Annotated in this window: 93 protein-coding genes, 1 tRNA gene, 1 other RNA gene and 1 pseudogene (1 of these 96 running past the window's edge); 49 read left to right on the top strand and 47 right to left on the bottom strand. The window is 36.8% G+C overall.

Annotation, left to right across the window (positions count from 1 at the left end; genetic code table 11):
• A protein-coding gene (locus FJR04_RS12435; RefSeq protein WP_254445273.1) for an MFS transporter crosses the window boundary here: on the top strand, positions 1-688 show its final stretch. 695 nt of this gene lie to the left of the window's left edge; the window shows 688 of its 1,383 coding nt (coding positions 696-1,383); its start codon lies beyond the left edge, outside the window; it ends in the stop codon at positions 686-688.
• A gap of 135 nt (positions 689-823) precedes the next feature.
• Entirely contained in the window at positions 824-2,809 is a 1,986-nt protein-coding gene (locus FJR04_RS12430) for an alpha-amylase family glycosyl hydrolase (RefSeq protein WP_254445272.1), read from the top strand.
• A 128-nt stretch (positions 2,810-2,937) separates the two neighbouring features.
• On the opposite strand, the gene FJR04_RS12425 is transcribed toward FJR04_RS12430, so the two are convergent.
• Positions 2,938-3,321: a GxxExxY protein gene (locus FJR04_RS12425; protein WP_168495132.1), complete on the bottom strand. Its 384-nt coding sequence runs from the start codon at positions 3,319-3,321 to the stop codon at positions 2,938-2,940.
• A gap of 149 nt (positions 3,322-3,470) precedes the next feature.
• Positions 3,471-4,769, bottom strand: coding sequence for an MFS transporter (locus tag FJR04_RS12420; RefSeq protein ID WP_168495130.1), 1,299 nt, complete (start codon positions 4,767-4,769; stop codon positions 3,471-3,473).
• 202 nt (positions 4,770-4,971) lie between these two features.
• On the opposite strand from FJR04_RS12420, the gene FJR04_RS12415 reads away from it, so the two are divergent.
• Positions 4,972-6,648 (top strand): ABC transporter ATP-binding protein/permease, encoded by a 1,677-nt coding sequence (locus FJR04_RS12415; protein WP_168495128.1) that lies wholly within the window; start codon positions 4,972-4,974, stop codon positions 6,646-6,648.
• A gap of 150 nt (positions 6,649-6,798) precedes the next feature.
• On the opposite strand, the gene FJR04_RS12410 is transcribed toward FJR04_RS12415, so the two are convergent.
• Positions 6,799-7,857 carry an acyltransferase gene (locus FJR04_RS12410; RefSeq protein ID WP_168495126.1) on the bottom strand — a complete coding sequence of 353 codons (1,059 nt, stop codon included), beginning with the start codon at positions 7,855-7,857 and terminating at the stop codon, positions 6,799-6,801.
• 41 nt (positions 7,858-7,898) lie between these two features.
• Positions 7,899-9,485, bottom strand: a complete 1,587-nt coding sequence (locus FJR04_RS12405; protein WP_168495124.1) for a diguanylate cyclase domain-containing protein — start codon at positions 9,483-9,485, stop codon at positions 7,899-7,901.
• 454 nt (positions 9,486-9,939) lie between these two features.
• Between FJR04_RS12405 and FJR04_RS12400 the strand changes: the two genes are divergently transcribed.
• Positions 9,940-10,650, top strand: coding sequence for a hypothetical protein (locus tag FJR04_RS12400; protein WP_168495116.1), 711 nt, complete (start codon positions 9,940-9,942; stop codon positions 10,648-10,650).
• 42 nt (positions 10,651-10,692) lie between these two features.
• Here FJR04_RS12400 and FJR04_RS12395 read toward each other — a convergent pair whose 3' ends face one another.
• On the bottom strand, positions 10,693-11,934 hold the full coding sequence (locus FJR04_RS12395; RefSeq protein ID WP_168495114.1) for an RNA-guided endonuclease TnpB family protein: 1,242 nt from the start codon (positions 11,932-11,934) through the stop codon (positions 10,693-10,695).
• Positions 11,935-12,287: 353 nt separating this feature from the next.
• Between FJR04_RS12395 and rnpB the strand changes: the two genes are divergently transcribed.
• The 6 genes and pseudogenes from rnpB to FJR04_RS12370 all read left to right on the top strand — a co-directional run bounded on the left by rnpB (position 12,288) and on the right by FJR04_RS12370 (position 19,594).
• An RNA gene (gene rnpB / locus FJR04_RS12390) (RNase P RNA component class A) lies at positions 12,288-12,652 on the top strand.
• A 226-nt stretch (positions 12,653-12,878) separates the two neighbouring features.
• A complete protein-coding gene (locus FJR04_RS12385; protein WP_168495112.1) occupies positions 12,879-14,834 on the top strand; it encodes an ATP-binding protein in 1,956 nt (651 codons plus the stop codon).
• Positions 14,835-14,963: 129 nt separating this feature from the next.
• A pseudogene (locus tag FJR04_RS26640) lies at positions 14,964-15,356 on the top strand (type IIL restriction-modification enzyme MmeI); the annotation flags it as partial.
• Positions 15,339-17,597, top strand: coding sequence for a class I SAM-dependent DNA methyltransferase (locus tag FJR04_RS12380; RefSeq protein ID WP_371717837.1), 2,259 nt, complete (start codon positions 15,339-15,341; stop codon positions 17,595-17,597). The pseudogene FJR04_RS26640 and the gene FJR04_RS12380, both read left to right, overlap by 18 nt.
• A gap of 149 nt (positions 17,598-17,746) precedes the next feature.
• On the top strand, positions 17,747-18,469 hold the full coding sequence (gene rnc, locus FJR04_RS12375) for a ribonuclease III (RefSeq protein ID WP_168495110.1): 723 nt from the start codon (positions 17,747-17,749) through the stop codon (positions 18,467-18,469).
• 78 nt (positions 18,470-18,547) lie between these two features.
• Positions 18,548-19,594, top strand: coding sequence for a Gfo/Idh/MocA family protein (locus FJR04_RS12370; RefSeq protein WP_174763537.1), 1,047 nt, complete (start codon positions 18,548-18,550; stop codon positions 19,592-19,594).
• 73 nt (positions 19,595-19,667) lie between these two features.
• Here FJR04_RS12370 and FJR04_RS12365 read toward each other — a convergent pair whose 3' ends face one another.
• The 4 genes from FJR04_RS12365 to FJR04_RS12350 all read right to left on the bottom strand — a co-directional run bounded on the left by FJR04_RS12365 (position 19,668) and on the right by FJR04_RS12350 (position 25,787).
• Positions 19,668-20,561, bottom strand: coding sequence for a hypothetical protein (locus FJR04_RS12365; RefSeq protein ID WP_168495108.1), 894 nt, complete (start codon positions 20,559-20,561; stop codon positions 19,668-19,670).
• A 24-nt stretch (positions 20,562-20,585) separates the two neighbouring features.
• Entirely contained in the window at positions 20,586-21,047 is a 462-nt protein-coding gene (locus tag FJR04_RS12360; RefSeq protein ID WP_168495106.1) for a copper resistance protein CopC, read from the bottom strand.
• 67 nt (positions 21,048-21,114) lie between these two features.
• Positions 21,115-24,216 carry an efflux RND transporter permease subunit gene (locus FJR04_RS12355; protein WP_168495104.1) on the bottom strand — a complete coding sequence of 1,034 codons (3,102 nt, stop codon included), beginning with the start codon at positions 24,214-24,216 and terminating at the stop codon, positions 21,115-21,117.
• Between the two features lie 2 nt (positions 24,217-24,218).
• Positions 24,219-25,787 (bottom strand): efflux RND transporter periplasmic adaptor subunit, encoded by a 1,569-nt coding sequence (locus tag FJR04_RS12350; protein WP_168495102.1) that lies wholly within the window; start codon positions 25,785-25,787, stop codon positions 24,219-24,221.
• A 357-nt stretch (positions 25,788-26,144) separates the two neighbouring features.
• On the opposite strand from FJR04_RS12350, the gene FJR04_RS12345 reads away from it, so the two are divergent.
• Positions 26,145-26,516, top strand: coding sequence for a four-helix bundle copper-binding protein (locus FJR04_RS12345; RefSeq protein WP_168495100.1), 372 nt, complete (start codon positions 26,145-26,147; stop codon positions 26,514-26,516).
• A 269-nt stretch (positions 26,517-26,785) separates the two neighbouring features.
• On the opposite strand, the gene FJR04_RS12340 is transcribed toward FJR04_RS12345, so the two are convergent.
• Positions 26,786-28,702 carry an ATP-binding protein gene (locus FJR04_RS12340; protein WP_168495098.1) on the bottom strand — a complete coding sequence of 639 codons (1,917 nt, stop codon included), beginning with the start codon at positions 28,700-28,702 and terminating at the stop codon, positions 26,786-26,788.
• A 355-nt stretch (positions 28,703-29,057) separates the two neighbouring features.
• On the opposite strand from FJR04_RS12340, the gene FJR04_RS12335 reads away from it, so the two are divergent.
• The 3 genes from FJR04_RS12335 (at position 29,058) to FJR04_RS12325 (ending at position 31,591) form a co-directional block, all read left to right on the top strand.
• Complete coding sequence (locus FJR04_RS12335; RefSeq protein ID WP_168495096.1) at positions 29,058-29,750, top strand: RibD family protein; 693 nt, start codon at positions 29,058-29,060, stop codon at positions 29,748-29,750.
• A gap of 156 nt (positions 29,751-29,906) precedes the next feature.
• Positions 29,907-31,091 (top strand): GNAT family N-acetyltransferase, encoded by a 1,185-nt coding sequence (locus FJR04_RS12330; protein ID WP_168495094.1) that lies wholly within the window; start codon positions 29,907-29,909, stop codon positions 31,089-31,091.
• Between the two features lie 116 nt (positions 31,092-31,207).
• Positions 31,208-31,591: a DUF4346 domain-containing protein gene (locus tag FJR04_RS12325; RefSeq protein ID WP_168495092.1), complete on the top strand. Its 384-nt coding sequence runs from the start codon at positions 31,208-31,210 to the stop codon at positions 31,589-31,591.
• A 138-nt stretch (positions 31,592-31,729) separates the two neighbouring features.
• On the opposite strand, the gene FJR04_RS12320 is transcribed toward FJR04_RS12325, so the two are convergent.
• From FJR04_RS12320 to cobU, 13 genes are all read right to left on the bottom strand, one after another.
• Positions 31,730-32,902, bottom strand: coding sequence for an IscS subfamily cysteine desulfurase (locus tag FJR04_RS12320; RefSeq protein WP_168495090.1), 1,173 nt, complete (start codon positions 32,900-32,902; stop codon positions 31,730-31,732).
• Between the two features lie 480 nt (positions 32,903-33,382).
• Positions 33,383-33,859 (bottom strand): peroxiredoxin, encoded by a 477-nt coding sequence (locus FJR04_RS12315; RefSeq protein WP_168495088.1) that lies wholly within the window; start codon positions 33,857-33,859, stop codon positions 33,383-33,385.
• A 29-nt stretch (positions 33,860-33,888) separates the two neighbouring features.
• Positions 33,889-34,845: a ribonuclease Z gene (locus tag FJR04_RS12310; RefSeq protein ID WP_168495086.1), complete on the bottom strand. Its 957-nt coding sequence runs from the start codon at positions 34,843-34,845 to the stop codon at positions 33,889-33,891.
• Positions 34,846-35,136: 291 nt separating this feature from the next.
• A complete protein-coding gene (locus FJR04_RS12305; protein ID WP_168495084.1) occupies positions 35,137-36,030 on the bottom strand; it encodes a sensor histidine kinase in 894 nt (297 codons plus the stop codon).
• A 36-nt stretch (positions 36,031-36,066) separates the two neighbouring features.
• Complete coding sequence (locus FJR04_RS12300; protein WP_168495082.1) at positions 36,067-36,744, bottom strand: response regulator transcription factor; 678 nt, start codon at positions 36,742-36,744, stop codon at positions 36,067-36,069.
• 272 nt (positions 36,745-37,016) lie between these two features.
• Positions 37,017-37,664, bottom strand: a complete 648-nt coding sequence (locus FJR04_RS12295; protein ID WP_174763536.1) for a hypothetical protein — start codon at positions 37,662-37,664, stop codon at positions 37,017-37,019.
• Between the two features lie 52 nt (positions 37,665-37,716).
• On the bottom strand, positions 37,717-39,114 hold the full coding sequence (locus FJR04_RS12290; RefSeq protein ID WP_168495078.1) for an HlyD family secretion protein: 1,398 nt from the start codon (positions 39,112-39,114) through the stop codon (positions 37,717-37,719).
• Between the two features lie 6 nt (positions 39,115-39,120).
• Positions 39,121-41,271, bottom strand: a complete 2,151-nt coding sequence (locus tag FJR04_RS12285; protein ID WP_168495076.1) for a peptidase domain-containing ABC transporter — start codon at positions 41,269-41,271, stop codon at positions 39,121-39,123.
• An 801-nt stretch (positions 41,272-42,072) separates the two neighbouring features.
• Positions 42,073-42,300 carry a hypothetical protein gene (locus FJR04_RS12280; protein WP_168495074.1) on the bottom strand — a complete coding sequence of 76 codons (228 nt, stop codon included), beginning with the start codon at positions 42,298-42,300 and terminating at the stop codon, positions 42,073-42,075.
• Positions 42,301-42,639: 339 nt separating this feature from the next.
• Positions 42,640-42,861: a hypothetical protein gene (locus FJR04_RS12275; protein WP_168495073.1), complete on the bottom strand. Its 222-nt coding sequence runs from the start codon at positions 42,859-42,861 to the stop codon at positions 42,640-42,642.
• A gap of 576 nt (positions 42,862-43,437) precedes the next feature.
• Positions 43,438-43,626 (bottom strand): hypothetical protein, encoded by a 189-nt coding sequence (locus FJR04_RS12270; protein WP_168495071.1) that lies wholly within the window; start codon positions 43,624-43,626, stop codon positions 43,438-43,440.
• A gap of 599 nt (positions 43,627-44,225) precedes the next feature.
• Positions 44,226-44,654, bottom strand: a complete 429-nt coding sequence (locus FJR04_RS12265) for a hypothetical protein (RefSeq protein ID WP_168495069.1) — start codon at positions 44,652-44,654, stop codon at positions 44,226-44,228.
• A 57-nt stretch (positions 44,655-44,711) separates the two neighbouring features.
• The gene (gene cobU, locus FJR04_RS12260) at positions 44,712-45,260 is read right to left on the bottom strand and encodes a bifunctional adenosylcobinamide kinase/adenosylcobinamide-phosphate guanylyltransferase (protein WP_168495067.1); all 549 of its coding nucleotides are present in this window, start codon (positions 45,258-45,260) and stop codon (positions 44,712-44,714) included.
• 124 nt (positions 45,261-45,384) lie between these two features.
• Between cobU and FJR04_RS12255 the strand changes: the two genes are divergently transcribed.
• The 9 genes from FJR04_RS12255 (at position 45,385) to FJR04_RS12215 (ending at position 53,808) form a co-directional block, all read left to right on the top strand.
• Entirely contained in the window at positions 45,385-46,185 is an 801-nt protein-coding gene (locus FJR04_RS12255) for a hypothetical protein (RefSeq protein ID WP_168495065.1), read from the top strand.
• A 61-nt stretch (positions 46,186-46,246) separates the two neighbouring features.
• Positions 46,247-47,179, top strand: coding sequence for a glycosyltransferase family 2 protein (locus FJR04_RS12250; protein ID WP_168495063.1), 933 nt, complete (start codon positions 46,247-46,249; stop codon positions 47,177-47,179).
• 27 nt (positions 47,180-47,206) lie between these two features.
• Complete coding sequence (locus FJR04_RS12245; RefSeq protein ID WP_168495061.1) at positions 47,207-48,142, top strand: glycosyltransferase family 2 protein; 936 nt, start codon at positions 47,207-47,209, stop codon at positions 48,140-48,142.
• A gap of 35 nt (positions 48,143-48,177) precedes the next feature.
• Entirely contained in the window at positions 48,178-48,747 is a 570-nt protein-coding gene (hpsU, locus tag FJR04_RS12240) for a hormogonium polysaccharide biosynthesis acetyltransferase HpsU (protein WP_168495194.1), read from the top strand.
• A 71-nt stretch (positions 48,748-48,818) separates the two neighbouring features.
• Positions 48,819-49,064, top strand: a complete 246-nt coding sequence (locus tag FJR04_RS12235) for a hypothetical protein (protein WP_168495059.1) — start codon at positions 48,819-48,821, stop codon at positions 49,062-49,064.
• Between the two features lie 44 nt (positions 49,065-49,108).
• Positions 49,109-49,180: transfer RNA gene (locus FJR04_RS12230), tRNA-Gln, on the top strand.
• A gap of 130 nt (positions 49,181-49,310) precedes the next feature.
• Positions 49,311-49,976: a deoxyribonuclease V gene (gene nfi / locus FJR04_RS12225; RefSeq protein WP_168495057.1), complete on the top strand. Its 666-nt coding sequence runs from the start codon at positions 49,311-49,313 to the stop codon at positions 49,974-49,976.
• 403 nt (positions 49,977-50,379) lie between these two features.
• Positions 50,380-52,560, top strand: coding sequence for a GumC family protein (locus FJR04_RS12220; RefSeq protein ID WP_371717813.1), 2,181 nt, complete (start codon positions 50,380-50,382; stop codon positions 52,558-52,560).
• Positions 52,561-52,662: 102 nt separating this feature from the next.
• Positions 52,663-53,808: a SpoIID/LytB domain-containing protein gene (locus tag FJR04_RS12215; protein WP_168495056.1), complete on the top strand. Its 1,146-nt coding sequence runs from the start codon at positions 52,663-52,665 to the stop codon at positions 53,806-53,808.
• Between the two features lie 76 nt (positions 53,809-53,884).
• Here the strand turns inward: FJR04_RS12215 and FJR04_RS12210 are convergent, their stop codons facing one another.
• Positions 53,885-55,147: a hypothetical protein gene (locus tag FJR04_RS12210; RefSeq protein ID WP_168495054.1), complete on the bottom strand. Its 1,263-nt coding sequence runs from the start codon at positions 55,145-55,147 to the stop codon at positions 53,885-53,887.
• Positions 55,148-55,617: 470 nt separating this feature from the next.
• Here FJR04_RS12210 and FJR04_RS12205 point away from each other — a divergent pair, with 470 nt between their 5' ends.
• The 4 genes from FJR04_RS12205 (at position 55,618) to FJR04_RS12190 (ending at position 57,751) form a co-directional block, all read left to right on the top strand.
• A complete protein-coding gene (locus FJR04_RS12205) occupies positions 55,618-55,983 on the top strand; it encodes a Lin0512 family protein (RefSeq protein WP_168495052.1) in 366 nt (121 codons plus the stop codon).
• 111 nt (positions 55,984-56,094) lie between these two features.
• Entirely contained in the window at positions 56,095-56,433 is a 339-nt protein-coding gene (locus FJR04_RS12200) for a hypothetical protein (RefSeq protein ID WP_168495050.1), read from the top strand.
• 69 nt (positions 56,434-56,502) lie between these two features.
• On the top strand, positions 56,503-57,018 hold the full coding sequence (locus tag FJR04_RS12195; protein WP_168495048.1) for a hypothetical protein: 516 nt from the start codon (positions 56,503-56,505) through the stop codon (positions 57,016-57,018).
• A gap of 52 nt (positions 57,019-57,070) precedes the next feature.
• Positions 57,071-57,751: an SDR family oxidoreductase gene (locus FJR04_RS12190; RefSeq protein WP_168495046.1), complete on the top strand. Its 681-nt coding sequence runs from the start codon at positions 57,071-57,073 to the stop codon at positions 57,749-57,751.
• A 127-nt stretch (positions 57,752-57,878) separates the two neighbouring features.
• Here FJR04_RS12190 and FJR04_RS12185 read toward each other — a convergent pair whose 3' ends face one another.
• From FJR04_RS12185 to FJR04_RS12175, 3 genes are all read right to left on the bottom strand, one after another.
• A complete protein-coding gene (locus FJR04_RS12185) occupies positions 57,879-59,717 on the bottom strand; it encodes a bifunctional serine/threonine-protein kinase/formylglycine-generating enzyme family protein (RefSeq protein WP_168495044.1) in 1,839 nt (612 codons plus the stop codon).
• A gap of 666 nt (positions 59,718-60,383) precedes the next feature.
• The gene (locus FJR04_RS12180) at positions 60,384-60,578 is read right to left on the bottom strand and encodes an Rpn family recombination-promoting nuclease/putative transposase (protein ID WP_254445271.1); all 195 of its coding nucleotides are present in this window, start codon (positions 60,576-60,578) and stop codon (positions 60,384-60,386) included.
• A gap of 29 nt (positions 60,579-60,607) precedes the next feature.
• Positions 60,608-61,453, bottom strand: a complete 846-nt coding sequence (locus FJR04_RS12175; protein WP_168495034.1) for an Rpn family recombination-promoting nuclease/putative transposase — start codon at positions 61,451-61,453, stop codon at positions 60,608-60,610.
• Positions 61,454-62,152: 699 nt separating this feature from the next.
• Here FJR04_RS12175 and FJR04_RS12170 point away from each other — a divergent pair.
• On the top strand, positions 62,153-62,740 hold the full coding sequence (locus tag FJR04_RS12170) for an L-threonylcarbamoyladenylate synthase (protein ID WP_168495032.1): 588 nt from the start codon (positions 62,153-62,155) through the stop codon (positions 62,738-62,740).
• Between the two features lie 5 nt (positions 62,741-62,745).
• On the top strand, positions 62,746-63,654 hold the full coding sequence (locus FJR04_RS12165; RefSeq protein ID WP_168495030.1) for a sensor histidine kinase KdpD: 909 nt from the start codon (positions 62,746-62,748) through the stop codon (positions 63,652-63,654).
• On the opposite strand, the gene FJR04_RS12160 is transcribed toward FJR04_RS12165, so the two are convergent.
• The 5 genes from FJR04_RS12160 to FJR04_RS12140 form a co-directional block, all read right to left on the bottom strand.
• Entirely contained in the window at positions 63,614-64,081 is a 468-nt protein-coding gene (locus tag FJR04_RS12160) for a GNAT family N-acetyltransferase (protein WP_168495028.1), read from the bottom strand. The two genes, FJR04_RS12165 and FJR04_RS12160, sit on opposite strands and share 41 nt — an antisense overlap.
• 127 nt (positions 64,082-64,208) lie before the next feature.
• On the bottom strand, positions 64,209-64,637 hold the full coding sequence (locus FJR04_RS12155) for a hypothetical protein (protein WP_168495026.1): 429 nt from the start codon (positions 64,635-64,637) through the stop codon (positions 64,209-64,211).
• Positions 64,638-64,861: 224 nt separating this feature from the next.
• Positions 64,862-65,842 (bottom strand): protein translocase subunit SecF, encoded by a 981-nt coding sequence (gene secF / locus FJR04_RS12150; RefSeq protein WP_168495024.1) that lies wholly within the window; start codon positions 65,840-65,842, stop codon positions 64,862-64,864.
• Positions 65,839-67,251, bottom strand: coding sequence for a protein translocase subunit SecD (secD, locus tag FJR04_RS12145; protein ID WP_168495190.1), 1,413 nt, complete (start codon positions 67,249-67,251; stop codon positions 65,839-65,841). Before secD ends, secF begins: the two co-directional genes overlap by 4 nt.
• Positions 67,252-67,368: 117 nt before the next feature.
• Positions 67,369-68,352, bottom strand: coding sequence for an alpha-ketoacid dehydrogenase subunit beta (locus FJR04_RS12140; protein WP_168495022.1), 984 nt, complete (start codon positions 68,350-68,352; stop codon positions 67,369-67,371).
• 335 nt (positions 68,353-68,687) lie between these two features.
• On the opposite strand from FJR04_RS12140, the gene FJR04_RS12135 reads away from it, so the two are divergent.
• Both FJR04_RS12135 and FJR04_RS12130 read left to right on the top strand, forming a co-directional pair.
• Positions 68,688-69,104 carry a hypothetical protein gene (locus FJR04_RS12135; protein WP_168495020.1) on the top strand — a complete coding sequence of 139 codons (417 nt, stop codon included), beginning with the start codon at positions 68,688-68,690 and terminating at the stop codon, positions 69,102-69,104.
• Positions 69,098-69,394: a hypothetical protein gene (locus FJR04_RS12130; RefSeq protein WP_168495018.1), complete on the top strand. Its 297-nt coding sequence runs from the start codon at positions 69,098-69,100 to the stop codon at positions 69,392-69,394. Before FJR04_RS12135 ends, FJR04_RS12130 begins: the two co-directional genes overlap by 7 nt.
• A gap of 69 nt (positions 69,395-69,463) precedes the next feature.
• Here FJR04_RS12130 and FJR04_RS12125 read toward each other — a convergent pair whose 3' ends face one another.
• From FJR04_RS12125 to FJR04_RS12115, 3 genes are all read right to left on the bottom strand, one after another.
• Entirely contained in the window at positions 69,464-71,227 is a 1,764-nt protein-coding gene (locus FJR04_RS12125) for a hypothetical protein (protein ID WP_168495016.1), read from the bottom strand.
• Positions 71,228-71,381: 154 nt separating this feature from the next.
• Positions 71,382-72,359, bottom strand: a complete 978-nt coding sequence (hemB, locus tag FJR04_RS12120; protein WP_168495014.1) for a porphobilinogen synthase — start codon at positions 72,357-72,359, stop codon at positions 71,382-71,384.
• 284 nt (positions 72,360-72,643) lie between these two features.
• Positions 72,644-73,003: a DUF4870 domain-containing protein gene (locus FJR04_RS12115; RefSeq protein ID WP_168495188.1), complete on the bottom strand. Its 360-nt coding sequence runs from the start codon at positions 73,001-73,003 to the stop codon at positions 72,644-72,646.
• A gap of 475 nt (positions 73,004-73,478) precedes the next feature.
• On the opposite strand from FJR04_RS12115, the gene FJR04_RS12110 reads away from it, so the two are divergent.
• The 12 genes from FJR04_RS12110 to modD all read left to right on the top strand — a co-directional run bounded on the left by FJR04_RS12110 (position 73,479) and on the right by modD (position 90,323).
• Positions 73,479-75,107: a peptide chain release factor 3 gene (locus FJR04_RS12110; protein WP_168495012.1), complete on the top strand. Its 1,629-nt coding sequence runs from the start codon at positions 73,479-73,481 to the stop codon at positions 75,105-75,107.
• A gap of 140 nt (positions 75,108-75,247) precedes the next feature.
• Complete coding sequence (locus FJR04_RS12105; protein ID WP_168495009.1) at positions 75,248-77,374, top strand: zinc metalloprotease HtpX; 2,127 nt, start codon at positions 75,248-75,250, stop codon at positions 77,372-77,374.
• Positions 77,375-77,820: 446 nt separating this feature from the next.
• Positions 77,821-78,318 carry an RNA-binding protein gene (locus FJR04_RS12100; RefSeq protein WP_168495007.1) on the top strand — a complete coding sequence of 166 codons (498 nt, stop codon included), beginning with the start codon at positions 77,821-77,823 and terminating at the stop codon, positions 78,316-78,318.
• 756 nt (positions 78,319-79,074) lie between these two features.
• A complete protein-coding gene (locus tag FJR04_RS12095) occupies positions 79,075-80,343 on the top strand; it encodes a glycosyltransferase family 1 protein (RefSeq protein WP_168495005.1) in 1,269 nt (422 codons plus the stop codon).
• Between the two features lie 157 nt (positions 80,344-80,500).
• The gene (locus FJR04_RS12090) at positions 80,501-80,776 is read left to right on the top strand and encodes a hypothetical protein (RefSeq protein ID WP_168495186.1); all 276 of its coding nucleotides are present in this window, start codon (positions 80,501-80,503) and stop codon (positions 80,774-80,776) included.
• A 224-nt stretch (positions 80,777-81,000) separates the two neighbouring features.
• Entirely contained in the window at positions 81,001-81,933 is a 933-nt protein-coding gene (locus FJR04_RS12085; RefSeq protein ID WP_168495003.1) for a hypothetical protein, read from the top strand.
• Between the two features lie 336 nt (positions 81,934-82,269).
• Positions 82,270-82,644, top strand: coding sequence for a VOC family protein (locus tag FJR04_RS12080; protein ID WP_168495001.1), 375 nt, complete (start codon positions 82,270-82,272; stop codon positions 82,642-82,644).
• 20 nt (positions 82,645-82,664) lie between these two features.
• Positions 82,665-83,546 (top strand): ribosome biogenesis GTPase YlqF, encoded by an 882-nt coding sequence (gene ylqF / locus FJR04_RS12075; RefSeq protein WP_168495000.1) that lies wholly within the window; start codon positions 82,665-82,667, stop codon positions 83,544-83,546.
• A gap of 636 nt (positions 83,547-84,182) precedes the next feature.
• The gene (locus tag FJR04_RS12070; protein WP_168494998.1) at positions 84,183-85,808 is read left to right on the top strand and encodes an adenylate/guanylate cyclase domain-containing protein; all 1,626 of its coding nucleotides are present in this window, start codon (positions 84,183-84,185) and stop codon (positions 85,806-85,808) included.
• A 175-nt stretch (positions 85,809-85,983) separates the two neighbouring features.
• The gene (locus tag FJR04_RS12065) at positions 85,984-87,351 is read left to right on the top strand and encodes an NAD-dependent succinate-semialdehyde dehydrogenase (RefSeq protein WP_168494995.1); all 1,368 of its coding nucleotides are present in this window, start codon (positions 85,984-85,986) and stop codon (positions 87,349-87,351) included.
• Between the two features lie 104 nt (positions 87,352-87,455).
• Positions 87,456-89,099 (top strand): acetolactate synthase large subunit, encoded by a 1,644-nt coding sequence (locus tag FJR04_RS12060; protein WP_168494993.1) that lies wholly within the window; start codon positions 87,456-87,458, stop codon positions 89,097-89,099.
• 381 nt (positions 89,100-89,480) lie between these two features.
• Positions 89,481-90,323 (top strand): ModD protein, encoded by an 843-nt coding sequence (gene modD / locus FJR04_RS12055; RefSeq protein ID WP_168494991.1) that lies wholly within the window; start codon positions 89,481-89,483, stop codon positions 90,321-90,323.
• Between the two features lie 192 nt (positions 90,324-90,515).
• Here modD and FJR04_RS12050 read toward each other — a convergent pair whose 3' ends face one another.
• From FJR04_RS12050 to FJR04_RS12040, 3 genes are all read right to left on the bottom strand, one after another.
• Complete coding sequence (locus tag FJR04_RS12050; protein WP_168494989.1) at positions 90,516-90,851, bottom strand: XisI protein; 336 nt, start codon at positions 90,849-90,851, stop codon at positions 90,516-90,518.
• Positions 90,839-91,255 carry a XisH family protein gene (locus tag FJR04_RS12045; RefSeq protein WP_168494987.1) on the bottom strand — a complete coding sequence of 139 codons (417 nt, stop codon included), beginning with the start codon at positions 91,253-91,255 and terminating at the stop codon, positions 90,839-90,841. Before FJR04_RS12045 ends, FJR04_RS12050 begins: the two co-directional genes overlap by 13 nt.
• A 531-nt stretch (positions 91,256-91,786) precedes the next feature.
• Positions 91,787-93,271 carry a serine/threonine-protein kinase gene (locus FJR04_RS12040; RefSeq protein ID WP_254445270.1) on the bottom strand — a complete coding sequence of 495 codons (1,485 nt, stop codon included), beginning with the start codon at positions 93,269-93,271 and terminating at the stop codon, positions 91,787-91,789.
• 553 nt (positions 93,272-93,824) lie between these two features.
• On the opposite strand from FJR04_RS12040, the gene FJR04_RS12035 reads away from it, so the two are divergent.
• Complete coding sequence (locus tag FJR04_RS12035; protein WP_168494985.1) at positions 93,825-94,991, top strand: pyridoxal phosphate-dependent aminotransferase; 1,167 nt, start codon at positions 93,825-93,827, stop codon at positions 94,989-94,991.
• Between the two features lie 3 nt (positions 94,992-94,994).
• Here FJR04_RS12035 and FJR04_RS12030 read toward each other — a convergent pair whose 3' ends face one another.
• The 6 genes from FJR04_RS12030 to FJR04_RS12005 all read right to left on the bottom strand — a co-directional run bounded on the left by FJR04_RS12030 (position 94,995) and on the right by FJR04_RS12005 (position 103,154).
• Complete coding sequence (locus FJR04_RS12030; protein WP_168494983.1) at positions 94,995-96,269, bottom strand: tetratricopeptide repeat protein; 1,275 nt, start codon at positions 96,267-96,269, stop codon at positions 94,995-94,997.
• A gap of 260 nt (positions 96,270-96,529) precedes the next feature.
• Positions 96,530-97,882: a (Fe-S)-binding protein gene (locus FJR04_RS12025; RefSeq protein WP_168494981.1), complete on the bottom strand. Its 1,353-nt coding sequence runs from the start codon at positions 97,880-97,882 to the stop codon at positions 96,530-96,532.
• A 59-nt stretch (positions 97,883-97,941) separates the two neighbouring features.
• Complete coding sequence (locus FJR04_RS12020; protein WP_168494979.1) at positions 97,942-99,228, bottom strand: FAD-binding oxidoreductase; 1,287 nt, start codon at positions 99,226-99,228, stop codon at positions 97,942-97,944.
• A 167-nt stretch (positions 99,229-99,395) separates the two neighbouring features.
• Positions 99,396-100,205 (bottom strand): Uma2 family endonuclease, encoded by an 810-nt coding sequence (locus FJR04_RS12015; protein WP_168494977.1) that lies wholly within the window; start codon positions 100,203-100,205, stop codon positions 99,396-99,398.
• 144 nt (positions 100,206-100,349) lie between these two features.
• Positions 100,350-101,522, bottom strand: coding sequence for a pentapeptide repeat-containing protein (locus FJR04_RS12010; RefSeq protein ID WP_168494975.1), 1,173 nt, complete (start codon positions 101,520-101,522; stop codon positions 100,350-100,352).
• Positions 101,523-101,795: 273 nt separating this feature from the next.
• Positions 101,796-103,154 (bottom strand): NAD(P)/FAD-dependent oxidoreductase, encoded by a 1,359-nt coding sequence (locus FJR04_RS12005; protein WP_168494973.1) that lies wholly within the window; start codon positions 103,152-103,154, stop codon positions 101,796-101,798.
• Between the two features lie 259 nt (positions 103,155-103,413).
• Between FJR04_RS12005 and ilvC the strand changes: the two genes are divergently transcribed.
• The 3 genes from ilvC to FJR04_RS11990 all read left to right on the top strand — a co-directional run bounded on the left by ilvC (position 103,414) and on the right by FJR04_RS11990 (position 106,327).
• Entirely contained in the window at positions 103,414-104,409 is a 996-nt protein-coding gene (gene ilvC / locus FJR04_RS12000) for a ketol-acid reductoisomerase (RefSeq protein ID WP_168494971.1), read from the top strand.
• A gap of 152 nt (positions 104,410-104,561) precedes the next feature.
• On the top strand, positions 104,562-105,725 hold the full coding sequence (locus tag FJR04_RS11995) for an AAA family ATPase (RefSeq protein WP_168494969.1): 1,164 nt from the start codon (positions 104,562-104,564) through the stop codon (positions 105,723-105,725).
• A complete protein-coding gene (locus FJR04_RS11990) occupies positions 105,725-106,327 on the top strand; it encodes a DUF4276 family protein (RefSeq protein ID WP_168494967.1) in 603 nt (200 codons plus the stop codon). The genes FJR04_RS11995 and FJR04_RS11990 overlap by 1 nt, the downstream gene beginning before the upstream one ends.
• Positions 106,328-106,422: 95 nt before the next feature.
• Here FJR04_RS11990 and FJR04_RS25730 read toward each other — a convergent pair whose 3' ends face one another.
• Positions 106,423-107,193 (bottom strand): hypothetical protein, encoded by a 771-nt coding sequence (locus FJR04_RS25730; RefSeq protein WP_174763534.1) that lies wholly within the window; start codon positions 107,191-107,193, stop codon positions 106,423-106,425.
• A 144-nt stretch (positions 107,194-107,337) separates the two neighbouring features.
• Positions 107,338-107,508 (bottom strand): hypothetical protein, encoded by a 171-nt coding sequence (locus tag FJR04_RS11980; RefSeq protein ID WP_168494965.1) that lies wholly within the window; start codon positions 107,506-107,508, stop codon positions 107,338-107,340.
• 215 nt (positions 107,509-107,723) lie between these two features.
• Between FJR04_RS11980 and FJR04_RS11975 the strand changes: the two genes are divergently transcribed.
• Together FJR04_RS11975 and gcvP are read left to right on the top strand one after the other, a co-directional pair.
• On the top strand, positions 107,724-111,557 hold the full coding sequence (locus FJR04_RS11975) for a DUF2157 domain-containing protein (protein ID WP_168494963.1): 3,834 nt from the start codon (positions 107,724-107,726) through the stop codon (positions 111,555-111,557).
• Between the two features lie 192 nt (positions 111,558-111,749).
• The gene (gcvP, locus tag FJR04_RS11970) at positions 111,750-114,629 is read left to right on the top strand and encodes an aminomethyl-transferring glycine dehydrogenase (RefSeq protein WP_168494961.1); all 2,880 of its coding nucleotides are present in this window, start codon (positions 111,750-111,752) and stop codon (positions 114,627-114,629) included.
• 75 nt (positions 114,630-114,704) lie between these two features.
• Here the strand turns inward: gcvP and FJR04_RS11965 are convergent.
• A partial coding sequence (locus FJR04_RS11965; RefSeq protein ID WP_217359338.1) for a hypothetical protein occupies positions 114,705-115,343 on the bottom strand: 639 nt, incomplete at its 5' end.

Here is a 115,343-nt window from a genome sequence, read left to right as displayed (position 1 = left end):
TCTCCTCATATTTATGACCATTCATTTCTTTGTGAGTGGGATGACTACGGTTTTAATTGATCCATTAATATTATCATTTTCTTCTACCACCACCTTTGGTACAGTTATGTCAATTGCGGGCTGTGGTATGGTGGCTGGAAGTTTGGTAATGAGCTTTTGGGGAGGAGGAAAAACATCAATATATACACTATTTATATTTTCGGCATTAAATGGCATAGGATTAATAATTGCTGGAGCAAAACCCTTTATTCCTACGATCACATTAGGTCTTTGTATATCCTTTTTTACCATTCCTATCATTCTCAGTACAAACTATACAATTTGGCAAACTAATGTACATCCAAAAGTGCAAGGGCGCGTTCTTTCTTTGTTAGGTACAGTTACAGGACTAGGATTAGCTCTTGGCAATCTTACCGCCAGTCCCTTAGCTGACAGAATTTTAGAACCTATGTTATCTCCTGAAGGATTACTATCTACAACAGTAGGTCAACTAATTGAAATTGGAGAAGGGCGGGGGATAGGTTTCTTAATGATTATAGAAGGATTAATTGTTTTCATCACATCCATTAGTTTATACAATTACTTTTACTTTCAGAAACTTGATCAAAAATGGTTAATTCCTAAACTTGATGAACAATGGTTAATTCCTGAAATAACTGAAAAAGAGACTGTGACAAAAACGTACTAATTTTTTGTTCGTTAGCCTCACTTGCAGCTTTGATATTAAAAGTCAAAATTTCCATTTCTGATTGTTTGCCACTATTTATCGAGTCAATTTATGCGCTACTTTGATGAATACTGCGAAGTCCATCTTAACCCGATCATGGCACCATTTACCTGGGTGTTTAGAAGCGACGAGAAAATTTGTATTCAGTTTGGTGTTTCTCTATCGAAACATCCCGATAAGGGACAAATAGCCTATGAGTTAAATGATGAACAAGGATATTTTGATTCAGGGCGAATTACAGCCCATACGGAAGAAATTCTAGAAAATGGTTTTAAATTGTTTTCGGTGACTTTACCACCTATTGGTCATGGGGGAGGATACCGTTATAGATTGGGTTATCTTGATACTGATGGGAATGAACATACAAGTCAGCAGTCACGGTTTCTTCTAGTCTGCAATGATTCTCCTCGCGCCATGACGGAAATCCCATCAGCTTTTTTAGGGTTTGCGAATAATCAGCCTCTATACGGACCAATACCCAAGGTAGAAATTACATCTGGTCCAGAGGACTGGGAAGCCCGTTTATTCTACTCAATTATTATTGACCGATTTGCTCGCAGTTCTGACAAAAATTTAACTGGTCTAGGTACAGTTAAATATGATCCATCTTCTCCTTATGCGAGCCATGGTGGCACAGTTCAAGGTGTGACACAAAAGATAGATTATTTAAAATCACTGGGAATTCGAGCTATCATTTTAAGCCCAGTGTATGTTAATGCTGCTGATGGCTATCATGGCTATCATCCTATTCATCTGTTAATGGTTGATCCACGTCTAGGTACACTTAACTGTGTTCGTGAGCTTGTTAAAAAAGCCCATGAAGCTGATATTGCGGTAATTTTAGATGTCGTTAATAATCACATTGCCGATAGTATTAACTGGGAAGAGTATGGTGGTCCGGCTGGTGGAGAGTTCAAGTATGTGCAAGGTGAAGAAGCTGCTGTTATGCCTTTTCCCATAGAAGCACGCAATACTTGTCTTTTCCATGGACCAGAATACACCGATATGGTGAATCAAAGACTTTTTGGTTTTTTGGAAGATTGGCGAACAGAAGCAACTTATGTGCGATCGCTACTAATTCAACATCTTAAATACTGGATAGCGGAAACAGATATTGATGGTTTGCGATATGATTCGGCTCGTCACGTTGGACTTGATTTCTGGGAACCTTGTGTGGAGGAGATATTAAGGTATGCTACTCATTTAGGGAAAAAACGGTTCTTGCAAATAGCTGAACACGCTGGTAGTACCCATGAAGAAGTGCTGGAATATGATAGCGCCAAATTTACAAATTTAATAGACTATCCTACCTATTATAAAATCAAAAATTCCTTTGGTGATGGTAATTGGCTTGGGGGTTTAGCAGATTATTTTTGTGGTTTTCTAGAGCCTTCACAGTCTTATTGTGGTGGTTGGCGAAATAATCTCATGTTTCTTGATAATCAAGATACGACAAGGATCTTCCATCAGTTTTTAAGCCGATTAGAAAATACAGAAGAGGCTCGAATTCGCCTGCATTTTTCCTTAGCCTGTTTAATTCTTGGACCACAGATACCTTTTATATATCAAGGAACAGAACAAGAGTTTTCTGGGGCTTTAGGTTTCCACCAAAAAGAGGATACAGGAGAATGGATTGGTCATGATTGTTATGTGCGGGAGGATATGTTTGATAATCCTGCTTGTGTATGGCGGTTTGGTCCAATTAACCGTAAATCTTTTGAGCCTTATAACCAAGACAATTCAACTTTTAAATTGATTCAACAATTAGCAGAAATTAGGTTAGAAAACAAATTAATTAATCAGGGAATTCGGACTCTTTTATCTTCTAGAAATAGTGGTTTATCATGTGTATTGCTTCATGAACAAAATTCAGAAAAACCATTGTTTGTAGCCATGAATTTGGGGGGAACACCGATATTAGAAGAGGTTTGCACAATTCCTAATTGGTACGGTAAATTTTCTGGTATTGATTTGTTATTAGCTACTGCTGGTGGTGGATTGCAAATGATGGAACATGGAATGCGGATTATATTACCACCATTTACATTTGTTTTAGGACGATTGCTACCAGGTGATAGGTGAATAGCTAAAAACAAGGCGAGAATCGCGGATTTTACGGATTAAAGGATTTCACAGATTTTGGTTATCTTCGCAAATGAAAAAAATCTGTGTAATCAGCGTACTCCATATAATCTGCGATTCTGAATTTTTTATTTGTTAGTAAATACTAATCTCTTAAATGTCAAACTTTTACTTCCAAAGTTAATCAATAATCCAACTTCGAGCTTATATACTTTGAGATAGTTTAATGTTTGGGCTAGGTGTACGTCTTCGAGTTGGATTACTGCTTTGAGTTCAACTAATACTTTTTCTTCAACCACAAAATCGGCGCGGCGTTTACCAATTGGTTCGGGTAGGTTTTTGTAATAGATATGTTGTTCAATTTCTCTGGCAAAGGTTAATCCTGCTTGATGGAATTCGTAGGCAAGGGCGCGTTGATAAATTACTTCTTGAAAGCCGTTACCTAGAAATTTATGGACTTCAAAGGATGCACCGATAATTTTTTGGGTGATGTCTTGGTATTTTAAGTCCATAGGTATCGAGATTGTGGATTAAGGAATTATGCGGAAAATAGTCAGAATCACGGATTAGACGGATTAAGGGATTTCACGGATTTTGATTGGTCTATACAGAATACCTCCCAAAATCTAAAGAAACCTATTCAGATATCATGACTAATCCCCTATTTAATGGGTGAATATTCAAAATCAGGGGAGTTTTCTTCTAACTTGCGAATAGCGGGGTATTGATAACCAATCAGGGTGACTATTAAAGTTAATAAACCCATGCTGATAAAGAGTAGAGCAATTCCTCGTCCTGGACCTGAACCAATCATCTGACCAATAATGTTGTCTGACCAGGGACCATCAAAGGCCATTAGTGGCTCTAAAATATTATCGGCTAGAGGGGCAGCAATAATGGCCGCAGCGGGAACAGCAGCACCGGAAATAGCTCCAGTTAAAGCAAATACTCTTCCTTGGACTTGAGGAGCAACTTTTTTCTGAAAGATTACCTGGGTTAAACCGTTGATAATAGGACTACAAAGGAAGAAAAGCACGGTAGCAATAGTGATTTGGACAATGGAGGGACGCAAACCAGCTATAACTATCCACAGTCCACTCAGTAACATTGCACCAAGAACTAAGTTAATCAAGTTTTTCCAATTGTTTCCCCAGGTACTCATGACCAAAGCGCCTACTAGCATCCCTAAACCGCCAATGAAGATAATCATTCCTAAACGAGATGGTGTAGTTAAGGAAAGAACTAGGGGATAAGCCAGTATAAAAACGCAGCCTACTAAGAATTGATAAATAGTAAAGAGGATGAGAAAAGCTAAGAGTCCAGAACGCTCTTTCAGATAATTCCAACCATAGGCTGTTTCTTGTAAGATTGATAATTTTTCAGTCTCATGATTAGACTGATTAACCTCTACAAGCTTGAGTAAGAGTAGGGGGACGAGGGCAATTATGACTGTCCCTACGTCAATGAGAAGAATGCCTCTGAGATCAATTGTAGCTAGTAAAATTCCTGCTAGTAATGGTGACGCTATTTGCTGAATACTTAGGGCAAGTTGAACCATACCGCTGACCCGTGGTAATTCTTCTGGAGGCACTAAAGATGTAATAAAAGCTTTATAAGCAGGATTTTGGAAACCACCAAAGATGGAAATCAGGGTATTTGCTAAATATATATGCCAGATTTGTAGTTGACCTGTAGTGATGAGTATGGCTAGGCTCAGGGTACATAATCCTATACAAAAATCACTAAGAATTATGATCCAGCGGCGATTCCAGCGGTCTATTAATGTACCAGCTAGGGGAGAAATTAAGACTAGTGGTAATGTACTTGTCAGAGTAACTAAGGCAAATTGGGTAGCAGAGCCTGTTTTCTGAAAAACCCAGATATCCAATGAAAATGCCGTCATCCATGTGCCAATCAGAGATACCAGTTGCCCTAACCAGATCAGAGTGAAATTACGCATTTCTATATTTAAAGCTGTGATTTTTTTCAAGGATATGTAATATATTTAAGGTATCTAATCAGTTATGATATTAGCCTACTTTAAGTATGTGCAGGTAAATAATTACAAAATTATTGAAGAAAAAATTAGTTCCCTGTTTGGTTAGTAATATGACTATTGTTACTTCCGGGAGATTTCGGACGACTGATTATAAAATTAACAAATGAATAGATTTAATTTGGCGGTAGTGAGGCGGTTTTGGGCGATCGCTCAACTCTATTGGTTAGGTAATGAAAAACTAGGTGCTACGGGACTCCTGGTACTTTTAGGTGTATTCTTATTCGCCAATACTCAACTAAAAGTATATTTAAACACTATCCAAGGTAATTTAATTTCTGCCCTTTCGGCTCAAGATAGTCCTCGATTTTGGCAAAGTATACTGGTTGCATTAGGGGGAATCATCATCTTTGGATTATTGAATTCTGGTTATGGTTATCTGCGAGAAAAAATTGGTATTTATTGGCGACGATGGTTGACCCATTATTTACTGGATAAATATTTTAGCGATCGCGCTTTTTATGAACTTACTTACTCTCATAAAGAAATTGATAATCCAGATCAACGGATTGCTGATGATATAGCTAGTTTTTGTCAGCAATCTCTACAGTTTTTTGTGAATATTATTGAATCTATCTATGTAGTTACTGCTTTTAGTGTAATTCTTTGGTCTATTTCCCAAAATCTCGTTATTGCTTTAATTATTTATTCTACATTAGCCTACGGTATCACCATTGTTTTTTATGGGAGAAAATTAACTCATCTCAATTTTGAACAACTCAAAAAAGAAGCTAATTTCCGATTTGGATTAGTGCGGATTCGGGAAAATGCCGAATCTATCGCCTTCTATAATGGTATTTCCCAAGAAGAAAATAAAGTTAAACTCATATTCAATCAAGTATTTAATAATTTTCAGAGATTGATATTATGGTCAGAAGTATATTTAAATATCTTTAAATATCAATTTAGTTATCTTCCCGTAATTATTCCTGCACTCATTTTAGGAAATCAAATTTTATCAGGTGAAATTGAATTAGGAAAAGTCACAGAAGCTAGTGGTGCTTTTGGACAAGTGGCTTTTTCTGTGAATGTGATCATGTATCAGTTTGAAAAGTTTACTAAGTTTGGGGCTTCAATTAATCGTTTATATGTGTTTTATGAATACTTAAAACATCCAACTAAAGGTACAGATCATCCTCAGATTATTGACCTGATTAAAGATAATCGTTTAGCTGTAGAAAACCTAACTTTGCAGACTCCCAATTATCAAAAAACCTTATTTAAAAACCTCTCTGTCGAACTACAAACCGGAGAGGGATTATTAATTATGGGAGAAAGTGGTTGTGGAAAAAGCTCCCTATTACGAGCCTTAGCTGGTTTATGGAATTCTGGAACAGGTGTGATTTTTCGTCCAGAATTAGCAGAAATTCTATTTTTACCCCAGCGTCCTTACATGATTTTAGGAACTCTGCGAGATCAGTTATTTTATCCTAACGCCAAAATCAATTTGAGTGACAAACAACTGCATCAAATTTTGGATACAGTTAATTTATCAGACTTAGCAGATAGATTTGGAGGCTTTGAAGTAGAACAAGATTGGAGTGATGTCCTTTCTTTAGGAGAACAACAAAGATTAGCTTTTGCGAGATTTTTAGTTACCAAACCAAAATATGCAATTTTGGATGAAGCGACAAGTGCGTTAGATGAAAATAATGAAGCTAGTCTTTATAGTTTACTAGTAGAAACGGGAACTACATTTATTAGTGTGGGACATCGGCCTAGTTTGAGAAAATATCATCAGCAAGTTATTGTTCTTTCTAAAAATGGTATTGATATTAATTAAGGTTTTTGAAGCTCACTAAGTAGGTAGATGCTAATCAACCCAACTATGTAACGAACTGTAAATTACCCAAAACTCTTGGGATTGCTGCGTTCCACTCCGTTCCACTCGCAATGACATAGTTATAAGTTTTCCCACCTACCTACTTATTTCCTAAATGTAATCTTGAAATAATGGTATTTTTTTGAATATATTTGTCAGCAAAACTGATAATAAAATGACAATCAAGAATATTATAATTATTAGATAAGGTTGAGATGGCGACATTCCTATCACTTTTAGAAGCAATAAGTACAAAAAAGAATGTAAACAATATATACCTAGCGATAAATTAGATAATGATTTGAAGATATGATGAGGTGGATAGGAAATATTTAAGGAAATTAAAGTGATTAACCAAGCACTAAAAACTAAAGATAATCGAGAGTAGACTGGAAGAGAATTTCCTGTTATTCCTCCCCATAACAAAGGCTGACTTATATATTGCCATTCCATAAATACTAGGCTAGAGGAGATGATTATTAATATCAGTATTTGTTTATAGTTATTGTTTACTTCTGGTTTATTTTCTAAATTATTAGTAATCAGAAATGAAGAAAAAATATAGGGAATAAAATTTAGAGGATTGAAACTTTGTGAAAGATCATAAAATTCTTGACCAAGAAAAATTGTACTTAAAGGTAGTAGAAAAACAATTAAACAGGAAATTATTAAACCCGTATAAGCTATAATTTCTGATTTAACTTGATTTTGATCAATAATAATTGCAAATAGTTCAGCCAAACTAGTTATTAATAGTAGAGAAAAGAAAAAATAAAATGGGTTAGAATATCCATCTTGGATCATAAATCTGATCAGGATTTTTAAGTCTAGCAGTTGATTTAGGTAATTGATATATATTTGATTAATTGTCATTAAATTAAAGAGATGAGCAAATAATCCCCAGAATAAATAAAGTTTAATTAATTTCAAAACTCTTTTTTTGAGAAAATAATCTTGATATTTTCGCCTATTAATAAAAAACAAAACTAGGGCTGTTTGAAAAAATACAGGAACTGCTAAATCAAATAAGTTATATGTAATAATATTAGCTAGATTTTCATGGCTGGTAAATAAGCTAGATATATTTGTGTGTATGGCAACTACAACAAGACAACAAATAGCTCGTAAATAATCAAAACTGTGTATTTTGCCTAAATTAGAATTATTCATATAGCCATCCTTTAAGGCTGAGTTACTGACTTTTTAGTTAATTAAACAGGAGAATAAATACAGTAGGTGTTACGTCCTTGAGCTTTAGCTGTATAAAGTGCTTTATCGGCTGCGGCAATAATACTAACTGGAGAATTGTCATTATTAGGAATCATGCTAGTAACGCCCATACTCATTGTGATACAAGTATTTACTAAAGAACATTGATGAGGAATCGCCATATTAGATATCTGATTTTGAATCTGTTTAGCAACATAAACTGCTCCTTCTAAATCAGTATTTGGTAATAATATTACCAGTTCTTCACCCCCATAACGAGCTACTAAATCTGTAGAATGTTTACAAGTTTGTGAAATTGCTTGAGCTACTTGATATAAACATTCATCTCCGGCTTGATGACCATAGAAATCATTGTATAACTTAAAATAATCTATATCACACATAATTAATGCTAAATATGCTTGTTCGCGACGCATTCGTAGCCATTCATTACTAAGATTTTCATTGAAACAGCGACGATTAGCAACTTGAGTTAAAGCATCTATATTTGCTAACTTTGTTAATTCTTTATTAGCTTGTTTGAGAGCTTCTTCCGTTTGTTTATTTTGAATAAATCCACTAAGTTCTATTGCTACAGCATTGACTAACTCTAGTAGTTCTAGATTATAGGGGATAGGCGATCGCTTGAAAAAACACATGACAATTAGAGCTTGTTTTTCCAGGGTGATCGGTACAGTAAGTATAGACCTAAGTTGAGCATTTTGGGCTAGTTCCCAACGCAAAAACATATCTTTTTCTATTAGCTCAATATCTTCAATCCATTCTGATTTTTGTGCTTCCCAAGCCCTACCCTGCACTCCTATTCCATAACTAAAAGTATATTCTTTACTAGCTTGGGCAAAAGAAATTAAAAGTTGATCAGAACTATCATAAGAAGCTTTACTTAAATACAATTTTGTCTGTTCTTTATTAGTCATCCAAGCTTCACCATAGTCCCAATTATGCACTTGCCGGAGTTCAGATAATACAGCATCAAGAGCCTGATCAAAATTCACAGCTTGCTTGATTAAATTAATAGTTTTTAACAAAAATTTTAATTTAGATTCAATTTGCTTTCTTTCATTAATTTCTTGTTGTAAATTTTGATGTTGTTGGTTGAGTTTTTGTCGTTGTCGCAAAATAGTTAATTGATGTTCAACTCTAATTAACACCTCCTCAGTTTGAAAAGGTTTAGTAATATAGTCAGCACAACCAATTTTAAAGGCTTTTACTTTATCAGAAATAGTATCTAACGCACTTAAAAAAATAATCGGAATATGACGAGTATGATCACTTTTTTTCAGAATTGAGCAAACTGTATATCCATCTATACCAGGCATTTTAATATCTAAAAGAATTATATCCGGTAATTGAACCCCGATAGTATGCAAAGCAATTTCTCCACTAATTGCTTTTCTAACTTTATAGCCTTGTTTGCTAAGAATTGCCGAAAGTGTCCTGAGGTTATCAGGATGATCATCAACAACCAGTAAATTAGCTTTGAAATCGGATGCTGTTATTTGCACTACTGAAGTTACAGTAAAGTTTTTATGTTTACAACTATAATTTATTAAGGGAGAACAAGACATATTTCTCGAAAAATTGCAGTTTTCTTGATATTTTGTAACCATTTCTTTACTAATGAACGATGGAATAATCAATATCAAAAACAAATAGTTTCATAGATTCAGATGTAAACCGAGCCGTTCCTATCCAATCCGTGTCCACTGTCGCAGACTATTGTGGATGTGCAACCATGTCCCATCTTTACTACAGTTCGGAAATATGTGTACAAATATGTGTACACTGTCTGGCATCGAGGAAAGTCTCTAGGTAATGCTCTCTATCTTACTCCTTCTAGCAACATATAGAAAATCCTGTTTAGGACTGTCCACATCTAGACTTCACACTTGTTACCACTAAGTTTGGGTTCTGGAATCATGTCACGCAGAAATTCATATTGGGCGTAGGTTAGGTTACTGGGGTATGCTTTACTTATGTTAGTCTCTCCGTACTGTTTATTATCTATTCAGGGTTATTAAAATGCAAAGTGGCGACCAAAATCTGATTATTTTGATGATTTATATACTTACTGTCTATTACACATTTAATCGCATGATTGAATCTATAGACGATCTAGTAAAACTAGATTTCCAAAAAGGTGCTGTTGATGATCAGTTGAAAGAACAAAATCTCCAAGATACATTAGGAATTTCCTTTAAAACAAGTAATTATGGTTTAGATAAAATAGAAACTGATCTCAAAGAATTATCAATGAGTATTGAAAATAAATCAGAGAGTATTGCCATATATGTTGACTGGGATAATAGTTCTTTTGTGGTTGAACATACCCAACAATCCCGCCGGGTGATTCGTAAATCCCCAGATTTAACCCGCGATTTAGCTATACCGCAAGTTCCTACTATTATCGCTCCTAAAAAGACAATTACTGAAAATGTCACCGCCGAAGATGTTTTTCAAAGAGATAAAGAACTAGGTATTTACCAACCTGCTTCGCCTTTAATTAATGTTGCTGCCATAAAAAAGAACGATAAGCAAAAGAAGTTATATAAAGACTTTATAGATGGCAAAAAAGATTTGGAATTTTCATTACAAATCGTGCTGCGAATTTCGGAAATGAGAGTTGGTATTTCTCCAGGAATAAATGTTCCACCAGTGTCAATTATTAATTGTCCTTTTACGATTAAAAAGCTTCCTTGGACTTATGCTTTGCCTTGGAATAAGAAAAAGTAATTTTTACAGTTGACACTCCCCGCTCTAAAGAGACGGGGATTCTTAAGACCAAATAAATAATCTTAACGGCGATGTCAATGCGCCTCTACTGATTCCACTAGAACTTAATCCTAGTTTTACCGCTACTTTTCTGAAAATATTAGCTGCACCGTTGCAATCTGCATTTATTTTTGTACCATCCTGAGAATGATACAAACCCCGACTAACTCTTTTTCCTGACTCTTTCCACCCTTCGGGTTTTTCACCAAATGTAGGTAGAAAATCATTATCTAGAAACGATGCTTTTGAAGTATAAGATTCTTCAGTTTCCATGAACTTGATACTGCACTGTTCACAAAGTTGAGCAATACGGTTTTTAAGTCGTGCCGTTGGGATTTGAACAAACTTTTGATTGGTTTTAGAGCCAAGATTTATAGAATCTTTTTGCCCAGTGTTCCATCCAAAGATTACAGTTCCAATCTTATTATCAAGACAATGGCTGATAACTATTCGAGCAGATTTGTTTACAGCATCACGTATTTGTCGGTTACGTTTTTCGGTTATTGACGCTAATTGTTTAGACCAAAAGCCTTGGGGTTGGTTTTCTTTGAGAATAGAAACTCGCTTGTTGTACCACTGATTCATTGATTTTAACTTGCGTCCGTCAATTAAAAAAGATGTCCCAATATTGCTGACACAGGTTAACCAATTATTTAGCCCGTGATCAATTGATAAGACATTCTCGATATTCACGTCAACTTTCAATGGAGATACTTTATAGACAAGTTCTAAATAAAACTCATTATTCCTTGGTAATATCCGATATTCTTTGATGTTTTTATACTCCAAGTTTGAGGGCATAGGAACATAAAAAGCATCAAGTCCAAACCAAACTTTTACTTTAGTGCCTAAAGGAAATCTTAGTTTACCATCCTTTAATTTAATAGCCTGTCCGGGAAAAGCTACGAGATTTAATCCACCTTTTCGGTATCCAGGTAACTTGGGTTTTTGAGTTACAGCACCTTTCTTAATTCCTTTCAAAAGTCCAATATAAGACTTGAAAGATTCGGCAACAGTTGTCAAACATTGCTGTGCAGCTTGAGAATACATCGCTCCAAAATGTAAATTACTTGCTAACTCACGATGTAAGTCAAACTTGCTAGGAATTTTACCCGTTTTAAAAAATAATTGTCTAGCATAATAAGTCCCACAATTAGCAAGTTTATTTGACTCCCCACACAAGAACTCAAGAATCGCTCCTAGCTCTTTGTTAGGGCTGATTAATATTTGCTGGCATCCATACATTGTGTTATTCTCCTTTCTCTTATGATAACATACTGTATAAACAGCCGCAATACATTATGAAAGATAAGACAGTATCAGTCCGACTCTCGGAACGCAGAAAGCACAAGCTGTATTTGTACTCCCTAGAAAGAGAAAAAACTATTACCTCGCTGATTGAAGACTGGGTAGACAGCTTGAAACTCAAAGGGAACAAAGACAATATTGAAGGCGGTTAAAACCGCTCGTGGCGTTTTTCATCCCCTGTCTGTTCGCCCTTGGCGTTCCCGAAGGGTAGCACGAAAGACGGAACTATAGTTCCTGTTTCTCAGGGGCTTTTAAACTTTCCGGCTAATCTTGTAAACTAGAAATAGGAAGGGAGTAGGCGTAGGCAGTTGCAGATCAGTCATTAAGACTGGTTTGAGGAAAGTCCGGGCTTCCGAAAGACCAAACTTGCTGGATAACGTCCAGTGCGAGCGATCGTGAGGATAGTGCCACAGAAAGATACCGCCAATCAATTTATTGGTTGGTAAGGGTGCAAAGGTGCGGTAAGAGCGCACCAGCAGCGTCGAGAGGCGTTGGCTCGGTAAACCCCGGTTGGAAGCAAGGCCGGAGGAACTACGGTTGGTCTTTTACCAGTTCCGCTGAAAAAGAGCCGCTAGAGGTGTTTGGTAACAAGCATCCCAGATAGATAACTGCCCTCGCAAGAGAACAGAACCCGGCTTACTACCGACTCTCTTCTGAAACGAATTATGGATTTTTATTTTCCATAGTTCGTTTTTTAGTAAAGGTAGGGAACAGGGAAGAGGTTTTGGGAGATTTTGCTTTTCGTTACATATTTTAGTTTTTTCCGTTCACCTATTTACTGAGTTTATATAGCTACGCCACGCAAGCTATTAAAAATCAAATAGGAGTTCTATATAATGGGAAGTAAGTAAATAATAAACAATAAATCGAATTTTTACTTTATGGACTGCAACATAGATTTAAAAGAGCTTGCCCGTAGAGAAAGCGAACAAGTAGAATGGAAAGAGAATGGAGATGATATTAAGATTGCTCAAGGAATAGTAAAAACTATTTCTGCATTTGCCAACGACATTTCCAATGTTGGTGGGGGATATGTTATTTGTGGAGCAAAAGAGATAAAAGACGAGCATGGTTTTCCGAAAATTCAATATACAGGTCTGAGTGCCAACAAATTAAAAGAAATCGAAGGTAAGGTAACTAGATATTGTCAGGATTATGTTGATCCTGCCATAGCACCTAAAGTTTGTGAAATCGAAAACCCAGAAAATAACAGCACCAGAATTTTAGTATTTTTAGTTTTACGGAGTCGTGATGCTCATGTATACAGAGACGGAGAAATTTCTAAATATTATGTTCGTATCGGTCGAGAAACTAAAGAAGCCAGAAATGGTATTTTGAGGCAATTATTAACAGAAAAACAACAAATAGAATATTTTGATAAACGGACAAATAATAATGCTACAGAAGCTGATATTGATGTACTCAACTTTAGAGATAGTATGCAGGAAATGGGGTTGCTTTTTCCTGAAAAATCATTAGAAGATTACTTTTCAGATCGAGAACAAATAGCGGAACTGGTTTCTCCTCTGTTTGTGCGGACAGATTTAGATGGTATATTACGCCCCAGAAACTTTACTTTATTGATGTTTGGGAAAAAAACAAGTATTACATCCAAGTTTCCCGAAGCATATACTATCCTATCAATATATAAAGGAACAGATCGTAGTGAACAAACAGCAGAACGTTATATTTTAACTGGAACAATAGTTGAGCAAGCTAAAAGATCCATAGAACTATTAAATACTCAAGCCTATACTGCATTTGATAAAACAAGTAGCAAACCAAATCAGGTTAAGTATCCCATGCGTGCTTTGCAAGAAGCTGTAATTAATGCTATTGTTCACCGTGATTATGAAGTACCTGAACCAATTAGAATTACAGTATTTGCAGATAGAATAGAAGTTAAATCTCCAGGAACTTTACATTGGGGAGTTAATAAAGAGAAATTTTTGCAAGGAAAAGCAAGTCCTAAATGGAGAAATCAGAGTTTTGCTTACTTATTTAATAAACTGCAATTAGCTCAATCAGAAGGTCAGGGTATTCCAACTATTATTCGGACAATGAAAGAAGAAGGATGTCCCGAACCAATCTTTGAAATTGAACCTGAAAGTCTGACTTGTATTCTTCCTGCACACCCAAGACATCAAATTATTAGAGAATTACAAGAAATTCAAGACAAAGTTATTTTACAAAAATATCAAGAAGCTAACACTCAAGTTTTAACACTCTTAGACAAAGATTTGTACAATTTTAGATCACTAGATTTGTATTGTGAGGTTATTGCTAAATTAAAACTTCCCAATGAACTTTATAATTTTCTGGAAACAAAGAAATTAGATTTTTACTTAGTTAATCCCAACACACTGATCAATATTGCGGAAATACTTGCTGGTGATAAAGACAATATTAAATATCAAAGCCTAGCAAATAGAGCCTTATCTGTTGCCATGTCTGGTAAAATAGAAGAAGGTCAAATTGCCAAAGCTGTTGTCAATCTTAAAAAGATAGGCGAACCAGAAGATGTGATAAAATTTGTAGGTGAATCTATTTTAAAATATCCTAATCTTGCTCATAATTCTACACTATTAGAAAAGCGGGCAACGGCTAAGATGGATATGGCAAAAAAATGTATAGATGCAGGTAGAGATCGTAATAGCAATCCAAAAACAAAGGCAAGAGCATGGGAAATGTGCCGACAATTGTTGGAAGAAGCAGAAAGAGATTTGAATTTGGCGTTAGAAAATGCGGAAAATCCTAACGAGAAATTTTTTATTGAAAATGATATTAATTTCTTGAATAGAATGAAAAATATTTCTAAAAAACCATCAAATAAGTAAAAATATACTATTACTATGCCCTTAAGTTGGAACGAAATCAAAAGTCGAGCGATCGCATTTTCTCAAGAATGGGAACATGAAACTTCAGAAGATGCCGAAGCAAAGTCATTTTAGGATGGCTTTTTTAATGTATTTGGTATTTCTCGGCGACGGGTTGCCACATTTGAAAAGTCCGTGAAAAAAGCTGATAATAAACAGGGTTTTATTGATCTACTTTGGAAAGGGGTAATTTTAGTAGAGCATAAATCCAGGGGCAAAAGTTTAGATAAAGCCATGCAACAGGCTAAAGACTATTTTCCGGGATTAAAAGAACATGAATTACCAAAATATATTTTAGTTTCAGATTTTCAAAAGTTTAGAATTTACGATTTAGATACTAATATTACTTCAGAGTTTGAACTTAAAGATTTTGTTAATCATGTACATTTATTCGATTTTATTGCTGGATATGAAAAGCGTACTTACAAAGACGAAGATCCTGTAAATCTTGAAGCGGCTGAATTAATGGGTAAGCTGCACGATTTATTAGAAGCAGTCGGTTATAAAGGTCATGATTTAGAAGTTTATTTAGTGCGGTTACTTTTTTGTTTATTTGCTGATGATACAGGCATTTTTGATAAAGGTATTTTTTGGGAATATATTGATTTACATACTAAATCCGATGGTAGTGATTTAGCGATGCACATTGCTTCCATTTTTCATGTATTAAATACACCAACTGAAAAAAGATTAAAAAATTTAGATATTAATTTAGCGCAGTTTCCCTATGTAAATGGCAAGCTATTTGAGGAGATTTTACAACCTGCTGCTTTTGATAGCCAAATGCGCGAAATGTTTTTAAAAGCTTGTGCTTTAGATTGGGGTAAAATTTCACCTGCTATTTTTGGTTCAATGTTTCAAGCGGTAATGAATCCCAAGGAACGGCGTAATCTTGGCGCACATTATACGTCTGAAAAGAATATTCAAAAATTAATTAAACCTCTATTTTTAGATGATTTATATTTAGAGTTTGAAAAGGTCAAAGGTAGTCGGAGCAAACTTCAAGAATTACATCAAAAACTAGCTAATTTACATTTTCTTGATCCTGCTTGTGGTTGCGGTAATTTCCTGATTATCACTTATCGAGAATTGCGAGATTTAGAAATTAAAGTTTTGCGTGAATTGTATAAGAAAGAAGAGGGTTTTATTGATGTGAGAATTTTTATTCAAGTTGATGTCGATCAGTTTGCTGGTATTGAATATGATGAATTTGCGGTGCGTGTGGCTGAGGTGGCAATGTGGTTAATTGACCATCAAATGAATATTAAGATTAGTCATGAATTTGGACAATATTTTGTCAGATTGCCATTAACAAAATCTGCGAAAATTGTTCATGGTAATTCCTTAATAATTGATTGGGAAACAGTTGTAGAGAAAGAAAAATTAAACTTCATTTTAGGTAATCCGCCATTTGTTGGTGCAATGATTATGAATGATCAACAAAGAAATGATATTGATCATGTTTTTTATGGAGAAAAAGGAACAGGTGTTTTAGATTATGTTTGTGCTTGGTATCTCAAAGCAGCAAAAATCATCCAAAATAACAAAATTACAGTAGGTTTCGTTTCCACAAATTCTATCTCACAAGGTGAGCAAGTTTCTATACTTTGGAATATCCTCTTCAATAAATATAAGATAAAAATTCATTTTGCCCATCGTACTTTTAAATGGAGTAATGAAGCTAAAGGAAATGCTGCTGTACATTGTGTGATTATTGGTTTTGCTAACTTCGATATTACTGAAAAATATATTTTTGATTATGAGGATATTCAGAGTGAACCACTGACAATAAAAGCTAAAAATATCAATCCATATTTGGTAGATGGAAGTGACACAATTATTACTAATAAAAGTTTTCCCATTTCTAATATTCCCTTAATGCGGTTTGGAAGTATGCCAAGAGATGGGGGTAATTTCATATTTACTGAAACTGAAAAGGAAGAATTTATTAAAATAGAACCTCAAGCTGAGAAATGGATTAGACCCTATACAGGAGCAAAAGAGTTTATTAATGGATATAGTCGGTATTGTCTTTGGCTTGTTGATATTTCTCCAAAGGAACTCAAAGCTTTACCAGAGGTATTAAAACGAGTAGATAAAGTTAAAAAGTTCCGGTTAGAAAGTAAAGCTGCCTCTACTCGGAAATTTGCAACTACACCTACTATATTTTGTCAGATAGCACAACCTAATACAGATTATTTACTTGTGCCAAGTGCATCTTCTGAAAAAAGGAAATATATTCCTATAGGTTTTATGTCTTCAGAAATTATTACTAGCAATCTCTGTTTTTTAATTCCTAACGCTACTCTCTACTTATTTGCTATTCTTACTTCAGAAATGCACATGACATGGATGAAGTATGTATGTGGAAGATTAAAAAGTGATTATCGTTATTCCAAAGACATAGTTTATAATAATTATCCATTTCCTGAAAACGTCAATGATAAACAAAAACAGAAAGTAGAAACAGCCGCGCAAGCAGTTTTAGAAATAAGAGAAAAATATCCAGATAGTAGTTTAGCAGACTTGTATGATCCTCTAACTATGCCACCAGACTTGGTAAAAGCCCATCAAATATTAGATAAAGCTGTAGATTTATGTTATCGTCCACAACCATTTGTAAATGAATTGAATAGAATTGAGTTTTTGTTTAATTTATATGAAGCCTTGAATGCTCCCTTACTCAAACCAGAGAAAAAGAAAAGAGTGAAAAAAAGCAATTAATTATTAATATCAATTAGGTAGGGGTTTAGCAATGCTAAACCCCTACGAAAATTTATCTGTATTATGATTTTTATCAAGTATTTGTATTTATACATTATAATTTAATGCTAAGTTAAGAGTTATGAATCCTTATTTTCACACTTTATTGAATGTCCAGCGTTTATCCCCGCCGTCAACGGCAGCTTGAAAGTTTAGTCCAAAAGTTAGGTTTGTCACTAAATGCACCGATAAAGTGGCAATTATTGGATTTGGCGCTAACTCATCCTACTGTTTCTGATACTGCCAATTATGAACAGCTAGAGTTTGTGGGCGATGCAGTGGTACGCCTGGTGGCGGCCGTGGTATTATGGGAACATTATCCTGATTGTTCAGTCGGTGATTTTGCGGCTATTCGTTCAGTTTTGGTGAGCGATCGCATTCTTGCCCAATTAGCGAGAGAATATGGTTTAGAATTATACTTATTGGTTGCTGGTAGTGCTACGGCTGATCATGTTGGCCAAGAGTCACGATTAGCAGATTCTTTTGAAGCAGTTTTAGGGGCGCTTTATCTTAGCACTCAAAATCTCAATCTGATTCGTCCTTGGTTGGATTCTCATTTCCAACAACTAACCACAGAGATTCGTCTCGATCCTGCTAGACTCAACTATAAAGCGGCTTTGCAAGAATGGACTCAAGCCCAATTCAAAGTTCTCCCAGAATATCGAGTGTTGGAAGCAAGTCAACCTCACCGCACTCATGAACGCTTTTTTGCTGAAGTTTGGTTACATGAAAAAATGTTAGGACAAGGTAAAGGACGCTCTATTAAAGCGGCTGAACAAGCTGCTGCTAAAGAAGCTTATTTAGTAATTAGCGCCCAGGTGACAGATGAGTAAGCAATTCAAAAAGTTTGCGTCTACAACATTCCCGCACTCCTATCTCCACTGACTAACTAAACAAATGACAACTAACAAATGACAAATATTAAAATTGCGATTATTGGGGTAGGACGTTGGGGAGTGCATTTGCTACGCAACTTTTTAGCACATCCCTCTGTAAGTGTAATTGCTGTATTAGATCATCATCCAGAAAGATTAGCTGCTGTTAAACAGCAATTTAATTTAGATGAAAATGTATTATTAACCACTGATTGGCAAGCTGTCAAACAACTTCCTGAACTAACAGCGGTAGTAATTGCTACACCTGCCATAACTCACTATGGCTTGATTAAAGAAGCTCTCCAAGATGGTTATCATGTTTTAGCAGAAAAACCCTTAACTCTTGACTCCGAAGAATGTCGAGAACTTTGCCATTTAGCAGAGCATCAGCAATTGATACTGATGGTTGACCATACTTACTTGTTTCACCCCGCAGTCGAAAAAGGTCAAAGTATAATTGAAACGGGTAAATTAGGTGAATTACGCTATGGTTACGCTACCCGTACCCATTTGGGACCCGTTCGTCAAGATGTTGATGCTCTTTGGGATTTAGCAATTCATGACCTTGCCATTTTTAATACCTGGTTGGGTAAATTACCTATACAAGTACAAGCTACAGGTACAGTATGGTTACAGGGAGAAGAGCAGGAATTAATACATCCAACTCCCGGTTTAGCTGATTTAGTTTGGATAACATTGACATATCCAGATAATTTTCAAGCCTATATTCATCTGTGTTGGCTAAATCCTGATAAACAAAGAAGATTAGGAGTAGTGGGTAGTAAAGGGACTTTGATTTTTGATGAAATGTCCTCATCATCTCCTTTGACTTTGATTTGTGGTGAATTTGAGCAACAGGGAAAATTATTTATTCCTATTAATCAAAAACAGGAAATATTAGAATTAGAAAAAGCAGAACCATTAAAAAAAGTGTGCGATCGCTTTGTCAATTCTGTGATTAATAATACTCCTTCATTGATTTCCTCCGGTTGGGTAGGTAGAGAGTTAGTAGAAATTCTTGCTGCTTTAACAGCATCTTTAAATCAAGGTGGAAAACCCATAAAAATAAGTAATAGTTATTAGATTTTCATGGGTGATAATAAATTTAAAAAGTAGGTTGGGTTGACGCAAGGAAACCCAACATTATTAAAAATAATTAATCTGCGTTTACCCAAAAATCTGCGGTTTTGATTTTACCATTGCGGTTAAATTGCATCCACATTTTATAAGTTCCTGACTGGGGTAATTTTGTGTGAAATTCAATTTTTCCATCCGTTGTATTTTTGAGCGCGTGAGCGTGGATATAATCGGCTGTTGTGAGAGGAGATGAACTTTTTATCACTACTAAATGAGCTTTTTCTCCTAAATACGGTTGTAGGTCTTTAATGGGTTGGTTTTTGTTGTCTTTTAAGTCAAAAGTAAAAGTTACATCTTCACCTGCTTTGATTTTTTCTGTAGATGGTTTAAAACTGACTTTAGTATCGGAAATTGTTTTAGTTTTTTCATATTTAGATAAACTTTTAGGAAGGGGAACTGAACCAGGAATAGAGATTTTTGTTAATGATAAAGTCTCTGCTTGTCCAGCGGGTTTATAATCACTGAAAAGTGTATATTCTCCTGGTTGGGGAAAGTTGGCGCTGACTGCAAATTTACCATTTTCTTTATAGTCTGGGTGAATATGGTCGAAATGTTCTAAGTCATCACTAACAACTATTAAGTGCATTAGTTTTTCTTGGAAAATGTCAAATTTACTGACTGGTTTTCCCGCTTCATCCTGAATATCAATAACTAAGTCAATTGGTTGATTAGAAGTTAAGGTTTTAGGAGTAGTTAATTTAGCATTGGTAACTGTTTTTGGTTTTTGATCATGTTGTGAATGCTCCATAGAGTGTCCTTGATGATCACCCATAGGTTTTGTTTCTGGTTTTTCGGTTTTGGGAGTAGTTTCATTATTAGAAACTGGTGTTTCACCAGATTTAACTGTAGATGAACAACCAGAAGATACTAATAATGTTGTAGCTATGAAAATTCCTGTCAAAATACGTTTCATTTTGATATATTTCCTTGATTAAAATTAGCGGTTGAATGAAAATCTACCATTGACTTTTTCACCATTAATATCAGAAAGTACAACTACCTGATATTCACCTGCGGCTGATTCTGGTAAATCTGCTGCGTAGTGTTTACCTTCTTGATCATAGGTGAAATTGAGGGTTTTTTGTTCTCCTTTTGGTGTTTTAACTTGTGCTGTTACTTTTGCGTTAGGAATTATTTCATGTTTATCTCCAGAGAGAAGATAAAAATCTAAGTGTGTACCTTTATTTTCCGGTTCAGTTACAAATTCTAAATGATATTTACCAACTTCGACAACTTGACCTCCTTTACTGGGTTTGGTATGGTCTGTTTTAGCTACAGTTTCGGTTTTTGCTGTTGCTTCTGGGGTGTTTGTAGCTGCTGGTTCGCTATTGTTACAAGCACCTAGAAATAATATTCCTATACTTCCTAAAGTAACTAAGGTGAATTTAATTGATTTCATGGTTTTAATTCCTAATTTGATAATTTTTTTTTGCACGCAGAGTCGCAGAGTCGCAGAGAGAGTTGGGTTAGTTTTTGGGAAGTAATGTTTTACCAAATTGAGAATATAAAGCGGGTAAAACTAATAGGGTTAATGCGGTGGATGTGAATAAACCTCCTAATACTACTATGGCTAAAGGTTGTAATATTTCTTTTCCTGCACCGCTACCAATTGTGAGGGGTATCATTCCTAATGCTGAGGTTAAAGCTGTCATGAGAATTGCTGTTAATCTTTCGTTTGAACCTTCTATTAAAATTTGCTTGATTGGTAAACCTTGGGAGAATTTATGATTGTAGTTTTCAACTAATAGTAATCCGTTACGGGTAGCGATACCAAATAGGGTAATAAATCCCACTGTTGAGGCTACAGACATTACTCCTCCAGTGATAGCAATGGCAATTATGCCACCAATTAATGCTAATGGCAAGTTAATCAAAATCATGGCGGTGGCGGGAATTGATTTAACAGCAAAGTACATTAATATAGTGATAACAATTAAGGCAAATATTCCGGAAATTAATAATGTTTGGGTGGCTCTTTCTTCTGATTCAAATTGACCACCGTAGTCAATGAAGTATCCAGCCGGAAGTTGTACTTTTTGTTTAACTTCGGTGCGGATATCATTAATGACTGAACCTAAATCTCTACCGTTAACGTTGGCGGAAACTACTATTAAACGGGATACACTTTCTCTGTTAATAGTATTGGGTCCGGTGCTATAGGAAATTTGTGCTACTTGCGCTAAGGGAATTTTTTGATTATTTGGTGTATCAACTAATAAGTTACTAATGGTGTTGATGTTGTTTCTATCTTTTTCTTTTAACCAGACTAATAAATCAAAGGTTTGTTGTTGTTCTAATATTTGTGATACTACTTTACCATTCAGTGCAGTTTCAATTGTTTCTGCTAGTTCTCCAACTTTTAGACCATAACGAGCAGCGGCATTTCTGTCAAATTTGATTTGAATTTGTTTGATAGGTACTTGCTGTTCTAATTGCAAATCTACAACGCCAGAAATCGGTTTGATTACTTCTTCAACTTGTTTACCTAAAATACGGAGTTGTGCTAAATCTGGTCCAAAGACTTTGACAGCGATCGCACTTCTGACTCCTGATAATACATGATCCATGAGGTGCGATATAAATCCGCCGATATTGACCGCTACTCCTGGTAATTTGGCAAATTCTGATCTTAATATCTCAATAGTTTTTTCTCGGTCTTTGATGCCCTCCTGACTCATTTCTACATCCAATTCGGCAAAGTTTACACCCCCCACATCACTGTCACCTGGTGCGCGGCCGGAACGTAATTGTAAAACATCAAATCGTTGATTATCTTTAAGTGCATCTTGAATTGCTAAACCTGCGCGGTTGGTTGCTGCTAACGAAGAACCGGGAAAAAGATTAGTAGAAATAACAAGCGATCGCTCTTGAAATTCTGGTAAAAATACTCTCCCTAAACTTGGTAAAATCACTAATGCAGCTACCATGGAACTGACTGCAATAACTAACACAATTTTAGGAAACTTAATTGCCAATAATAAAGCTGGTTGATAGAGTTTTTGAGAAATGCGAGAAACCCAAGTTTCATCCGATGGTAAATGGCAATTCACCAACAAAAAAGCGCACAAGGCTGGACTAACAGTTAACGCTACACAAGTAGAAGCAAGAATTGATAATAAATACGCTACACCCATCGGTGTGAAAATGCGACCTTCTACACCAGAAAGAGCAAAAATAGGTGCAAATACCACTGCAATAATGACAGTTGATAAAATTACACTAGTTCGCACTTCCACAGAAGAAGTAAATACAATTTCTAAAGGTGAAACTGGTGTTCCTGCTAATTGATTTTCTCGTAAACGGCGGTAGGCTTGTTCCATGTCCACAATTGAATCATCAACCACCGAACCTATAGCTACTGCTAGTCCTCCCAATGTCATAGTATTAATACCTTGTCCTGTAAAATTGAGGATTACTAAACCTAATAATAAGGATAAAGGTATGGCACAAAGAGTAATAACAGCAGTCCGCCAATTCATTAAAAATAGAATCAAAATAATCGAGACAATAATAATCCCATCCCGCAGAGAATCTTCAACATTTTTAATGGATGCTTCAATAAAATCTTCTTGTCTAAAAGTGACATTAACTTTGACATCTTCAGGTAAACTGGCTGTAATTTCCGTCATGGCATTTTCTACAGCCTTTGTTACCGTCGGTGTATCTCTTCCCGGTTGTTTATTAACAATTAAAACTATCGCTCTTTTGCCATTAAAACTAGCATCACCTCGTTGTAACGCCGCCCCAATTTCCACCTCAGCGACATTACTTAATAAAATTGGTATACCATTACGACTAGCTACTACAGATTGTTTCAGTTGTGCAATTGATTCAATTCTTCCTACACCTCTAATTAAAACTTCTTGATCAGAATTAGTTAAAAAGCCACCAGGAGCATTCATATTTGCAGATGTAGCCGCTGATTGTACCTCATGTAAAGACACATTATAAGCTTGCAACTTGGCTGGATCTACTAATACTTGATATTGGCGAATATCACCACCAGATATAACCAACTGACTCACACCAGGAACAGCCAAAAGACGATTTGTAACTTGCCAATCAACAATTCGTCTCACTTCCATTAAAGAAGTATTCTTTTTCCCACCTTCCTCAATAGTAAAAGCATATTTAATAATTGTTCCCAACGGAGAACTAATAGGAGAAATTTGAGGATTCTCCACACCTTGAGGTAACTTACTCGTCACCTGTTGTAACCGTTCAGCTACCAACTGACGCGCTTGATAAATATCAGTATTCCAGGCAAAAACTACCCTCACAACCGAAATACTCACCGCAGAAGAAGAACGGACAACTTCCACCCCTGGAGTCCCATTAATTGCACTTTCAATGGGTAAAGTTACCAAAGACTCCACCTCTTCCGGTGCTAAACCTGGTGCTTCCGTTTGAATTTCTACTTGCGGTGGTGCAAAATCAGGAAACACATCTAAAGGCATTCTTGAAACCGTAAAAATCCCCCAAACAGTAATCAAAACCGCACCAATAACCACTAACCAACGTTGTGCAATTGACCACTTTAATACAGAATTTAATAAATAATCAAACATTTTTACTTCACACGCTCCAACGTCTTCTCTGCGTCTCTGCGTGAGCTTTTCTTATCTAATCTTCCCACCCAAAAACCCCCAACCATCAACACACCACCAGCAGGTAAAACCCACCACCAAGGTAAACTTTGATTAACCGGATTTTCTGATATTTCCTCTGATGATTCCTTGGCTTTATTCCCACCCCGCAAAGATTGAGCATATAATTGCATAGAACCTTGAGTTACTAACAAATCTCCGGCAAATAACCCCGATTTAACCTCAACTAAATCCCCGGAAGTTTCTCCTAAAATCACTTCTACAGGTTGATAATTTTCACCATTCTGCACATAAACCACCTGTTGATTATTCACATCTACAACCGATTGAGAAGGAATTGCTATAACTTCATTAGTAGTTTGATCTGTTAAAATTTCTAATTGTGCAAACATCCCAGGTTTTAAAAAACCGCCAGAATTAACTAATTCTGCTTTGACTGGAATCACACGCTTTTCATCTTCTACCACAGTACCAATTAAACTAACTTTCCCTAAAAAAGTTTGATTTTGTAAACTTGCAACTGTCACTCTAACTTGTTGATTTTTTTGAATTTTTTCTAAATCTTTTTCATAAATATTCGCTGTAGCATAGACCCGATTATTATTAATAATAGTCATCAAAGGTTTACTATCAGCATCAACTGTCACCGTTTCCCCTAAAGTTACTGGTGTTTCGGAAACCATGCCAGAAATTGGCGCAATTACTGTTACTAATCCTTGAGAATTAGCCAAAGTTCCTAATTGTTGTAACCGCGCATTATAAGCAGCACTACTGAGACGAATTCGAGATTTAGCAACTTTAACAGATGATTGAGCGCGTTTTAATTGAGCTTCAGCTTCAATAACTTCTCGACGACTAGAAGCTTTAGTAAGTTGGGATTTTCCCTCTGCTAAATGTGCTTCTGACTCCAACATTTGCCGACGGGGAAGCGCACCATCTGCGACTAAAAGGCGATCGCGATCGTATCTTTCCTGTGCTACCTTAACTTCAGTCTGCGCTTGATTAATTTCCGCTTTGGCTATTTGCTGCTGACGTTCTAAATTTTGTTGTGCTAACTGGAAATCAGCTTGCGCTTGTTGTAAATCTGCTTCTGCTTCCGCACGTTTTTCTTGAGAACTAACCCGCAACTCTGCTAAATCAGAATTTGATATAACTGCAACAGTTTCACCTCTTTTGACAATAGCACCAGGTTTAACTAATAACTCAACAACTTTACCCTCAATTGGTGGAGTAACTGGTACTTTTTGATTGGGTAAAGTTTCAATTTTTCCCGTTGTTTTCATACCAATTGGTAGAATTTGCGGTTTTACAGGTTTAACTATAATTCCAATGCGTTTAGCTGTTTGTGCATCAACACTAATTCCTTCTGGGGTAGTAAATTCTATATCAGTTTTAAACTCATGATTATGTCCAGGGTGTGCTGAAATTTTAGCTGGAATCACGGCGACAATAATATTGATAATTATCCCAGATATACAACCAATCCGCCAAAATTGTGGGTATGGTATTTTCTGTATTAAAAACTTATTCATGAAGCAATTCACTCACAGGAACATCACCACCTGATTATGTTTGCATACAAAAATGAAATTAACATGAAATTTGGGCGTTGCTGATAGCCTGCGTGGCGATAGCCATATTGAGGTATGAAATTCCTAAATTGAACCTTTAAAACTCTTACCTTTGCGTCTTTGCGCCTTTGCGTGAGACTAAAATTCATACCGTTAATCAGCAACGCCGAAATTTGAATTAAAACCGGATCTCTCATTAGGAAGACATCATTAATACACCATTAGTCAGACGCAGTTATTCTTTTTATTTTCTAAGGTGAAGTGCATAGGGTTTAATTACCTTATTGGTAAACTTAATCACTTCAATAGGCGGTAAATATGGCTATTCAACAACTCAACTTACAGCAAGTTAACTCACAAATACAGAACTGTATTCAAGATTGTTTAGATTGTTATAGTGTTTGCTTGAATACAGTGAGTACATATTGCGTTCATCAAGGTGGTATGCACACCGAACCCGCTCATATTCGTCTCATGCTAGATTGCGCTGAAATTTGTCAAACCAGTGCTAATTTTATGTTAAGAAGTTCTGATCTTCATGTACGTACCTGTGCTACCTGCGCGGAAATTTGCGATCGCTGCGCTCAAAATTGCGATCGCTTCGGTGATGATTCCCAAATGAGAGCTTGTGCTGATATGTGTCGTCGCTGTGCAGAATCCTGTCGTCAAATGGCTTTAGCTAGAGCATAACTAAAATTAGTTTTTATTAATTTCTCCCCTAAATAAATCTAGGGGAGTTAGAATTTTTGGTGTTGCTGATTAAGAGTATGATTTTGTTTCACGCAGAGGCGCAGAGTCACAGAGAGTAAGAGTTTGAAATCATTGATTTTTTAATTTCATACCCTAATTCAGCAACGCCGAATTTTTATAGCAACAGACAAGGCGATTAGGACATAAACTAATTCTACAACTTAGACACTAAAAAGCTTATAAAACTGTCACCTGTCACCTGCTATAATTCATCGCAGGGGTTTACTTCTAACTCCATGACTGACAACATCTTTTTTTTCTCCGTTAGGTAATAAAGCCAGATCAATCAAAGGTAATTTAATAATTACTGTTGTTCCTTGATTTAATCCCAAACTCTCTAAAGTGATTTTACCACCCATAAGTTCAATTAAATTCAGGGAAATTGCTAACCCTAATCCAGTCCCTTCAAACTTGCGGGTAGTTGTACCATCAACCATGACAAAGGGACGGAATAATTTACCTTGTTCTCCTGGATCAATCCCAATTCCTGTATCTTTAATAGATACTAAAACATAAGGTTGATGATTATTAAAATTAATATTTATACTAATTTTAATACTTCCTTCATCAGTAAATTTTGTCGCATTACTGATAACATTAATTAGCACTTGTTTGAGTTTAATATGATCAGCTTTTACTGGAATTGGTTTATCACCTATTTCACAAATTAATTGTAAACCTTTTTGTTGAATATTAACTGATTGTAAATTAATTACTTCTAGTAGTAATTGGCGTAAATCTAGAGGTATTGTAGTTACAGAAAGTTTACCAGCTTCTATTTTAGAAATATCCAACAAATCATTAATTATCCCTAATAAATGAATTGCGGTTTCATCGGCTCGCTTCAGAAATTCTAATTCTTCTTCTCGATCATCACACAAACCATCATGCACCAAACGCACACAGTTAATAATGATATTAAGTGGATTTCTTAATTCATGAGAGGTTGTGGCTAAAAACTGACTTTTAACCTTATTAGCTGATTTTGCTTCTTTCCAAGCTATTTCTAATTCTTCAGCCCAATCTTTTAGTCTTTCAACCATTTGGTCTAATGCTTGCGCTAGTTGGTTAAATTCCCGAATTTTGAAGTTTCTGGGGATGGGTTGTGCTGCGTGGTGACTATGAAGATTTACAGCATAATCTCGGAGTTCTTCTATTGGTCCTGCTAAGTAAGGAACTAAATACAAAGATGCGAATAAACTTGCACCAATTAAACCCACCGTTAAAACAATGAGAATTAGTTTAATTTCTTCTAAACCAAATAGTGCATTTTGTACAGTTGTCACTGCTAATACAATCCATTTTTGTGGCGGGTTTGTGGTTATAACTTGATTAGTAGCTGTATAACCAGTCACCATTTCTTGACCTTCAGGAAAGAAAAAATCGCTTGAATTACTATGTCCAGCCATAGCATTTTTAACGATGGTTTGTAACTCTTCTACATCGGTATAGTCTTTAATATTAGTACCGATTCTTTCTGTTAATGGATGAGCTAAAACTTTACCATCTTCAGCAATGACAATTAAAGAGCCAGAAAGTGAGCCTGGATGATTAGGCGGTTGTTGATACAATGTGGTTTTCATACTTAATAAATAAGCCACATTACCACGTTGATTTACAACAGGAATAGATAACAATAACTGGAGTTGATTGTGCTTTTCTCTTTTTCCAGTTTTTCCAGGTTTGGGTGGTAATATCACTTGCACATTAACATCGTTCCTGGTAAGAGATATGTCTAACTCTGATGGGATAATTTCTTGATCATCACAGCTACTAGCAATTTTTTTATCTTGGTGGAGATACGCCAGTTGTAAACAATCTATTTTGCTTGGTAGTTGTTGTTTTAGGTTGTTAAAAAATTGTTGAATTTGTACAGATGAACCAGATTGAATAACTTTTGTTTGGCTGGCTGTAATTAAATTAGCTCGTAAAGCAGCAATATCATCACTAATTTTTTCTCCTTTATTAACTGCACTTTCTGTTAAATTCTGTCGAGCCGTATTTAAAAGACTAGAACGTGCTTTATTTAAGGCAACAATTTCTCCTATTAATAAAACCGGCACAAATACTAGCAGTATTCTTGTTACTAAAATTCGTCGAAATGACGACTGACGAGATTTAGCCATTGTTTGTTTCACTTCGCCTCTTCTAACCACAATAGCAAAAATATGCCATTACACTAGCCAAAGGAGACATTTTATAGTTGATGATAAATTTACGAGGAACTTATGTTACTAATTCCCAAAAAATGGCACAGGTAATAATTAGAAATTAAAAAAATCTTACATATTACCAGTATTATTTTAGATAACTAGTAACTTGAGCTATTAGTGTTTCGTAAGAATAAACATGATATACCAAAACTCATAAAAAGTAGCTTAAATATTGATTGTTGTTGCATATTAATATTGATGGGGTAAAATTACTCAAAATAGATTTTGTGAAAATCCATACACTAACAAAAAATATCAAAACTATCTAATGATGCAAGATCGTCCTCATACTACAGTAGTTCTAGCCATGAGTGCTGATGGCAAAATAGCAGATTTCAAGCGATCGCCTGCTCGATTTGGCTCAAAGGCTGATAAAGCACACCTAGAGAGACAAATTGCTGCTGCTGATGCCGTTTTAATTGGTGCTGCTACTCTTCGTGCCTACGGTACAACAATGATCATCTCAGAGCCAACACTTTTGCAACAAAGAATAACGGAAAATCAGCACCCCCAGCCTGTTCATATAGTGATTTCCCATTCTGCCAACCTCAATCCGGACATTAAATTTTTTCAACAACCGGTGAGACGTTGGCTACTGACAACCTCTCTCGGTGCTTGTTTTTGGCAAGAAGGTTCAACATTTGAAAAGGTGTTAGTTTTTGAAACTTTGACTGGAGAAATTGACATTTTGGCTGCTTTAAAATATTTAGCAAGTTTACAAATTACCCGTTTAGCTGTTTTGGGAGGAGGACAATTGGTAGCATCTTTACTTGCATCTGATTTAATTGATGAAATCTGGCTCACTATTTGTCCACTAATTATAGGTGGTAGTACCGCAACTTCACCTGTAGAAGGAACAGGATTTTTATCTCATCTTGCTCCTAAGTTACAATTACTAGAAGTATCTACAGTTGAACAAGAAGTTTTTCTCCTCTATCGCCTGTTAAGAAATGCTGAATAATTGATAATTGACAATTGAGAGTTGTTTAATTTAAGGTTTAAATCTTTCATTTCCAGGAATAAAAGAAAAAATCCTATTTCTTAATTCTCACACTCCAATGACGTGCGCTACACTAGTTAAAGCTTTTGTTAATTATTATATTTTCACCAAAATACAATGTTCAAAGCACACAAACCTCATTATTCTCTTGTTTGGACACACACAATTGCCGATATTCCCCAAACAGCTTGGGATGCTTTAGCGATACCGTTAAAAACCCCTTTTTTAGAGTGGGATTGGTTGAACAATTTGGAAATATCCCACAGTGCGATCGCCAATGCTGGATGGTTGCCAAATCATTTAATTTTGTGGCGAGATCAAACTTTAATTGCTGCTGCTCCATTATATTTAAAAGGACATAGCCAAGGAGAATTTGTTTTTGATCATCAGTGGGCAGAATTAGCCTCTCGCTTGGGAATAGAGTATTATCCAAAACTGCTGGGAATGACCCCATTTACTCCCGCTGAAGGTTATCGGTTTTTAATTGCTCCGGGAGAAGATGAGGAAGAAATTACAGCCTTAATGCTCCATGAAATTGATAGTTTTTGTGTTAAAAATCATATTTCTGGCTGTCATTTTCTCTATGTTGATCCACAATGGAGACCTCTTTTAGAAAAACAAGGTTTTACAACATGGCTACATCATAGTTATATTTGGGAAAATGCTAATTTTACCAACTTTGATGATTACTTAAAAGTATTTAATGCCAATCAAAGACGCAATATTAAACGAGAACGCAAAGCTGTAGAAAAAGCCGGATTGCGACTGCAAGCAATGACAGGTGATGAAATTCCCAAATCTATGTTTCCATTAATGTATGATTTTTATGCTGATACCTGCGATAAATTTGGCTGGTGGGGTAGCAAATATCTAACAAAGCGTTTTTTTGAACAATTACATCATAATTATCGTCATCGAGTCGTATTTTTTGCCGCTTACAATGAGCAAGATCAACGCCAACCCGTAGGAATGTCATTTTGTTTATTTAAAGAAGATCAACTATATGGGCGTTATTGGGGTAGCTTTCAAGAAATAGATTGCTTACATTTTGATGCTTGTTATTATGCACCAATAGAGTGGGCGATCGCTCACGGCATCCAAACTTTTGATCCCGGTGCAGGTGGTAGACATAAAAAACGCCGGGGTTTTCCTGCTACTCCTAATCATAGCCTCCATCGCTTTTACAACAACCGTTTAGGGCAAATTATCCTGCCTTGGGTTCGGGAAGTAAATCAAATGGAACAACAAGAAATAGATGGTATTAATGCAGAGTTACCCTTTACCGACAGAATTCCCCAATAATATTGCTAGTCTAATATTTTCAGTCAAGCAATTTTTAAGAAAAATACGACACAACAATTACACTGGAGATGTAACATAAAAACACTCTCTCTATAAACTTACTTTTGACAATAGCTATGGCATTACTACTTGAAGATTTGACAGCAATTGATAATAAACTTTCTCAGCGTCATATTGATCTTGACCCCAATGGATATTTTATTATCTACATAGACCCCAATGAAAGATTAATTTATGCAAAACATTTCACCAATGTTATTGATGAACGCGGTTTAGCAGTAGATCCAGAAACAGGTAAAGTAATTCCTGCACGAGGAAAAGTAGAAAGAACCCACACAACCGTATTTAGTGGCAGAACCGCAAAAGAACTCTGTATCAAAGTTTTTGAAGAAACATCAGGTTGTCCTGTTACTTTCTTAGATCATGCAGCCTATTTAGGTCGAGAATTTGTCCGCGCTGAAATGGCTTTAGTCACAGGAAAAGAGTACATTCAGGATTAAGTAAGAGGAGGCGAATATAATTCACTGCTACACAAGCCAAGTCCACCTGTGTGGACTAATGAAAAATCAAGGGTTTGAAACCCACGGAGGTGGGTTTTGTCTGTGTAGCCGCGACTTCTAGTCGCCTTTTCAAACTTTTTAAGAGCAACTAACAACTGACGCACTTCTTAAACCTTGAACCGTAGAAATTACCTGTTGGGCAACTTGATCAATTTCCTCAACAGTATTAAATCTCCCAATTCCAAACCGCACCGAAGCATAAGCTAATTTATCCGAATGTCCCAATGCTGTCAGCACATAGGAAGGAGCAACATTATTGGAAGAACAAGCAGAACCAGAAGATACAGCCATGATTGATTGTAAACCTAAAGAAAGTGCCGCACCGTCTACACCTTCAACACTAATATTTAAGTTTCCTGCTAATCGTTTTTGAGGGTGTCCATTTAAATGAATTCCTCCTACACTAGATAACTGTTTCCACAACCTTTCTTTTAATGCTATTAATCGTTGATTTTCGGTTTCTTGTTCTACTAAAGCAATTTCTACAGCTTTCGCAAAACCAACAATTTGCGGTGTATATAACGTCCCCGAACGCATTCCTCTTTCATGTCCTCCCCCATGTTGTTGGGAAGCAAGTTTCACTCTAGGGTTACGTCTGCGGACATATAAAGCCCCAATCCCCTTTGGACCATAGACTTTATGGGCAGTCAGAGACATTAAATCAACATTCATTTCTTCCACATCTAAAGGTATTTTACCAATAGCTTGGGCTGCATCTGTGTGAAAAATAATTTGTCTTTGACGGCATAATTCTCCAATTTCAGCTATTGGTTGTAAAACCCCAATTTCATTATTAGCTGCCATCACTGATACTAAAATTGTATCATGACGCAAAGATTTTTCTAACAGATTTAAATCAATTAAACCATCTTTTTTAACAGGCAAAACTGTAATCCCGAAACCGAGACTTTTTAAATATTCGCAAGGATCTAAAACAGCTTTATGTTCCGTGGCAATAGTCACAATATGTTGACCTTTTTGGAAATAAGCTTCAGCGATACCTTTAATAGCTAAATTATTCGCTTCCGTTGCTCCGCTAGTAAAGACAATTTCTTCGGGTGTAGCATTAATCGCTTCTGCTAAAACTTCCCTTGCTTGTCTCACAGCAGCTTCAGATTCCCAACCATAAACATGACTAATACTAGCAGCATTACCAAACTTTTCTGTAAAGTAAGGAATCATAGCAGCCATTACCCTTTCATCAACGGGGGTAGTAGCATGACAATCGAGGTAGATAGGACGACTGGACATAATTAAAATTCAGTGTTAATTCAAAATTTGGCCTAGTTTTTTTAGTTCTAACTTTCCCCTTATGGTAAAGTATATTAATTTAATTATTGTAGGTTGAGTGGAGGAACAAAACCCAACATTAGCGGGAGGATAGCAAGGGGTTTTGAATTTTGTTCCCTGAATTTGCAACGCTAACGCGGACAACCCAAACTACAATAAAGATTGTTTTACATAAAAGGAACGGTAGAGCCGTTTTTTTAAGATTTTTAGAACTTGATAAAGCTCATTTTCTCGCTTCAAGAGTGTAAATTGATCAAATAAAGGAAATTGGTTTGATTAATTTGAGAAGGTCAGAATTATTATGTTATTTTATGAATATGATTCAGTAAAGCAAAGTTAAAATTAATTAACATTTTTAAAATCAACTATTTATCACAAAATAAGTGAATATTCAAAGCTATAGCTCTACAACCAAAGTCCGAACAATCGGACTACAAAACTTTAAAGAGCCGCTAATTCTTGAATTTTTTTGCATACAGCTTGAGCATGACCTTTAGTTTTCACATTAGGCCAAGTGTAGGCGATGATTTTATCAGGTGAAATCAAAAAAGTTGACCGAGCAACTCCCATATATTCTTTACCCATAAACTTCTTTAAACGCCATGCACCATAGGCTTCTATTAATTTATGTTCAGGATCAGTTAACAGAGTAATTGATAAATTATGTTTGTCAATAAATTTGCAATGAGATGTTGCCGAATCTGGGCTAACACCGATGATTTTTGTACCTAATGCGGTAAATTCTGAAGATAATTCCGTAAAATCTTGTGCTTCAGTAGTACAGCCTGGTGTATTATCTTTCGGGTAAAAATAGAGAACTATCCACTCATTCAGATCAGCAAGATTGATGATATTATTGTTTTGATCTGGTGTGGAAAAATCTGGTGCAGATTGTCCAATTTGGGGAATATTACTCATAATTAGGTTAAACAGGAATTATAGCAGAATTAGGCGATCGCACTTATAGGAATTTCTCGTCTTCTAGGGACATCGTAAACCAAAAAATCATGAGCCATGATTGTTTTAGGAAAAATTGCCCGTGCTTCTTTCAGTAAATCTTTTAACTCAATAGTATTTCCTGGCGCATAACGGGGACTAAAATGTGTCATTATTAGCTTACGCACTCCCGCACTATACGCTGTTTGTGCTGCCATTGTCGTTGTTGAATGTAATCTCTGAAAAGCCATCTCTGCATCTTGATGAGCAAAAGTTGCTTCATGAATTAATACATCTGCATCTTGTGCTAATTGTACTGCACCGTCACAATAAACCGTATCTGTACAATAGGCAATTTTTCGACCAATTTCAGTTGGTCCACATAATTCACTACCATTAATTACTCTTCCATCTGCAAGTGTTACTGTTTCACCGCGCTTGAGTTGTCCGTAAATTGGACCAGAAGGAATTTCCAAGGCTTTGGCTTTATCTATATCAAAGCGTCCTGCTCGATCTTTTTCTGCTACTCTATAGCCAAAAGCAGTAATGCGATGATGTAAGGGTCCACAGCTAACTGTAAATTCATCATCTTCATAAATCACCCCCGGTTGAACAGTATGCACTTTGATGGGGTAAGAAAAATGGGTGTGAGAATAACGGGAAGCAGCTTGTAGGTATTCGTTTAATCCCGATGGTCCATAGATATCAACTTTTTCTACATTACCAGCTAAACCGCAACTAGCCAGCAATCCCATTAAGCCAAAAATATGATCACCGTGCATATGGGTGATAAAAATTCGGGATAGTTGGCTAATTTTTAAGTCACTCCGCAAAATTTGGTGCTGAGTTCCTTCCCCACAATCAAATAACCACAGTTCTGCCCGTTGTGGTAATCTGACTGCCACGCTAGAAACATTGCGTGATCTTGTAGGTACACCGGAACTTGTCCCTAAGAATGTGATCTGCACGGCGTTTTTCTGCTTTCCTCTTGCTCAATATAGTTCTTGATTCTCTATATTGGCACAGTTGTTGAGCAAAATGCGATCTGCAATCAGCTACAGCAGGAGTCGTAGGGGCGTATCCATGACGGTAATTAGAAATATCAGTATTAGGTGTAAGGACGTTCGCGAAGCGGGCTGTAAGCATCAGCATTTAGTGTAAGGGCGAAGCATTCGGAAAATAAACTTGGGAAAAAACCGATAATTAATCGCCCGAATGCTTCGCCCCTACATGGGAAAAAATGAATAATTGATTGATTTTTATTGCCACCAAAAAGAACTGGCTAAAGGCCAAGATAATTCACAAAGAGTACCTTGAGGATAAAGAGAAACTCGTCGAAATTTACCTTTTATTTGTCGGGCTAAATTTTTAAATTGTTTTGTCCCCCAACCTTCTTTAGATGATTGAATTCCCAAACCATTATCCATAATACTTAAAGTGTAACGTCCTTGGGATGAAGAATAAGTAACTTGTAGAGAGGTGATTCCTGTGGCGTGTTTACCAACATTACACAAGGCTTCTTCTAAAAATCGGCAGAGTCCTCGCTTATTTTCAATACTTAAACTGTTTTCATGAATAGGTTCAAAATTGTGGATTTTCAGCTTTAGAGTTCTAAAGCAAGGAAAATCTCGATCTAAGGTGTAGCTATAAACTTGATATAAAATTTCATGTAAAGGGTTTCGCAAATCTATAACTACATTATTTCCTATATAAAGGCTGGTATCTTGAGTCAAGGTTTCTTGCTGCAAAAAATCGTACATTCCCCGTAATTCTTGGTTCAATTCTTCTAGTTCTTTTTCTATTAAAGGCAATAATTTATTTATGGGTAAATCTTTTCCTCTCACTACTTTTAAAACTTTAGCGAGACTTTGGAGTGGTCCATTATGAATTGTTTCAAATGTAATTTCAATTATCGTTTGACGAGCTTGAATTACCGACTTAAAAGCTTGGTTGTATTCATATAGTGCTATAAACATAATGCAATTTATCACGACAACACAAATTCCTAGTACCAGAGAAACTGACCAACCCCTAGTTAACAAAATATAGCTAATCAATTCTAGACTAAAAATAGTAATGATAATTCCTGCTAATTTTCCTACAGCAATAAAATAAATTCTTTTTTGAACTTTTTCAAAAATCTGAGCTTGCATAAGACCTCAATCGGATAAAGTACATGACTATGTTAATTAATCAATTAATCCTTCGGCTCTAGCTTTCATTTCCGTTTGAATACGGATGTTTTTACCTTCTTCTGGATAAATATTTAAAGCGTCTTGCAACTTACTCCAATAATGACGCACCATGCGTTCAGATATACACATATTTTTAGCAATTACTTTATCTTGTAATCCTTCTTCAAATGCTAAATTTAGTACCTTTAACCACTCTGGTTTTACCTCTAATCCTGAGTGGATTCCTTTAATATCTTTTGTGTGAGTTAATCCCTGTAATGACCAATCAACTCTAGTTAACATTTCTTGGGTAGAAAGACTTTTATCAGCAACAGTAAAGCCTCCTTTATGATTATCAATATAAGGACGAATTCTAACTAATGTTCTCACATGGGCGCTTTGCACAACAAAATTTAGATGGGAATAATTTTCCATTAAGACTTTTAGCAGTTGAATACCTGTATCAACTCTTGCTGTCATTGTCATTTTTTCTGGGATAGAAAGATCCATAATTAGCAAATCAGGTTGATAGCTAATTACTTGCTCAAAAGCATAACTAGCATTTGTAGCAGTATTAAATTCAGCACTAGGATATTTTTTTCTTAGTATTTCAACTGTTCCATTTAAAACTGATTCGTGGTCATCAATAACCATGAACTTGAAAATTGTTTTTTTTGATAAAACCTGTTGCATATCTAATAAATGCCTCAATAGTTACACACCTGATAATTTTTGATTGCTATCTACTACTATTAATTAGTTTTACTAGATTCTATTACTTATAATTTATCAGCTATGGGGGGTCACACCCCTCACCCCATTAAAGATCATTAAAAAATACTGAAATTACTAGGTTTATGTATAACTATGAAAATTATCTTTATTTAAAAATAATTTAGTATTGATCAGAGTTTGGAGAGATATAGTACCAGGTACTCTCCGAGATATCAAGTCATAGAAAATACTCACCAATAAAAGTGCCAAATTGACATGAGATTCTTATTAAAGTAGGAGCATTTACCAGATATTAAGAATTTAAAGCTATCGTAAAGATATTCTAATTCTGGCAAATGGGAGTAAAAAATCAGAGTGGATATATCAGGATAAGAAATTTTTACAGTCAATAGCCCGATACTTCCTATTTGTTTGAGAGTAATTTGAATATAAATAGGGAGTAAACTTTCTGTTTCTGGTAAAGTTATTTTCAGTAATTCTTCTAAAACTCTTAAAATTATCCAACTCCTTTCAGGTTCTTCAATTCGCCAGTAAACTGGCATATTAATTTGAAAATCTAGATAGGGATTGGAATTAATCCACGGTTCTAATAAACACTCAATAGATAAAGGTAGACTATCTTGAATAGAGATTGGACATAAGCGATCGCTCAATTGGACTAAAGAATGATGAAAATTATCAATTTTTCTGATATGGGCTGGAATTCTTGTAACTGATAAATTCAGGTTATCTATAATTAATAAATCTAGATCGCGCCGGATTGTAAAAGATTCTTGTAATAGATCATCACGAATTTTTTCGGATTCCAGAAATAGTTTCAAGAATTCTCTATAAAACCACCACTGTAATGCTTGCTGTATTCTTTGATTAGATGTCATAAACGATATCATGATTATGACTTAAAAGGTGGAATATAAACTCAATCGTTACTCATAAATCAGTAATTAACCTGGCTTTTCTCAACATAAATTGCAATGCTGTTTCTTCCCTAGAAATTATATCGGCTGTAGCGTTCATTCCTGATTGCAGAAGACACTGACGGCCATTATTGCCAAAGGAACTACTTTCGGGTTGAATTGTGGCTTCAAAGTAACTAACACCAGCAGACATTGGAGTAGTTGTATCTTTACTTTGAGGTGTAATAACATCGGGAGCAATAGTTTTCACCGCACCCTTAGCAGTTCCATAATCAGGATATGGACAAGCATCAATCCGAAGTTGTACTTTTTGACCAATGGCAATTTTGTTAATTTCCGCAGTGGGAATCATGGCTTTAATTACCAAAGAAGCATTATCAGGGACAACTTCAGCAATAGATTCACCAGCACGCACTACTTGACCAGGATTTCGTAAATTAAGTTTAAAGATAATGCCGTTACTAGTAGCAAGAATCATACTACTTTTTCGTTGATTTTCTAATTGCTGGAGTTCTTTTTGTGACTGTTTGATTTGTGTTTGAATTTCTACTAATCGCTGAACTAAAATTTCCTTTTCTTTATTTAAAGCAGCTATATTAGCTTCACCTTTCGCGGTTTCTTGAGCAATCCTTTCCTGTGCCATTTTGACCATTGCTGTCGTAGGATTAATCGCAGCTTGGGTGGATTTAATTTTTATTTTGGCTATATCAACAGCTTTTTTTGCAGATTGCAGTGTTAAAGTTGTCTGTTTAACAACTAGCTGTTTTTGCTCAAATTCTCGCTTACCAATTGCGCCAATTTGTGATAATTGTTCATAGCGATCGCGATCCACTTTTGCAAATTCTAAATCAGCCTGAGCCTTTTGCAAATCTACTAATTCTTTTTGGATATTTACTTGCGCTGCCATTAATTCACTTTCAGTATTAATTTTTCGTTCTTTGTATTCTCTTTGATTTCTTAATAAATCCTCTTTAGCAGAATTAACAATATTTTCTATCACTTTTTTTTCAGATATAATTTGATTATTTAAAGTCCGGTTTTGAGCATAAATTTGGATTATTTGTAATCTACTTTGTTTGATATTATCTTCTAATTGACTTTTTTTGATTAGTAATTGCTCAGTATCTAAAATGGCGATTACTTCCCCTTGCTTAACAACTTGATTTTCTTTGACTAAAATATCTTTAATAGCCCCTTCTATCTTTGATTGCACTACACGGGTTTCACCTATAGGACGAACAATAGCAGCGACTTTGACAGTGACATTATATTTCACCCATGAAGACAAAGAAATACCAGTAACCACAGTACCGACAAGAAACATACCTGCTAATGTTGTCCAAATACTTATCGGTGGAAGAGATTCATCATTTTTGGAGAAATTGAATTTTTGATTATGAGTATAAAGCATAATTATTTAAGGGATTATAAAATCTAAATGATCTCCTGATTTAGTTCGTAAATCTTGCAAAGAACCTGCTAATTTCAATTGACCTTTGTCTATTAAAACAACCCAATTAGCACGATTAATTACTTTGGGACGGTGTGTGATTAAAATAGTTGTTTTACCTTGACGATGTTTGAAAAGTTGGTCTAAAACTTGGGTTTCACTAACTGGATCAAGTCCACTAGTTGATTCATCTAAAATCAGAATTGCTGGATCTGTAACAATGGCTCTAGCTAGAGCTAATCTTTGCTTTTGTCCTCCAGAAATGTTAGCACCAAATTCACCTAAAACAGTTTGATATGTTTCTGGAAGTTTACTGATAAATTCATCAGCACCAGCAATTTGACAAGCTTGAACTATTTGCTCAAATGTGACATAAGGCGCTCCTAACCGAAAGTTTTCAACAATAGAACGATTCCAAAAATGAGCATCTTGAGGAACAAGAACTACCTGCTGACGGAGAGATTCTAAAGAAAGGTCTTGGAGATTATAAAGTCCTATTCGTATATTACCAGATTGGAATTGATATAAACCAGCAATTAATTTGGCTAAAGTGCTTTTTCCACATCCAGATTTACCAATTAAAGCAATAACTTTACCTCCAGGAATCGTCAGAGAAAAATCGTCTAATAGGTCAATGCGACCAGGATAATGAAAGGTTAAATTTGTACAAATAATATCAGCATCACTCGAAATTGTCGCCAAAGGTTTTTTGTCATCATCATCATCTTCAGGAGTGGCATCAATAACTTCTGTGAGCCGACGGGTAGCAGTTTTAGCTCGCGTAAATTCATCCACAAAATTAATAACTGTACTAATTAAAGATACAAAATTACCATTCATGGAATTAAAGGCTAGTAATTGCCCAATACTCAAGTTTTCAGCGGGGTTAATTACTAAATAGCCACCAAACCAGAGTAGAATTACACTACCAATACCAGAAACAAAGCCCGAAAATGTATTATTAATAATCCCTATTTGCATTGTTCTGTATGTCAATCCAGCTAGACGATTAAACCGATTGTCTAATTCATCTCTAAATTGTCTACCTGATGTAGTTGTTTTTAAAGTTAATGCACCTTTAAAAGTTTCGACTAATACCCCTTGTGTTTCGGATTCTGTGACTAAAAGTTCATTGGTTTTTTGCTGTAATGTGGGCTGGAAAATAAAGGTAGAGATGGTCATCACCATCGCAATTATTAAAGCGGCTGAGGTAAGTTTCCAACTATAGAAAAACATAAAACCCAAGGAAATTACCGCAATAAAAAATTGACTTGGTAAACCAACAACAATTTGAGCAACTAATTGATTAATTTGATCAATATCTCGCAGACGGCTAACAACTTCACCACTGCGACGAGTTTCATAATAAGTTAATGGTAAACGTAAAATTTGTCGCCCAAATTCTAGAACTAGACTTAATTGTATTCGTTGGGCAAAATGAGCAATTAAGTTAGATTGGATAAATGAGAGGCTATTAGAAATTACATTCATAACAACTACAGAAATTACTACTGTAGTCAATAATTTTGTGTCACCTCTAACTAATACATCATCGGTGAGAATTTGTAAGAGAAAAGGAGAAGCTAAAGACAATAAACCCAATACTAAATTGAGCGGTAAAGCTTGAAATAAAATAGCTCGATAAATCCACACGCGTTTGAAGAAACGCCAAAAACCACCTTCTTTATCTTGCTTTTGAGAAAAAAAGCGAATAGGATCTGGTTCTATTAATAATAATAACCAATCTGTCCAAGCTGCTTCTACATCTTCTTGGGAAAGATGACGAAGACCTATTGCGGGATCTGCAATCAGAAATTTTTTACCTTTTTTACCATATAAAATTACCCAATGATTACCTTGCCAATGAATAATTGCTGGTAAGGGAGCTTCATTAATTCTATCTAATATATCTGGGGAGGTTTTGACTGGATTTGCTTTAAAACCTAAAATTTCTGCTCCTCGTTTTAATCCTAATAAAGTAGTTCCAAATTGCCCCGTTCCTACAGCTTCCCGAATCCTGCTAATAGTAAAATTCTGACCATAATGTTTGGCAATTGCAGCCAAACAAGCCGCCCCACAATCTTCTTCGCTATGTTGTTGCACAAATTGAATTTTCATAAGTAAAACACCCTAGATAGTTGCGAATAAAAATTGTAGTGCTGTTAGTTTTTTCTTTATTTTTGTAGAAACTTATCACTCTTAAATTTAGTTGCTGATAGCAATTCTGTATAAAGATGCGCTCAATTTACAGCACTTCTCGTGTGATGAAGAACAAGAACCCTACCCCCTTTGTGTTCATTCCACCAGTCATCTACGGAGGGAAACCCGTCTCAATTGCTGTTTTACCGGGTGCTTAAAATAGTCTTGATAATAATTTAAATAAGCTATTCAAACTTCTGATTCTCCTTCCACGTCTTGTACTACCTAGAAAAGATGAATCTATGCCGATTATAAGTTCCGTAAATGTATATTCACTATCTATATTGATGGTAGTATCTAAAGAAGATATTTGAATGTTAGCTAAAGATGTAATTTTTGTCAGTTTTAAGATTGAATAGCCACCAGATATAAGTTCTTGTTCCTGTTTTGATATCTGCTGGAATAATTCGGATTTTAGCCCTGGAGTATGTTTCAACATATTAATCTATTATTATCATTGCTTTTGGTTAACAATATTTGATTTTGAAAGATGATTGTTAACTGTTTAAATTTAACGGCTAACAATCATCTTTCCATCATAAAAGTATGCCAGATTTTTACTTACCTATATTCTCTTTATGTCAATTAAGAGCCTACGAAAGTTAATTTGTCCGTAAATTATAATAATTATTAATTATATTTACGGATAAAATCTGACATTTTTTTATGATTAATTTATTGGTAGCAACTAAGTCTATTACCAATAATTATTGGTAGCAACTATACACCAACGAATGCTTTGAATACAGACTCTTCATTGATCTCAGAATCTGCTCTCAATAGATCAAACTTCAATTCAACTCCACCTCTACCATTACTGAACTTGAACCCTCTGATTACTAAAGCTTTGTTCTCTTCATATGTATATCTGGATCTAAGTCTACTACGTACTCCACCAGCTACGATTTCTTGTTGTTCAACAGATACGATGGTAAATAGATTAGACATGACTAAATTCTCCTTGATTTGAATTATCGCTGAGTTATTGACTGCTCTTTTGCCATTTAACCCTCGCTTATTAATAGAATATCGGGAAGTCACTAGTTAATTCATTCTCATTTTATGCAAAGTTAATTACCAGATTGGGACAGATATATGGCAGAATTACGTGAGCAGTATTTCCGAAAAATACACGCCAATGTGGCTAATACTTTTAATAAAATAATGAATTTTATGCTATCTGTATTAAACTGGATTTTTCTAAAAATTGAGATATTTATATATAGGAAATATCATTAACCCCCTACCCACAAGGTAAGTGAGGAGGGTAATTGTAATATATCTCGTTTAAAAATATATTGGTATATTTATATTATAAAAATAATAGTTGTTATGAATAATAACATTACCCTTATTTTGACCAATTGCTACTCCATTATTTCTAGAACTGTCATTGAAAACAACTTTACCGATGAACTGATTTTTATGAGTGATATTGGGGCGGCGGGAAAAGCCACCAGCTACGATTTCTTGTTGCTCAACAGTTACTGGGCTAAATAGATTAGACATAATCGAATTTTCCTTGATTTTAATTATTGCTGAGTTGTTGACTGCTTGGTTGCTGTTCAACCCTTCGCTTGTTAATAAAATATCAAAAAGTGATTAGTTAATTCATTCTCATTTCCTGCAAACTTAATTACCAAATTAGGAAAAAATGTTGCATAATTACGTCAGCAACATTTCTGAAAAATACCTGCCAATGTGGCTAATATTTATAATAAAGTTAGGAATTTTATGCTATCTCTCTAAGCTGCTGCTAAATCTTGTTCTTAGGATTAGCCTTTTGGGATTTATTAAATAAATAAGTTGTAGGAAAACCATTTAATATTTAAGATAAATATATGAACAATATAATGTCTAATTTCTTTAGAAGATAAATCTAAAAGATGAGCAGTAGATAAAATATTCAACCAATAAAAGTAGTCAGCAGTCAGCAGGAGAGTAATTAACAGGTTATTAATTTGACCTATTAAATTACTTCATATCTGGCTGATAGCTGACTAACTTTAACTAATTAAAGACAGGTTCTAGGTTCAACATTCAATTCATCATCATGATGAAAAGATATGAACGTAGAAACTGTAATTAGCTAACACCATAATTTATAGTACCACTATTTTGACCAGTGGCAATTATAACATTTCCACTATTGTTATTGAAAACGTTTTTACCTTTGAACTTGTAAACGGGGGGGACAATAACGGAGGGGATGAATAAGCCACCAGTTACGATTTCTTGTTGCTCAACAGTTACTGCGGTAAATAGATTAGACATGATCGAATTCTCCTTGATTTGTATTACGCTTAGAGTTGTTTACTGCTCGTTTGCCGTTCAACCCCTCGCTTGTTAATACAATATCGAGGAGTCACTAGTTAATTCATTCTCATTTTCTGCAAACTTAATTACCAAATTTAGAACTAAATGTTTCCGAAAAATACACGCCAAATAGGCTAAATTATTTGTACAAAATAGAAATTTTCTAATACCCTAATTAGGGTTGCATTTGCAGTGATTTTATGGTTAATTAACCAGATTTTCTATAAGTAGTTGTGCCAAATAAATTGCACATTTTGGGAAGAAAAAAGGGAACAGAACAAGATTTCAGGCAGGGATTTCTATTTTTCAGGAAAATGGATAATTAATTTTGCCATAGCAAAAGTAGAGACGTTCCATGGAACTTCTCTACAAAGGTTTTAGATAACACATCTTTGGCGTTGCTGAATTAGGGTATGAAATTCAAAAATCAATGATTTCAAACTCTTACTCTCTGTAGACTCTGCGCCTCTGCGTGAAACAAAATCATACTCTTAATCAGCAACGCCAGGTTCTAGATAACACATCTTTTAATTTAGTTGATGTTTATGTGAAATTATTTACTGTGCGTCGGTGGATTTTTCACCAAAGGAAGCACAAATAGCTGTTAATTGTTCTTGACTACAGACTGGACTGCGCGGTGCTGGTATTTCTGTATTTGGCCAGCCAGGTAAATTACTACAGGGACACAATAACGCTGGCATTCCCACATTTTTGAGAGGTACAGGCATGGAACAACGACCACAAGGTAGCATTTCCCATGCGGGTGTTAGTAGTTCATTAATCGTTTCCTGAGTTCCATCTAGGTAACAATCACCTGTGGCTGGGGAGAGAATTGTGAGCCAGCACTCTTCAAACTCTTGGCTATAGCGATCGCCTTGGATTACAGGTTGGGGCAAAAAGCTCACCTTACCATTTACAGCTATAACCCTCTTCCCTAACTGAAACCAGTAGGCAAGATATTCTTTAACTTCGTTTTTGGTTGCCATAGTCACTATTTTAAAAGAAAATACCGTATTTTTATGGTGAGAATCTTTAAATTTGCATTAAGACTTAGGTGATGGTAACGGTACACCTAGTAAACTCAGGTTGAGAGCATGACCGCCTGTGACTAAATAAACAGGTTCACAAATTATACCTAATTGCCGGACTAAAGCCCCAAGGCGATCGCGGAATTTTCGCCCGATTGGATAAGCTGGAACTACACCCCAACCTGTCTCTTCTGCCACAAATATAACATCAGCCTCAACTAACGGTAAAGTTGCGAGAAACTCCGTCAAAATATTTTCCCACACTAAATCTTCTTCTTCTAAGAAATTAGCTACCCAAGTTCCTAACGAATCCACCAACAAGGAAGTATGCGGCTGGGATTGAGCTAAAGTAGCCGTAAGTTCCATCGGTACAGATAGGGTGAGCCAATCTTGAGGACGGCGTTGTTGATGTTTTTGAATCCGTTGTTGCCATTCTTGATCATCTGGGTTTTGTGTAGCGGTGGCAATATAAACAACCGGATTTCTGAAATTTATCGCTATATCTTCCGCCCATTCACTTTTACCAGACCGGGCTGCGCCTGTCACCAATATCAATTTACGCATGATTTCATCATATAATGTGAGAGCAGGAAAAATACGCAAGAGGAATTACCAATCACCTAAACTCAATAACTAGTAAGTTGGTTGAAACCATTCAGTATTTATAAATAAACTTTAGGATATTTTTATGAAAGCAGGGTTAAAGCGGATTGAGGCAACGCTCCATGATTTGGGAACTCGCAATGATGAAGTCACAACAGACGGGGGTGATCAAAGCAAACGCTCTTTCTCTTTTCGGATTAGTTTCCGTCCCCATGAATCTCCACAAAGTTCCCAACCGCAAGCAGCCGTTCATGATCATGATTTAGAGACAAATCAAGACAGTGATGGAACTCCAGAGGCAAATTTGTTTCCTCACCATGATTCTGTCCAAGCTTTTCCAGCCCAAGAAAGTGGAGAAAAAACCCCAACTCTCCCTAAATTTAAAACTCCTACTTTTAGCAATCATCGTCATGGCGCTAACCCAGCCTTATCCATGAATATGCTCCAAGAAATTCAGGAAAAAGTTGCTAGTTGGCAGATAGAGTTACAAAAAATTGTCCAAAATATTCAGGATATTTACTTAGAAGGACCAATTATTAATGGTTGGTTGGAATCTAATATTCAAGAAGCAGAAACAGTGGGAACAGCCACACTCCGTCATGCGGAAGTAGATCGCCTCATGGACTATGTAGAAGAAATTTGTGCGAATGGTGAAAAAGAAGTATATAAACCACTACATACTGATTATCGGCTTTGTGGAATAGATACAGCCGGTCAAGTTTGGTCTCGTCCTTGTCCAGTCGAGCAAGTTCCTAGTGTGAGTATAGCGATCGCTCGTCATCAAAGATTACGACAACTCTTAGGACGCAAACAAGACCTAGAAAATCGGTTGAGTCAATTAGCTGAAACTTTAGTAATATTACATAGTCATATTCAACAATGTTAAAAAATCACTGACGATTTTCAGGTTTTCGAGTAGAATCACCAATAAACAACGACAATCACCCATGTCAGATATCCAAATCTCTGCCATCATCTGTACTCACAACCGAGATACCTATCTAGGGGCGGCGATTGATAGCTTATTGGCACAAGACTTTGCTGGTAACTTTGAAATTTTGGTCATAGATAATGGATCTAGCGATCGCACCCGTGAAGTAGTAGAACAAAGAGCCACTGATTCCCGTCTCAAATATATCTTTGAACCCGTCCTGGGTTTATCCGTAGCCCGTAATACCGGAGCTAAAGCTGCTAGTGCCGAAATACTAGCCTATTTAGACGATGATGCCGTCGCTAGTCCTAGCTGGTTAAAAATTTTAGTCAGTGCATACGCCAATAATCCTAAATTAGCGATCGCTGGTGGCAAAATTACCCTCCTGTGGCCTCCAGGTATCTCCCAACCCAAATGGATATCAAATGAATTAGCCGGGAACTTAGGAGCTTATGATCTAGGAGATCAATTAGTCTATATTGACAAACCAGGGCTAACCCCCAGAGGATTAAATTACTCCCTCCGTAGTAGTTTCCTTGCAGAAGTCGGTGGTTTTGATCCACAATTAGGACGAGTAGGTAAAAATCTCCTCTCCAACGAAGAACTACAAATGACAGAATTTGCCCTCCAGCGCCATTGGCAAGTAGCTTATATCCCCGAAGCCCTCGTTGCCCATAATGTCGCCCCAGAAAGGATCAAACCTACCTGGTTTTTAAACAGAGGTTGGTGGCAAGGCATCAGTGAATGTTATCGAGAACAACTGGCAGGTAAAGCCGGCATTTCTCAACTACCACGAGGAAGCGAGCGACTTTTGCGAGGATTATATAAAGTGCTACAATATATATTAGATCCAGCAGAACGCTTTGATAAATTAGTTTATGCTTATTGTCAAATTGGTTACTTAAACGCTGCTATTCAAGGAATCCTATTTAAATCCCATCAGAAATAAACAAAAAATACACAGTAACAAATTATTATGTCATCTAAACTACCAGTTTCCGTACTCATCCCAGCGAAAAACGAACAACTAAATCTACCAGCTTGTCTCACTAGCCTTGCTAGAGCCGATGAAATATTTATGGTAGACTCCCAAAGCACGGATAAAAGCGTAGAAATCGCCGAAAAATACGGAGCAAATGTAGTCCAATTTAACTTTAATGGCCGTTGGCCGAAAAAGAAAAATTGGTCATTAGAAAATCTCCCTTTCCGTAACGAATGGGTATTAATTGTTGATTGTGATGAACGGATTACACCAGAACTATGGGAAGACATCGCCCAAGCCATTCAAAGTGATGAACACGATGGTTACTACATCAATCGGCGAGTATTTTTTCTAGGGAAATGGATTCGTTACGGTGGTAAATATCCTGATTGGAATTTGCGATTATTTAAACATCAAAAAGGTCGCTACGAAAATCTCAATACCGAAGATATTGCCAATACTGGAGACAATGAAGTTCACGAACACGTCATTTTACCAGGGAAAGTTGGCTATCTCAAAAATGATATGCTCCACGAAGACTTCCGCGATCTCTATCATTGGTTAGAAAGACATAATCGTTATTCTAATTGGGAAGCGCGTGTTTACTACAACTTACTCACAGGTAATGATGATAGCGGCACAATTGGCGGTAACTTATTTGGTGACGCAGTACAACGCAAACGCTTCTTGAAAAAAATCTGGGTCCGTCTGCCATTTAAACCACTGTTGCGGTTTATCTTGTTCTATATTATTCAGCGTGGTTTCTTAGATGGTAAAGCTGGATATGTATATGGAAGATTGCTGAGTCAATATGAATATCAAATTGGTGTCAAACTTTATGAATTAAGCAATTATGGAGGTAAATTAAATATTGCTAAACCCACAGATGCGACATCTTCTCCCCAGGAAATTCAACAATCAGCCAGTTAAATTCCCCAACCTCTATGCCCCAAACCTTGCCGCCAATTACCGATGATGCACCTTTTTTAGATTTACGTAAATATGATCAATCTTGGTTTGATCGAGGCCGTCCCAGTTGGTACGTATTATTTTGGTGGTTTGTGCAAGCGATCGCCTTTCCCCTGACTCCCCAACCCCTCAATATTCTTCGTCGTAGCTTACTCCGTCTCTTCGGCGCTCATATTGGTAAAGGTGTTTTAATTCGTCCCACAGCCCGGTTTACCTATCCTTGGAAAATCTCCATTGGTGATTACAGTTGGATTGGTGATGATGTAGTTTTTTACAGTCTAGATCAAATCAACATTGGCGAACATTGCGTTATTTCCCAAAAAAGTTATTTATGTACTGGTAGCCATGACATCCAAGATCCAGCATTTGGTTTGAAAACCGCCAGCATCATCATCGGTAATGGTGCATGGGTGGCAGCAGATTGTTTTGTTGCCCCAGGTGTACATATTGGCTCAAATGCTGTCATAGGCGCTCGTAGCAGTGTTTTTAGTAATATGCCAGCAGGACAAGTTTGTTGGGGAAATCCTTGTCGTTCTCAGTATCCCAGAGCCAAATCAGAAAGTTAAAAATATAGTAGCTATTGAGAAAAAACCATGCTACTATTAAACTACGTGATGAAATTTAACCAATAAAAACTATGCAACTGAAACGCTGGGAATCCCCACGTCGAGAAGGCAGAAACGATAAAGGCCGGGGTGGTTCTGCTAGAACACGGCAACTGAAAAAACAAAGACAGATGCTCAGACAGAAACTCAAAGAAAATCAAAAGCCAAATGATCATCACAACAATAACCAGGGGGAAAGTTCAACTTCCCCCTATTTTTTTGCAGTTTTTTCGGAAACACCACGTTGCACCGCAAAAATATTTTTCCAAAACACTTGACAAAACCCCCAGTATACCTGCTATATTATTTATATTGAATTCATTGGGGCGTAGCCAAGTGGTAAGGCAGTGGGTTTTGGTCCCGCCATCCCTAGGTTCGAATCCTAGCGCCCCAGTTATAAAAAAGGTAAGCCGTTAGGGTTTACCTTTTGTCATTTCTATCAAAAATTAATGAAACTCTAGCTAAAATAGGGTTTTACAAGTTTTCCAATGGAACGTCTCTAAAGACTCCCATAAATCACAAATATGGAAATTCCCAAACATCATGATTGGCCTTCTACCATAGAAGAGGCTAAAGCAATTCAAGAAAACCTCCGCTATCAAGTAATAACTTCAGATCAACTTCCAGAAACTATCCAGTATGTTGCCGGTGTAGATATGGGATTTCTGGAAGACGGTAAAATTAGCCGTGCAGCAGTAGCCGTCCTGAGCTTTCCTGATTTACAAACAGTAGAAACCAGCCTAGCTTACCATCCTACTACCTTTCCTTACATTCCTGGTTTTCTATCTTTCCGAGAAATACCTCCTGTTCTCGACGCTTTAGAAAAGCTCAAAACTATACCAGATATAATTTTATGTGATGGACAAGGAATAGCTCACCCTCGCAGATTGGGGATTGCTTCCCATTTAGGTGTACTACTAGATATACCAACAATTGGTGTAGCTAAATCCTTGCTAATTGGTGAATATGAAGAATTAGCAGAAACTAAAGGTAGCTGGCAACCATTAATACATAAAAAAGAAACAATCGGTGCAGTTTTAAGAACACGCACAGGAGTAAAACCTGTTTATGTTTCCAGTGGACATCGCATTGGTTTACTAACAGCAATTGAATATGTCTTACAGTGTACACCAAAATATCGTTTACCAGAAACTACACGCATTGCTGACAAATTAGCATCTGCAAGGTAATTGGGAATTGGGAATTGGGAATTGGGAATTGGTGATTGGTCATTGGTCATTGGGTAATTTTATGTCTTCCTTCTTCTTGACAACTAACAACTGATTGACAACTAACAACTGACGACTGACAATTGACAACTGACCACTGACTACTGACAACTGACTACTGACCACTGACAACTAACAACTGACAAAGAATATTTGCAGAAAATTTATGTTCCTCACACTGATTAGACATATATCGGAATGAAGGTATTAGCCAAGAACTACTTCAGAATATTTTCTGTGAAGTAAGTCTGTGATCATGGGAAGAATACGTATTGATTATTAACAGGAAAAGATAGAGTATAAAATATCTCTAAAGTTTTTTAATCATCATCTTCCAGATATATTGTTGCAATTTGAGAGGGATATGATTGTGGCTACAAATGGGATGAAGTTTAAACAAATACTGACTACCTCTATATCCAACGTAGTTAATTTTAGAAAAATAACTCTGATTGCACTTCACCATCGTTGGTTTATATTCGGGGTTTCTTGTACAGTTATGTCAGTTACCAGCCTGATAGCTATTACAGCTAAACCAACTTACCAGAGCTATATGCAGATCTTAGTAAGTTATAATTCAAATGAATCTGCAAGTGCTAGTAATATAGAAAAACAGACTCCTGCTGTTGACTACAATAGTCAGAAGAAATTAATGCTGAGTGCTAAATTAGTCCAAAAAGCTGTAAATTTACTTCAGACTGAGTATCCACAAATAACTGTAGAGGATATTTATAGTGATAGTGCCACTGGTAAAATTTCATCTTTAGAAATAACTAAATTACCTGTACAATCAAGAACTAGTAAAAATTCAAGTCAAATATTTTCACTATCTTTTATAGATCGAAATCCTCTAAAGACTAAAAGAGTATTACAAGCTTTACAAAAAGTATATCAAGATTATAATACCGATCAAAAAAATCAGCGCGTTAATCAAGGTTTAGCTTTTGTTAATAACAGTTTACCAAAATTACAGAAAGATGTAATGAAAGCAGAGAAAAAGCTAGAACAGTTTCGCAAAGAAAATAATTTAATTGATCCTGTTTTACAAAGTAAAATTTTATTACAATCTTTATCTGATCTTCAAAAACAGCGGCAAAAAACTCGCGCTCAATTGGAAGATATACAGGCTCGACACAATAGTTTAGAACAAGCGATCGCTGCTGCAAACCCAAGTCAAACAATTGATAATACTGCTTCTAACCAATATCAAGCCTTAATTAATGAACTGAATATAACCGAACAGGCATTAACTCAAGCTCGCGTACTTTACACAGAAAGATATCCAACTATACAGCAACTTCAGCAGAAGCGGAAAATTATCATCGCACTAATACAACAACAAGAGAAAAATCAAACTATTCCTATTAGTAATAAATTACAACCTTTAGTAGACATAAACCCTAAATTAGAGAATGATTTAACGCAATTAAAAATGACTGCATTAGGACTCATTGCTAATGATGCTTATTTAATAAAATCCGAACAAGAACTTCGTTCACAACTTAATAAATTTCCCAGTTTAATTACTGAATATAAAGGGTTAGTTTCTGATATAGAAATTTATCGAACTACACTGAAACAACTAATCCAAGCGCAACATTCATTAGGATTAAAAATTGCTCAAGAGGGTTTTAACTGGCAGACTTTAGAAGAACCAGCTTTAGGAATCCATATAGGTAATTTACGATGGTTGTTAATAATTGGTGGAGTATTCATTAGTCCAATATTAGGTTTATTAGCAGCTTTAGCCTGGGAGAAGTTTAATCGAGCTATTTTTTATCCTCAAGATTTACAAAAGCTGACGAATATTCAGTTACTGGGATCAGTTCCTAAATTAGGAAAAAAACCAGATAGTTGGCAAAGTAAACTTCAAAATATCGGCAGAAATAAACGGAGAGATGTAGATATTTTTCCTCAAGAAAGTATTAGACAGTTACCCAGTCATGAAGCATTAGATATCATTTACCAAAATATTCAAATCCTCAATAATTCTCTACCTTTAAAATCCTTAATGTTGACTTCGGCATTACCAGGAGAAGGTAAAACAACCTTGGCTTTAGGGTTAGGAGCTAGTGCGGCGCGTATGCACCAAAGGGTATTAGTAATTGATGCTAATCTGCGATCGCCCAGTTTGCATAAAACTTTAGGATTAACCAATGATTGGGGTTTATCCTTATTGCTTATTGATGATGAAAATACATCATTTCATAATTACATTCAACCTATTCATCCAGCTATTGACGTTTTGACAGCAGGACCAATCCCAGAAGATGCAGTCACTTTACTTAGTTCTGAACGGATGAAAGAACTAATAGATTTATTTGGACAAAATTATGATTTAGTGCTGATAGATGCACCATCAGTTTTAGATACAGTTGATGGTAGAATTGTGGCATCTTTGTGTAATAAAATTGTCATGGTAGGACGGATTGGCCAAGTTACACCGAATAAACTGATGGAAGCTACGGAAGTTTTGAGCAAGTTAAATTTAATTGGGATTGTTGGTAATGAAGTTTATGATACTCCCCAAATATTGACACCATGAACAGGCAATAAACAAGAAAAAAATCAATCAATATTCCCTTTATTTCCTGGATAGGAGAAATGTCAGACTAGAATAGTAGACGCTGGTGATGAGACAATTAGCATGAAATTCCAACTGTTATTAGGCGCTTTCTTTTCGGAAATTAAAGGTAGACATTGGTGGATAGGTATTTTCCTCTGGTTTGCTTTACTAGCTCCTGCTCAAGCATCTGTAATTTTGCGTGTAGCAATTGAAAGAGAAGTTAAGCAGGTAAAAGTTGGTGCTTCGACAACAGCTATTGTTAAAGATAGTAGTGGTAAAACTCTGGGACAATTACCGGGAATGAGTGCATTTGCGGCTCAAGCAGTACCTGGAGGAGTGGCTTTAGATAGATGGAAATCGGGGTTATTTTGGATTGAACCCACGAATAAGGGATTTGTTTATATTGGCGATCGCTGGTTTCGTGGTAGAACCTTAGTAATACCCACAGAAAAAGGCTTAACTGCGGTGAACTGGGTAGATTTAGAAGAATATCTCTACAGTGTCATTGGTGGAGAAATGGATTCTCGCTGGCCAGACGAAGCCCTTAAAGCTCAAGCGATCGCTGCCCGTACCTATGCCCTTTATGAACGAGAAAAACAACGGAGAAATCCCGTTTATGATTTAGGGGATAGTCCAGATCGTTGGCAAATTTATAAAGGTGTCAGCAGCGAATCCTCCAGAACCTACAACGCCGTAGACACCACCGCCGGCAAAATCTTAACCTACAACAATCAAATCATTCTTTCTGTCTTTCATGCTTGTTCTGGTGGACACACCGAAAATGTCGAAGATGTCTGGACCAGCAAAGAACCTTACCTCCGGGCTGTACCAGACTTTGACCAAAACATTAAAGAATGTAACTGGGTAAAAACCTTTACTCCTGGAGAAATTAGCACCAGAATTTCTGGTATTGGTAATGTCAAAGATATGATTGTGGAAACCCTTTCACCCTTCAAAAGTGTTAAAACCCTCAAAATCATCGGTGATAAAGGGACTAAAGTCCTCAAAGGTGAAGAAGTCAGAACTGCACTCAGGATTAAAAGTACCCGTTTTACAGTTGGTAAAGATGCAAATGGTGGTTTTCTCCTACAAGGATTAGGTTTTGGCCATGGTGTAGGCATGAGCCAATGGGGGGCTTACGAACTAGCAAAACGCGGCGCAAACCACCTGCAAATCTTAGGATATTACTACCAAGGTGTAGCCCTGACACCCATTCAAGCTAAATAGATAATTGACAATTGATAATTGACAATTGACAATTGGTAATTGGTAATTATCTCTATTACCTATTACCTATTACCTATCACCCATTACCTATTTGTTTATTCTGAAATTCCTGTTCTAGTAAATCTGTTTCAGTAGAGTAAACTGAATCATCCTTACCAATGACTTTTTCCGTAGCAAATTCACGAGCAAAGGCTATCTTCTTCTGTAAAGAAGAATCTGCACTTGCTAATAATCTAGCTCGTTCTTGGCGTTGATGATTGCGAGTAGAAATTTGATCATTGCGCCACTTAATCCAAAAATAACGGATTAATGGTATGGCGAGAAAACCCGTACCATAAGCTAATAAAAGTCCATAAATCCCTTGCACAAAAGCAACTAATCCGCCGACTTGAGCCGCAATTGTGCCATTTCTCAATAAATTTCCCAGGATTAACGCCCCAATCAAATTCACTCCTCCTAAACCAGCACTGAGCATAAGTTGTCCAGAACTAGCAGCACTAAACTGCCAGGAAAATTCATGGAGATATTCAGATATTGAGCGCCGCGGCTTCTTACTAGCTCTTACCTGTAATTCTGGGAAATAATAGACTATTTGACCTTCAGCACTTACCTGTGGTCTGCCATTAAATCTGACCAGCACAGGTAACATATAATCTTCATATTCTTGTTGATATGTTTCTCCAATATCATCTAAATAAGGAGCAATTTGTTCAGCTACTACTGCACCTTGATTATTACTAATCACCGCCCCAATTTCTTCCCAGCGTCGTTCTTCCAAATTGGCATTAGGATTACCATCACCAAATAGAAATGAAAACACTGCTTCAAAAAAATTCATTTCACTATTTTCGCCCTGTTCTCGTCGCCGTTCTTGGTAGCGATCGCGGTAATTTGGGCTAAAATACCAGAATAAATCCGGGAAAAAGAAGAAATTAAAACCTCTAGAACTACTACTGCTACGATTGTCATTATCTCGATCTGAACTAGCAGTCATAATAATGATAATAGTCACAGTAATCAGCAAGATAGAAGCCACTAAAAGGATGCCAAAGGAAATCCGAATTAGGTAAAATAGTACAGACCAAACTTTTTTCCACCATTCTTGCAAACGCATTTGCAAGTATTTATTCCGTAAAATATCTCGAAAGTTGCGTGGAAATTGGTAAACAACATCACCTGATTCTGCAACCTGCAAATGTCCCCCAGCATCAGCGGCTAGACCTAATAAACCTTGATTAACCTCAGCTACATTTAATCCTACCTGAGTAGCTACATCACCAACAGTGACTCGGTAGCCTAGTTGTTCCACAGATCGCATAATGATGGGATTGGGAGTCATAACTCTTCCCTTCTGTTATATTTTGGTTTACCTTTCTTCAGTCTAGAACTTTTCCTTGTAAAACTACTAGCTCTTTAAACAACAGTTTAACAGCCTTAACTGCTACTCGCATACGGATTAATTTAACCGGAATGCCTCCCCTCTTTTCTCTATCCATCCAATCAATCGCTTAAGTGGATAGACTCATACTCATCTTTGTCTTTAATCTTGACTCTGATCATACTTTTCAAATTAGTGCGGCTCTTAACAGGCTCAACCGCACTAAAAACCCATTACCACAACGCCCGACGACACAGTGCAGAACCACCGAAAACCTTTGTTTTAGAAATGTCGTTTGGGACAAAATTATGGATTGTAAGCGATTAGAAAATAGCTCTAAAAGTTTTCAAGTATTTTATGATGGTTTATTAAAAATAATAGAATATTAATTGATACAATTTGATTTTAAACAAGAGAGAATTTGCAAATTTATGGCACTAAAACGGTTTATTATCGAAATGGGAATGGGTGTAGACCAACATGGACAAGAACCCACAGTAGCAGCAGCAAGAGCAGTTAGGAATGCGATCGCTCATAATGCCCTTCTTGGTATTATGGAAGTAGCTGGTTTAAAAGATCCCAATGAGATGATTGTCGAAGTCAAAGTTGCAGTTCCCTACCCCGAACAAGTACGAGCAGCAGAAGTATTAGCAGTCTTACCTTTTGGTAAAAAAACGCTCATATTAGAAGCAGGAGGAATGGTGGTTGATGGTTTAGCAATTCCTTCTCTCAACGATAAAAATGACGAAATGTTGATAGCTGTAGCCGCAGTTACAGTTTTAGTCGAAACTGCATAATTAATGATAAAATATTGATTTCATCTGGATTTTGTGAGTTAAACTAGAGGTAATGGGATCATCTCTGGCAATAATTTCTCTAAATTATACATCTACATAACTCCAGTGAAAATGTCTCAAGATCCTCACAAATCATCTCAAATCCAAGAAATAATTGGACTAAAATCACAACACTTTGCTGACTTAATTAGAGCCGCACAATTGATTTTTGATCCGACTGCGGGAGTTACCGGCAGAACTGTCAAAATTGATTGGGAGGATTTTGGTATTCCTCCTAATATAGAGGATAATCTCAGAATTCTTGGTGAAGAATTTCAGTATGCTTCTCCCCACGTTCCTGTTGATGTTATTTGGGGGAAGTTAACCACCGAAACTCGAATTTGGTTTCTGGAAAATAAAGATCAATTATGGCAATTTGAAGAAATTTTACCTGCACTTGATGAAGATTAACAATTGCCAAAAATATTTTTTTAAAGTAGGATATATACATTTTGTATCCTACTTATTTACTAGAAAATAATGTTCACAAAAATTTTAGCCCCCCAGGTTTTATTAGTTTCTTTGTCTTTGACATTAGGAGTAATAACACCTGTTTTTAGTAACGCTAGTATAGCTTTAGCAGAAAGTCCACTAAAATATGCTCAATCAGTTGCTAATAAAACTGAATTTGGCGTGAGGATAGTTGACTCAGAAGGAAAAGTCAATTTTTTCCCAACAACTACAGTTCCTTTAAAAGAAGGTGATGCTTATGGTTGGAGAATTAAACTTGATAACTATCAAGGTAAAGTCAAATGGCGCGAAGTTTTAACTTTACCAAAACCTCCCGAAACTTGGATAACACAAGATAGTAAAAATTTCTCTATCTCAACAGATGGAAAAACAGCAATTTCCCAGCGCACAACAACACCTATTAATGGTGTAATTGAAAATTTTTGGACTGTTTCTCCTGGAGATCCTTTAGGTAAACATCAAATCCAAGTCTATATTGATGAACGCCTGATTGCTACTTTTGCATTTGAAATAGTTCCGTTCTAAAATGACACTTTTGTGCTAAATCTAAACATAGAATCTTTTTTATAGACTAATTATGTCAAGCACATCTTACATTTTCCTAGCTGGTGCAAGTCGCGGTGTTGGCCAAGAAATCGCTAAATACTTAACAGCACAACAAATTAAAGTCAAAGCCCTTTTGAGGACAGAAGCCGCTGCTGTGGAACTAAAAGCAATGGGTATTCATCCAGTTTTAGGAGATGCCTTAAATGTAGCTGATGTTGAACGGGGAATGTTAGGAAATGAACCTATTCACGCTGTTATTAGTACGCTAGGCGGTTTACCTACAGATAATATCAAACCTGATTATATCGGCAATAAAAATCTCATTGATGCCGCAGTAAAAGCAGGAGTAAAAAAGTTTATTTTGGTGACTTCTATTGGTAGCGGTGATAGTGTTATTGCTATGCCTCCTCAAGCTTTAGAAGCACTCAAACCAGTTTTAATTGAAAAGGAAAAAGCTGAACAATACTTAATTGCCAGCGGACTTAACTATACAATTATTCGTCCTGGTGGTTTAAAATCAGAACCAGCAACCAACAACGGCATGATCACAGAAAATCCCCAGATTGTGGGTACTATTCATCGTGCAGATGTTGCCCAATTAGTTTGTCGTTGTTTAAATTCTGATCATACTAATAATAAGATTTTCTCAGCCATAGATCGGAATATGGTATATCCAGGATTACCGAAGTTTGTGGAATTTAATTTAGATTAGTGCCATAGGGCGGAATTAAGAATTAAAGAAGCATATAAAACTGGCTTTTCCGGTATTTTTAATGCTTGTTTAATTTACGCCCTTTTGTATTAGTTGATGTTGAGGACTAAAGTCCTCACTACTAAATTTAAACAGAAAATACTACCCGAAATCCACAAATTCGTAAACCACCGTCTGCTTCATTCCAGCTTCTACTAGCACTACGACAAAGTTCGGCACTAAAATTCCATGCACCACCCCTTAAAACCCGACGATGTTGATCACCCCCAGCTTCCCATATACTACCATCTGTAGGTGCGCCATGATAGTTATTATGCCAAGGATCTGCACACCATTCCCACACTAACCCGTGCATATCATATAAACCAAAAGCATTCGCAATTTCAAAATAACCAACACTAGTTGTTTCTTTACGAAATCTACTTTTTGGTTCGACAGAATAAGTATCACTACCACTACAGTTAATTAAATCGGAAGTAATTGTCTCTCCAAAATGAAAAGATGTGGTAGTTCCTGCCCGACAAGCATACTCCCATTCTGCTTCACTCGGTAAACGATATTTTCTTCCAGTTTTAATTGATAATCTGGCACAAAATTCCACTGCTTCATACCAAGAAACATTTTCTACTGGCAGATTTGCACCTTTAAATTTTGATGGGTTGGGGTTTAATGATTGTTGAATTTTAGGTAAAGCTGCTACTGTTCTCCACTGTGTTTGAGTAATAGGATATTTCCCCATAAAGAAAGATGGAACTATTACTTGATGTTGGGGACGTTCATCATCATCACCTTCACAACTCAAAGAACCCATAATAAAAGTTCCATTCGGAATTGATACCATTTCTAAAGTAGTATTTCTGCCTAATTCCTCTACAAAATATTTAGTATTACGTCTATCACGGTTCACTTCTCTCCCAGAAGTATTTACGGTAATAACACAATAATCAAAGTTATATAAAAGAGGTAAGGGAACAACAATTTTTGTCGGCGGTGACGGTGTTAATGGCGCTTTAGGAAGAGAGGAAAACTTGAGGGCTACGGGAGATTTGGCATAGTTTAAATCATCTAATACATCGAGTGCTGACTGATATCTATCACTAGCAAAATGTTGGAGTAATTTATCTAATATTTGCTTTAAGTCCTCACTAATAGTAATTCCTTTAATTCGTAAACGTTCTGTCCATAACCATTTAGCATTCATGGCATCATAAAGATGATCTTGAAGTTGTCCATAATCATCTTGTAATGGTAAATCTTGAGTTAATAACCGCACACAAGTTACACCCAAAGCATATAAATCACTTCCTTGACAAGCAAATCCGGCCATTTGTTCTGTTGGTGCATAACCAAGGGTATAAATAGCTGTCGCTTGTCTAGCGATACTGGTTTGAGTAACTTGCTTTGCACCACCAAAATCAATCAATACGGGTTTTTTATCACTATCCCGACGAACAATATTTTCGGGTTTGATATCGCGGTGAATAACATTGTGTTTGTGAACAAAATCTAGAACTGGTAATAAGTCAGCTAAAAGTTGCCGCACTTCTGCTTCGCTATAAGCTTGATTTTGAAGTTCTTCTAGAAGAGTTTTGCCAATAATAAATTCCTGCACTAAATACAAACTAGAACCTTGTTCAAAGTAAGCTAGAAGTCGCGGAATTTGGGAATGATTTTCTCCCAAATCATATAATCTAAAAGCTTCTTCTCGGAAAAACTCGGCTGCTTTAGCACGTTGTCCAGTTCCTTGGACTTGGGGGAAAAATTGCTTAATTACACAAGGTGCATTCAGTCTATCTACATCTTCAGCAGCGTAGGTTCTGCTAAATCCACCTTCACCTAATAACCTCAAAACCCGGTAACGGTTTCGCAGCATTTCCCCAAAGTTACTTTCTTGGCAACTTAGGCAAGATTTAGAGGTTTTTGGGTTGAAGGGGTTGGAACAATTGGGATTTTGACAAATTTGCATGAATGTTGGGAAAATAGCATCTTGTCCAAATTCATCCCCAATTTTATTAAGTTGTCAAAACGATATTTATTTCTATCACAAAAAATTAGTTAAAACCTACATTAGTTTGCGTGGGGAAAGTTAAAAAATTCAAGAATTGAAAGTTTCATTAATTACCAAACTGACCCTATATGCGCGCACAGATTCCCATTATAAATATAGTAGAATTAATTGCTAAATTTGTCAAGCAATTATTTAGAAATATTCTGTTTTCCCAACTTTTTTAAGAAATGGAAACTTTATGTTTATTCTTATTTATGAATAACACTATCAGTAGCAAAATTCTGTGCTGTTTGTTGCACAGATTCTAGCTTTTTTCCTCTTCTGCTATTTCCGTACTAAGTAACTAGTGTATAATTCGTAGGGAATATGTATCATATTATGACTATTTTTGTAACTTCCCAAGTTTTGATTTAACTTAAAGGTACATAGATAAACCTGTTTACAATCCAGGCACATCAAATAATACCGATATCAAGGATCACTTATGGCTATAGATACTCTGGCATTTATAACCACAATGGAAAATAGATTTGGTTTCTCTAGTGAAGATAATGGTTTAAATTGATTCAGATAGATATTTATCTCTACTATTAATTCCCAGTAAAAATCCGGTTTTGGCTGAAATTACACTTCTACAAAATAGATGGGTTTTTCTACGCTATCTGCCATAAAAATTCCATCAAATCGAAAGGCTTTTTCCTTCACTTCCACAGAAGTAAATTTATAATCTGTGGCATTTTCTGTAGGTTCTCCCAGAATTTCAAATAATAGTGTGTGGAAAGTGAGGAAGATTTGGTAGAATATTGTGTCTGTGTGCATTATTCCTAATATTGATATTTCTTAATTACTTATTCATCTGGTGATTTTAACCATTTTCCCAAATCATTTATATCTGCAAAATCTAATAATGCTTCCCCTAGCTTTTCCAGTTGTTCTATATTCAAACTGTTGATGTTTTGAATATAACTATCTTCCAACTTTCCAAACCGTTTAGATAATATCCTTAACAGTAAGTTTGTTGCTTCATCTTTTTTACCTTCCTGTCTACCTTCTTGCTTTGCTTCTTGATAGACTCTTGTTTGCTTAATATCACTCACTAAAAACATTGCTTCTATCTCCTGACGGCTTAATTGTGAAAACTTGGACAATAAAACAGTCTCTAACAATTCTATAATACCTTGTTTTTCTCTGTCATTCTCAACTTCTGCCTTAGTTCTTGCCATGAGGGTTTTAACTAATTCCGGTGCTTGTGCTTCCTTACTGACAATTAACTCAATTAACCCCATTCCAATTGAACCCGCTGGTAATTCATCTAAATAAATTCGTTTAATTCTCCCACTATTAATCAATTCTTGTTGATAAGCACTCAATTCTTCTACATCTAAACTCCGTTTCGCAAATAAAGCTACCCCCTGCCAATCTTGTACTGGTTTAAATTGATTCAGATAAATGTTGATTTCGGCGATTAATTCCCAGTAAAAATCTGGTTTGGGTTGAAATTGCACTTCTACAAAATAGATGGGTTTTTCTACGCTATCTGCCATAAAAATTCCATCAAATCGAAATGCTTTTTCTTTCACTTCCACAGAAGTAAATTTATAATCTGTGGCATTTTCTGTAGGTTCTCCCAGGATTTCAAATAATAGTGTGTGGAAAGTGAGGAAGATTTGGTAGAATATTGTGTCTGTGTGCATTATTCCTGATCTTGATATTTCTTAATTACTTATTTATCTGGCGATTTTAACCATATTTCCCAATTCTATATCTACCGTAATTGCATCTTCATCTTGAGATACAAGATAACGTCTTGGTATTTTCGTTATGAGAACAAATATTATTTTCTTATTTCCCTACTTCTGGGATTTATTTAAGCAATTATGATCTTGATGAATAAAAACTCTATATATATGGGCGCACACTTTCCCACTAATACCATAAGCATACCTAAAACTCGAAACACTGTCAAGCCCCCTGGCTGAGATCACCAAAACTCGTTACATTCTTGATAAGATTCTCAATAATAATGAGAATAAACCACCAATAATTGAGAAAATTCTTTTTTGCCAAAATCCTATACAAATAACTTATATCCTATTAATGTAGGTTAGGTTGACGTATGTTACCCAACAAATGCGTCGGGTTTCACTTCGTTCTACCCAACCTACAAAAAATGGACAAGGTATTGTTAAGATATTATGATTACTAATGGCGAAAATGTTTCTAAAGTTTCTAGTATTGAAGTTGAACAATGTCTTTATGGGTAAATGAACCACATTTTTATATCTCACGCAAAGACGCAAAGGCGCAAAGAAAGAAAGGAATAGAAAGATTAGTGTGTGGTACAAATACATGAAAACTGCTGTAAGAAATTAATAATTGAGAATTACATATTTATGAATGTTTCTCTAGAAGTCCTGATAGAGGCTGCAAAAATTGGAAAATTAATCAGCTTCCCTACAGATACCGTACCTGCATTGGCTACCATACCTAAACAAGCAGAATTGATTTATGCTGCTAAACAACGCAGTTTGGATAAACCATTGATTTTAATGGCGGCTAAAGCTGAAGATTTATGGGATTATGTGAAAGGAAATGATGTAGAATATCAAATTTGGCAAAAAGTTGTTAATCAATGTTGGCCTGGTGCTTTGACTTTGGTTTTACCAGCTAGTGATAAAATTCCTCCAGTCATTAATCCTACTAATCCCAGCACTATTGGTATTAGAGTCCCCAATCATCAAATTGCTCAAACTATTTTGGCGCAAACAGGATTAATGGCCACAACTAGTGCTAATTTATCAGGACAACCTGCATTAGAAACCAAAGCAGAAATAGAAGCTCAATTTCCCCAAGTTCTCACTTTAGAATCTATAGAATATCAAGGTTTGGGCATACCTTCCACCGTTGCGAAATGGACTGGAAGCAGTTGGCAGATTTTACGACAAGGTAGTATTAAGTTAGATAATTTATTTGATAATTGACAACCATGAATTTTAGTAACTGGCTATATTTAGGAACAGGAATAGGATTAGGAATAGGTTTTTGTAAATTATTCCTCCAGCCCGCCGAATCTCCATCCATACCTGCTCAAAATGCTCCACTCCAGCCAGAAACTGAACTTTTACAAGAATTGAAGCAAACCCAATTAGCCTATCAGCAAGCGCGGGAAATGAGTCAGTTTAAAGCGGGTTTTTTAGCTAGAACTAGTCATGAATTGCGATCGCCCTTAAGTAGTATAATTAGCTTACATCAATTGATTTTAGCAGATTTGTGTGAAAACCCTCACGAAGAGCGGCAATTTGTAGAACAAGCTCACGAAAAATCTCTACTATTACTCAAACTAATTGATGAAATTCTCAATGTTTCTAAAATAGAATCTGGCAGAAATAAATTAGATATTGAAACTTTGTCACTAACGGAAGTTTTACAGGAAGTTTATAACTTAACTTATCTCTTAGCAGCCAATCGGAATTATCCTTTTAGTTTATCATTACCAGAATCAGAAATTTGTATTTTAGCAGATTCTCGTTGGCTCAGACAAGTATTAATAAATTTGATAGAGACGACAATTTTGCAAATGCAAGAAGGGAATATTTATCTTTCTAGCAGTCTTGCATCTTTAGATAATTATGTATATATCTGGTTAGATGTCCCCACTGATGCCGTACCTACAAATGAACCTATAAATTTGATGATATCGGCAAATCAAACAACTCAGAAAAATATAGTTCTACCACCAGGAATGAAATTTTCACTTAATCAAACTTTAGTAGAATTGATGGGAGGAAAATTAGAAATTTTACCTTTCCCCATCAAAAAAGAAGAAACACCACAGTTAACGAGATGGCAAATATCTATGCCTCTAATGACTCCTGAAGATGAATCTCTCCATTAGCAAAAGCATCAAAATTCGACTGATTAAATAAAACCATTGTCGTTGTACTATTGACTTGAAACCCAATTTTCTCGTAAAATGTCTGTTGGTGAGTAGTCATCAGATATACCCGTTCTACCTGCATCCGTGGATGAGTTAAAACCGTTTCTACTAACTTGATTCCCAATCCCTTCCCTTGATAATCTGGATGAATCACAACATCCCAAATTGTAGCGCGATAAATACCATCCGAAGTTGCTCTAGCAAAGCCAATTAATGATTCTCCATCTGAAATAGAAATCACAGGTTCACTGTTAGCGATCGCTATACTCCAATCCTTAATGCTTCGTTCCTTTGCCCAAAAAGCAGCAAGATTAAACAGTTCCTGAAGTTGGTAAAGATCAATATCCGCATGGCTTTGGCTAAATTGAATCTGAGAATATTTCATCTATAGAGACCTAATTTTCGTAGTATCTTCGCTTCTGTTATGGCATATTTTCCTGAAAAATACTCAAGGTGTATATAGATATGCAACATTTTAATTAAAAATTTAAAATACTTCTTTCTATTTCTGATTACCTATACCCCTTTGACTGACAAACCCACTTCCATAGAGGATGAGTAGATCCTTGCTGACGAATACGAGAAACTTGTTCTTTTAAACGTTCCTGTTCTTGTAGTGGTAATCCCCAAATAATATTACGACTTTGCCAGACTAAAACAGAAAGCGTCATCCCAATACAAAAACCTAAACCCAGGGTAGCCAAGGGATGAAAAATTAGTGCATATCGTAATCCTACCCAAGTAAAATAGTCTTGTAACAAAGCGATTTCCACTCGTAAATCCCACAAGCAAAAAGGCGCAATAATTAGCCATAAACAGCTAGAAAATAACCATCTTCCATATACTGTCAGTTTGTGTAGCTTTTGTATTTGTTGAGCAAAAACTGGATCTAAGTTATTTAATTCTTCTATCTTAATTTGTGCTTCTTCAGACTTATCCATAGGAAGAAATTAGGGATTGCTGTTAACGATTCAAAATCTCGTTACAAAACAAGGGAACAGGGAATAGGTTGAAACGGGGAACGAGGTAATCACCCATTAATAAATTGACGTTGCTGATAGCCATATTGAAGTATGAAACTGAAAAATTGCAAATTCTTACTCTGTGAGACTGGAGCGCCTCTGCGTGAGGTAAAATCATATTCTTAATCAGCAACGCCAATCAATTAACTATCTTGGGAACTAACAGAGTTTTCGACTGAGTAATTTTCCTGACGTTCTCGCCACCAGATTAGGAGGGTACTAGCAATAAAAATACTAGAATAAGCCCCCGCTATAAAGCCGATAATTAAAGCCAGCGAAAAATATTTCAACGTCTCCCCACCAAATAGGAAAATGGCAAATAACGACAACATGGTTGTTAAGCTGGTATTGATTGACCTAGACAAAGTTTGATTGACAGCATCATCAACAATATCCGCAATTGGTCGATCAGGGTTAATTTTGATAGTTTCCCGGATGCGATCATAGATTACCACTGTATCATTAACAGAGAAACCTGTGATAGTCAGCAAGGCGACAATAAAGAGACTATCTACTTCTATACCTAAAACCAAACCCAAAATTGAGAATATCCCTGCTGTAATAAAGACATCGTGAAGTGTGGCAACGATCGCAAAAATGGCATAATCCCACTGGAAGCGGAAGCTTAAGTAGATAATAATACCGATAAAGGAAACTATCAAAGCCAAAACCCCAGAAGTAAATAACTCCTTTCCTAAAGTTGCACCAACAGAATCAATTTGATTTTTTTGTGGGTCAAAAGTGCCGATTTTTTCAGTTAACGCATTTTGCAAATTTGTCCGCTGTTCTGTTTCCAGGTTTTTTGTGCGGATATTAATGCCATTTTCTACATTCTTGTCTCCTATTTTTTCAGAGATTAATTGAATGCTACTATCTCCCAGTCCCTGAGATTTAGCCACTTCTCGCACCAGGTTAATATCTATAGGTTGGTCACAGTTACCAGGTTGGTTACAATCCCGAACAAATTGTAACCTTGTTCCCCCGATAAAATCCAAGCTAGGACGCAGAGGCGCATTTATACTGGGATTCAAGTAAGATATCACCATTGAGATGATACCGCTGAGGATCAGCATCACGGAAATAGTCCACCAAGTTCCGCGGGCTTTGTTAATATGTAGTTTCATTGTGCCACTCCTGTCTGATTCGCTACTGGCACATTAGGAGCATAAAGTTCTGTTTTCCGCAAAGAGGGAATGGAAATAACTAAAAACATCAATGTGCGACTACAAGTAATGGCGGTAAACATACTCACCGCTACTCCTAAAGCCAAGGTAAGAGCAAAACCTTTAACTAGCCCTGAACCTAACCAAAACAATGCAGCACAAGCAATCCAGGTAGTAACATTACTATCTAAAATACTAGAAAAGGCGCGGTAAAAACCTGATTCTACAGAACGATATAAAGATTTACCTGCTCTTAATTCTTCCCTTGTGCGTTCAAAAATTAAGACGTTAGCATCAACCGCCATACCGATACTGAGTATAAAACCAGCAATTCCCGGTAAAGTCAGAGTGACACCCAATAAACAAAAAGCAGCCCAAGTGAGTAGGGAATAAATCACTAGTGACACATTCGCGATCATTCCTGGTAGTCGGTAGTACAATACCATATATATTAATACTAAAATCAGACCCCCGATACCAGCATATATGCTTCTTTGAATACTATCTTTTCCTAAAGTCGCGCCTACCGTTCTTCTTTCCGCAATTTCTACAGGCACGGGTAATGCACCACCACGCAACTGCACCCCTAAATCATTGGCTTCTTGGGCTTGAAAACGACCTGTAATGACAGCAGAACCGCCAGTAATCCCAGTGGCTGCAAATTCTACTCCGACACTAGGCGAACTAATCAGTTCATTATCGAGGAAAATGCCGATACCACGACCAGTTCCGGCTAAGTCTTTTGTGAGTCCTGCAAAGAGTTCACCACCCTTTTGATCAAAACGGATAGCCACATCCCAGTTATTGCCTTGAGTGGGCTGACCGTAGGCATCCTGGAGATATTTACCAGTTAATGGTGGATTGGTACTTTCAAACAATTCGGCGATCGCTTGATTATTTTTGTCAAACTCTGCCTTATTTTTCTCAATGGCCGCTTGATCTGGGTTTTTTCTCAACTCTTCCCGCTTGGTTTTCAGGTCATTTCGTGTGATCTGAAAAGCAAAAAGCTGAGTTTCTGTATTCGGTTTTTGGATACGGAACTCTAACTGCGCTGTGCCTCCTAATACCCGTTCTGCTTGTTCTGGATCATTGACACCAGGCAATTGCACGGATATCTTATCTGTACCGATAGTTTGAATTAATGGCTCAGAAACACCAAGACCATTAATTCGCCCTTCGACTACTCTTTTCACAGCTTCCAATTCTCTTTCAGTGATTTGCGTAATTTCCGCAGTTGGTTTCACCTGAATGGTAAGCTGTGAACCGCCCCGTAGGTCTAATCCCAAGGGGACAGGAATCGTCGCAATCACCGCAATAGCGGCGATGACCAAAACTATAATTAACGCTAATAGCGATCGCTGTTTTTGCATACCATCACTCACAACTGACAAAGGTTATAATAACGTTCTTTTTGCCAGTTGTGAGTAGAAGTTTGGATAGGGAATAATTGACAATTGACAATTGACAATTGACAATTACCCGAATTTCTAAACTCTTAAAGCCACCATTTTCTGGACTGCTTCCACGATTTGCTCTGGTTGGACAATAGTTAGACGCTCAAGATTACCGTTGTAAGGTGTGGGGATATCTTGGGAAGAAAGCCGCAATACAGGTGCATCTAATTCATCAAATAAGCGGTCATTAATGGAGGCTGTTAATTCTGCACCTATACCCCCAGTTCTCATGCACTCTTCCACAACAATCACTCGGTGAGTCTTGCGAATTGATGCGCCAATAGTCTCAAAATCAAGGGGTTTCAGGGAAATTAAGTCAATAACTTCTGGATCATAACCTTGTTTTTCCAAAACCTTCACAGCTTGCAGGACATGATACCGCATCCGCGAATAAGTGAGAATTGTCACATCTTTACCTGGACGGACAACTTCAGCTTTATCTAGGGGTAGCACATATTCTGTTTCTGGCAGGTCTTCTTTTAAGTTATAAAGTAAAACGTGTTCAAAAAATAACACAGGGTTATCATCACGGATAGCAGCCTTCAGCAATCCTTTAGCGTTATAAGGTGTGGAACAAGCCACAATTTTTAAACCAGGAACAGCTTGGAAATAAGCTTCTAGACGTTGGGAATGTTCCGCACCTAGCTGTCTACCCACACCCCCAGGTCCACGAATCACCATAGGGATTTTAAAGTTACCACCAGAAGTGTAGCGTAACATACCCGCATTGTTAGAAATTTGGTTGAAAGCGAGGAGCAAAAAGCCCATATTCATGCCTTCAATAATCGGTCTTAACCCAGTCATAGCCGCCCCTACAGCTATCCCAGTAAAGCTATTTTCGGCAATGGGGGTATCTAAAACTCGCAAATCACCATATTTTTGGTGTAAATCTTTAGTAACCTTATAAGAACCGCCGTAGTGTCCTACGTCCTCACCCAGAACGAATACGCTAGAATCGCGTGCCATTTCTTCGTCAATAGCTTCCCGCAGGGCGTTGAAAAATAGTGTTTCTGCCATTTAGACCTTTATTACAATTTATCGTTATAGAATTTTATCGTGCCATTGTCCCGAATACCGTCAAGCGTAGCACTAGATTAGTAATGGATAATTAGCGAGCGATCGCTATTCCTCATTTTGAATTATCCTGAACCTTAGTCAGAAGACGGTTAAAATATCTGTGCAGTAGATGTAACTAGGTTACAGTGTAGCGAACCCAGACTATATAATAGCACTAAAATCCTGACTGTGAAATAATTTCAGCCTTTTTTGGTAGATCATTCAACAGCAAACTGCTATAGTTTGGGGGAAATGTTACAATCTAGTAGGGAATAAAAATAACAATTGCAGTAGAAGTGACAGAAGAAAGCAGGGAAGACATAGCAAAAAGACTAGCCCAAGAACTAGCATCAAGAACCGAAATTTTTCCTAGAAGAGGAGGGCAAAATTTTAAAAGCTTTGGTGAATTTAAAAGAACAATGGGTGCAGCAGGTAATAGACAAGCTTGGCATCATATTGTCGGACAAACAACTTCCAATTTACAAAGATTTGGTGCAGAGGCAATTCATAATACAGGAAATTTAGTCCGTCTTGAACATGGTAAAGGTTCAATTCACCAAGAAATCACTAATTTTTATAATTCTATACAACCAGAAATCACAAACTCATTAAATATTACAGTTAGAGAATGGATTAGTATTCAGTCATTTGAAGAACAACAAGATTTTGGCTTGAGAGTTATTAGAGCTTTTGGAGGAATTATTGAATGCTGACTATAGATTTACAATCAATTTTAAGCTCAATTCCCAATGAAGTGAATTGGCAAGATATCGTACAGTTTAAAAAATTAGATGAACGTGTTACTATAGCTAATGAAATTTGTGCAAATCTTATTGGTGTGAATGAAGGTTATATTGAATGGTGTCCCGATAATGAGCCACCAACCCAGTTAGAAACCTTGCTTTGGTGGTGGGTTATCCGTCCTGATTTGGGAGCGGCTATTGCTAGTGAAGCACCTCAAGAATTAAAAGAAATTATCAGTCAGTACATCCTTAATTTATGAATATGTTGGCTGAGAAAGTTCAACAAATTAAGGATATTGTAATGAAGTTAGTGATACTTCTAATATTTCCTAATTTAGATACAGTTGAGATGTCTTGAGTACGCTACAGCTGAGTTTAACACCAATTTCACCATGAGAAGCTGATGGAACTATTTTACCCTTATCCTTAATTTCTATTATTTCTGCACTGTAGTAATCCCCATTATTACAGATAATAATTCTTGCGCCTGTATATAAAGGAATATTGTCAAGTTGCAGTATTACAACTGTTCCTTTATGATGAATCTCTAAAGGAGTTCCAATAAACTGAGCATTTGATGGCTTAAACTGCACGAGTCCATATTGCAATAAAGCATCTCTAGCATCTTCTTTTTTTATAAAACCCTTCTCAATGTTAAAGTACAACTGAAAAAGTTCATAGGTAGTTAGTAAACCTCTTTCCTCATATTTAGCATCATCAATCTGATGTTGGGTAAATGGAGGATTTTCTCTTTCATGGGGTGGTAAATATCGTTGATGATTTACTAAATACAGAGCAAAAACATCGAAAGTACGACGATCTTTTTGTCTTCTATTTTTAATTTTATTTACCTGTGAACATTCACGATCTTTGGAAGTTCCTCCAATACCTTTAATTTCAACTACTAACAAACCATTATCTAAAGGAATTTGAATATCTTCCTCTTTAATCTCTGGTTTAGTTTCATCCATATTAATAATATTTGTAAAACCAAGCCAGATCAAGAATTGCTCAACAGATTTAACCAGTGAATCTCCTGTTTCAGATAGTAGATCATGTAAAAACTGGTATTGAACTTGATTCTGTTTAATATCATCTTCTATTTGTGCTACAAGCTTTTTATGTTCATCCTCTATTTTTTCTTTTTTTGCTATAAAATCTTTCTGATTAGGAAGTAAATATTTCTCTGATTTCAGCCAGGAAAACTGGTCATTGTAAGGAAAAATTTTAGGAAATATTTCAGGTAATACTTCATCAAGTAGTTCAATTAAAAATTCTCTTTTTTTATTGATTATTTGAGGAAAAACAAAAACTCTTGATGGATGAGAATGATAGGTAGAATATATAAACCCTATAATTTCATTAGTATTATTCAATAATAAAGGAATAAATTTATTTTGATCAATATATCTGTTTTCATCCGGAACCCATTCTGTAGGATGTTCAAATATAGCCGAGTATCTAAAATCTTTACTGTATTTATATAGAATATTTTTAACTTCTTCTCGTATATTTGATGATATAATTACGTTTTTACCATTCTTATTGAGTATGCCCTGTAAAAAAGGAAGAAACACATATAGAGAATGACTCTCAGGGTTATACTCTTGATGTCCATAGGGTGTTAGTGAACAAAAATTATATTCAATCACTTCATTTGCAGCAGAAAATACAATAATTAATGTTTCTTTCTCAACTTCAACTAGTTCTACTAGCTCTTTATAAAGAATACTTGCAGAAAGTGGTCGCGGGTCAAAAATTTTTTCGGGGTATTTACTTAATAGAATATGTTGCTTACTTCCTTTCGTTGACAAGTGCGTATGCTCAGATGCTTTATATTCTATTGGATCGTGTGTTTGTAAATCCACAATTACAATATCGTATTCGTGGAGATTAGGTGGAAAATCAAAGTTTGGCAAGCATGGATATTGATTACCTATATTAAAATTGGGTACTTTGACCTGAGAACCTAATGTACCAGAGAAACACTGCAAGCCTCTATCTCGTAAAGCTTCAATAATTTCTGGATCTAAATCAATTGCACAAATTTTCGGAGTTTCCTTAATTTGAATTTTTGAGGATTTGTCAGTCATCTCTATTTCATTAGCTGGAGTTAAATTTTATTCTAACTAATTTGTATATTTTTTGTCACTAGCCACAACTACACACAAAATACAAAAAATCTCACGCCCAAACACAAAAACCCTCTCCGTGCCTCTGCGTCTCTGCGTGAGATAAAATCCTAACTTACAACCACCGAGCCGCATCCTTAGCGTGGTAAGTTAAAATCAAATCAGCACCAGCCCGTTTAAAGCCAGTCAAAGTTTCCATAACAACGCGCTGCTCATCAATCCAACCATTTAAAGCCGCAGCCTTCACCATCGCATACTCACCGGAAACATTGTAAGCAGCCACAGGTAAATTAGTAGCTTCCTTAACACGCCAAATAATATCCATATATGCCAAAGCTGGTTTTACCATCAGCATATCAGCACCTTCAGCAATATCCAACTCAATTTCTTTCAGTGCTTCACGGGCGTTACCGGGGTCCATTTGGTAAGTGCGTCTATCCCCAAATTGTGGTGTTGAGTCCGCTGCATCTCTAAACGGACCATAATAAGCCGAAGCATATTTAGCAGCATAAGACATAATGGGGATATCTTCAAATCCCGCCTCATCCAAACCTGCGCGAATTGCTTGAACAAAACCATCCATCATTCCCGAAGGTGCAATAATATCTGCACCAGCTTGAGCTTGAGAAACTGCGGTTTTCTTTAATAATTCTAAAGTTGGATCATTTAAAACCCTTCCAGTTAAATCACCAACTTGTAAATAACCACAATGTCCATGACTTGTATATTCACACAAACAAGTATCAGCCATGACAATTAAATCAGGAACGGCATTTTTAACGGCAGTTGCTGCTTTTTGAACAATACCACAATCATGCCACGCACCTGTAGCATCTATGTCTTTATCTGCCGGAATTCCAAATAAGATAATCGCCGGAATTCCTAAGTCATAAACCTCTTTAGCTTCTTCAACAATTTTGTCTACTGAAAGTTGGTAGACACCGGGCATAGATTTGACTTCTTTGGCTATACCTTCTCCTGGTACAGCAAACAATGGATAAATCAAATCGCTAGTAGTTAAAACAGTTTCACGTACCATACGGCGTAATTGGGTATGGCTACGCAGACGACGAGGACGATGTATAGGAAACATAAATTTTGTGCAGACAAAACAATACAATGGACACAGAATAAAGCGTCACAAAAGCAAGATTTTAGCTTGCTCTATTCAGACAAACTAGAAACAGTGCTTTAACTGTCTTTGCCCTACTGTTGATGAAGCTGTGGGGCAATTTTATATTTTACACCTTGATGGACATTTGCTGAGGATAAGTTTGTAAAAAACAATCTTAAAAAAAATCACTCAATTAATTTTGGTAACTTGTTTAATCAAAGGTTTATGATTCATCAAACTACCATATTTTTCTTAATCTTACCCTAAAACACTCGGAAAATAAACGGATAACGGCAAGGTTGATCAGGATTGCTAAAAACGCCAATTAACGCCCAGATTGTTAACCCCCAGTGGATGATATATCCTAAACCGGCGATTGGGAACAACACGATTAGGGGTAAAACCAACCAACCAGTTAGAAAAAATAAAGCTCCTAGAATTGCTCCATAGAACCAAACGTTAAAGTGGAAATTAATAGATTCCTTTGCATTGTCCTTGACGACAGGATCATCTGATACAAAGAGTATGGCTATGGGTAAACCAATGGAGACAATTGTGGTACTAAAAAAAATTGCTCCATGACACAACACTGATAAGAGTTTACGTTTATCGCTGTCGTACATTTTTTGCTCCATAAATCCTTTTCTTGTTCCATACCTCGTCCAAATCAAAAAAAGTCTTGATTTGTAGGTTGGGTTGTTTGCGTTAGCCATAACCCAACAAATGCGTCGGGTTTCACTTCGTTCTACCCAACCTACAAAAAATGGACAAGGTATGTTGTTTTTATCTTATACCATTGTTAGAATCAGGATTTTCTGGATTTGCATATTTTCTGGATGAAGATAAATATCAATCCCGTTGAAGTGTTATTTTTAATAATTTTGATTTGAATGTTTTGGAAAATTTTTACCCTTATATATATGGGCGCACAGATTTCCACTATAATGTTATAGTAAGGGAAAGTTGGGTATTTGTCAACTACCTCACTCATTAATTTCTGGATTAAGATTGATCAGATGTAAGAATTAATAGAATTTACAAATTTGTTTTATCATCCTGAAAAAGATTACATTTAGTTAAGTTACAAACAAATTATATATGTCCATTGAACTGCAAACAGAACTAGGTGAAGCGGTGGAACAGCGTCGCAACTTTGCGATTATTTCTCACCCTGATGCTGGTAAAACTACGTTAACTGAAAAGCTATTATTATACGGGGGTGCAATTCACGAAGCGGGAGCGGTAAAAGCCCGCAGAGATCAGCGGAAAGTAACTTCTGACTGGATGGCAATGGAACAACAACGGGGGATTTCTGTTACCTCAACAGTGTTACAATTTGCTTATCGCAACTGTCAAATTAATTTACTTGACACTCCTGGACACCAAGATTTTAGTGAAGATACTTATCGGACTTTAGCTGCGGCAGATAATGCAGTTATGCTGATTGATGCGGCTAAAGGTTTAGAACCGCAAACCCGGAAATTGTTTGAAGTGTGTAAACTGCGGGGAATCCCAATTTTTACCTTTGTGAATAAACTCGATCGCCCGGGTAGAGAACCAATAGATTTGTTAGATGAAATTGAGAAAGAGTTAGGATTACAGACTTATGCAGTGAATTGGCCGATTGGGATGGGCGATCGCTTTAAAGGCGTTTTTGACCGTCAACAGCAGCAAATTCATTTATTTGAACGGAGTTTTCATGGTAGTAAAGAAGCGCGGGATACTATCCTCGATCTAGGCGATCGCCGCATGGAACAATTACTAGATCCAGAACTCTATCAGCAACTTAAAGACGAATTAGAACTCTTAGAAGGAGTTTGTCCAGAACTAGATTTAGACTTGGTACACGCAGGCAAAATGACCCCAGTCTTCTTTGGGAGCGCCATGACCAACTTTGGGGTAGAATTATTTCTCAAAAACTTCCTAGACTTTGCTCTCAAACCAGGAACACATAGCAGCACGGCTGGGGACATTCCCCCAACTTATCCTGAATTTACAGGATTTATTTTCAAACTGCAAGCGAACATGGACCCCAAACACCGAGATAGAGTGGCTTTTGTCCGGGTCTGCACAGGCAAGTTTGAAAAAGATATGACAGTAAACCACGCTCGAACCGGCAAAGTTATCCGTCTATCTCGTCCACAAAAACTGTTTGCCCAAGAAAGGGAATCTATTGATGTTGCTTATCCAGGGGACGTAATTGGTTTAAACAATCCGGGTGTTTTTGCAATTGGTGATACAATTTACACAGGAAAGAAGCTAGAATATGAGGGAATCCCTTATTTTTCGCCCGAACTATTTGCCACTCTGAGAAACCCCAACCCCTCCAAATTTAAGCAATTTCAAAAAGGTGTTTCCGAATTGCGAGAAGAAGGCGCTGTCCAAATTATGTATTCAAGTGATGAAGCCAAGCGTGAGCCAATTTTAGCAGCGGTTGGTCAATTGCAATTTGAAGTGGTACAATTCCGCTTACAAAATGAGTATGGTGTAGAAACTATCCTCGATTTATTACCTTACAGTGTCGCCCGTTGGGTTCAGGGTGGTTGGGAAGCGTTAAATCAGGTAGGACGTTTATTCAATACTACTACTGTGAAAGATAGTATGGGACGACCAGTATTGTTATTCCGCAATGAATGGAATTGTCAACAGTTAGAGGGTGATCATCCAGAGTTAAAACTCAGTGCGATCGCTCCAGTTCTGTCTAATCAACAATCAGTGGACAATTGACAATTGACAATTGACAATTACCAATCACCAACCCTTCGGCTACGCTCAGGGCAAGTCACCAATTACCAATTACCAACTATCAGGGTATCTCAATTTAGTCCTATTTGTCACCGAGAACCGATTGGAGTACCAAAGTTTGTATGCCTTCCCACGCTGAATCATGTTTGGAGGCTGGTTTAGCGGCCCTCAAGCAGGGGAATTACTACACAGCGATCGCTAACCTTGAACCACTAGCCAAAGATCAAAGCCAAGAAAAGATTTGTTTACAGGCACAAGTGGGGTTAGTTATGTCCTATGCCCGCACTGGCGAAGTCTCAAAGGCGATCGCCCTGTGCCAAAATCTGATCGCTAATAGTAATCCCCAAGTTCAAGAATGGGCCACACTTGCTCTTGAACACTTGCATAAACGCAAAAACCAGAAGAAAAAATCTCGCAAAACCAATACTGGACTTGCTTCCAGTTTAAATCCTACACGACAACAGCCACAAACCGCTTATGTGGGTGCTGATAATCAGGACCATATCCAACCACTGAGTATTTATTGGCGACAAGCTAGACGTGCCAAAGTGTGGCAACCTTTACGCAAGTCTAATGTCATTCCTTCCCGGATAATTGCCCTCTTGACATTTATGGCACTTTTTTGGATGTGCCGAGAAATGCTTAAATTGGTCTTGGGTTTAATCAATCAAATTTTATATCAACTGCCATACTTACAGCCCATCCAGATTTTATATCGTGATCCTAGTACATTGATTTTAGGATTATTTGTAATCTTAATGGTATTGTCTCCTTGGTTACTCGACTGGCTACTCGCACAATTTTCCGGCCAAGAAGAGTTACCCAAAGAAAAATTAAATTCCTACAGTCGGGAAACACTGAGGGTAGTCCAAAGAACTTGTCAACAGCGGCGTTGGTTAACTCCCAAACTGAGAATCTTGCCAATTTCTGCCCCCATGATAATTACCTATGGCAACCTACCCCGCACAGCGAGAATCACAGTTAGTCAAGGGTTATTAGAACAACTGGCAGATGATGAAATCGCCGCCGTCTATGCTTTATCTTTAGGGCAAATTGGACGCTGGGATTTTGTGGTAATGTCCCTAGTTTTACTCGTGACAATGCCATTTTATGGCATATATCAGCAAATTTCCGTTTGGGGAAATCAACACCAGGGAAAAATTTGGCGTTGGCCAGGTACAGTTTTAGCTGCGATTAGTTATGGAATTTGGTGTCTTTTCACAGGAACAGCCTTGCTTAATTCCCGATTACGGCTTTACCATAACGATGCTATGTCCGCAGAAATTACTGGAAATCCCAATGGACTAATTCGCGCTTTATTGAAAATATCCATTGGTGTAGCTCATGATATCAGCCTCAAAGAACATACCTGTTGGCAGTTAGAAAGCCTGAATATCCTCGCGCCTGTGGCATATCAACACAGCATAGTTTTAGGTAGCACAGCCGGTCATCTACCCTTTGAATCATTTTTCAAGTGGGAAAATTTTCATCCCTATCGCCAATGGTTTACAATTAACAGTTGTCATCCTTTAATGGGCGATCGCATCGAACGTCTTTGTCAAATAGCCCGTCACTGGCATTTAGACACCGAACTACATCAGACAAACCCACAACAACCAATTCTGATTAAGCCCCAAACCTTCTGTTTACAAATCGCCCCTTGGTTAGGAATCCCCCTTGGTGTCGTCTTTGCTGGACTGACTTGGTTACTGTGGCAAACAGCATACACCATACATTGGTTAAACCTAAAGTGGATATATGATAATTGGTCTTTTGTCACAGGTTGTATGTTAATCGGCTTTAGCATTGGCACAGTGATGCGGATAAATACCCTATTTCCTGATATTACACCTGACAATATCCAAAAGAATGAACACCTTATTAACCTATTAGCCGAACCGTCTATTTTACCAATTAATAGTATTAGAGTCCGTCTGAGTGGTAAACTATTAGGTCGTCCCGGTATTGGCAATTGTCTAGCACAAGATATGATCCTCCAATCTAACCAAGGTTTAATGAAATTACATCATATTCCCTGGCCAGGTAAATCATTTAATTCTCAAGACTTAATTGGTAGACAGATCACAGTTACAGGTTGGTTACGAAGAGGTGCAACTCCTTGGGTTGATATCCAAACTTTAGAAACTCAAGGTGGCACAAAAATCAATAGCCCTCATCCTATTTGGTCTACCATCATCGCAATTTCCGCTCAAGCTTGGGGTGCTTATATCATGCTGACAGGTTCTTAATTAGGGAATTTGTCAGTTGTCAGTTGTCAGTTGTCAGTTGAAAATATCTTCCCTCTTGCCTAAAAAATGTGTTTGATGCTACGATGCAACAATGCTAATAGCGGAAAAGTGTCTGCTGTACTAGCTACGTAGAAAATACCATGATAGTGTTAAGCAATGGCATTTTATTCTGCGGGCAAGAATTAAGAAGAACTAATTTACTGTGGTGGATAGTGGGCTATTAAATTTACAATTCCTAGAATTAAGGTGATATTAGCCGACGAGTGCAGTTGCACTTTCGTGCCAAAGAAGCTTGATCCCAACAAAAAACTGTATTCTATAAGTTGATAGTTTGGATTAAAAAAATTGGTTTGTGGCAGTTTTAGTCCATAGTATCTATTCAAAAGCCAAAGCCAATTAATTGTTTTTGTCTTGCCCTGTTTATTCCCAATCTGGAGGTATAGTCCATGTCAATTCGTCTATATATAGGAAATCTGCCAAAAGAAGAAATAGATCGTCAAGATTTGCAAGCTGTGTTTGCAGAAGAAGGCGATGCTGTCACTACCAAACTAATTAAAGACCGCAAAACAGGCAAATGTCGTGGGTTCGGTTTTTTAACAGTAAATAATGACGAACAAGCAGATCAAATTATTGAAAAATATAATGGTCAATTGTTCAAAGATACTCCCATTAAGCTAGAAAAAGCTTTACCACGGACTAAAGGTGAGGAAGGTGAGGAACAACCAGCAGTTCCCAAACCTGTTATTCAAGGTAGTAGCACTCCTACTCCTAGCAGCAACAAAGAAGGCGGCCGACGGGATAGAGGTAAGAAATCTCGGCGTGGTGGTGGTGGTACTCGTGAGACTGCTACCAGTGTTGATAACGAAGCTATTCGTCCAGATCCCCGTTGGGCAGCGGATCTAGAAAAGCTAAAACAAATGTTAGCCGCACAAACTACCAACTAAATTGTCTGTTTAATCAATATGCTTTGAGAATAATTCTTAAAGCTTCTTGGGATACCACCTTCCTAGAAAGCTTGTCTGAACAGGAAGTTGTGCTTAGATGTCTAGGTTTCAGGTATCAGTATCGGCGTGTCGAAATTTCTTTCGTTACTGGCGAAAGTCCAAATGTAATCAAAAAGCAGTGCAGGTAGCCACATCAGGTTATCTGCACTGCTTATTTTTGGACTTTTTTTGATGAGGGAGAAAATAGGAAAAATTGTATCTAAATTAACAAAAATTATCGCAATGTAAGAATAGTATAAGCTAATACACTTGTCTTAATTAACTCAAGGCTGGAAAAATGATAGCAATTAAGGTGATATTTTCGGCAACTAAACTTTAGTTCATTTAACTTTGATTGAAATTATTTTCATGAGATGAAACCTAGCAATAACTAACTGCAAATATCTAAATTATGATCTAGCTTGACTATTTCATAAAGGTTCTATCATAGGCAAATTAATGGACTATGATAGGCTAATTTATCTTGATTTAGTATATGAATATATAGAGAAAATATCTATCAAATGTATTAGATATAAATATGGAATTTGGGAGATATAAATTAACATTTAGGTTCTAATTAAGATAGACTAAGTATTAGTTAGTCAAAGTTCCCCAAATAAAAATCAGATTTACGTTTAATAATCGCAAGTATGGCGATCGCCATGCTAGGGAAAATATCTTCTACCTTCTTAAAATCAGGAATAAAACACATCTATGAACTCTACCACTAACAAACACATTGCCTTAATCTCAGTTCACGGTGATCCAGCGATTGAAATCGGCAGAGAAGAGGCTGGAGGACAAAATGTTTATGTCCGCCAAGTTGGTGAAGCCTTGGGAAAGCTAGGATGGCAAGTAGATATGTTTAGCCGGAAAGTGAGTGCTGATCAAGAAACGATAGTGCAACATAACTCTAATTGTCGAACGATTCGTTTAACAGCCGGTCCAGTAGAATTTATTTCACGAGATCATGGTTTTCAGTATTTGCCAAAATTTGTAAATCAGTTAATGAAATTTCAGAAAGAAACTGATGTTAAATATGATTTAGCTCATACTAACTATTGGTTATCTAGTTGGGTGGGGATGGAATTAAAGAAAAGACAAGGAACTAAACAGGTGCATACATATCATTCTTTAGGAGTGATCAAATACAACACCATAGAGAATATTCCCCTGGTTGCGAGTCAACGTTTATTAGTAGAAAAACAAGTATTAGAAACAGCAGAAAGAATTGTCGCAACCAGTCCTCAAGAACAGGAACATATGCGATCGCTTGTTTCCCATAAAGGCAACATTGATATTATTCCCTGCGGTACAAATATTCAAAAGTTTGGTTCAGTGGGAAGACAAGCCGCAAGGGACGCATTAAACATCAATCCAGAAGCCAAAGTAGTGTTATATGTCGGCAGATTTGACCACCGCAAAGGTATAGAAACCTTAGTGCGGGCAATGCGGGAGTCTAAATTTTATGAATCAAAACAATTGCAGTTGATTATTGGTGGTGGTAGTACACCAGGGAATAGTGATGGTAGAGAACGCGATCGCATTGAAGCCATTGTCAACGAATTAGGAATGAGTGAATGCACAACCTTTCCCGGTTGTCTCAGCCGCGATATCTTACCAGCTTATTATGCTGCTGCGGATGTTTGTGTTGTTCCTAGCCACTACGAACCCTTTGGACTGGTTGCGATCGAAGCCATGGCCAGTGGTACACCTGTCGTCGCTAGTGATGTCGGTGGACTTCAGTTTACTGTTGTCAATGAAGAAACAGGTTTATTAGTCCCACCGCAAAATGTACCAGCTTTTAATCACGCCATTGATCGAATTCTTAGTAATCCTGCCTGGCAGCAAGAATTGGGTAAAGCCGCGAAAAGACGGGTTATTAATCAGTTTAGCTGGGATGGTGTAGCGATTCAGTTAGACGAACTATATACTCAACTGTTACAGCAATCCGTCAGACAACCTGCATTAGCTAGTAAATAGGGGCAGCAGGAAGGGGGCAGAGTGCAGGGGGAAAGAATTATTACCAATGACCAATCACCAATTACCAATTACCAATTCTGCTAAATTTGGTGCATAGTTGAAAGATAAGAAAGCATCAAGTAAGCTCTAAACATACTTGCAGTTAGACGGTGAAATGATGGAAGTTCAAGAAGTCAAAAAATTCCCTAAACCCAGGAAACAGGAAAGCGAATCCCAAAATTTTCAGCACGTCAAGATACTTGACTGTAACCAGCCAGTGTGTAGGGTTATTTGTGAGTGTTGGCACTGCAAACAAGGGATATTATGTGAGGTAGATGTGTCATCTGCACAATTTTTAGAAGTAGAATGCCCAAATTGTGGAAAAAGTGCTGTGAGGCTAATGGCACAAAAGGTGATTTCTACCACACCAATTCCTTCCCCTTGGCAAGGATAACCGAATTTTAGAGTTTAAATTTTAGGTTTTGAATTATACTCGTAACGGCTGACATTAGAACTTTTACAAGATTACGAAAAACCTAGATGTATAAGGGTTTAGCAGTGCTAAACCCTTACTTTTTGCGGTATTCAGATTAAGCGAACTGCTTGCAGCAACTTTGCTATCATCCAAAAAATGTTAAATTAAATTGATATTTCTGTATTAGTCCAAAATTAGCATAAATGACTCGCTTTATACATGATCAATTTGCAAAACAATATCTAACGGAACTATTAACACCCTATGGACAAGTAGAAACCAGCAAAGATATCACAGCAGAAGTCAGACAAATTGATGTATTATTTATTCCTTCACCCCAACCCATACAAAGCTTAGAAACACTAGGATTACTAGGAAGAATGGCTGCAAATTATGCCATATTTGAACCATTTCGTAATCCCGTCAGTAAGAGTGAAATTCGCAGTTGTATTGGTAAATTATTTGACGTTCATGCAGACTTAGAACGGCAAGCGAAACGGAATGAGACGCGAATAGATGAAACTGAATTACCTCAACTATGGATTTTTACGCCTACAGCATCAGTAGAAATCCTAGAGAGTGGTAATGGTACTCTGGATGAAACAAACTGGGGTAAAGGCATCTATTTTTTGCCAAAATTATTTAAAACCGTAGTTGTGGTGATTCATCAACTACCGAGTACACCTGAAACGCTGTTTTTGAGGATTTTAGGGAGAGGAAAAGTACAAAGACAAGCAGTAGAAGAATTAGAAGCACTAGCAAATAATAGTCCCTTTCTTGCGGATATTATACAATTAGTACATAACCTAATTGCTGTGTTATCGGCTCGTCAGCGTCAGGAAAACGATATTGATAAAGATGATCAGGAGTTAATTATGAAATTATCAGAAATGTATCAACAACAATTAGAAGAGATTAAAAAACAAGAACGACAAGAAGGGGAAAAACTAGGACTTGATAGAGGCATAGAAAGAGAAAGACGCGCTATGATTGAAAGTATTTTACAAGTGCGTTTTGGGGAAGTTGATTCACAGTTAGCAACAATTATCAACCCTCTGATTGCTATGAATAGAGAAGAATTTACTCCTTTGCTTCTACAATTATCCCGTGAGGAATTATTAGCTAGATTTGCTTAAAAATGATCTTAGTGAGATCCCCGACTTCTTAGAGAACTTGGGGATCTCCAAAATAAATTACTTCTAGAAAAAAGCGCAAAAAGAGAGTATTGGAGGTTGACAAAGGATTTTAAACTTGTTATGATAAAATTGATAAGGAAGAACTTTCTTAAAATAAATGTATTCCCTAGCTTTAACAGCTGCTTGTAGGTATATCAACGCGATCGCTTTGCAATTGCCTTACAAACCTTAAATCAACGGCGTTGGCAATGATGATTTGTTGATATATTTCCTGCCCTAGTTACGCTGTTCGCGTAGTGTCTCCTGGAGCGGTTGCCAAAGTGATCCGCAATGAATATGCAATATAATAGTATAATTGTCACCATAGCCACGATTAATTTTGATAATATCGTTAATTTCTATACTCAATTATTAGAACAAGAACCAAAAAACCTCATCCCCAATGTCTATGGGGAGTTTCAAATCGCTAGTTTAAAATTAGGTATTTTTCGACCTAAACCAGAAAATGAAGCGGAATTCGTGACTAATGCCAAAAGTCCGCTAAGTTTGTGTTTAGAAGTGAATAATTTAGAAATTGCCATATCTCACCTAACATTTTTAGGATATCCCCCACCAGGAAAAATTTCCATAGCTTCTCACGGTCAAGAAATTTACGCCTATGACCCTGATGGCAACCGTTTAATTCTACATCAATCTACTATAACTCATTAGTAAAAACTAACAAACAATAAATGTCCATAACTCAAAATTACAAATTAAATCTTATCCAATGGTATCCGGGACACATCGCTAAAGCTGAGAAAAATCTCAAAGAACAGTTAAAGCGTGTTGATGTGATTTTAGAAGTACGTGATGCTCGCATTCCCCTAGCGACAAATCACCCGCAAATGAATGAATGGGTAGGAACTAAAGCACGGATATTGGTACTTAACCGAGTAGATATGATTTTGCCACAAGTGCGATCGCGCTGGATAGAATGGTTTAAAAATCAAGGCGAAGTTCCATATTTTACCAATGCCCAACATGGTCAAGGTATCACCGCAGTAGCAAAAGCCGCTCAAGCCGCGGGTATAGAACTCAACCAACGCCGCAAAGATCGGGGAATGTTACCCCGTCCCGTCCGCGCTGTCGTGATTGGTTTTCCCAATGTTGGTAAATCAGCTTTAATTAACCGATTATTAGGAAAGCGAGTCGTAGAGAGTGCCGCCCGTCCTGGTGTGACTCGCCAACTGCGTTGGGTAAGAATTTCTGACCAGCTACAATTACTAGATGCCCCCGGTGTTATTCCCGCCCGACTCGACGACCAAAGTGCAGGAGTCAAATTAGCCATTTGTGATGATATCGGTGAAGCATCCTATGATAACCAGTTAATAGCCGGAGTATTCGTAGATATACTTAATCAACTCCAAGAAACACAGCCTCATTTTTTACCACCTCACCCATTACTGACAAGATATGATCTCGACTCCATCATCCACACAGGAGAAGCGTACTTGCACGCATTAGCAGAACATCGCTATAAAGGAGATGTAGAACGTGCTGCTAGACAAATGATCACTGATTTTCGGAAAGGACTCCTTGGTAGTATCCCCTTAGAATTACCACAAATTTAACTGTTAATTTTCAGGACTTACGCAAAACAGAACGAGAGTAGGGGTAATTCATGAATTACCCCTAAGCAATCATAAGGCTTTCAGTCATATATTGCGTAAGTCCTAATTTTGTCAAAAAATGGGCAAATAGATATTTTCACTAGAAATGTTCCAGGGAACGTCTCTACAAAGATTCTAGGTAATCCAATTAAATTGTAAATTTCACCATATCTCTGCGATGATTTCCTGGTTCTAAATTGTATCCAGTAAGTTGGAGACAATCCAAAATATTATAAAATTAATTTTTACGCTTCTCATGCTAATTTATTAGTAAAAATGACTATTTTGTAGTCGTTTTATTGCCGTTAATAGTATCATAAATAAAATGTTAGAATTTACACAAAAAATTTTGGTGGATCTCAACCAACTGCTGTTGAACCACCGACAACCTAATCATCAAGCAGATGTCTGTTAAGTATTCAGATAGAATTAATTATACAGATTATTTTCCCGTTTTCCTTTAAGAGTCTCCACTAATGAATTTAATTGTGACCGACTACTTATTTATGGTGTAAGTGCTGAAAAAGATAAACTTTGTGTTTACCTAATTTTGCCAATAATTGCATCCCTAGATTCCAGTATGAATGTACCACACTCATGAATCAACTCACACTCATCCTCCAACAAGAAGGAACTACCGAAACATTAGTTCCAGTAGATCAAGACATATTTATTATCGGAAGGTTGCCAGAATGTAACTTGTTGTTACCTTTTGGAGGAATTTCTCGCAACCATGCGCGAATCGTCAAAATAGCTGAGGGTGTGTGGACTATTGAGGATCTAGGTAGTAAAAATGGTACGCAAGTTAACCAGTTTCTGATTACCAGCACTCAACAGTTATCTAATAATGATGTGATTTCCCTGGGTAATATCAAATTAGTCGTTAAATTTATTAAAACTGAGGAAGATGAATTTGTAAATGAGCTATCAACACAAGGAAACAATTCTCCACAAAGAACTATTTTAAGAAATGTTGAACAATTACAACAGCAATGGATAGAAGCTAGTGGAATTAATAGTAAAAATAATAATAAAGATGCAACTATCGCCCGGCTTAAAGATTTAGTTGATATAGCTAAAAATCTTTGTGCTGCTGCATCCATTGAGGAAATTTTCTCCCAAGTTCAACAAGTAGTTTTTCGTTATCTGGATAGTATTGATCGGTTAGCATTATTAGTTGAAGTTCATAGTTCTGGCAATTTAGATTTAATAAATTCTGCGACTAGAGAGATTTCTGATCAGGAAACTCTGGCAATAGATGGCAGTTGGATTAGTCGCAGTATTTGTCAAAAAGTATTTGCTGAAAAAGTTGCTATTCAAAGTGCTGATACCCAGGCTGATGAAAGGTTTTCTAGTGAGCAAAGTATTTTAGTTAAAGGTATTCGTAGTGCAATGGCAGTACCATTATGGGATGAACATAATGTTATTGGAGTTCTCTATGCTGATGCTAGTCTTTCTTCATCTCATTGGGAAAGTGAAGGTGAAGAAGAACTCAGCTTTTTTTCAGCCTTAGCGAATCTTGTAGCTTCTAGTGTGCAACGGTGGTTATTAGTAGAAAAGCTGAAAACTGAAGAGGTAATTCGTCATCGTTTAGAAAGATATCATTCGCCAGCAGTTGTGCAAGAATTGATTGCTGAAGGTAGTTTGCCGGGTGGACGTTTAGCTCCTAAAGAAAATGAAATAAGTATTTTGTTTGCCGATTTGGTAGGTTTTACGGCCATTTCTGAACAATTGACACCCACAGAAATTGCTAAATTATTAAATAATTTATTTGAAGAAATGTTGAAAGAAGTATTTTTGTATAGTGGCACTTTAGATAAATATATTGGTGACTGTATTATGGCATTTTTTGGCGCTCCTGATCCAGATCCCGGTCATGCAGATCGGGCTGTGGCATCTGCGAAGGGAATGTTAACTCGGTTACAACATCTGAATGCCAATAATTTTTGGCAAGAACCCTTACAACTACGGATTGCTATTAACAGTGGTAAAGCTGTTGTTGGTGATGTTGGTAGTTCTCAACGGGTAGATTATACGGCTTTGGGAGCAACAATTAATTTAGCAGCAAGAATGGAAGGAATTTGTTCTCCTGGTGAATGTGTAATTAGTGAAGTAACTTATAATATGCTAGGACAAAAATCAGATTTTCATGATATAGGAGACTTTCGTTTTAAAGGCATTGATCGTTCGATCAAGCTTTATCAAACTAAAATGAATGAATAGTTAATATTAAGAGATAATTTTTGTGATTTTCAATTTTTTTGGTACTTGGGGTAGATTTTGAATTGATTTGTCTGCTATTCTCAACTACCAAGTTAATTTTCGTGGTAGCTTCTGTGATGAATGTGTGTAAAACTGGTAAGCTACCTCAAACTATTTTTTAATGGGAGGTCAGGTCATGGCTATAGCCACCATTAATCCCACCACTGGGGAAACGCTCAAAACCTTTGAGCCGCTCAAAGATACAGAAATTGCTGCTAAGTTAGATTTGGCAGGAAAAGCTTTTGAACAATACCGTCAGACAAGTTTTTTAGAGCGATCGCACTGGTTAGAACAGGCAGCGACCATTTTAGACCAAGAAAAGGCAGATTTAGGGAAATTGATGACCCTGGAAATGGGTAAAACATTGAAAGCGGCGATCGCTGAAGTTGAAAAATGCGCCCTGGTTTGTCGTTATTATGCCGAAAATGCCCCTAGTTTTCTGGCTGATGTCACCATTGCCACTGATGCTAGTCATAGCTTTGTAAAATATCAGCCTTTGGGGGTAATTCTTGCCGTCATGCCTTGGAATTTTCCATTTTGGCAAGTTTTTCGGTTTGCTGCACCAGCACTCATGGCGGGCAATGTGGGGTTACTCAAACACGCTTCTAATGTGCCACAGTGCGCTCTGGCAATTGAAGATATTATCAATCGTGCTGGCTTTCCTACAGGTGCATTTCAAACATTATTAATTGGTGCTGCTCAAGTTGCCGATTTAATGGCTGATGATCGAGTCAAAGCTGCCACTTTAACAGGTAGTGAACCAGCAGGAATATCGCTCGCGGTTGCATCTGGGAAACAAATCAAAAAAACTGTTTTAGAATTGGGGGGAAGTGACCCATTTATTGTTTTAGAAAGTGCTGATTTAGAAACAGCAGTATCTACCGCAGTCACAGCCCGAATGTTGAATAATGGGCAATCTTGTATTGCTGCTAAACGCTTTATTATTGCTGAATCTGTGGCTGATAAATTTGAAAAATTGCTGTTAGCAAAATTCCAAGTTTTGAAAGTTGGTAATCCGATGTCATCAGATACAGATGTGGGACCATTAGCAACTCCTGATATTCTCCAAGACTTAGATCAACAAGTTAAAAATGCCGTTAAAAGTGGGGGTAAAGTCATCACAGGTGGGCATCCTTTAACCGAATTATCGGGGAACTTTTATCCACCAACAATTATCATAGATATTCCCATAGATATACCCATTGCCAAAGAAGAATTTTTTGGTCCTGTGGCATTATTATTTCGAGTTCCTGATATCGAAGCGGCGATTAAATTAGCTAATGATAGTCCTTTTGGTTTGGGTGCAAGTGCATGGACAAACAATAAAGAAGAACAAAATCGCCTAATTCAAGAAATTGAAGCCGGTTCAGTATTTATTAACAGTATGGTCAAATCTGATCCTCGTTTACCTTTTGGGGGAATTAAGCGTTCTGGCTACGGACGAGAATTAAGTGTTCAAGGCTTACATGAATTTGTCAATGTGAAAACTATTTGGGTGAAGTAAAGGCAATGGATAATTGACAATTGACAATTGACAATTGACAATTACCAACCCTTCGGCTTCGCTCAGGGCAAGTCACCAATTACCAATTACCAATTACCAAATTTATGAATACCGCAGAATTGTTAGTACAGTGTTTAGAAAATGAAGGAGTTCAATATGTTTTTGGACTTCCTGGTGAAGAAAATTTGCACGTTTTAGAAGCGTTAAAAAAATCATCAATTCAATTTATTACTACCCGTCATGAACAAGGTGCAGCATTCATGGCGGATGTGTATGGGAGGTTAACAGGAAAAGCGGGAGTATGTCTTTCTACCCTTGGTCCTGGGGCAACTAATTTAATGACTGGGGTGGCAGATGCGAATCTAGATGGTGCGCCATTAGTGGCAATTACTGGGCAAGTGGGAACAGATAGAATGCACATTGAATCCCATCAATATTTAGATTTAGTGGCAATGTTTGCGCCAGTTACTAAGTGGAATAAACAGATTGTTAGACCGAGTATTACACCCGAAGTTGTGAGAAAAGCCTTCAAGCGATCGCAAACTGAAAAACCCGGTGCAGTTCACATTGACTTACCAGAAAATATTGCTGCTATGCCTGTCGAAGGCAAACCTTTAAATAAGGATAATAGTGAAAAAACCTATGCTTCTTTTGCCAGCATTCGCGCCGCAGCGGGCGCAATTTCCCAAGCCATTAATCCCATCATTTTAGTCGGAAATGGAGCAATTCGCGCCCATGCTAGTGACGCAGTCACGCAATTTGCTACCCAAATGAATATTCCGGTTGTGAATACTTTTATGGGTAAAGGTGTCATTCCCTATACTCATCCTTTAGCACTTTGGTCTGTAGGATTACAACAACGAGATTTTATTACCTGCGGTTTTGATAATAGCGATTTAGTGATAGCCATTGGCTATGATTTAATTGAATTTTCCCCGAAAAAATGGAATCCTGACGGGAAAATTCCTATTATTCATGTGGCAGCAACTTCTTCGGAAATTGATAGTAGTTATATTCCCAAAGTAGAAATAGTTGGAGATATTTCTGATTCCCTGAATGAAATATTAAAATTAGCAGACAGACAAAATAAACCCAATCCCTATTCTATTAGTTTGCGTTCTAACATTCGCGCTGATTACGAAGAATACGCCAAAGATGATGAGTTTCCTATTAAACCGCAGAAACTAATTTATGACTTGCGGCAAGTTATGGGACCCGATGATATTGTCATTTCTGATGTTGGCGCACATAAAATGTGGATTGCGAGACATTATCATTGTCATAGTCCAAATACTTGCATTATTTCTAATGGTTTTGCTGCTATGGGTATTGCTATTCCTGGGGCATTAGCCGCAAAATTAGTTTATCCCAATCGCAAAGTTGTGGCTGCAACTGGTGACGGTGGTTTTATGATGAATTGCCAAGAATTAGAAACAGCTTTGCGAGTCGGAACACCATTTGTAACACTGATTTTTAATGACGGTGGCTATGGTTTAATTGAGTGGAAACAAGAAAATCAATTTGGACAAGGTAACTCATCTTTTGTCCATTTTGGTAATCCTGATTTTGTCAAATTTGCCGAAAGTATGGGATTAAAAGGTTATCGAGTTGAATCTGTTGCAGATTTCATTCCCTTACTCAAAGAAGCCCTTGCCCAAGATGTACCAGCAGTCATAGATTGCCGCGTAGATTATCGAGAAAACCGTCGTTTCACACAAAAATCAGGCGAGTTAAGCTGCGAAGTTTAAACACTCGTAGGGGCGGATTTTCTCCGCCCTGAAATTTAATTTAAAACAACATCTATAAACATAAAAAATTAGCAAAATAAAATATATCGTCAGTTTATAATAATAGCGATCGCACAACACAACAAATTTTCTCTTTTACAAAAAATTATTCTATTTTTCATTTCTATAGATAAAATCACCAATAATCAAGGTGTAAAAAAGCATATTTAATTTCTGGAAATACCCGATCAGGAATTGTCAGAATCAGGATTTACGGGATTTAGAGATGTACAAATCAGGACAAAGTTAAAAAAGAAGTTATAAAAAGCAAATATCGTTGGGGATTATGGGATATCCTGAGATAGATAGGTTAGAGATTCGCCACAAAAACCGCAAATGAGAATGTTCTTTTCCGACGAAGCGATCGCTCAATTAATTCAAGAAGATGTACCTTTCCTAGATTTAACTACCTATGGACTAAGTATAGGTAAGGAATTAGGAGAAATTGAATTTTCTACCCGTCACCCCATGACTATTTGTGCGACAGAAGAAGCAGCTAGAGTATTTGAAAAATGTGGTGCGACGGTTGAATATTTGGTAGAAAGCGGTACTTGTTTACCAGAACAACAATTAATTCTGAAAGCCAGTGGTTCAGCCGCAGCATTGCACATTGGTTGGAGAGTAGGATTAAATTTGATGGAATACACTTCTGGTATAGCTTCCCGTGCTAAAGAATTGGTGAATGCTGCCAAAATTGTGAATCCTTCCGTAGCGGTTGTCACGACACGCAAATGCTTTCCTGGTACGAGAAGTATTTCTATGAAAGCAATTCTAGCTGGTGGTGCTTCTCCCCATCGTTTGGGACTATCAGAAACAGTTTTGATTTTCCAACAACACTTGATATTTATAGATAGTATTGCCGAAATAATTGAGCGTATCAACCAAATGCGACAACGGTTTCCCGAACAAAAAATTTGTATTGAGGTAGAAACGTCTACGGATGCTTGGATGGTTGCTGAAGCTGGAGTTGATTTAATTCAATTCGATAAAATTCCTACTGGAGAACTTACTAATCTGGTTACAGAATTAAAGGGGAAATATCCTAGTTTAAAACTAGCAGCAGCAGGTGGGATTAATTTGGAAAATATTCATAATTATGCCAGCACAGGTGTAGATATTTTAGTGACTAGTTATCCATATTTTGGTAAACCTGCGGATATTGGTGCGAAGATGACACGGAAATAATGTACCACCATCTATCACCTTAGCGATCGCAGCTAAAGCTAAGGCCATGAAAGCTGGGGGGATAGATGTTTGCAGTTTTGGTGCTGGAGAACCAAAGTTCAGGGAAGCGATCGCCCGTTAAGGTTTAATTGAGAAGTTGGAAATGTGGGAGTGGGATTTTTGGAAAAAAAGATTGGATAAAATCAACAAAAATTAAGCCACACCATAACCAGTATAAGGACGTTTATAGGGTGGTTGTAAACCAAAAACAATGTCCTCTTTTGGTACTCCCATATTTACGAGTTGTTCAGCTAAATCTGTTTCTGTCGTATTTTGCTGAATCCAGATTTTGTTATCTTTGATATCAAAATGAATCACACTATGATAAATCCGGTTTAAACCATTCCAACCAACACGGAATAATTGATAATGATCATGAATGGTATCAAAAATCAATTCATTATCTATTTCATCATATTTAGGTTTAAATTGACTATGTTCCTGGAGTATGGTTTGAATATATTGACGATAATTTTCTAAATTTGCCATTTGATAATTACCTCCATTATGGGATTATATACTATGATTTTAAGTTTATGTCTTGCTACTGCAATTTTAGCAAGTCGAGTTTGAAAGAAAGATTTATAAGTTTCTTCGGGAACTGCTAAATATAATACTCGTTGTGATTCTGTTTCTTCTAACATGATTTGATAATTGAGAAATTGTCCTAATGCTGTATGAAATTCACTTACTGCTGAGTTACTAGCAAAACTTTTGATTTCTACAGCAATCTTTTCTTCTCCTTTTTCCGCTGCAATTAATCTTTCTGCACCTAAATCAATTTTCAAGGTTGTATCTTCTAATTCTACCTCTAATGGATCATCGGTAATTAACCATTGTTCTTTTTCTAGTGCTGTTCTAACTGCTTGATGAAATAAATCTCTTGCTGACATAGTTATTTATGATTTAATTTATTTGTCTAAATCAGGATATCCAGGATTTTAGGATTTACAGGATGTTATTGGATGATTTTTAGTGGGAGGTGGGAGGTTGAAGATTTTATTTGTCTGAATCAGGATATCCAAGATTTGAGGATTTACAGGATTTTAGTTTGCGTTGAGGATTTTTGAGAGGTGAGGATTTTTAAGATATGGGGATTTTTTAGATATTAATTTTATTATGTAAGTTAATGATTGTTGGGTAATTTTATTTAAACTCTCACATTTTCAATTTGAAAATTGATGATTAAATAAATCTCTAAAACATCACATTTAAAACCAACATCCTGTAAATCCTTTAATCCTGGACATCCTGATTCAGACAATTGAGAAATTCAGATCCCCGACAACTTTTAACAATCTTCTCATTTATCACATTAATTATCGCAGAAGTCGGGGATATTTAGATGCAAACTAACATCCTGTAAATCCTTAAATCCTGGATACCCTGATTCAGACTTAATATTTTTCTGTAACCCTTAAATGTTACAGTTTACAAGTCTCGACGCGAGAGAAGAGACAACAAGCCAATCCCCAGCCACCACCCAACCACCAAACCATCACTCCCCACTGAAACCCACACGGAATCGGGAGGTGGCCTTCTGGTGCTTTTTTGTCAAAAGTAATAATCCCAGCCTTTCCTCCTTTTCTCCATCCTACCTCAGCTACGAACTTCTCTCTGATGTCTGAGTTATATTCTCTCGTTCCACCTAAACCTTGATAAATCCGTTTCTGCACAGAAAAACCAAATTTACCATCACTATATTTTACCCACAACTGGTCAATAGTTCGGAGGTCTTCACAGGGAAAATTATTAATGTGTTCAAAATCTAACCAACGAATCTTTTCCCGTTTCGCAACCGCTAACATTACCCGTCTGGTTTCCTCGTCTGCTTCCTTCCATTTTTCAGCTTTGAGGTAGTTTTGCAGTTTGCTGTAGTCCATTCCACAGGATGATTTTAATTCTACTTCTTGGTTTATTGGTTGAGGTGTGGAACTTTGAGGAATGAAAATTTCCTTTGTCTTAGGTACGAAAGAATAAGGTCGTGGTAAACGAACAGTTTGGGGTGGAGGTGGTAGAGGTGTGGGGATATTTTGTTGTTGTCTTGGTTGTGGTTGAGGTGTAGAAACAGGTTGAATAACCAAACCCAAAATTTCCCTAAACTCCCGCACAGTCTGCGGACGGTTTTGGGGTTCTAACTCCATACCTTTGAGAATAGCAGCATTTACCTTATCGCTAATCTGCTGATTAAATTTTTGCGGTGGTGATAACTTGACATCTTCCTCAGCGCGATAATTAGCAGGAATGGGAACTCTATTCGTTAATAAACTATATAATGTCGCTGCTAAAGCATAAACATCTGTATAATAACCAAAATCTCCACGCCGTTCATATTGCTCTATGGGTGCATAACCTTCGGTTATCATCGCTGTCATGCTTTTGATTTTACCAGGTTGAAATTCCCGCGCTAACCCAAAATCAATTAATACTGCTTCTTTGCTTTCCCGTCGCAACAAAATATTATTGGGTTTCACATCTCGATGTAAAAGTTTCCGTTCATGAACTACTTCTAAAGCTTGTCCGATTTGGTCAATGTAGCGCAAAGCTTCGGTTTCTGACAAGTAACCATTTTCAGCAGTGTAGCTTTCAACATAGGCTGCTAAATCATCACCGTCAATATGTTCCATGACAATAGCCCAAAGTCCATCTTCGGGAAAATTGTCGTAAACTTGGACAATATGGGGATGATAGCATTTTGATAAATCTAAGGCTTCTTTTCTAAACCTCTTTTGTATTTCCGCAAAGTCTGGTTTTTGTTGTTGTTCCCGGTTGAGGGTTTTTATCACAACCAACCTGTTTTCTTCTGTATCTTCTGCGAGATAGGTTTCACCAAAGCCACCGCCACCGATCGCTCTTTTAATGATATACTGTCCGTTCTGTAGTGGGGTGTTAGGTGTCCAGGATTGCATATTGTCAGAATTAGGATTTGCAGGATTGGGAGAGAAATTAAAAATTAGTATAACATCCGCGTTTATCTGCGTTCATCTGCGTTTAATTGTCTGAATCAGGATTTCCAGGATTTAAGGATTTACAGGATGTTGTTGAATGATTTTTGGTGGGGATTTGGATATTTTTATTTGTCAGAATCAAGATATCCAGGATTTGAGGATTTTCAGGATGTTATTGGATGATTTTTAGTGGAGATTTGGATATTTTTATTTGTCTGATAGCGAAGCGTGGCGTAGCCATATCAGGATAGTTTAGGTAATGATAATATCACAATCCTGTAAATCCTTTAATCCTGTAAATCCTGATTCAGACAATCCAAAAGTTTACTATATATGCGCGAACAGATTTCTACTCTTAACATTAGTGTAAACTAAATTTTTCGTCTTGTCAAGACTTGAAGTAAATTAATCCGTCCCATGTTTGGGTAAAAAAGAATTTAGAAAGGGCAAATATCGCATAGGATTCTGGGATATCCTTAGAGAGATAGGATAGAGATTCGCCAAAAAAAGTAGCATGAAGCTGGCAGCAAGAGTAAGTCAGGTAACACCCTCCATCACCTTAGCGATCGCAGCTAAAGCTAAGGCCATGAAAGCCGGGGGGATAGATGTTTGCAGTTTTAGTGCTGGAGAACCAGATTTTGATACTCCAGCGCATATCAAAGCCGCAGCAGTGAAAGCTTTGGATGAAGGTAAAACCAAGTATGGTCCAGCCGCTGGAGAACCAAAGTTAAGGGAAGCGATCGCCCAGAAGCTGAAAAATGATAATGGTCTTGATTATAAGTCAGAGAATGTCCTGGTCACAAACGGCGGTAAGCATTCTCTCTATAATTTAATGGTGGCACTGATTGACCCCGGTGATGAGGTAATTATCCCCGCACCCTACTGGCTAAGTTATCCCGAAATGGTAACTCTAGTGGGTGGAAAGTCGGTAATTGTGGAAACAGATGCTTCTACTGGCTATAAAATTACCCCAGAACAACTGAAAAAAGCTATTACCCCAAAAACTAAGTTATTTATTCTTAACTCCCCTTCTAACCCCACAGGGATGGTATATACGCCAGGGGAAATTAAAGCCTTGGCGCAGGTAATAGTTGATGCAGATATCTATGTTGTGTCTGATGAGATTTATGAAAAAATTCTCTATGATGGTGCAGAACATATCAGCATTGGTTCGTTAGGAACGGAAATCTTTTCCCGGACTTTGATTAGTAACGGTTTTGCTAAAGGTTATTCAATGACCGGTTGGCGCTTGGGTTATTTAGCAGGACCCGTGGAAATTATCAAAGCCGCCAGCACCATTCAAGGACATAGTACATCGAATGTGTGTACTTTTGCTCAATATGGGGCGATCGCAGCTTTGGAGAGTTCCCAAGACTGTGTAGAGGAAATGCGCCAAGCTTTCGCTAAACGTCGTCAGGTCATGTTTGACAGACTCAACGCTATTCCTGGTTTGAGTACCGCGAAACCAGACGGTGCTTTTTACCTATTTCCTGATATCAGCAAAACCGGTTTGAAATCCCTGGAATTTTGTGATGCTTTATTGGAAGCGCATCAAGTTGCAGTCATTCCTGGTGTCGCTTTTGGTGCTGATAAAAATATTCGTCTTTCCTACGCTACTGATATGGCGACGATTGAAAAGGGAATGGATAGATTAGAGAAATTCGTGCATTCTCGGATTTAGAAATCATAGCAAACCCATTTCCTCCAACCCCTGATGAAGTCGCTGTGCTTCTTCGGGGTTGTTCAATTCATGGAGAGCGATCGCATATTCAAAAGCTGCTAGACTAGCTGTAACATCGCCAATTTTCAACAACACAACCCCTAGATTTTGATAAGCTTCAGCATAATCAGGATTTAAATTAATAGCATTGTCATAACAATTAATAGCCTCAGCAAACAATCCCATTGCTTTACATATCATGCCTAAATTATAATGACCAATCACAAAATTAGGATCTATTTTGATAGATGTTTCATAAGCAGTTTTTGCCCCTTGTAAATCTCCCACACTTTTCAATAAATTTCCTAAATTATTATATCCTCCTAATTTTAAAAGTGGATAAATAGGTAACTTCACCGCAGCTTGATAATGAGAAATAGCTTGAGATATATCTTTTAAAGATGTATAACCAATCCCTAAATGATAATGTAATTCATACAAAATATCATAATTTATATCCTCATCAATAGCAGCATCAACTTTTGGTAACTGCAAATATTTTAATTTATGCAACGGTTTTTGATCTTCATCAACTTGATTTCCAAGAATTTGATTTAAACCCCGTTTTAATAACTCCATTCCCTCCTGAATCTTCCCCATTTGCATATACAAAGCCCCCAACTTACTGCATACATAAGAGTCATGGGGATGAGTTGCAAAAAATTCTTCCATTGCGGCTGCGGCTTTAACATATTTATTCTGCTCATTAATCACCGCTTTTTGATAACCAGTATGCAGAATCGCTACCCCTGGTAAATAACCAATTTGCCAAGTTGGTTCTTTATTTAAAATTGCCGTAATACTATCATCAATTAAAGCATGATAAGGGCGATCAAAATAGATATCTGGATGATTACGAAATAATCGAGAAACTAGAGAATAAGGTGATTGTGTTGAACCAACTTCTTGACGTACCAAATTAATCGCAATATATTCTTCTTTGCTAATAACTGCTTTGAGTAAAGGCATAATTTCCGGTGTCAAAGTTTCATCAGCATCTAAAACCAAAATCCAATCACCTGTAACATATTTTAAAGCCTCATTTCTAGCCGCACTAAAGTTATTATTCCAGGCAAAATAATGGACCTTAGCGCCAAATTGTTGAGCAATTTGGGGTGTTTTGTCAGTTGAACCTGTATCGAGAACTACAATTTCATCAACAAAATTCTTAACACTTCCCAGGCATTTTGGCAAGGCAATTTCTTCATTTTTGACTATCATACACAAGCTGAGTCTCATATAGTAACACTATGGTATTTACAGCTTGGTCAATAATAGCCTATGTTATCCAGAATTATGGGTGAATGAAAGTAAAATAGCAATTCCCATTCCCGTGAGGTACAAATTATCGGTTTTTTCCCAAGTAGGGGCGAAGCATTCGGGCGATTAATTATCGGTTTTTTCCCAAGTTTATTTTCCGAATGCTTCGCCCTTACACCAAATGCTTCGCCCTTACACTTCTTAGATTCTGTACCTCATTAGATTGGGAAACGCATTTCCTATATCTCCAATTTATCACCCCGAATCGCATAATCTAACAATTCCATTGGGTGCATTACAGAAATAGTCTTACCCTGTAAATATTTACTAATCTGCAAACTACAACCAGGATTAGCAGAAGCAATTAAATCAGCACCAGTATTGATTAAATTCTGAGCTTTTTGTTTACCTAACTCTTCCGCAACTTCTGGTTGCAACATATTATAAACCCCCGCACTACCACAACACAAAGCCGCGTCTATTGGTTCTTTTAAAGTTACTCCCGGAATTTTATTTAAAAGTTGACGAGGTTGGACACTAATTTTTTGACCATGCAATAAATGACAAGCATCTTGATAAACTAAAGTGAGATTTTTATCAGTCAAAGGTGAAAGTTTAGCTGTTAAACCCACATTAATTAAAAACTCTTGTGCGTCTTTAACTTTTGCTGCAAATGCTTGAGCTTTTTCGGCATATTCTGGATCATCTGCTAAAATATGACCATATTCTTTCAAAGTATGACCACAACCAGCAGCATTGATAATCACAAAATCCACATTAGTATCAGCAAAACTATCAATCATTTGTCTTGCTAATGTTTTCGCTTGTTCCGTTTGTCCTTGATGTTCAGGAAGTGCAGCACAACAACCTTGAGATTTAGGAATTACCACTTCACAACCATTTGCTGTTAAAACCCTTACCGTCGCTTCATTTACACCAGAGAAAAACAGCCTTTGCACACATCCTAAAATTACACCCACCCGATATCTTTTTTCACCCTTTGCAGGGATAATATCTGGTAAATTATCTTGAAAAGATTTGAGAGTTATTTGCGGTAAAATAGATTCCATTGCCGCTAATCGGGGAGATATAGCTTTAATTAATCCAGTTGCTTGTAATACCTGAGAAATTCCTAACTTTTGATAAACTAATAATGGGAAAAGTAAAATTCTTAAAAGATCAGGATTAGGAAATAGAGAAAAAATCAATTGTCGAACTAACTTATCAGGTAAACTGCGATTATAATTTCTTTCCACCTGATGTCTAGTTGCTGAAATCAACTTATCATACTGCACACCAGAAGGACAAGTAGAAACACAAGCTAGACAACCCAAACAAGAATCAAAATGTTCAACAGTAGCCGTATTGAGAGCAATTTCCCCCTCATTAATAGCATCCATTAAATAGATACGTCCTCTGGGTGAATCCATCTCCTTTCCTAATATCCGATAACTAGGACAAGTAGCCAGACAAAACCCACAATGAACACAACTATCAATCAACTTAGGATCAGGTGGATGACTTTCATCAAAACCCTTCAAATTCTTAATACTAGCAACATTATTAACAACACCATCTGAAACTTCTTGCATTTCTCTTCCCCCTCTTAACTTCGTGTTCTTTGCGCCTTCGTGGTTCATTCTCTTAAATCTTAAATCCCACCAACAAACCGACCAGGACTTAAAATATAATTACCATCAAACTGTTCCTTAATTCCCCGCATTACCGTCAAACTATTACCAATATCCCCCCAAACATCAACCCTTGCCTTTAACTCAACAGGTGCAGATAAAATACTTAAAAAACCAGAATTTGCTTTACATAAATTTCGTAATGGCAAAATTTGTTCTTGATTTTCTAACCGCACCACACCCAAGCCACTACTAATATGAATTAAACCAATTTCTATTTTATTTAAAATCTCCACTGCCGCAGTTGGTAATACTCCTATTTTGCAGGTAATTGTCGCTTCTGTAACATGATCATGTATTTGTTCTGGTAATCGTTGCCATAAATCAGCTTCATGATCTGCTGAATAAATTATCCCATGTAAACCTAATTTTTCGCCAATTGCTAAAAGTCGCTTTGACTGTTCTTGCACACTTTCACTAATATTTTGAAACCGGGCAATTAATCCTAATTCTGTCCCCAAATCTAACTTAGCAACTAATTTACTTGATAATAAATCAGCTTGAGTTGGTGTTAACTCGGAATTTTGTAAAGTTCTTGCTGCTTGGGATATGGCTTCTGCTTTCCCAGTTAAGATAACTGTCGCTGAAGTTTCGGGAATCGGATAAACTCGAAAAGTGACTTGGCTGATAATTCCTAATGTACCGTAAGCGCCAGTAAATAATTTCATTAAGTCGTAACCTGCCACATTTTTGACGACTCGTCCCCCCGCTTTGGCAATTTGGCCATCTGCACGGATAAAAGTTATACCTAAAAGTTGATCACGGACACCGCCATAACGTTGACGCAGAGAACCAGTATCAGCAGTAGCCACGATACCCCCAATGGTAGCTAATTCTGGTTTAGCAGGGTCTAAAGCTAATGTTTGTCCCGATTTTGCCAAAATCTCCTGAAGATGGGCAAATTTCATCCCTGCTTCGACGGTGACAGTTAAATCACCAACTGCGTGTTCTATGAGTTGGTTTATGCGTTCGGTACTGACAACAAGATCAATATTTTTAGCTAAACCACCCCAATGAAGTTTACTGCCCCTACCACAAGGCAGAACGCGCCATTTATTGCTGTTGGCGATCGCTATAACTGCGGCTAATTCTGCTTGGCTGTGGGGATACACGATACAACTGGGGCGGCTTTTGGAGTCTATCCCTTGTTGGATATTGTGCTGCTGGGTGGGGGTGAGATTTTCCCACGATAAAACGGCGTTGTCTGTGCTGATAATAGAAGTTAAGGTAGATGCGATTGGATTCATCAGTCTATTTTTTATATCCTTTTCATTAATGTACTGGTTATTCTTGCTAAATACTTAATTTATTTCTTGTTCCTAGTTGGAATTGGATATAAGATAACGGAGGGCGCAGACCCTGCGCCCCTACAGCATTGACAATTAAAGACTGTTGATAGAAGGAGAGATTGCATCTATTCTAAATCAGGTTCAACACCAAGCGATCGCAGTTGGGCAATTAATCTTTCTGTTTTTTGCCTTTCTTGATCTAACTTTTGCCTTTCTTGATCTAACTTTTGTCTTTCTTGTTCGGCTTTTTGTTTTTCTTTTTCGGCTTTTTGTCTTTCCTCTTCTGTGCTGGTTAACATCCAATTACCGTCTTTATCATACCAACGTAACCAAGGCATTTCGACGGTTTTATAACTTCCTTGCCATACTCCTAAACCTAATTCTATTTCTGGAATCCAAAACCGGAAATCTGATAAGTTTACTTCAGCATAACGAGCGCCAGTTAACTGAAACATTCTAAATTCAGATTTATAACGATCAAAGATGGCGTAATAGGGTACTCTTAAAATTTGTTCGTAAACTTCCCATTTACCAGGAGGTTTTTCGACATCTCTTAATGTTTGCCCTAAGTCTTCTTTTTCCGTTCCCAGTGAGAGTAATTCAACGACAACATAAGGATTAACAGATTCTTGCCAAACCACATAACTTAAACGTAACTCTTTATTTTCATAAAGAGAAGGAACACCTAAAACTGCAAACCAATCTGGGCGTTTATACCAAAGTGGGTGACGAGAATCATAATAAAGATTCATATCACTAACTGTAAATATTTGGTCGCTAGGATAGTTAGGTGGACGGAATGTTTCTGCTAATAATTGTGGTTGGAATAAATGAAATTGATCTGGCAAACCAGGTTCCTCCGGGTCTTCGCTAGGAAGATCATACATTGTCGGTAATGTTTCTTTAGGGGAAAGTGGCGGATCTGTTTGATACATTCTTGACAATCCTAAAGATAGAATTTCTATTTCTATTATGTAGTAATATGATTCAGTTTAGAAAATGGTAGCGACTGTTTTGGATATTCGGTTTTGTGGGTGAGAAAGCCTTGTTTATTGAAAATTTACAAGAATCAAATCTTCCTAATCATGAATTGACCCGTCTGGCATTGTAGCTCCTGAGAGATTGGCTACTGAGAGGTTGGCTCCTGAGAGATTGGCTCCTGAGAGATTGGCTCCTGAGAGATTGGCTCCTGAGAGGTTGGCTCCTGAGAGATTGGCTCCTGAGAGGTTGGCTCCTGAGAGGTTAGCCATCATGAGGTTGGCATTTTTGAGGTCTGCATCTTGGAGTTCTGCTTTTTCAAGGTTGGCTTTGTAGAGTTTGGCTTTTATGAATTTGGCATCATAGACGATAGCTCCCATAAGTTTGGCTTGTCTGAGGTTGGCTGCTTCGAGGTCTGTTTTAATGAGAATGACTTCTTGGAGGTTAGCTCTTTCAAGATTAGCTCCTTCAAGTTTGGCTTTTTGAAGATTGGCTCTTTCAAGATTAGCTCCTTCAATGTTGGCTTCTTGGAGGTTAGCTCCTTCAATGTTGGCTTCTTGGAGGTTAGCTCCTTCAAGGTTAGCTCCTTCAAGTTTGGCTTTTTGAAGATTGGCTTTGCTGATATTAATATTACTTAAATCAAGTCTATTACCTGGTTTATCTGGGTGTTCGCGTCGTCCAATTACAGTTAGACATTCTTGAATATCAAGCCTGAGCTTTGGTAATTCTTGTATCTCTTTTTTATCCTGTGATTTATCTTCTTTTTTAATAGGTGCATTCTCACGCACAAAAGCTGTGAGGACTTCCATAATTGTCCATTGATCTTTTTCTGAATCTTTGGCAATTCTCTCTAAAGTATAAATCGCGCCTAATCTGACTTCAATTTTTTCACTTGCAAGCTGTTCTATGGCTTTAGCAAAGCGTTCTGTAATTTGCTTATCTTCTGATATTTTTAAGTTTTCACGGGCAATTTTAGCATTTTCATTGGCAGCGATCGCACTTTCATTAGCAGCCTTAGCTGTTGCTTCCATAGCATAAGCTCGTTTGGCTGCAAAGAAAATATTAATACATCCTACAATTCCACCAAAAATTAAACCAGCAGTTGTTAAAACTTTAATTACGTATTCATACTTTTTTTCTAATAATTCAGTCCATTCTCCAGTAGTTAAAATAATTGAAATTGGATAAATTACAACTGAAATAAATATAAACCCAATAAATAAACCAAAAAATATAATTCGATTGTTTTGAATATTTATATCATCGTTAGACATAGTATTGTTTTATTCCCTAAATATAGAATGGCGATACTACATCCTCCCCAGTATAAGATTACCTATCTTCTTCCTTCTTCCTTCTTCCTTCGCGTTCTTCGTGCCTTCGTGGTTCATTTAATCTATATTCTTCTAGTGGGAAGGGATTAGCGATACGAAATACAGCCATTTTAGTACATAGGGAAACAAATATACATGAAATTAGAAAAAACGCTCATCTTTGTCTATCCCCAGACTACTTACTAATCTGAGGACTTATTAACAAACTACCAACTACACATTCAACGGCTTTTTTGTGATAACTGGCGTGTGACTATCACTATTTGCAATTGGTACAGGTGCAATGGTTTCCTTACCTGTAATTAATCTCGCGCCACGATTGCGGGTAAAATAACTCCACAACCATTGAATCATCACAACTAACTTATTATCAAATTCAATCAAGAAGTAGATATGTACAAATAACCAGAAAAACCATGCGAAGAAACCTCTAAGTTTGAGGAAACCTAAATCAACAACTGCGGCGTGTTGCCCAATCATTGCTAGACTACCTCTATCTACATATTCAAATTGGGGTAATGCTTCACCTTTCAGACGTTTTTGAATTAGTTTAGCTACATATTCGCCTTCTTGCATGGCGACTGGTGCAACTCCCGGTAAGGGTTTATCATTTTGATGGGCAAAATTTGCTAAGTCACCAACTACGAAAATGTTGGGAAATCCTTTAATACTTAGGTCTGGTTCAACGATAACACGACCAGCGCGATCGCTCTCAACTCCTGTCTTCTCTGTCAAAACTTTCCCCATTGGCGAGGCTTTCACACCCGCAGCCCACAACACAGTTTTCGCAGCAATTTCTTTAACTTCATCACCTTGCTTAATCGTAACTATATCATTTTCAATATGCGTTACTAATGTTTTGGTTTGCACATCTACACCCAAAGCCTTTAATGATGCTTCTGCTGTGTGAGATAATTCCGGTGCAAAGGGAGGAAGCACACGATCTAAACCTTCTAACAATAAAACTCTGGTTTCTGAGGTGTCAATGTTGCGGAAATCTTCTTTGAGGGTTTTAGTTGCTAATTCAGCGATCGCTCCTGCTAATTCTACCCCCGTTGGACCACCACCGACAATTACAAAAGTTAACAAAGCCTGGCGTTTAACCGGATCATTTTCATTTTCAGCGGCTTCAAAAGCCATAAAAATCCGCCGACGCATTTCAATTGCATCTTCCACAGTCTTCAAACCGGGTGCAAATTCTTCCCAGTTATCCTTACCAAAATATGAATGCTTCGCCCCTGTAGCCACAATTAAGGTATCGTAGGGGACTGTTTCTTCGCCCACCATGACACTTTGGGCATTGGTGTCAATATCATTCACTTCACCCAATAGCACCTTTGTATTCTTGCTCTTGCTGAGGACAGAACGCAAGGGAGAGGAAATATCCGCTGGGGATAAAGCACCTGTAGCTACTTGGTACAGAAGAGGTTGAAAGAGATGAAAATTGCGTTTATCAATCAGAGTGATTTGCACATTGGCCTTAGCCATAGACTTAGCGGCATACAGTCCCCCAAAGCCCCCGCCAATAATCACAACTTGATGTACTGGTGTTTTGTCAACCTGATCAACCATAAGAAATATTTCCTTGCATGACACTGCTGTAACTATTCTTAACAAATTTGTATCAAAAATGTCACAATTATTTCTGTTTATCTTGAACTTCTTAAAAAAAAATAAAAGTAGCGGATTTGTCAGTGGTCAGTGGTCAAGAGTCAGGAGTAAGAAAGGAGAAAAATACAACTGACAACGAACAACTGACAACTGGCCAATTTGCGATACAATCATAAGTCTGCCAATTTCATGACAGCCTTTATAAACAGGAGATGCTTCTATGGCGCGTATGTATTATGATGAAGATGCTAATTTAGACCTTTTAAAAGGTAAAACCGTTGCTATTATTGGTTATGGTTCACAAGGTCATGCTCATGCGCTGAATCTCAAAGATAGCGGTGTTAATGTCATTGTCGGATTATATCCCGGCAGTAAGTCCACAGCAAAAGCCGAAGCTGCTGGTTTGACTGTAAAAAATGTTGCAGACGCGGCTAAGGCTGCTGACTTCATTATGATTTTATTACCTGATGAAGTCCAAAAAACAATTTATAAAAACGAAATTGAACCAAATTTAGAAGCTGGTAACGTTTTAGCCTTTGCACATGGTTTTAATATCCACTTTGCACAGGTTGTTCCCCCTGCTGATGTTGATGTAGTCATGGTTGCACCCAAGGGACCCGGACATTTGGTGCGTCGTACCTACGAACAAGGACAAGGTGTACCTGCGTTATTTGCAGTTTATCAAGATGCAACTGGTAAGGCACGCGATCGCGCAATGGCTTATGCTAAAGGTGTTGGTGGTACACGCGCCGGTATTTTGGAAACTACTTTCCGGGAAGAAACCGAAACCGATTTGTTTGGTGAACAAGCAGTATTGTGTGGTGGTTTAAGTGCTTTAATTAAAGCCGGTTTTGAAACTTTGGTGGAAGCAGGTTATCAACCAGAACTCGCTTATTTTGAATGTCTACACGAAGTCAAATTAATTGTTGATTTGGTAGTAGAAGGTGGTTTAGCCACCATGCGCGATAGTATTTCTAATACCGCTGAATATGGAGATTATACTCGTGGTCCAAGAGTTGTTACTGCTGAAACTAAAGCGGAAATGAAGAAAATCCTCAGCGAAATTCAATCTGGACAATTTGCGCGGGAATTTGTTCTAGAAAACCAAGCTGGTAAACCTGGTTTTACTGCTATGCGTCGTCAAGAAGCTGAACATCCTATTGAAGCAGTTGGTAAGGATTTACGCGCTATGTTTAGCTGGTTGAAGAAAGTGTAATTTTGGGTAATTGCAAAAGAGGTGATTGGTAATCATCAATCACTTCTTAACATCTATTTAGGGCTTATACCAGGAAAATAGCTATAATAGGATGAAGAAATAGTCAATTTACTATTTTTAACTGGTCTGTTGCAATCTTCTCTTTATTCCTAATGTTTATTTCTCATATCATCCTCAAGAATTGGCGTAATTTTCTGTCAGTAGATGTTGGATTAGGTGACAGAGTTTTTATAGTCGGTCCTAACGCTTGTGGTAAATCTAACTTTCTAGACGTATTTCGCTTTTTACGTGACATTGCTAAACCTGGAGGTGGTTTACAGACAGCGGTAAAAGATCGTGGAGGAGTATCTAAAATTCGCTGTTTGTCAGCGAGGCAAAATCCCAAGATTGAAATTGAAGTACATCTATCTGAATATTCTGGTAATGAACCTAAAAAACATAAACTTATATGGAAATATGCTATTGGCATAACCCAACAAACTAGAGGTTATCGTCAACCTATTTTGGCATATGAGCGTGTATGGAAGGGAAATGAAATAATAGTGAATAGACCAGATATAGATGATAAAAAAGATGAATTACGACGAACACAGACGCACTTAGAGCAAATTAGTGCTAATGCCAATTTTCGAGAAATTGCTAAGTTTTTTGAATCAGTTCTATATCTACACCTTGTACCGCAATTACTCCGTTATCCAGAGGCATTTTCTGGACCGGGAATTTCAGAAGATGCTTTTGGCAGAAGTTTTCTAGAACGCATTACCAAAACTCCTGAAAAGACTCGCAAATCTCGACTAACAAAGATTGAAAATGCGTTGCGTTCTGCTGTTCCTCAATTGAAACATCTTACTGATATAAAAGATGAAATGGGTGTTCCTCATTTAGAAGCAGTATATGAGCATTGGCGACCTCAAGCTGGTAAACAAAGGGAAGATCAATTTTCCGATGGAACATTACGTCTAATCGGCTTGCTATGGTCATTACTAGAAACTGATTCACCGCTGCTTCTTGAAGAACCAGAGTTATCTTTAAATGCAGCTATAGTAAAAAAACTTCCTTCTTTAATGTATCGAATACAGCGTCAGAAAAAAAGACAAATAATACTTACTACACATAGCGCAGATTTACTGGAAGATGAAGGAATTGGAGGTGAAGAAATCCTACTTTTAACACCAAGTCCAGAAGGAACTAAAGTTACTACCGCATCATTAATTGATAATGTACGTGATCTTTTAGAAGGAGGTTTAAGCATAGCTGAAGCCGTATTGCCATTAACTAAACCAGCTGAAATTAATCAATTGGAGATTCATTTATAGTGGATTTGATACCTATTAATTTAGCTGTTGAAGACCCACTGAGTGAAGCTGTATTGCGAGCAATTTTACACCAATCAAACCGCCCTTATATAGTGGGTAATTGTTATTCTAAAAACGGTTTCGGCTATCTTAAAAAGAATATAAAAGGATTTAATAATGCTGCCAAAGGAACGCCTTATATAGTTTTAACAGACCTTGACAGAGCAGAGTGTCCACAAGAACTAATTCAAGAATGGCTACCATATCCAAAACATCCTAATCTGTTGTTTCGTATCGCTGTCAGGGAAGTAGAAGCATGGCTTTTAGCTGATAGTGAAAGCTTTGCCAAATTCTTAGTAGTTTCACAAACATTGATTCCTCAAAATGTAGACGAAATTAGTGATCCGAAACAAACATTGATTAATATAGCGAGAAAATCTAAAAAACGTGAATTGCATGAGGCTATAGTTCCACAGTCCAACAGCACTGCAAAGGTAGGTAGAGACTATAATGGACAGTTGATTTACTTTGTTAATAACTACTGGCAAATGGAAGTAGCTAAGTTATATTCCCCAAGCCTACAAAGGGCTATCAATGCTATATCTAAATTTGAGCCAATATAAAAAGGGGGTAGAGTTTTGTAACTCATAACATCGAGAAGTGCTGTATGTTCAAAAATCAATTAGAAATTCTAGATTATCAAATTATGTTCTCAGTTCTATAAAAATTCACCACTGAGAAAATAACGAATTCTAGTAACTACATTTTCGACACTTATTTTATCTGTATATTGGGGATTAATGGGAATCTCTTGAGTATTTTTAAGGAAAATTACAGCCCGATAAACTTTAGAATATTTAACTTGCTTATCTTGAATATGTAAATTCACAATATCTTCTAGAGGATACTCGATCATTTCCTTGCTACGTAAACCTTGACGTTCTATACAAACTTTATTGATACTTTTATAAAAGGTGCAGGTTGTGGCAGATGATGTTGCTAAGGAAGCACCAATTACTGTCATCACTAACATAAATAAGCTGATAAATAATAGATAGCTCCGCTGATTTTGTTGTAATATCAACAAGCTTTCATTAGAATTTATGAAGCTATTAAATTTAATCACAAATTTCTCATTATCTTGATAGCTAACATGAGGTAAAAGCCGAAATTCTCCAAATTTACTAACAATAATTATTTGATAATTTTTACTGCCTTTACTACCGATTTTTGTTTGAATGTATGCTTGTTGAGGATCAAAGATTTTGCGTTTTTCTATCCTTCCCAAAAATGCAAATTTATTTAATTCGCAGTTAATTTCTGGAGGTGCGGAACGTTTGCAGGTAAGACGCAGGGAAGTAAAATCAAAAGCTATTAAATAAATCCAAAAACTTAATCCTGCGATAAATAATATACTACCTGAGAACCAGTTGGCTATTGGTTGATGTTTAATGACTAATCTAGTCTTGGTTTCTTCTACAACTTTCATAAACTATGATTTTAATTAGGATTGATCAAGCATAATCTCACATTCTACTCTTTTAAAACATGAATAGGTGATAGGTGATTATAATGAACATTGATTCTGTTGTATTTCTCGAAGCCTTTTCATTGCTTCGTTTTGCTTTTCTATTCATCCTTGTCTTTTCGAGATATTTACCGCTTTTTGATAATCTCTGATTGCTCTTTTTTTATTTTCTAATACACAACTAACTACCGCAAGATCCATGTAAGGCTCAACTAATTCAGGATATTTATTAATAGCTTGTTTATAGTCTTGAATTGCTCCTTTGTAGTTATTCATGAAAGCTAGGAATCTACCACGTCCAATATATGCTTTGCTATTGAAAGGATCAATTTTTCCAAGTGCAGAAGATATTGGACATCCAATGGTAAATAATATCAAAGGATGTTTACAGGTCTTAATATTTACCCAGCTAGATAAGTGGCACAATGTAAGCCAACATATACTAAAATCGAAACCATAATTACAAGTATATACTTATAAAGCTACAATTTATGACACAACCTTTTGATCCTTTTGAGCGATCGCAGAAAATCCCAGTTAGAGTACCATCAGATCATCCTGACTTATTGCTAGGACTAGATTACTTACTAGAACTGGGTTTAATATCTGATGATCAGGTTAAGCAAATAGCCCGACAGTATCTCGTTTCTGCTGTGGTATTTACACCTCAGACTGAATCTGAACCAGACGTAGTTTTGATACCTCCTACAGCCGCGAACAGACCGTTAATTGTTCCTATCCCAAAAGCACCGAAAAAACCCAGTTTTGTTAATTCGCTGTTGCAATCTTTTGGTGAAGAGTTAAGTGTGCGGTGGTTGCTATTTTTGGGTGTATTTTTAGTAGTGCTTTCCTCCGGTGTTCTCGCTGCAAGTCAGTGGGAAAGATTTCCCGCAGTTGGACAGTATGGAGTGTTATTTGCCTATACTTTAAGTTTTTGTGGTTTTACGATTTGGGCAGCGAAGCAGAGCAATTTAAGGTTAACTGCACAGACGTTATTAATTGTGACATTGTTATTAGTTCCTATCAACTTTTGGGCAATGGATAGCTTCAGTTTGTGGCAAAATCCATTGAACTTAATTGTGATGGGAATTGCTTCACTGACTCTCACATTTATTACTAATCAACTTTGCCAAAATCGCCATATTATTACTAATTTTCCCACTGGTAAATTACCTTTAGTTAATATTATTGGTTTGAGTTATTTACATTGGGGTTGGAAATTATCAAATTTTCCTCTAATCGCTGTTTATTTAGCAATGGTAGGAACAACAGCTATTACTGCTTATAATCAATTAACCCAACCAGAAGAAAATACAAATTCAGAACCTCCACAATCGGGAATTAGTTTATATTTTACCTTTCTAGTTTATGCTTTATTTACTTTACTAACAAGGGCTATTTTCCTCAGTGGAGTTAATATTACTCAATTAGGTTTAGCAATTGGAATTTGTGGCGGTTTGGTAATTTGGCTATCAGCAAAAAATATCTCTACCAATCCTCCTGTACTGTGGGAAAAGCTAGGAGGAAGTTTATTATTTTTAGGTTGGGTAGTTTCAGTTATCACTCAACCAGCCCAAGCGATTATAGTCAGTGGTTTGAGTTTGTGGTTTTTGAGTCGTCGCTTGCAAAGATATAATTTAAAATTTGATTTTATCGCTATTTTCTTAATAGGTTTACAGACAATTTGGCTAGGTTGGCGGTTAGTACCTAATGAATTACAAAGATTAGTAATTAGTACAGCTACTACTTTAACTAACTCACAAAATGAACCTTGGGCATTATTAAGTATTGCTTTATTTCCTTACATTATCTTGATGTTATGGATAACAGATAAATTACATGATCAAGAAAATCAAGAATTGGCAAATTTTGGAGAACAGCTAACTCTAACTTTAGGAATTTGTTTAACAATTATTGGTTTAGTAAATCCAACATTAAGGACAGTTAATCTTTTATTTTCTACTATTACTCTAGCTACATTTGTTCAACGTCGGGCAGCCTTTTCTCCTCCCTTAATATACCTAACTCATAGCATGGGAGTATTGACACTTTTTTCTAGCATTAATTGGTTTTTTCCAAGTTTAAATCAAGAGATTTGGGCAGGTATTTTATTAGCTGTGATGATAGCTGAATGGGTATTTAGCCTTGGTGAAGGCATAAGACGACGTAGTGCATGGCATATTGGTTTAGTATTGGCTGCAATCAGTTTTTCTCTATTGTGGGTAAATGCTCAAACTTATTGGTATGGTAATTGGCAAAATCAAAACTCTTTCAGAATAATTTGGTTAATTACACCTTTAGCATTAACAGGTTTAGCTATTCGTACAAATGAACCAAATCGGACTACTAATAGTTTTTTAAGTGTTTTATCTGTGGGTATTTCCCAATTATTAACTCTACCCTCACCAGGAATTAGATTAATTGGTTTGGGTGTAGGTGTAGGGGTGATGTTAATCAATACTCGCTATTTAAGAAACCAAATATATGCAGCAACAATTATTGGTTTTGGGCTAAGTTTGCTCACAGCATTATTATGGGAAGGTGTATTTGGTTTAATCCAATTAACAATATCCGGTTGGTTTATTGTTACTGCATTAACAATTCTGAGTTTATGGCTATGGCGTGGTTTTCTTTTACGCAAAGGTACAGAATTAGCGACAATTTATGCAGCAGCAAGTGATAAATGGGCGATCGCATTATGTACAATAGAATTATCAGCCCTAACTCTCCACTCCAGCTTAATCTATCAAGGGATTATCAAAACAGAGTATCTTTATGTCATCACTACAGCCATAATTTTAGGATCAATTGTCTATCGCAGTTGGGGAGAATCCAAAGAAGCGGCATTTTATGGAATTGGTTGGTGTTTAGAATTATTAACAGCCGAAATATTAGGATTTGGCGAACATTCAATTATAAGAATCGCCATAGCTAACATCATTTTAGGTTTAACAACTCAACTATTCGGGGAATGGTGGCGACGAAAACATCAATTACAAACATTACCCAATAGTTTCCACATTCTCCCCCTCATCTATGGTGCATTTAGTATCATTTTCCGGTTAACCACATTTGCCGACTTTACAGGTTTTTGTTCTTTGGGTGTAGCCTTAATTTTAATTGGTGTAGGAAGACGAAGAGAAGCATTTAAACCACTCCTTTATTTTGGTATTATTGGCGTATCAATTTCTGCCTACGAACTCCTATTTTATCAAATGTCTCTATCTTCAGGAGGGGCTTTAGGTGATGGATTAATTGCTATGTCAGCCCTTGGTACTAGCATCATGTATGCTTATCGTATCCTCACACCTTGGCTGATTAGTTACCTTTGTCTAACTCCGAGAGAAATCAAAAATATTGCCCATCTCCATTGGTGTTGGAGTAGTATTTTATTCCTATTGGCAATTAATTTACCTATCCAAATTAACTTATCTATAGTATTAGGAACAGGATTATTTTTAGTTCGTTATGCTATTTGGCAAGGCAGAGAAAATGCAGAAGAAACAAATCAGGAAATCTGGGTTTATTTTGGTTTAGTAGAAGTAGGAATGATTGGTTTTTACTTGCAAAACTTACCAATAGGACAATTATTATCTGCACAATTGCTACCTTGGAATGGGGCGATATCTTGCCTATTTGCCTATTTCCTATATATCCTACCTTGGCAAAGATTAGGTTGGTCAAAAACACCTTGGCAACGCACAGCATACATCCTACCATTAATCATTTTAGCAACAACGGGACTACAAACTTATCCTCTTACCTTAGTTATTGTTGCTGCTTACTATGTCTTTTTAGCCAAAACTGCAACACAAATCCGTTTTACATACATCAGTTTAGTATTAATTGATTGGGCATTATTTACTTGGTTTAATGATTTAAACCTCAGAGATTCTCTCTGGTACATTACACCCATAGGTTTATCTTTACTATATATTGCCCAAATAGATGAACAACTAAAATTATCAACATCTAAACCCCTGCGTCACAGTGTACGAATATTAGGAAGTGGGTTAATGTGCGGTTGGACAATTTTGTTTTATCAAAATCTGCCTTTTATCCCCGGTATTTTTAGTCTGATTACCATTTTCGCCGGTTTAGGTTTAAAAATCCGCGCCTTTCTCTATGTTGGTACAGCTACTTTTTTCATTACTAGCATTTATCAATTAGTAATTTTTAGCCTCAGTTATTCTTTCTTAAAATGGATTGTTGGTTTATTCGTTGGTATTTTGTTAATTTACATTGCTGCTAACTTTGAAACCCGACGTACCCAAATTACAGCCTTACTTCGTAATATGAGCGATGAATTTGCAAATTGGGATTGAAGAGAGATCCAATACTTATTAGTTAAGGGAGAAAAGAATGTAGAGACGTTCCATGGAACGTCTCTACAAGCCTCTACAAGGGGTTGAAACTATGCACATTTAATTTTCACCAGAGGTCTATTCTAGAAAAACCCTAATTTTTTAGAGTAATCATTACAATATATTAATATAATAGAACACGGAGAACCATTAGTGGTAGCTAATCCCCCTCGTACTCGCCATATTCTGGCTGACAACAGTCAGAAATTAAGCAGCTTTGCTCAAAGACACATCGGACTAAACTCTGATGATATACAGCAAATGCTAGAATTATTAGGTTTGACCAACCTTGAAGACTTAATTGATAAAACAGTACCCCAAGCAATTCGCTTTCATCAAGAACTAAAATTACCAGCAGCACAAAGCGAATATGCAGCACTAGCAAAACTAAAACAAATAGCCGACAAAAATCAAGTTTATCGCTCATTTATTGGCATGGGCTATTATGACTGTATTACTCCTGCTGTAATTCAACGTAATATTCTTGAAAATCCCGGTTGGTACACAGCTTACACCCCTTATCAACCAGAAATTGCCCAAGGACGTTTGGAAGCATTGCTAAATTTCCAAACTATGATCATAGACTTAACCGGGTTAGAAATTGCTAACGCTTCTTTATTAGATGAAGCGACAGCAGCAGCAGAAGCCATGAGTATGAGTTATGGTATCTGCAAAAATAAATCACATAACTATTTTGTATCCCGTGAATGTCATCCTCAAACCATTGATGTATTGCAAACAAGAGCTAAACCTCTTGGTATAAATATCATTATCGGTGATCATCAAACTTTTGATTTCACAGAAACCATTTTTGGGGCAGTTCTTCAATATCCTGCAACTGATGGTACTATTTACGACTACCGCAATTTTATCACAAAGTCCCATGCTCAGGGTGCATTGGTGACTGTAGCCGCAGATCCTTTAAGTTTAATATTACTCACACCCCCTGGTGAATTAGGGGCTGATATAGCCGTAGGTAGCACCCAACGCTTCGGAATTCCCTTGGGATTTGGGGGACCACACGCTGCTTATTTTGCCACTAAAGAAGAGTATAAACGGCTAGTTCCAGGGCGAATTGTGGGAGTATCAAAAGATATTCATGGTAAACCTGCGTTACGTCTAGCTTTGCAAACCCGTGAACAGCATATTCGCAGAGATAAAGCCACCAGTAATATTTGCACAGCCCAGGTTTTATTGGCAGTAATGGCGAGTATGTATGCAGTTTATCATGGTCCAGATGGACTCAGGGAAATTGCTGAAAATATTCATGAACTTACTGCAACTTTAGCAGCAGGATTGAAAAAGTTAGGTTACAAAATCAGTTCTGAAAACTTCTTTGACACGCTGCGGGTAGAGTTGGGAAATACCAAATTAGAAGCAATTCTTGACGCTGCGAATGAGAGAAATATCAATTTACGAATTTTTGATAATTCAACTATTGGTATTTCTTTAGATGAAACTACCACAGAAGTAGATTTAATTGACATTTGGCAAATTTTTGCGCTGAAAGATCAATTACCTTTTACTGTGGAAGAATTACCAATTTCTAATTATCAATTATCACGAACAAGTAATTATCTCACCCATCCAGTTTTTAACCGTTACCATTCAGAAACTGAATTGTTGCGTTATTTACATCAACTAGAAACCAAGGATTTATCATTAACAACTTCAATGATTCCCTTGGGTTCTTGTACCATGAAGTTAAATGCAACTTCAGAAATGATTCCTGTAACTTGGGTAGAATTTGGAAAAATTCATCCTTTTGCGCCAATTTCCCAAACTAGAGGTTATCAAATTCTGTTTCAACAATTAGAAGCATGGTTAGGAGAAATTACAGGTTTTGCCGGAATTTCCTTACAACCAAATGCTGGTTCTCAAGGTGAATATTCTGGACTTCTGGTAATCCATGAATATCATCAAAGTCGCGGAGAAGGACATCGCAACATTTGTTTAATTCCTCAATCTGCCCATGGCACAAATCCGGCTAGTGCGGTAATGTGTGGAATGAAAGTTGTGGGAGTTGCTTGTGATGATCATGGTAATATTGATGTTGATGATTTAAAAGCCAAAGCTGAAAAACATAGTCATGAATTAGCAGCTTTAATGGTGACATATCCATCAACTCATGGGGTATTTGAAGAAGCAATTCAAGAAATTTGTGCTGTCATTCATAGTCACGGTGGACAAGTTTACATGGACGGGGCTAATATGAATGCCCAAGTAGGTATTTGTCGTCCTGGTGATATTGGTGCAGATGTTTGTCACTTGAACTTACACAAAACTTTCTGTATTCCTCATGGTGGTGGTGGTCCCGGTATGGGTCCCATTGGTGTTGCTTCTCACCTTGTGCCGTTTTTACCAGGACATTCTGTGGTGAGAATGGGTGGTGATTTGGGTGCGGTTTCTGCTGCACCTTGGGGTAGTGCGAGTATTTTGGTTATTTCTTGGATGTATATTGCCATGATGGGTGCAAATGGCTTAACTAAAGCAACCAAAATTGCAATTCTTAATGCTAATTACATCGCTAAGAAATTAGAGTCTTATTATCCGGTTTTGTATCAGGGAAAAAATGGTTTAGTAGCACATGAATGTATTTTAGATTTGCGAAGTTTGAAGAAATCAGCGCAGATCGAAATTGATGATATTGCGAAGCGGTTAATGGATTATGGTTTTCATGCACCTACTGTTTCTTGGCCTGTTGCTGGGACAATTATGGTTGAACCAACAGAAAGTGAATCTAAACAGGAATTAGATAGATTTTGTGATGCTTTGATTGCGATTCGTGAGGAAGTTGCCGCAATTGAATCTGGTAAAATGGATATTCACGATAATCTTTTGAAAAATGCTCCTCACACTGCGGAAAGTTTGATTATTGGTGAGTGGAATCATGGTTATTCCCGTGAACAAGCTGCTTATCCTGCAAGTTGGAATAAGGAATATAAGTTCTGGCCAAGTGTGGGTAGGATAGATGCTGCTTTTGGGGATAGGAATTTTGTTTGTTCTTGTTTACCGATGGAGGCTTATAGTTAGTTAATTGTAGGGTGCGTTAATTAAATGTAACGCACCATTTTGATTATCAATTTTAATTGTTTATTATAGACGGGTTTAAACAACATTATTAATGCTAATTTTTGATACAATATGCTTTCTAGTTTTTTTTAGAAATCCTAAAGCGAGTATGGACACAAATAATGTGGGGATAGTCCCGCTTGGTTCTGGGACTGAAGTAGCGTTTACATCAGCAGGTTGTTGAAAGGAGTTTGAATAAGTTTCACCATTACTATGTAACTGAACAGGACGAAATGTAATTTTAGAGTATGTAGCTCCTGTAAACCCATTAGAATTCATTACTTGATTCTGCTGCCCTGAAAGTGCATTAAAGTAATTCCCCTCATAATTACCATTTAACAAAAAACCAATATTCCAATCTTGAGACACAGCAAAAAAATTTGCATCAATTAATGTATCATTAAGCACTGTAAAGCTATTTTGATATATTGTGAAGGGAATTGTTTTAAATACAGAAAAACTCTTATAGGGTATACCAATGAGAGCATCAGGATAAGATGTAATAGCAATCTCATATGCTGGGCTAGTACCATTTGTTTGTGGTAGAGCTATAAAACCAGTAACAGTACCAGGTATACGATCACTAGAACCTACATTACTAACGGTTGAAAAGGAAAAACTGAATACTGCTGCGTGTGCTGGAGACGCAATACTAGCGATCACACTAGCAACAAC

It is taken from the genome of Anabaena sp. UHCC 0204 (assembly GCF_009711975.1).
Taxonomy (GTDB): domain Bacteria; phylum Cyanobacteriota; class Cyanobacteriia; order Cyanobacteriales; family Nostocaceae; genus Dolichospermum.
Note: the sequence above shows the minus strand (reverse complement) of the source record. Positions and strands in the feature narration are given on the sequence as shown.

Excerpts from the sequence above, each read along its gene's own strand:
- FJR04_RS12185 (WP_168495044.1), bottom strand. The coding sequence starts at position 59,717 with ATGCAAATTTGTCAAAATCCCAATTGTTCCAACCCCTTCAACCCAAAA.
- nfi (WP_168495057.1), top strand. The coding sequence starts at position 49,311 with ATGGAAATTCCCAAACATCATGATTGGCCTTCTACCATAGAAGAGGCT.
- FJR04_RS12105 (WP_168495009.1), top strand. The coding sequence starts at position 75,248 with ATGCCTTCCCACGCTGAATCATGTTTGGAGGCTGGTTTAGCGGCCCTC.
- FJR04_RS12190 (WP_168495046.1), top strand. The coding sequence starts at position 57,071 with ATGTCAAGCACATCTTACATTTTCCTAGCTGGTGCAAGTCGCGGTGTT.
- FJR04_RS12380 (WP_371717837.1), top strand. The coding sequence starts at position 15,339 with ATGGGTAAGCTGCACGATTTATTAGAAGCAGTCGGTTATAAAGGTCAT.
- FJR04_RS12040 (WP_254445270.1), bottom strand. The coding sequence starts at position 93,271 with ATGCAATCCTGGACACCTAACACCCCACTACAGAACGGACAGTATATC.
- FJR04_RS12170 (WP_168495032.1), top strand. The coding sequence starts at position 62,153 with ATGAATGTTTCTCTAGAAGTCCTGATAGAGGCTGCAAAAATTGGAAAA.
- FJR04_RS12410 (WP_168495126.1), bottom strand. The coding sequence starts at position 7,857 with ATGAATAATTCTAATTTAGGCAAAATACACAGTTTTGATTATTTACGA.
- FJR04_RS12305 (WP_168495084.1), bottom strand. The coding sequence starts at position 36,030 with ATGCAAGCTCAGATTTTTGAAAAAGTTCAAAAAAGAATTTATTTTATT.
- FJR04_RS12110 (WP_168495012.1), top strand. The coding sequence starts at position 73,479 with ATGTCCATTGAACTGCAAACAGAACTAGGTGAAGCGGTGGAACAGCGT.
- FJR04_RS12415 (WP_168495128.1), top strand. The coding sequence starts at position 4,972 with ATGAATAGATTTAATTTGGCGGTAGTGAGGCGGTTTTGGGCGATCGCT.
- FJR04_RS12315 (WP_168495088.1), bottom strand. The coding sequence starts at position 33,859 with ATGAGTAATATTCCCCAAATTGGACAATCTGCACCAGATTTTTCCACA.
- ilvC (WP_168494971.1), top strand. The coding sequence starts at position 103,414 with ATGGCGCGTATGTATTATGATGAAGATGCTAATTTAGACCTTTTAAAA.
- FJR04_RS12285 (WP_168495076.1), bottom strand. The coding sequence starts at position 41,271 with ATGAAAATTCAATTTGTGCAACAACATAGCGAAGAAGATTGTGGGGCG.
- FJR04_RS12065 (WP_168494995.1), top strand. The coding sequence starts at position 85,984 with ATGGCTATAGCCACCATTAATCCCACCACTGGGGAAACGCTCAAAACC.
- FJR04_RS12395 (WP_168495114.1), bottom strand. The coding sequence starts at position 11,934 with ATGTATGGATGCCAGCAAATATTAATCAGCCCTAACAAAGAGCTAGGA.
- FJR04_RS11995 (WP_168494969.1), top strand. The coding sequence starts at position 104,562 with ATGTTTATTTCTCATATCATCCTCAAGAATTGGCGTAATTTTCTGTCA.
- cobU (WP_168495067.1), bottom strand. The coding sequence starts at position 45,260 with ATGCGTAAATTGATATTGGTGACAGGCGCAGCCCGGTCTGGTAAAAGT.
- FJR04_RS12430 (WP_254445272.1), top strand. The coding sequence starts at position 824 with ATGGCACCATTTACCTGGGTGTTTAGAAGCGACGAGAAAATTTGTATT.
- secF (WP_168495024.1), bottom strand. The coding sequence starts at position 65,842 with ATGAAACTACATATTAACAAAGCCCGCGGAACTTGGTGGACTATTTCC.
- modD (WP_168494991.1), top strand. The coding sequence starts at position 89,481 with ATGTTCTTTTCCGACGAAGCGATCGCTCAATTAATTCAAGAAGATGTA.
- FJR04_RS12215 (WP_168495056.1), top strand. The coding sequence starts at position 52,663 with ATGAAATTCCAACTGTTATTAGGCGCTTTCTTTTCGGAAATTAAAGGT.
- FJR04_RS12420 (WP_168495130.1), bottom strand. The coding sequence starts at position 4,769 with ATGCGTAATTTCACTCTGATCTGGTTAGGGCAACTGGTATCTCTGATT.
- FJR04_RS12400 (WP_168495116.1), top strand. The coding sequence starts at position 9,940 with ATGCAAAGTGGCGACCAAAATCTGATTATTTTGATGATTTATATACTT.
- FJR04_RS12165 (WP_168495030.1), top strand. The coding sequence starts at position 62,746 with ATGAATTTTAGTAACTGGCTATATTTAGGAACAGGAATAGGATTAGGA.
- FJR04_RS12405 (WP_168495124.1), bottom strand. The coding sequence starts at position 9,485 with ATGTCTTGTTCTCCCTTAATAAATTATAGTTGTAAACATAAAAACTTT.
- FJR04_RS12345 (WP_168495100.1), top strand. The coding sequence starts at position 26,145 with ATGGCTATTCAACAACTCAACTTACAGCAAGTTAACTCACAAATACAG.
- FJR04_RS12125 (WP_168495016.1), bottom strand. The coding sequence starts at position 71,227 with ATGACTGACAAATCCTCAAAAATTCAAATTAAGGAAACTCCGAAAATT.
- FJR04_RS12130 (WP_168495018.1), top strand. The coding sequence starts at position 69,098 with ATGCTGACTATAGATTTACAATCAATTTTAAGCTCAATTCCCAATGAA.
- FJR04_RS12265 (WP_168495069.1), bottom strand. The coding sequence starts at position 44,654 with ATGGCAACCAAAAACGAAGTTAAAGAATATCTTGCCTACTGGTTTCAG.
- FJR04_RS12360 (WP_168495106.1), bottom strand. The coding sequence starts at position 21,047 with ATGAAATCAATTAAATTCACCTTAGTTACTTTAGGAAGTATAGGAATA.
- FJR04_RS12080 (WP_168495001.1), top strand. The coding sequence starts at position 82,270 with ATGCAATATAATAGTATAATTGTCACCATAGCCACGATTAATTTTGAT.
- FJR04_RS12340 (WP_168495098.1), bottom strand. The coding sequence starts at position 28,702 with ATGGCTAAATCTCGTCAGTCGTCATTTCGACGAATTTTAGTAACAAGA.
- FJR04_RS12035 (WP_168494985.1), top strand. The coding sequence starts at position 93,825 with ATGAAGCTGGCAGCAAGAGTAAGTCAGGTAACACCCTCCATCACCTTA.
- FJR04_RS12350 (WP_168495102.1), bottom strand. The coding sequence starts at position 25,787 with ATGAATAAGTTTTTAATACAGAAAATACCATACCCACAATTTTGGCGG.
- FJR04_RS12355 (WP_168495104.1), bottom strand. The coding sequence starts at position 24,216 with ATGTTTGATTATTTATTAAATTCTGTATTAAAGTGGTCAATTGCACAA.
- FJR04_RS12300 (WP_168495082.1), bottom strand. The coding sequence starts at position 36,744 with ATGCAACAGGTTTTATCAAAAAAAACAATTTTCAAGTTCATGGTTATT.
- FJR04_RS12275 (WP_168495073.1), bottom strand. The coding sequence starts at position 42,861 with ATGTCTAATCTATTTAGCCCAGTAACTGTTGAGCAACAAGAAATCGTA.
- FJR04_RS12425 (WP_168495132.1), bottom strand. The coding sequence starts at position 3,321 with ATGGACTTAAAATACCAAGACATCACCCAAAAAATTATCGGTGCATCC.
- FJR04_RS12385 (WP_168495112.1), top strand. The coding sequence starts at position 12,879 with ATGGACTGCAACATAGATTTAAAAGAGCTTGCCCGTAGAGAAAGCGAA.
- FJR04_RS12325 (WP_168495092.1), top strand. The coding sequence starts at position 31,208 with ATGGCATTACTACTTGAAGATTTGACAGCAATTGATAATAAACTTTCT.
- FJR04_RS12295 (WP_174763536.1), bottom strand. The coding sequence starts at position 37,664 with ATGACATCTAATCAAAGAATACAGCAAGCATTACAGTGGTGGTTTTAT.
- FJR04_RS12290 (WP_168495078.1), bottom strand. The coding sequence starts at position 39,114 with ATGCTTTATACTCATAATCAAAAATTCAATTTCTCCAAAAATGATGAA.
- FJR04_RS12020 (WP_168494979.1), bottom strand. The coding sequence starts at position 99,228 with ATGAATCCAATCGCATCTACCTTAACTTCTATTATCAGCACAGACAAC.
- FJR04_RS12330 (WP_168495094.1), top strand. The coding sequence starts at position 29,907 with ATGTTCAAAGCACACAAACCTCATTATTCTCTTGTTTGGACACACACA.
- FJR04_RS12045 (WP_168494987.1), bottom strand. The coding sequence starts at position 91,255 with ATGTCAGCAAGAGATTTATTTCATCAAGCAGTTAGAACAGCACTAGAA.
- FJR04_RS12115 (WP_168495188.1), bottom strand. The coding sequence starts at position 73,003 with ATGTACGACAGCGATAAACGTAAACTCTTATCAGTGTTGTGTCATGGA.
- FJR04_RS12255 (WP_168495065.1), top strand. The coding sequence starts at position 45,385 with ATGAAAGCAGGGTTAAAGCGGATTGAGGCAACGCTCCATGATTTGGGA.
- FJR04_RS12210 (WP_168495054.1), bottom strand. The coding sequence starts at position 55,147 with ATGACTCCCAATCCCATCATTATGCGATCTGTGGAACAACTAGGCTAC.
- FJR04_RS12070 (WP_168494998.1), top strand. The coding sequence starts at position 84,183 with ATGAATCAACTCACACTCATCCTCCAACAAGAAGGAACTACCGAAACA.
- FJR04_RS12160 (WP_168495028.1), bottom strand. The coding sequence starts at position 64,081 with ATGAAATATTCTCAGATTCAATTTAGCCAAAGCCATGCGGATATTGAT.
- FJR04_RS12195 (WP_168495048.1), top strand. The coding sequence starts at position 56,503 with ATGTTCACAAAAATTTTAGCCCCCCAGGTTTTATTAGTTTCTTTGTCT.
- FJR04_RS12250 (WP_168495063.1), top strand. The coding sequence starts at position 46,247 with ATGTCAGATATCCAAATCTCTGCCATCATCTGTACTCACAACCGAGAT.
- FJR04_RS25730 (WP_174763534.1), bottom strand. The coding sequence starts at position 107,193 with ATGAAAGTTGTAGAAGAAACCAAGACTAGATTAGTCATTAAACATCAA.
- FJR04_RS12095 (WP_168495005.1), top strand. The coding sequence starts at position 79,075 with ATGAACTCTACCACTAACAAACACATTGCCTTAATCTCAGTTCACGGT.
- FJR04_RS12335 (WP_168495096.1), top strand. The coding sequence starts at position 29,058 with ATGATGCAAGATCGTCCTCATACTACAGTAGTTCTAGCCATGAGTGCT.
- FJR04_RS12365 (WP_168495108.1), bottom strand. The coding sequence starts at position 20,561 with ATGAAACGTATTTTGACAGGAATTTTCATAGCTACAACATTATTAGTA.
- FJR04_RS11975 (WP_168494963.1), top strand. The coding sequence starts at position 107,724 with ATGACACAACCTTTTGATCCTTTTGAGCGATCGCAGAAAATCCCAGTT.
- FJR04_RS12280 (WP_168495074.1), bottom strand. The coding sequence starts at position 42,300 with ATGTCTAATCTATTTACCATCGTATCTGTTGAACAACAAGAAATCGTA.
- FJR04_RS12200 (WP_168495050.1), top strand. The coding sequence starts at position 56,095 with ATGTCTCAAGATCCTCACAAATCATCTCAAATCCAAGAAATAATTGGA.
- FJR04_RS12050 (WP_168494989.1), bottom strand. The coding sequence starts at position 90,851 with ATGGCAAATTTAGAAAATTATCGTCAATATATTCAAACCATACTCCAG.
- FJR04_RS12030 (WP_168494983.1), bottom strand. The coding sequence starts at position 96,269 with ATGAGACTCAGCTTGTGTATGATAGTCAAAAATGAAGAAATTGCCTTG.
- rnc (WP_168495110.1), top strand. The coding sequence starts at position 17,747 with ATGTCCAGCGTTTATCCCCGCCGTCAACGGCAGCTTGAAAGTTTAGTC.
- FJR04_RS12100 (WP_168495007.1), top strand. The coding sequence starts at position 77,821 with ATGTCAATTCGTCTATATATAGGAAATCTGCCAAAAGAAGAAATAGAT.
- FJR04_RS12220 (WP_371717813.1), top strand. The coding sequence starts at position 50,380 with ATGATTGTGGCTACAAATGGGATGAAGTTTAAACAAATACTGACTACC.
- FJR04_RS12320 (WP_168495090.1), bottom strand. The coding sequence starts at position 32,902 with ATGTCCAGTCGTCCTATCTACCTCGATTGTCATGCTACTACCCCCGTT.
- FJR04_RS12235 (WP_168495059.1), top strand. The coding sequence starts at position 48,819 with ATGCAACTGAAACGCTGGGAATCCCCACGTCGAGAAGGCAGAAACGAT.
- FJR04_RS12005 (WP_168494973.1), bottom strand. The coding sequence starts at position 103,154 with ATGGTTGATCAGGTTGACAAAACACCAGTACATCAAGTTGTGATTATT.
- FJR04_RS12140 (WP_168495022.1), bottom strand. The coding sequence starts at position 68,352 with ATGGCAGAAACACTATTTTTCAACGCCCTGCGGGAAGCTATTGACGAA.
- FJR04_RS12245 (WP_168495061.1), top strand. The coding sequence starts at position 47,207 with ATGTCATCTAAACTACCAGTTTCCGTACTCATCCCAGCGAAAAACGAA.
- FJR04_RS12025 (WP_168494981.1), bottom strand. The coding sequence starts at position 97,882 with ATGCAAGAAGTTTCAGATGGTGTTGTTAATAATGTTGCTAGTATTAAG.
- FJR04_RS12060 (WP_168494993.1), top strand. The coding sequence starts at position 87,456 with ATGAATACCGCAGAATTGTTAGTACAGTGTTTAGAAAATGAAGGAGTT.
- FJR04_RS12010 (WP_168494975.1), bottom strand. The coding sequence starts at position 101,522 with ATGTCTAACGATGATATAAATATTCAAAACAATCGAATTATATTTTTT.
- FJR04_RS12090 (WP_168495186.1), top strand. The coding sequence starts at position 80,501 with ATGGAAGTTCAAGAAGTCAAAAAATTCCCTAAACCCAGGAAACAGGAA.
- FJR04_RS12175 (WP_168495034.1), bottom strand. The coding sequence starts at position 61,453 with ATGCACACAGACACAATATTCTACCAAATCTTCCTCACTTTCCACACA.
- FJR04_RS12180 (WP_254445271.1), bottom strand. The coding sequence starts at position 60,578 with ATGCACACAGACACAATATTCTACCAAATCTTCCTCACTTTCCACACA.
- secD (WP_168495190.1), bottom strand. The coding sequence starts at position 67,251 with ATGCAAAAACAGCGATCGCTATTAGCGTTAATTATAGTTTTGGTCATC.
- FJR04_RS11980 (WP_168494965.1), bottom strand. The coding sequence starts at position 107,508 with ATGAATAACTACAAAGGAGCAATTCAAGACTATAAACAAGCTATTAAT.
- FJR04_RS12270 (WP_168495071.1), bottom strand. The coding sequence starts at position 43,626 with ATGTCTAATCTATTTACCGCAGTAACTGTTGAGCAACAAGAAATCGTA.
- FJR04_RS12370 (WP_174763537.1), top strand. The coding sequence starts at position 18,548 with ATGACAAATATTAAAATTGCGATTATTGGGGTAGGACGTTGGGGAGTG.
- ylqF (WP_168495000.1), top strand. The coding sequence starts at position 82,665 with ATGTCCATAACTCAAAATTACAAATTAAATCTTATCCAATGGTATCCG.
- FJR04_RS12155 (WP_168495026.1), bottom strand. The coding sequence starts at position 64,637 with ATGGATAAGTCTGAAGAAGCACAAATTAAGATAGAAGAATTAAATAAC.
- FJR04_RS12015 (WP_168494977.1), bottom strand. The coding sequence starts at position 100,205 with ATGTATCAAACAGATCCGCCACTTTCCCCTAAAGAAACATTACCGACA.
- FJR04_RS12085 (WP_168495003.1), top strand. The coding sequence starts at position 81,001 with ATGACTCGCTTTATACATGATCAATTTGCAAAACAATATCTAACGGAA.
- FJR04_RS12205 (WP_168495052.1), top strand. The coding sequence starts at position 55,618 with ATGGCACTAAAACGGTTTATTATCGAAATGGGAATGGGTGTAGACCAA.
- hemB (WP_168495014.1), bottom strand. The coding sequence starts at position 72,359 with ATGTTTCCTATACATCGTCCTCGTCGTCTGCGTAGCCATACCCAATTA.